General features: G+C 57.9%; 104 protein-coding genes, 5 tRNA genes and 2 pseudogenes (1 of these 111 running past the window's edge). 54 read left to right on the forward strand and 57 right to left on the reverse strand.

Features of this window, described 5'->3' with window-relative positions:
• Window positions 1-380, forward strand: a pseudogene (locus B9Z48_RS14225) (IS4 family transposase); the annotation flags it as partial.
• A 37-nt stretch (window positions 381-417) separates the two neighbouring features.
• Here B9Z48_RS14225 and B9Z48_RS14230 read toward each other — a convergent pair.
• From B9Z48_RS14230 to B9Z48_RS14255, 6 genes are all read right to left on the reverse strand, one after another.
• On the reverse strand, window positions 418-1131 hold the full coding sequence (locus B9Z48_RS14230) for a nucleotidyl transferase AbiEii/AbiGii toxin family protein (RefSeq protein WP_108379245.1): 714 nt from the start codon (window positions 1129-1131) through the stop codon (window positions 418-420).
• Window positions 1124-1609, reverse strand: a complete 486-nt coding sequence (locus tag B9Z48_RS14235; RefSeq protein WP_089963929.1) for a helix-turn-helix transcriptional regulator — start codon at window positions 1607-1609, stop codon at window positions 1124-1126. Before B9Z48_RS14235 ends, B9Z48_RS14230 begins: the two co-directional genes overlap by 8 nt.
• A 261-nt stretch (window positions 1610-1870) precedes the next feature.
• Window positions 1871-3049 (reverse strand): Wzz/FepE/Etk N-terminal domain-containing protein, encoded by a 1179-nt coding sequence (locus B9Z48_RS14240; protein ID WP_108379385.1) that lies wholly within the window; start codon window positions 3047-3049, stop codon window positions 1871-1873.
• A 54-nt stretch (window positions 3050-3103) separates the two neighbouring features.
• Window positions 3104-4513: an RNA-binding domain-containing protein gene (locus B9Z48_RS14245; RefSeq protein WP_108379247.1), complete on the reverse strand. Its 1410-nt coding sequence runs from the start codon at window positions 4511-4513 to the stop codon at window positions 3104-3106.
• A 46-nt stretch (window positions 4514-4559) separates the two neighbouring features.
• Entirely contained in the window at window positions 4560-6941 is a 2382-nt protein-coding gene (locus B9Z48_RS14250; protein WP_108379249.1) for an SLBB domain-containing protein, read from the reverse strand.
• Between the two features lie 868 nt (window positions 6942-7809).
• Window positions 7810-8334 carry a transcription termination/antitermination protein NusG gene (locus tag B9Z48_RS14255; RefSeq protein WP_108379251.1) on the reverse strand — a complete coding sequence of 175 codons (525 nt, stop codon included), beginning with the start codon at window positions 8332-8334 and terminating at the stop codon, window positions 7810-7812.
• A 439-nt stretch (window positions 8335-8773) separates the two neighbouring features.
• Here B9Z48_RS14255 and B9Z48_RS22065 point away from each other — a divergent pair, with 439 nt between their 5' ends.
• The 6 genes from B9Z48_RS22065 (at window position 8774) to B9Z48_RS14290 (ending at window position 23131) form a co-directional block, all read left to right on the forward strand.
• Entirely contained in the window at window positions 8774-14569 is a 5796-nt protein-coding gene (locus B9Z48_RS22065) for a peroxidase family protein (RefSeq protein WP_108379253.1), read from the forward strand.
• Window positions 14570-14662: 93 nt separating this feature from the next.
• Window positions 14663-15973 carry a TolC family protein gene (locus B9Z48_RS14265; protein WP_158273273.1) on the forward strand — a complete coding sequence of 437 codons (1311 nt, stop codon included), beginning with the start codon at window positions 14663-14665 and terminating at the stop codon, window positions 15971-15973.
• Window positions 15970-18240, forward strand: a complete 2271-nt coding sequence (locus B9Z48_RS14270) for an ATP-binding cassette domain-containing protein (protein WP_108379257.1) — start codon at window positions 15970-15972, stop codon at window positions 18238-18240. Before B9Z48_RS14265 ends, B9Z48_RS14270 begins: the two co-directional genes overlap by 4 nt.
• Window positions 18241-18242: 2 nt before the next feature.
• Window positions 18243-19430 (forward strand): HlyD family efflux transporter periplasmic adaptor subunit, encoded by a 1188-nt coding sequence (locus B9Z48_RS14275; RefSeq protein ID WP_233261137.1) that lies wholly within the window; start codon window positions 18243-18245, stop codon window positions 19428-19430.
• A gap of 92 nt (window positions 19431-19522) precedes the next feature.
• The gene (locus tag B9Z48_RS14280; protein ID WP_108379259.1) at window positions 19523-19828 is read left to right on the forward strand and encodes a hypothetical protein; all 306 of its coding nucleotides are present in this window, start codon (window positions 19523-19525) and stop codon (window positions 19826-19828) included.
• Between the two features lie 312 nt (window positions 19829-20140).
• Window positions 20141-23131 carry a calcium-binding protein gene (locus B9Z48_RS14290; RefSeq protein ID WP_158273274.1) on the forward strand — a complete coding sequence of 997 codons (2991 nt, stop codon included), beginning with the start codon at window positions 20141-20143 and terminating at the stop codon, window positions 23129-23131.
• Window positions 23132-23902: 771 nt separating this feature from the next.
• Here the strand turns inward: B9Z48_RS14290 and B9Z48_RS14300 are convergent.
• From B9Z48_RS14300 to B9Z48_RS14360, 14 genes are all read right to left on the reverse strand, one after another.
• Complete coding sequence (locus tag B9Z48_RS14300; protein ID WP_108379267.1) at window positions 23903-24628, reverse strand: A24 family peptidase; 726 nt, start codon at window positions 24626-24628, stop codon at window positions 23903-23905.
• Entirely contained in the window at window positions 24625-25566 is a 942-nt protein-coding gene (locus B9Z48_RS14305) for a type II secretion system F family protein (RefSeq protein WP_108379269.1), read from the reverse strand. The genes B9Z48_RS14300 and B9Z48_RS14305 overlap by 4 nt, the downstream gene beginning before the upstream one ends.
• A 4-nt stretch (window positions 25567-25570) precedes the next feature.
• Window positions 25571-26569, reverse strand: coding sequence for a type II secretion system F family protein (locus tag B9Z48_RS14310; RefSeq protein WP_108379271.1), 999 nt, complete (start codon window positions 26567-26569; stop codon window positions 25571-25573).
• Window positions 26566-27861 (reverse strand): CpaF family protein, encoded by a 1296-nt coding sequence (locus B9Z48_RS14315; protein ID WP_228769211.1) that lies wholly within the window; start codon window positions 27859-27861, stop codon window positions 26566-26568. The genes B9Z48_RS14310 and B9Z48_RS14315 overlap by 4 nt, the downstream gene beginning before the upstream one ends.
• A 149-nt stretch (window positions 27862-28010) precedes the next feature.
• A complete protein-coding gene (locus tag B9Z48_RS14320) occupies window positions 28011-29195 on the reverse strand; it encodes an AAA family ATPase (protein ID WP_108379275.1) in 1185 nt (394 codons plus the stop codon).
• Window positions 29186-29689: a TadE/TadG family type IV pilus assembly protein gene (locus B9Z48_RS14325; RefSeq protein ID WP_108379277.1), complete on the reverse strand. Its 504-nt coding sequence runs from the start codon at window positions 29687-29689 to the stop codon at window positions 29186-29188. The genes B9Z48_RS14320 and B9Z48_RS14325 overlap by 10 nt, the downstream gene beginning before the upstream one ends.
• Window position 29690: 1 nt before the next feature.
• Window positions 29691-30215 (reverse strand): TadE/TadG family type IV pilus assembly protein, encoded by a 525-nt coding sequence (locus tag B9Z48_RS14330; RefSeq protein WP_233261138.1) that lies wholly within the window; start codon window positions 30213-30215, stop codon window positions 29691-29693.
• A complete protein-coding gene (locus tag B9Z48_RS14335) occupies window positions 30215-31270 on the reverse strand; it encodes a pilus assembly protein TadG-related protein (protein WP_158273277.1) in 1056 nt (351 codons plus the stop codon). The genes B9Z48_RS14330 and B9Z48_RS14335 overlap by 1 nt, the downstream gene beginning before the upstream one ends.
• Window positions 31267-31572, reverse strand: a complete 306-nt coding sequence (locus B9Z48_RS21565; protein WP_158273278.1) for a hypothetical protein — start codon at window positions 31570-31572, stop codon at window positions 31267-31269. Before B9Z48_RS21565 ends, B9Z48_RS14335 begins: the two co-directional genes overlap by 4 nt.
• Window positions 31573-31582: 10 nt before the next feature.
• The gene (locus tag B9Z48_RS14340; protein WP_108379283.1) at window positions 31583-33253 is read right to left on the reverse strand and encodes a type II and III secretion system protein family protein; all 1671 of its coding nucleotides are present in this window, start codon (window positions 33251-33253) and stop codon (window positions 31583-31585) included.
• Window positions 33253-34101, reverse strand: a complete 849-nt coding sequence (gene cpaB / locus B9Z48_RS14345) for a Flp pilus assembly protein CpaB (RefSeq protein WP_108379285.1) — start codon at window positions 34099-34101, stop codon at window positions 33253-33255. Before cpaB ends, B9Z48_RS14340 begins: the two co-directional genes overlap by 1 nt.
• Before the next feature lie 9 nt (window positions 34102-34110).
• Window positions 34111-34299 carry a Flp family type IVb pilin gene (locus B9Z48_RS14350; RefSeq protein WP_108379287.1) on the reverse strand — a complete coding sequence of 63 codons (189 nt, stop codon included), beginning with the start codon at window positions 34297-34299 and terminating at the stop codon, window positions 34111-34113.
• A gap of 169 nt (window positions 34300-34468) precedes the next feature.
• Entirely contained in the window at window positions 34469-37273 is a 2805-nt protein-coding gene (locus tag B9Z48_RS14355; protein ID WP_108379289.1) for a S8 family serine peptidase, read from the reverse strand.
• Entirely contained in the window at window positions 37270-37485 is a 216-nt protein-coding gene (locus B9Z48_RS14360) for a hypothetical protein (protein ID WP_146186296.1), read from the reverse strand. Before B9Z48_RS14360 ends, B9Z48_RS14355 begins: the two co-directional genes overlap by 4 nt.
• 141 nt (window positions 37486-37626) lie before the next feature.
• Between B9Z48_RS14360 and B9Z48_RS14365 the strand changes: the two genes are divergently transcribed.
• The 7 genes from B9Z48_RS14365 to B9Z48_RS14395 all read left to right on the forward strand — a co-directional run bounded on the left by B9Z48_RS14365 (window position 37627) and on the right by B9Z48_RS14395 (window position 46417).
• Window positions 37627-38853, forward strand: coding sequence for a glycosyltransferase (locus tag B9Z48_RS14365; protein ID WP_108379293.1), 1227 nt, complete (start codon window positions 37627-37629; stop codon window positions 38851-38853).
• Between the two features lie 489 nt (window positions 38854-39342).
• Window positions 39343-40374: a rod shape-determining protein gene (locus B9Z48_RS14370; protein WP_108379295.1), complete on the forward strand. Its 1032-nt coding sequence runs from the start codon at window positions 39343-39345 to the stop codon at window positions 40372-40374.
• A 16-nt stretch (window positions 40375-40390) separates the two neighbouring features.
• Window positions 40391-41485, forward strand: coding sequence for a tetratricopeptide repeat protein (locus B9Z48_RS14375; protein ID WP_146186297.1), 1095 nt, complete (start codon window positions 40391-40393; stop codon window positions 41483-41485).
• Between the two features lie 71 nt (window positions 41486-41556).
• The gene (locus B9Z48_RS14380) at window positions 41557-42048 is read left to right on the forward strand and encodes a DUF4440 domain-containing protein (protein ID WP_158273279.1); all 492 of its coding nucleotides are present in this window, start codon (window positions 41557-41559) and stop codon (window positions 42046-42048) included.
• A 5-nt stretch (window positions 42049-42053) separates the two neighbouring features.
• Window positions 42054-43367 carry a murein L,D-transpeptidase family protein gene (locus B9Z48_RS14385; protein ID WP_158273280.1) on the forward strand — a complete coding sequence of 438 codons (1314 nt, stop codon included), beginning with the start codon at window positions 42054-42056 and terminating at the stop codon, window positions 43365-43367.
• Between the two features lie 605 nt (window positions 43368-43972).
• Window positions 43973-45034, forward strand: coding sequence for a cyclase family protein (locus tag B9Z48_RS14390; RefSeq protein ID WP_108379301.1), 1062 nt, complete (start codon window positions 43973-43975; stop codon window positions 45032-45034).
• Window positions 45035-45448: 414 nt separating this feature from the next.
• Window positions 45449-46417: a tripartite tricarboxylate transporter substrate binding protein gene (locus B9Z48_RS14395; RefSeq protein ID WP_108379303.1), complete on the forward strand. Its 969-nt coding sequence runs from the start codon at window positions 45449-45451 to the stop codon at window positions 46415-46417.
• A 64-nt stretch (window positions 46418-46481) separates the two neighbouring features.
• On the opposite strand, the gene B9Z48_RS14400 is transcribed toward B9Z48_RS14395, so the two are convergent.
• The 3 genes from B9Z48_RS14400 to B9Z48_RS14410 all read right to left on the reverse strand — a co-directional run bounded on the left by B9Z48_RS14400 (window position 46482) and on the right by B9Z48_RS14410 (window position 48361).
• A complete protein-coding gene (locus B9Z48_RS14400; protein ID WP_108379305.1) occupies window positions 46482-46901 on the reverse strand; it encodes a hypothetical protein in 420 nt (139 codons plus the stop codon).
• Between the two features lie 4 nt (window positions 46902-46905).
• Window positions 46906-47472 (reverse strand): restriction endonuclease, encoded by a 567-nt coding sequence (locus B9Z48_RS14405; RefSeq protein WP_233261139.1) that lies wholly within the window; start codon window positions 47470-47472, stop codon window positions 46906-46908.
• A 64-nt stretch (window positions 47473-47536) separates the two neighbouring features.
• Window positions 47537-48361 carry a TauD/TfdA family dioxygenase gene (locus B9Z48_RS14410; RefSeq protein WP_108379309.1) on the reverse strand — a complete coding sequence of 275 codons (825 nt, stop codon included), beginning with the start codon at window positions 48359-48361 and terminating at the stop codon, window positions 47537-47539.
• 111 nt (window positions 48362-48472) lie between these two features.
• Between B9Z48_RS14410 and B9Z48_RS14415 the strand changes: the two genes are divergently transcribed.
• Genes B9Z48_RS14415 through B9Z48_RS14445 form a run of 7 tightly spaced genes read left to right on the forward strand, consistent with a single transcriptional unit; the run spans window position 48473 to window position 55183 of the window.
• Complete coding sequence (locus B9Z48_RS14415; RefSeq protein ID WP_108379311.1) at window positions 48473-49441, forward strand: tripartite tricarboxylate transporter substrate binding protein; 969 nt, start codon at window positions 48473-48475, stop codon at window positions 49439-49441.
• An 18-nt stretch (window positions 49442-49459) separates the two neighbouring features.
• Entirely contained in the window at window positions 49460-50434 is a 975-nt protein-coding gene (locus B9Z48_RS14420) for a tripartite tricarboxylate transporter substrate binding protein (RefSeq protein WP_089962969.1), read from the forward strand.
• A gap of 3 nt (window positions 50435-50437) precedes the next feature.
• Window positions 50438-51007, forward strand: a complete 570-nt coding sequence (rraA, locus tag B9Z48_RS14425) for a ribonuclease E activity regulator RraA (protein WP_089962971.1) — start codon at window positions 50438-50440, stop codon at window positions 51005-51007.
• A complete protein-coding gene (leuC, locus tag B9Z48_RS14430) occupies window positions 51004-52428 on the forward strand; it encodes a 3-isopropylmalate dehydratase large subunit (RefSeq protein ID WP_108379313.1) in 1425 nt (474 codons plus the stop codon). Before rraA ends, leuC begins: the two co-directional genes overlap by 4 nt.
• Window positions 52429-52438: 10 nt before the next feature.
• On the forward strand, window positions 52439-53092 hold the full coding sequence (leuD, locus tag B9Z48_RS14435; protein WP_108379315.1) for a 3-isopropylmalate dehydratase small subunit: 654 nt from the start codon (window positions 52439-52441) through the stop codon (window positions 53090-53092).
• Between the two features lies 1 nt (window position 53093).
• The gene (locus tag B9Z48_RS14440; protein ID WP_158273281.1) at window positions 53094-54017 is read left to right on the forward strand and encodes an ornithine cyclodeaminase family protein; all 924 of its coding nucleotides are present in this window, start codon (window positions 53094-53096) and stop codon (window positions 54015-54017) included.
• Window positions 54014-55183: an FAD-binding oxidoreductase gene (locus B9Z48_RS14445; RefSeq protein ID WP_108379319.1), complete on the forward strand. Its 1170-nt coding sequence runs from the start codon at window positions 54014-54016 to the stop codon at window positions 55181-55183. Before B9Z48_RS14440 ends, B9Z48_RS14445 begins: the two co-directional genes overlap by 4 nt.
• Window positions 55184-55534: 351 nt before the next feature.
• Here the strand turns inward: B9Z48_RS14445 and B9Z48_RS14450 are convergent, their stop codons facing one another.
• From B9Z48_RS14450 to folC, 14 genes are all read right to left on the reverse strand, one after another.
• Window positions 55535-55891, reverse strand: a complete 357-nt coding sequence (locus tag B9Z48_RS14450; protein ID WP_108379321.1) for a hypothetical protein — start codon at window positions 55889-55891, stop codon at window positions 55535-55537.
• Between the two features lie 5 nt (window positions 55892-55896).
• Window positions 55897-56265: a glutaredoxin domain-containing protein gene (locus B9Z48_RS14455; RefSeq protein ID WP_108379323.1), complete on the reverse strand. Its 369-nt coding sequence runs from the start codon at window positions 56263-56265 to the stop codon at window positions 55897-55899.
• Window positions 56266-56352: 87 nt separating this feature from the next.
• On the reverse strand, window positions 56353-57318 hold the full coding sequence (locus B9Z48_RS14460; protein ID WP_108379391.1) for a tripartite tricarboxylate transporter substrate binding protein: 966 nt from the start codon (window positions 57316-57318) through the stop codon (window positions 56353-56355).
• Window positions 57319-57460: 142 nt separating this feature from the next.
• Window positions 57461-57537 (reverse strand) — tRNA-Pro (locus tag B9Z48_RS14465).
• Between the two features lie 32 nt (window positions 57538-57569).
• Window positions 57570-58028 carry a MerR family transcriptional regulator gene (locus B9Z48_RS14470; protein WP_108379325.1) on the reverse strand — a complete coding sequence of 153 codons (459 nt, stop codon included), beginning with the start codon at window positions 58026-58028 and terminating at the stop codon, window positions 57570-57572.
• Between the two features lie 242 nt (window positions 58029-58270).
• A tRNA-Asp gene (locus tag B9Z48_RS14475) sits at window positions 58271-58347 on the reverse strand.
• Between the two features lie 56 nt (window positions 58348-58403).
• Window positions 58404-58479 (reverse strand) — tRNA-Glu (locus B9Z48_RS14480).
• 38 nt (window positions 58480-58517) lie between these two features.
• Window positions 58518-58593, reverse strand: a tRNA-Ala gene (locus tag B9Z48_RS14485).
• Window positions 58594-58682: 89 nt separating this feature from the next.
• Window positions 58683-60068: a glutamate--tRNA ligase gene (gene gltX / locus B9Z48_RS14490; protein ID WP_108379327.1), complete on the reverse strand. Its 1386-nt coding sequence runs from the start codon at window positions 60066-60068 to the stop codon at window positions 58683-58685.
• Between the two features lies 1 nt (window position 60069).
• Window positions 60070-61281: an O-succinylhomoserine sulfhydrylase gene (locus B9Z48_RS14495; protein ID WP_108379329.1), complete on the reverse strand. Its 1212-nt coding sequence runs from the start codon at window positions 61279-61281 to the stop codon at window positions 60070-60072.
• A gap of 10 nt (window positions 61282-61291) precedes the next feature.
• Window positions 61292-62806: an amidophosphoribosyltransferase gene (purF, locus tag B9Z48_RS14500; protein ID WP_089962991.1), complete on the reverse strand. Its 1515-nt coding sequence runs from the start codon at window positions 62804-62806 to the stop codon at window positions 61292-61294.
• Window positions 62807-62845: 39 nt separating this feature from the next.
• Window positions 62846-63340: a CvpA family protein gene (locus tag B9Z48_RS14505; protein ID WP_108379331.1), complete on the reverse strand. Its 495-nt coding sequence runs from the start codon at window positions 63338-63340 to the stop codon at window positions 62846-62848.
• A 1-nt stretch (window position 63341) separates the two neighbouring features.
• Window positions 63342-64169: an SPOR domain-containing protein gene (locus B9Z48_RS14510; protein ID WP_108379333.1), complete on the reverse strand. Its 828-nt coding sequence runs from the start codon at window positions 64167-64169 to the stop codon at window positions 63342-63344.
• An 8-nt stretch (window positions 64170-64177) separates the two neighbouring features.
• A complete protein-coding gene (gene folC, locus B9Z48_RS14515) occupies window positions 64178-65467 on the reverse strand; it encodes a bifunctional tetrahydrofolate synthase/dihydrofolate synthase (protein WP_108379335.1) in 1290 nt (429 codons plus the stop codon).
• A 50-nt stretch (window positions 65468-65517) separates the two neighbouring features.
• Between folC and B9Z48_RS14520 the strand changes: the two genes are divergently transcribed.
• The 7 genes and pseudogenes from B9Z48_RS14520 to B9Z48_RS14550 all read left to right on the forward strand — a co-directional run.
• A complete protein-coding gene (locus B9Z48_RS14520) occupies window positions 65518-65871 on the forward strand; it encodes an arsenate reductase (RefSeq protein WP_108379337.1) in 354 nt (117 codons plus the stop codon).
• Window positions 65872-65974: 103 nt separating this feature from the next.
• Window positions 65975-66661, forward strand: coding sequence for a glycine zipper 2TM domain-containing protein (locus B9Z48_RS14525; protein ID WP_108379339.1), 687 nt, complete (start codon window positions 65975-65977; stop codon window positions 66659-66661).
• Window positions 66662-66792: 131 nt separating this feature from the next.
• A complete protein-coding gene (locus B9Z48_RS14530; protein ID WP_108379393.1) occupies window positions 66793-67110 on the forward strand; it encodes a pyrimidine/purine nucleoside phosphorylase in 318 nt (105 codons plus the stop codon).
• Window positions 67111-67129: 19 nt separating this feature from the next.
• On the forward strand, window positions 67130-68470 hold the full coding sequence (argG, locus tag B9Z48_RS14535) for an argininosuccinate synthase (protein WP_053174808.1): 1341 nt from the start codon (window positions 67130-67132) through the stop codon (window positions 68468-68470).
• 216 nt (window positions 68471-68686) lie between these two features.
• Complete coding sequence (locus tag B9Z48_RS14540; protein WP_108379341.1) at window positions 68687-68956, forward strand: DUF4160 domain-containing protein; 270 nt, start codon at window positions 68687-68689, stop codon at window positions 68954-68956.
• Between the two features lie 11 nt (window positions 68957-68967).
• Window positions 68968-69210, forward strand: coding sequence for a DUF2442 domain-containing protein (locus B9Z48_RS14545; protein ID WP_089963094.1), 243 nt, complete (start codon window positions 68968-68970; stop codon window positions 69208-69210).
• A gap of 197 nt (window positions 69211-69407) precedes the next feature.
• Window positions 69408-69803 (forward strand): annotated as a pseudogene (locus B9Z48_RS14550) (argininosuccinate synthase); the annotation flags it as partial.
• A gap of 399 nt (window positions 69804-70202) precedes the next feature.
• On the opposite strand, the gene B9Z48_RS14555 reads toward B9Z48_RS14550, so the two are convergent.
• A complete protein-coding gene (locus tag B9Z48_RS14555) occupies window positions 70203-70709 on the reverse strand; it encodes a hypothetical protein (RefSeq protein WP_146186298.1) in 507 nt (168 codons plus the stop codon).
• Between the two features lie 283 nt (window positions 70710-70992).
• Window positions 70993-72045 carry a UDP-N-acetylmuramate dehydrogenase gene (gene murB / locus B9Z48_RS14560; protein ID WP_108379345.1) on the reverse strand — a complete coding sequence of 351 codons (1053 nt, stop codon included), beginning with the start codon at window positions 72043-72045 and terminating at the stop codon, window positions 70993-70995.
• Between the two features lie 41 nt (window positions 72046-72086).
• On the opposite strand from murB, the gene B9Z48_RS14565 reads away from it, so the two are divergent.
• Window positions 72087-72572, forward strand: coding sequence for a YajQ family cyclic di-GMP-binding protein (locus B9Z48_RS14565; RefSeq protein WP_108379347.1), 486 nt, complete (start codon window positions 72087-72089; stop codon window positions 72570-72572).
• 27 nt (window positions 72573-72599) lie between these two features.
• On the opposite strand, the gene B9Z48_RS14570 is transcribed toward B9Z48_RS14565, so the two are convergent.
• The 5 genes from B9Z48_RS14570 to B9Z48_RS14590 form a co-directional block, all read right to left on the reverse strand.
• Window positions 72600-72959, reverse strand: coding sequence for a RidA family protein (locus B9Z48_RS14570; RefSeq protein ID WP_108379349.1), 360 nt, complete (start codon window positions 72957-72959; stop codon window positions 72600-72602).
• Entirely contained in the window at window positions 72956-73585 is a 630-nt protein-coding gene (gene plsY / locus B9Z48_RS14575) for a glycerol-3-phosphate 1-O-acyltransferase PlsY (protein ID WP_108379351.1), read from the reverse strand. Before plsY ends, B9Z48_RS14570 begins: the two co-directional genes overlap by 4 nt.
• Window positions 73586-73613: 28 nt before the next feature.
• Window positions 73614-74105 carry an aminoacyl-tRNA deacylase gene (locus tag B9Z48_RS14580; protein ID WP_089963020.1) on the reverse strand — a complete coding sequence of 164 codons (492 nt, stop codon included), beginning with the start codon at window positions 74103-74105 and terminating at the stop codon, window positions 73614-73616.
• A 9-nt stretch (window positions 74106-74114) separates the two neighbouring features.
• A complete protein-coding gene (locus B9Z48_RS14585) occupies window positions 74115-75176 on the reverse strand; it encodes an aldo/keto reductase (RefSeq protein WP_108379353.1) in 1062 nt (353 codons plus the stop codon).
• A gap of 192 nt (window positions 75177-75368) precedes the next feature.
• Window positions 75369-77216, reverse strand: coding sequence for an acyl-CoA synthetase (locus tag B9Z48_RS14590; RefSeq protein WP_368664977.1), 1848 nt, complete (start codon window positions 77214-77216; stop codon window positions 75369-75371).
• Window positions 77217-77241: 25 nt separating this feature from the next.
• Here B9Z48_RS14590 and B9Z48_RS14595 point away from each other — a divergent pair, with 25 nt between their 5' ends.
• From B9Z48_RS14595 to B9Z48_RS14625, 7 genes are all read left to right on the forward strand, one after another.
• Entirely contained in the window at window positions 77242-78168 is a 927-nt protein-coding gene (locus B9Z48_RS14595; RefSeq protein ID WP_089963028.1) for an alpha/beta fold hydrolase, read from the forward strand.
• A gap of 135 nt (window positions 78169-78303) precedes the next feature.
• On the forward strand, window positions 78304-79041 hold the full coding sequence (locus B9Z48_RS14600) for a sugar transferase (protein ID WP_089963031.1): 738 nt from the start codon (window positions 78304-78306) through the stop codon (window positions 79039-79041).
• Window positions 79041-80540 (forward strand): hypothetical protein, encoded by a 1500-nt coding sequence (locus B9Z48_RS14605; RefSeq protein WP_089963034.1) that lies wholly within the window; start codon window positions 79041-79043, stop codon window positions 80538-80540. The genes B9Z48_RS14600 and B9Z48_RS14605 overlap by 1 nt, the downstream gene beginning before the upstream one ends.
• Before the next feature lies 1 nt (window position 80541).
• Window positions 80542-80883, forward strand: coding sequence for an STAS domain-containing protein (locus B9Z48_RS14610; RefSeq protein ID WP_089963037.1), 342 nt, complete (start codon window positions 80542-80544; stop codon window positions 80881-80883).
• Window positions 80880-81266 carry a hypothetical protein gene (locus B9Z48_RS14615; protein ID WP_146186299.1) on the forward strand — a complete coding sequence of 129 codons (387 nt, stop codon included), beginning with the start codon at window positions 80880-80882 and terminating at the stop codon, window positions 81264-81266. The genes B9Z48_RS14610 and B9Z48_RS14615 overlap by 4 nt, the downstream gene beginning before the upstream one ends.
• A gap of 14 nt (window positions 81267-81280) precedes the next feature.
• Window positions 81281-82483, forward strand: coding sequence for a glycosyltransferase (locus B9Z48_RS14620; RefSeq protein WP_233261140.1), 1203 nt, complete (start codon window positions 81281-81283; stop codon window positions 82481-82483).
• Window positions 82467-83642 (forward strand): glycosyltransferase family 4 protein, encoded by a 1176-nt coding sequence (locus B9Z48_RS14625; protein WP_108379357.1) that lies wholly within the window; start codon window positions 82467-82469, stop codon window positions 83640-83642. Before B9Z48_RS14620 ends, B9Z48_RS14625 begins: the two co-directional genes overlap by 17 nt.
• A gap of 50 nt (window positions 83643-83692) precedes the next feature.
• Here the strand turns inward: B9Z48_RS14625 and B9Z48_RS14630 are convergent, their stop codons facing one another.
• Window positions 83693-84814 (reverse strand): glycosyltransferase family 1 protein, encoded by a 1122-nt coding sequence (locus B9Z48_RS14630; RefSeq protein ID WP_158273282.1) that lies wholly within the window; start codon window positions 84812-84814, stop codon window positions 83693-83695.
• 117 nt (window positions 84815-84931) lie between these two features.
• On the opposite strand from B9Z48_RS14630, the gene B9Z48_RS14635 reads away from it, so the two are divergent.
• The 10 genes from B9Z48_RS14635 to B9Z48_RS14680 all read left to right on the forward strand — a co-directional run bounded on the left by B9Z48_RS14635 (window position 84932) and on the right by B9Z48_RS14680 (window position 98436).
• Window positions 84932-86572, forward strand: coding sequence for a fused response regulator/phosphatase (locus B9Z48_RS14635; protein ID WP_146186300.1), 1641 nt, complete (start codon window positions 84932-84934; stop codon window positions 86570-86572).
• A gap of 353 nt (window positions 86573-86925) precedes the next feature.
• The gene (locus B9Z48_RS14640; RefSeq protein ID WP_158273284.1) at window positions 86926-88938 is read left to right on the forward strand and encodes an SLBB domain-containing protein; all 2013 of its coding nucleotides are present in this window, start codon (window positions 86926-86928) and stop codon (window positions 88936-88938) included.
• Window positions 88939-90201: a Wzz/FepE/Etk N-terminal domain-containing protein gene (locus B9Z48_RS14645; protein WP_089963055.1), complete on the forward strand. Its 1263-nt coding sequence runs from the start codon at window positions 88939-88941 to the stop codon at window positions 90199-90201.
• Between the two features lie 11 nt (window positions 90202-90212).
• The gene (locus B9Z48_RS14650) at window positions 90213-91469 is read left to right on the forward strand and encodes a lipopolysaccharide biosynthesis protein (protein ID WP_158273285.1); all 1257 of its coding nucleotides are present in this window, start codon (window positions 90213-90215) and stop codon (window positions 91467-91469) included.
• 3 nt (window positions 91470-91472) lie between these two features.
• Window positions 91473-92801, forward strand: coding sequence for a hypothetical protein (locus B9Z48_RS14655; RefSeq protein ID WP_089963061.1), 1329 nt, complete (start codon window positions 91473-91475; stop codon window positions 92799-92801).
• Window positions 92802-92833: 32 nt separating this feature from the next.
• Window positions 92834-93364, forward strand: coding sequence for a hypothetical protein (locus B9Z48_RS14660; protein WP_089963063.1), 531 nt, complete (start codon window positions 92834-92836; stop codon window positions 93362-93364).
• Window positions 93365-93480: 116 nt separating this feature from the next.
• Window positions 93481-94585, forward strand: a protein-coding gene (prfB, locus tag B9Z48_RS14665) for a peptide chain release factor 2 (protein WP_108379363.1) whose coding sequence is annotated in 2 segments (ribosomal slippage) — window positions 93481-93561 and window positions 93563-94585 — 1104 coding nt in all. Because the reading frame shifts where the segments join, the coding sequence is not laid out codon by codon here.
• A 33-nt stretch (window positions 94586-94618) separates the two neighbouring features.
• Window positions 94619-97324: an aminopeptidase N gene (pepN, locus tag B9Z48_RS14670; protein ID WP_108379365.1), complete on the forward strand. Its 2706-nt coding sequence runs from the start codon at window positions 94619-94621 to the stop codon at window positions 97322-97324.
• Between the two features lie 15 nt (window positions 97325-97339).
• Complete coding sequence (locus tag B9Z48_RS14675; RefSeq protein WP_089963069.1) at window positions 97340-98347, forward strand: class 1 fructose-bisphosphatase; 1008 nt, start codon at window positions 97340-97342, stop codon at window positions 98345-98347.
• A gap of 13 nt (window positions 98348-98360) precedes the next feature.
• Window positions 98361-98436, forward strand: a tRNA-Thr gene (locus tag B9Z48_RS14680).
• Window positions 98437-98507: 71 nt separating this feature from the next.
• Here the strand turns inward: B9Z48_RS14680 and B9Z48_RS14685 are convergent.
• Entirely contained in the window at window positions 98508-98828 is a 321-nt protein-coding gene (locus tag B9Z48_RS14685; protein ID WP_089963071.1) for a BrnA antitoxin family protein, read from the reverse strand.
• Window positions 98809-99087 carry a BrnT family toxin gene (locus B9Z48_RS14690; RefSeq protein ID WP_089963074.1) on the reverse strand — a complete coding sequence of 93 codons (279 nt, stop codon included), beginning with the start codon at window positions 99085-99087 and terminating at the stop codon, window positions 98809-98811. Before B9Z48_RS14690 ends, B9Z48_RS14685 begins: the two co-directional genes overlap by 20 nt.
• A 205-nt stretch (window positions 99088-99292) precedes the next feature.
• On the opposite strand from B9Z48_RS14690, the gene B9Z48_RS14695 reads away from it, so the two are divergent.
• Window positions 99293-100258: a YafY family protein gene (locus tag B9Z48_RS14695; protein ID WP_089963308.1), complete on the forward strand. Its 966-nt coding sequence runs from the start codon at window positions 99293-99295 to the stop codon at window positions 100256-100258.
• Here B9Z48_RS14695 and B9Z48_RS14700 read toward each other — a convergent pair.
• The gene (locus tag B9Z48_RS14700) at window positions 100244-100822 is read right to left on the reverse strand and encodes a macro domain-containing protein (RefSeq protein WP_089963310.1); all 579 of its coding nucleotides are present in this window, start codon (window positions 100820-100822) and stop codon (window positions 100244-100246) included. The genes B9Z48_RS14695 and B9Z48_RS14700 overlap by 15 nt on opposite strands.
• A gap of 85 nt (window positions 100823-100907) precedes the next feature.
• Here B9Z48_RS14700 and B9Z48_RS14705 point away from each other — a divergent pair, with 85 nt between their 5' ends.
• A complete protein-coding gene (locus B9Z48_RS14705; RefSeq protein ID WP_158273286.1) occupies window positions 100908-102554 on the forward strand; it encodes a nuclease-related domain-containing DEAD/DEAH box helicase in 1647 nt (548 codons plus the stop codon).
• Window positions 102555-102770: 216 nt separating this feature from the next.
• On the opposite strand, the gene B9Z48_RS14710 is transcribed toward B9Z48_RS14705, so the two are convergent.
• Window positions 102771-103055: a hypothetical protein gene (locus B9Z48_RS14710; RefSeq protein WP_089963314.1), complete on the reverse strand. Its 285-nt coding sequence runs from the start codon at window positions 103053-103055 to the stop codon at window positions 102771-102773.
• A gap of 118 nt (window positions 103056-103173) precedes the next feature.
• Window positions 103174-104067 carry an NYN domain-containing protein gene (locus tag B9Z48_RS14715; protein ID WP_089963316.1) on the reverse strand — a complete coding sequence of 298 codons (894 nt, stop codon included), beginning with the start codon at window positions 104065-104067 and terminating at the stop codon, window positions 103174-103176.
• A gap of 176 nt (window positions 104068-104243) precedes the next feature.
• On the opposite strand from B9Z48_RS14715, the gene B9Z48_RS14720 reads away from it, so the two are divergent.
• Window positions 104244-104969, forward strand: a complete 726-nt coding sequence (locus B9Z48_RS14720) for a CoA pyrophosphatase (RefSeq protein WP_228769370.1) — start codon at window positions 104244-104246, stop codon at window positions 104967-104969.
• A 7-nt stretch (window positions 104970-104976) separates the two neighbouring features.
• Entirely contained in the window at window positions 104977-105936 is a 960-nt protein-coding gene (locus tag B9Z48_RS14725; RefSeq protein ID WP_108379367.1) for a CobD/CbiB family protein, read from the forward strand.
• A gap of 50 nt (window positions 105937-105986) precedes the next feature.
• On the opposite strand, the gene rsgA is transcribed toward B9Z48_RS14725, so the two are convergent.
• Genes rsgA through B9Z48_RS14740 form a run of 3 tightly spaced genes read right to left on the reverse strand, consistent with a single transcriptional unit; the run spans window position 105987 to window position 108553 of the window.
• Window positions 105987-106979 carry a ribosome small subunit-dependent GTPase A gene (rsgA, locus tag B9Z48_RS14730; protein ID WP_108379369.1) on the reverse strand — a complete coding sequence of 331 codons (993 nt, stop codon included), beginning with the start codon at window positions 106977-106979 and terminating at the stop codon, window positions 105987-105989.
• Window positions 106980-107297: a 4a-hydroxytetrahydrobiopterin dehydratase gene (locus B9Z48_RS14735; protein ID WP_089963322.1), complete on the reverse strand. Its 318-nt coding sequence runs from the start codon at window positions 107295-107297 to the stop codon at window positions 106980-106982.
• Entirely contained in the window at window positions 107294-108553 is a 1260-nt protein-coding gene (locus B9Z48_RS14740; protein WP_089963324.1) for a M48 family metallopeptidase, read from the reverse strand. Before B9Z48_RS14740 ends, B9Z48_RS14735 begins: the two co-directional genes overlap by 4 nt.
• Before the next feature lie 89 nt (window positions 108554-108642).
• Between B9Z48_RS14740 and orn the strand changes: the two genes are divergently transcribed.
• A complete protein-coding gene (orn, locus tag B9Z48_RS14745; protein WP_089963393.1) occupies window positions 108643-109227 on the forward strand; it encodes an oligoribonuclease in 585 nt (194 codons plus the stop codon).
• Window positions 109228-109488: 261 nt separating this feature from the next.
• Window positions 109489-111573, forward strand: coding sequence for a DEAD/DEAH box helicase (locus B9Z48_RS14750; protein WP_089963326.1), 2085 nt, complete (start codon window positions 109489-109491; stop codon window positions 111571-111573).
• Window positions 111574-111790: 217 nt separating this feature from the next.
• On the opposite strand, the gene rplS is transcribed toward B9Z48_RS14750, so the two are convergent.
• The 4 genes from rplS to rpsP all read right to left on the reverse strand — a co-directional run bounded on the left by rplS (window position 111791) and on the right by rpsP (window position 114004).
• Window positions 111791-112174, reverse strand: a complete 384-nt coding sequence (rplS, locus tag B9Z48_RS14755; RefSeq protein ID WP_062405559.1) for a 50S ribosomal protein L19 — start codon at window positions 112172-112174, stop codon at window positions 111791-111793.
• A gap of 166 nt (window positions 112175-112340) precedes the next feature.
• On the reverse strand, window positions 112341-113090 hold the full coding sequence (trmD, locus tag B9Z48_RS14760) for a tRNA (guanosine(37)-N1)-methyltransferase TrmD (protein WP_089963328.1): 750 nt from the start codon (window positions 113088-113090) through the stop codon (window positions 112341-112343).
• 28 nt (window positions 113091-113118) lie between these two features.
• Window positions 113119-113736 carry a ribosome maturation factor RimM gene (gene rimM, locus B9Z48_RS14765; RefSeq protein WP_089963395.1) on the reverse strand — a complete coding sequence of 206 codons (618 nt, stop codon included), beginning with the start codon at window positions 113734-113736 and terminating at the stop codon, window positions 113119-113121.
• Window positions 113737-113752: 16 nt separating this feature from the next.
• Window positions 113753-114004: a 30S ribosomal protein S16 gene (rpsP, locus tag B9Z48_RS14770; protein ID WP_089963330.1), complete on the reverse strand. Its 252-nt coding sequence runs from the start codon at window positions 114002-114004 to the stop codon at window positions 113753-113755.
• A gap of 137 nt (window positions 114005-114141) precedes the next feature.
• On the opposite strand from rpsP, the gene B9Z48_RS14775 reads away from it, so the two are divergent.
• Together B9Z48_RS14775 and B9Z48_RS14780 are read left to right on the forward strand one after the other, a co-directional pair.
• On the forward strand, window positions 114142-114663 hold the full coding sequence (locus B9Z48_RS14775; protein WP_089963332.1) for a GNAT family N-acetyltransferase: 522 nt from the start codon (window positions 114142-114144) through the stop codon (window positions 114661-114663).
• An 8-nt stretch (window positions 114664-114671) separates the two neighbouring features.
• Window positions 114672-114905 carry the 5' portion of a hypothetical protein gene (locus B9Z48_RS14780; RefSeq protein ID WP_089963334.1) on the forward strand. 213 nt of this gene lie beyond the right edge of the window, so only the first 234 of its 447 coding nucleotides appear in the window; it begins with the start codon at window positions 114672-114674; its stop codon lies off the right edge, out of view.

Below are 114905 nucleotides of genomic sequence, written 5' to 3' on the forward strand. Positions count from 1 at the left end.
TGGCCATGGATATGGATGTTTTACGTTGCAAGTCGCCGGACATGGTGAGAAAAGAAATCGCGGTGTTTTTGTTGACCTATAACTTGGTGCGTTGGAGCATGATGCGTGCGGCGCAGTTGGTGAAGGTAGCCCCCAGAGAATTGAGCTTTACGGGTGCCCGGCGCTTGCTCTTGGCTTTTGCGTCTCGCATGAGCCCGTGCTTTGTTGATAAGTTAAGTGAGCTGACGGCCACATTGCTGCGCAAGATTTCTGAGTGCGTTTTACCCAAGCGACCAGGACGAATTGAGCCACGCGCCAAAAAGAGAAGACCCAAGCCGCTGCCTTTATTGACGATCCCACGCGCGCTGGCTCGCCAGCAGATCCGGGCACAGTTTGCTTAAGGTAGTGCCATGGGGGTCAGATCCCGATTGTTTTCAGTCATGTCGCTGCAGGCAACACTTGTCGGAGGCGTCTTATCTTTTGCCAGAGTACTGCCTTGGGCATGTCCATGGCCATGGCTTGCATGCACCGATCCAGCCAGCCTTGCCTGTTTTGCATTCTCTCTATGGCTTTTGCCAAATCTCTGGCAACGCTGCTGCCGTAGGCTTCGGTGGCTTTTGCAAGAGCCTCTTGCAGTTGGGGCAGTTTCAAATTCAGCATGGCCAGGTCAATGATGTCGCGGCTGAAAACGCCGTCATCGGCTTGGCGGTCTGAATTGGCCAACATTTTGCTGGCCGCCAGGTCGAGCAGCGTCAGGGTGCTGACACCGCATATTTGGTCTTGCGACTCTGGCTCTTGGAACAGGATGCGCGCCTCCCGGACGATTTCAAATTTGATGGCGTGCCCGTCCATGCGCACTTGCGTACGAATGCCGTATTGGTCTGCGCGCACTTCACGCAGCAACTCCAGCGGCATGGCACCTTGGCGCGTGATGGGTGCCAGCCCGTCAAGGCCCGTGAGCAATTGGCGCAGCTCTCGATAGCCTGCAGGGTCGGACACCAAAAAGTCGATGTCCACTGATTCGCGGTATTCACCAAACTTCAAGGCAATGCAGGTTCCGCCACCAAACCAGCAAGCGTTTTGAGCCAACACGCTGGCATCCAACGCGCTCAAAACATGCGCGATGCGTTGGTGGTGTGGCCGCTCATACATGGGCGGCCCGCTTGCCAAATGCTTGTTGCAGGGCTTGCCACAGCGCTTGTTCTTGGGTGTCCATGCTGGGCATGTCCATGTGCCGTGCGTTGCGTTCGTAAATGTCAAATGCTTCGACCGGGGTCAGGTGGTCTGTGCCATGGACTTGCCAGGCCAGTTCCTTGAGTTGCGGGTAGTCGGCCAGCGCAATGCGCACAGGCCACCAGCCGGATCGATCGGTGGGCGTGGCTTGGACTACTTCAGTGGGTTGTAGTTGCCATTGCATGCCCAGTGCGTCAATCGCGTTGCTCCATGCGCCCATGGTGACAGAGGGTTCGCCTTTTTCGATGCGGTGCAGCGTGACCCGTGACATGCCTGCAGCCTCTGCCGCCACCGTGGCGCTGACGCCCAGAGCTTTGCGCCGCTCAGCCAGCTGCGCCCCCAGGCTGCTGAGCTTGGCTGCGGTGATCTCGCTCAATGGTGGTGATTTTTGAGGCATAGTGTTTCCCATTATTTACAATTAACTGATTTTGTTAATAATGAGATACATTTTAAGTGTTATGCGGTTTGCCTGTGCTGACCCGACAAATGGGGATCTGCAAATTGGGGTCACAAATTGGGGTCAGATCCCGATTTTTCAAAATGTGGGAGCCCCGCACTCGGGGCGATGGGTAGTGGTCTGCGAGGCTTATCGCGACGAGGGCGTCGCTCCTACAAAGGTTATTGGGGTCAGATCCCGATTGTTTTAATCAGCCCGCTTTTACCGCCCAATGGCTTTGCGCCACGAGGCTTGCAGGGCTTGGATTTTTTGGGCGTATTCGCTGTCTTGCCCCGCGTTGCGCAGGGCCTGACGGATGAAGACAAACAGCAGCAAGGCAAAGCCTGTGGCCAGGGTGGCGATGATGGCGATCAGGGCTTTTTGGGGTTTGCTTTTGAGCTCAGGGGGTTGGGCGGCGTCCAGCACTTGGATGTTGGCGCCTTCGCGTGATTCGTCAATTTTGGCCATTTCAAATTGTTTGGCAAACAGTTCGAACAGGGTTTCTTGGTATTTGTAGTCGCGGTATTTGGTGACGTAGTCGCCTTGGGCGCCGCCCTGCCCTTTGCTTGCGCCGCTGCTGTCTTGTGATTGTTTGGCCAGTTGGGCACGCAAGGTGGCCAGCTCGGTCAGGGCTTGTTTGAAGTCGGGGGCGCTTTCGGCCAAGTAGCCACGCATGGCCCCGAGCTTGACTTCTTGCACGGTGACTTGTGCTTGCAGTGCGGCCACGGCGGCCACGGCCGATTGGGGGTTGGCTTTGAGCACGTCGCCCGAGATGCCGGTTTCTTTGAGGGCAATGTCAGCCTGGGTGAGTTTGTCTTTGGTTTGCTGGAGCTGCTTTTCAAAGAATTGGCGGCGTTGCTGCGCTTCGGTCACGGCCAAGCGGCCCATGAGTTTGGTCAGCTCTTGCACATGGGCGTTGGCCATGTCGGCAGCCATTTGGGGGTCGGTGTCGTCGACTTTGACGGTGATGAGGCCGTCTTTGCCGCTGGCGATTTTGACTTTGCTTTCGAGTGTTTTGCGGGCTTCGGATTTGAATTTGGCTTCGTAGCGTTCTGTGAGCTTGAAGCGCTCGATCAGGGCGTCTTCGATGCTGTTGCTTTTGAGGAAGGCCACGTATTGGTCGGCCGGGTTTTTAAGGCCGGTGGCCGCGCCAGCCAAGCCGCCGAGTGCGCCCAAACTGGCGAGCATGCTGGCGGCCATGCCTTGCTGTTGTTGTGGGGGCAAGAAGCTGGTTTCGGCCGTGAAGGTGGGTTTGACGAGGAAGCTGAAGCCCAGCGCCAAAATGCCAACGCTCAAGGGGCCCAGGACGAGCAGGCGCAGGTTGTCGACGATGACTTGGAGCAGGTCCAGGAGACTGATTTCGTCGTCTGGCTGGTCGTGTGGGTCGAGGGCGGTGGTCATGGTGGGTGTTGGGGTTTGCGTGGCATCGCGCACGGGGTGCGCTGCGACAGGGCGTTATTTTTTGGTGGTGGGGTGGTAGGCGCCTGTTTTGGGGGCACCACGGAATTCGATGTGGCCTTGGTCTTTGAGTTGTTTGAGCCAGCGTTCGACGGTTCGCTGCGGTTTGTCACTTCGAGCCACAAGTGCTGCTGAGTTCAAGCCGGGAGCCTCGGCAATGATCAAGAGCAAGGCTTCTGGACTATTTACTCCGCCATTTACTCCGCCACTTACTCCGCCACTTACTCCGCCACTTACTCCCTCATTCATGCCAACACCCAATGCTTCTGGGGATGATTCCGGCTGAAGTGAGAACGTGGCCATGACGCCGCCAAACTTTTCGGCAATGTCAAACTGGACTTCGGGGTAGTCCTGCAAGGCTTTGCGGATGCGAATGAAGCCGCTGCCATATTTTTCGATGGCGTTGACGAGGTAAAAACCTTCGGCCACCCGTTTGTTGCGCAGGCTAGAGCGGTAGTTGTCGCCCTGCACTTCGGCCACGGTCAGCCCACCATAAAAGGTGCCGGGGCTGAAGATGGTGATGTGGTCGTCAAAGATTTTGATTTGGATGTCGCTGGGGTCGGTGTAGCTGCGGTGCACCACGGCGTTGAGCAGCGCTTCGCGCAGGGCGGGCAGTGGGTAGGCAAAGCGCTCTTTGCGCTGGATGCTGCCGTCAAACTCAAACGCCACGCTGATGTGCGAGACGATGAATTTCATCGCCTGCTCGACCACTTCAAACAAGGTGTCGGTGAATTGGCGGTCGTCAATGATCAGGCTGGGCGTTTTGAAGCGGCCGATGTGGACGTTGTGCCGCAGGGGCTCTTGCGCAAACAGCAGCAATGCGGCCCAGGTGGGTTGGCCGTTTTTGAGGTAGTTGAGCTTTTCCAGTGCGGCGTCGGAGTTGGTTTCGTCCAGTTCAAAACGTCCGTGCTGGTTGACGAGCCGAATGAAGCGGCGGATTTTTTCTGCCGAGAGTTGCTCTGCTCGGTGACCTTGCGCCTCGTAGGCGTCCCACGAGAGTTGCAGCGCCTGCATGTAAAGGTCGGCGATTTCACCCGTGTTCAGCGCGTGGTTCGAGCTGGCGATGCGTTTGTAATAACGGCCGCGTGTGTTGACCGGCTTGACCGGGTATTCGGCAATGCTGATCTCGACGATGGTTTTGCCGTCAAGGCTGTGGGCCTGGATGTCGGGGATCAAGACCGGGCTGGTGGCATCTTTGATTTTGCTCAGCCATTCGTTGAGGCTTTCTTTGCCAAGCGTGATTCCTTGCACGGCACCCCGGTCGGTCACGCCCACCACCACGCGCCCGCCCTTGGCGTTGGCAAAAGCCACCAGGGTTTCGATGCAGGCTTTGTCAAACGAGGTTTTAAATTCCTGCGTTTGGGTTTCACCAGACTCGATCCATTGCTGGACGGTGGGCTGTGGCATGTGTTGCGAGTGACGGGAGCGCCGTTGCGGCTCCACCTTTGGGGGCTTACTTGAGGGTTTTGAGGGCTGCCGCGCCAATGCCAAATTGGTAGAGGATGGCGGTCCAGTCTTTGGCACCCTGAATGAACTGGGTGTAGGCGCTGCGGCGGTCGAGTTCTTCGGGCACAAAAATCGTGTCGCCGGGCTGCATGAGGGTGCTCATGAATTGGCTGTTGCCCCGGCCCGTCCAGCTGCGTTGGGCTTTGTTGGCTTGCACGGTGCCGTCGGCACGGATGAGCAAGGCCGCGTCGAGGTTGGCGGTGGCGGTGGGGCCTGCTTTTTCGATGTATTCGCCCACCGTGTAACCCACTTTGTGAATGAAGCTGGTTTCGGCTTGCACCGCCCCCACCACACCCACAAAGCTGGGTTTGTGTGGCACGGTGATGCTGTCGCCGTCTTCGAGCACGATGTGGGGCAGCTGGGTGTCGGCCGCTGACATTTCGAGTGCAATACGGCCGCTGGCTTGCAGGCCCTCAAGCCGCTTGAGCAACAGGCGCTGGCCAGCGATTTGCGATTGGGCGGCGTTGGTTTTTTCTGAGTCGATGGCGTTTTGCAGCTGGGTGGCGGCCTGGTTGTTGATGTCTTGCTCCATCTTGCGAATGGCTTTGTCCAGGTTGGCTTGCTGTTCGCGGCGGGTGCTTTCGCGGGTGAAGACGGTGCCGTAGGCGTAAGCATTGCGGCTGAAGCCACCCACACGATCGAGCAGTTGCATCAGGGTTTCGCCGGGTTTGACTTCGTAGATGCCGGGCACTTTGACTTCGCCACCAATGCGCACAAACTGGGTGCGTTGCTCGATGGGTACGGGCAGGTCTTTGACCCCAAACACAGTGACCACGTCGCCCACTTGCAGGGGCAGGTTGTGCGCGGGGTCTTTGTCTTGAATGGCTTTTTTCAGGTTGAAGGGGATGAGCCGGGTTTTGACTTGCTGCGCATCGAGCCGTTCAATGGCGGCGTAGTCCCAGTTGATTTCGTCGAGCAGGTTTTTGACGTCGTTGATGACGCGGTCACTCGAGACGTTTTTGCCCGTCTCGTATTGCACGATGATGTTTTTGCGGGTGTAGTAGTCGCCTTGAATCAGGGCTTGGGGCTCGGGAATCAGGTCGGCAATGCGCATGCCAGCTTGAAAGCTGTAGCGCAGGGGGGCCGCCACGTTGCCGCGCAGGGTGACTGCGTTGGAAAACTGGGGGCCTACAGGGAACAAGGTGAGCACGTCACCGTCGCGCACCGTGCTTTGCAGGCCTTGTGCGTCCAGGCTGCGCTCTTGCACGCTGCGTGGGGCTTGTTTGTTGGCGGTGTCTATGCGTTCAACCAGGGCTTTGTGCGGCGTGGTGATGACCTTGATGCCGCCGCTGTATTGAAGCAGTTGGGCCAGCGTTTCTTGCGCTTGGCGAAGTTCATAAATGGCCGGTGCGTCCAGAGCTCCCAACACCGCCACACGCGGGCCAGCTGGGGGGATGACGATCACGTCACCGGGCAAAAGCTGGGCGTCGCCTTCGGTGCGACCACTGTGAATGAAGGCGTACAGGTCGAGCGTGGTGACGGTTTTGCCCGCCCTGACCAGCTGAATGTGGCGCATGCTGCCGGTGGCAGACGGTCCACCGCTTTCAAACAAGGTGCTCAGCAAACTGGACATGCCGGGCACAGTGTAAGCACCAGGCTGACGAGCCTGGCCCACCACATAAACCTGGATGCTGCGCAGGCGGCCGAGCGTGGCGTTGAGTTCGAAGTTGTTGAAGACGCGGCCAATGTGCGATTTGAGCGTTTTTTCGAGCTGATCGGCGCGGGTGCCCGCCACGGTGACTGTGCCAACTTTGGGGATGTTGATTTGCCCGTTGCGGTCGACCGTCAGGCGCTGGGCCATGTCCACCGAGCCCCAGAGCTTGAGGTCGATGTCGTCACCCGGCCCGATGACGTAATTTGCAGGCACCGGCAAGTTGGCCAGTGCGCTGTACTTTTGGCCATTAAAAAGGTTGTAGCCGTGCAAGGGCAAGTCGCGGCCAGTGGCGTTTTGCACAAAACGCTGAAATTGGTTGGTTCCCAAAGCCGGGCGTTCAGCGCTTGCCACTTGACCCACAGGGCCTGTGCCCTGCCCCATGTCGGCATAGGCGCCCAAAGGGTTGGCCCCCCCCGAAACCGCAGCACCCAGTGGTGACCGCATGGACGGCACGGGGTTTGGCAAGCCACCTGGGGCCTGAACATTCACAGGGGCTGCACCACCGACACCGCTGCTGCCCAAAGAACCGTTGGCCGTCGGCATGACGCCCATGCTGTCCTGGGCATGCAAAGCGCCCCCCGCCAAACACAGTGCCGTCAACACCAGTCCACGCCAGACCCAGCCTTGAGTCTGTGCCGACCAAACAGAAGAGGTGATTTTCAAGGGGCTGGACATGAGATCAATCAATATCGGATACGGGGTATCGTCTTAATAGAAATAGCGCCATTTAAACAGGCAGGCTACCGCAGTGTTTCAAGCACGAAAATGCCAACACAACCGACGATTGTAGGTTTATTACTGATACTTAACTGACATAAAAATACAATTTGTAAATATTTATATTTAATAAATTCAATGGATTGCTTTTTGTAATGTTTTAATGAAACATATGAGTTAATTGATTTAATCGATGAAATAATTGGCAAAATTAATAAATTTTTAAACCAGCTTGGCCTGATGGCATTATTTGTAGGAGCCCCGCCCCCGGGGCGATGGGGGGTGGTGTGCGGGTGTATCTGTCTTGTGTGGGAGCCCCGCCCCCGGGGCGATGGGTCGTGGTGTGCGGGGGTGATCGCGACGAGGGCGTCGCTCCTACAGGGGGATGCCCTGGCTTTTGTGGGAGCCCTGCCCTTGGGGCGATGGGTCGTGGTCTGCGCGTGTATCTGTCTTGTGTGGGAGCCCCGCCCTCGGGGCGATGGGTCGTGGTGTGCGGGTGTATCTATCTTGTGTGGGAGCCCCGCCCTCGGGGCGATGGGTCGTGGTGTGCGGGTGTATCTATCTTGTGTGGGAGCCCCGCCCTCGGGGCGATGGGTCGTGGTCTGCGGGGGTTATCGCGACGGGGGCGTCGCTCCTACAGGGGGCAGGTCATGCCCTTTTGTTGATGGGAGTGGTGTGCGAGGGTCATCGCGACGGGGGCGTCGCTCCTACAGGGGCCATGCACCGCATTTTGTGGGAGCCCCGCCCTCGGGGCGATTCTTGGTGGTCTGCGGGGGTTATAGCGACGGGGGCGTCGCTCCTACATGGGGGCGTCGCTCCTACAGGGTCAGGTGCTCAGTTCGACGTGGTGGTGTTCGACTTTGACCAAGGTGGGGTGGCCCATGATTTGGAGGAGGACGGCGACGCGTTTGCTGGAGACGCTTTGCACGATGCCTTCGAGGCCGCTCAGGGCGCTGTGTTTGAAGAGCACGGTTTGGCCGGCTTTGAGTTGGCTGATTTCGAGCAAACTGGCGTTGTTGCGCAGGTGTTCGACCTGGCGGATGCGCTCGAGCAGTTCGTCGTCGAGCGAGGCGGGCTCAAAGCCAAAGCGCACCAGGTTGTGGATGCCCTTGGTGCTGCGCACGACCGAAATGCTTTGGTTTTGGCTTTGGGGCCTGAAAAAGATGTACCGGGGAAACATGGGCTCGAACATTTCCACCGGACCGTTGGCGGTTTTTTTGTACTGCTTGTACAGCGGCAGGTAGACCTCAAACGCCTGTTCTTCCAGGTTGAAGCGGGCCACTTTTTCGAGGCGGGGCTTGGTGCTGGCCAAGTACCAGCGTGAGGGCGTGGGCTGGTGAGGTTCGGTCATGAGGGTGAGCTTGAAATGCGGGCGGAATTTGCAAAAAGTGTCAGTTTCATTTTACGACACCCTCTTGAAGAACCATGGCCTTGATCACGGCCGATTCCCTGCACAAAAGACAAAAAGCCTGGCCTGAATGCCCCAGCGACTGAGCCAAAACAGCGCCGACTGTTGCACCCGATTGGCCCATGGTCTGCACCAGTTCATTACCAATGACAAAAAAGCCGATCAAAACGCTCAGACTTTGGCACCTAAATAGTGCATATGTCCAAAAAATTGCAAATTAACTGGTGGAAACCCGATCAAATCATCAAAAGCAGAAAGTTACTCAATGTAACTTTTTTGCATTTTTCACAAAAACAATTTGCAACAACTGCAAATCACTTTGTTTTTAACAAATTTCTCATATCATGTTAGCACCGTCAACCCACCCTTACATACACGGATCATGCAACTCAATCAAACCGACATTGATTTTCTCTTTGCCCAGCTGACCCTGCCAGGCAACGACCCACGCAACGCACCCTTAGGCACCGTGCTCGACCCAACAGGTATTCGCGATGTATCAGGCATTGGCAATAACGTACTCAACCCCACTTGGGGCGCTGCCGATCAAGCGTTTGTTCGCCTGACCAACACCACTGGCACCAACGCAGCCCCTGGAACAGCTCCCAGCCAACTCACAACGCCCAACACGCCCGTTTCGAGTTCGGGCCCCGCTGCAGGTTCTTTGGTCATCCCGGCAACCCCCGCCAGCACGGCCACTACCGTCACAGGCGTTGCCAATGGCAACCTGTACACACAGACCAGCGTGGTTGACAGCTCGCCTCGCGTGGTCAGCAACATTGTTGTGGACCAAAGCCCTGAAGCCATGGCGGCCATTGGTTATGTGACCACCGGCGAACAAAAGCTGGCCATTTTGGACAACCCAGCCCTCACGCCCCAAGGCCGTTTGAACCCCTTCACAGGCAACGTCAACCCACTGCCTACCAGCGTCTTCACCGCCATGTTTGGTCAGTTTTTTGACCACGGCCTGGACTTGGTGCACAAGGGTGCCAACGGCGCGGTGATGGTTCCGCTGCTTCCCAACGATCCCTTGTACGTCCCTGGCAGCCCCATCAACTTCATGTACGCCTCGCGTACCAACATCATTCAAGTGGGCATTGGCGCCGTCAGCACCGACAGCCTGATCACCTCCTTGGGCCTGAACAACTCGCTCACAGACACCGCTGCCCCCACCGTCACCGGCACGGTGATGACCGACTCCGGCAATGGCGGTGTGTTGATGCTCAACAACGTGGCCATCAACATTGCGGCCAACCAGAGCTTGACTGCTGTGGTCACGGCCATTGAAGCCCAAAAAGGCTTGACTGGCGTGACCGCCTCAGAGGTTGACGGCAAGCTGGTCCTGACTGCCCCTGGCAACCAAAGCATCAACACCATCTCGCCATTCATCGACTTGAGCCAGTCTTATGGCTCGAGCGCCAGCCACACGGTGTTTTTGCGTGAATACGATGCCAACGGCCTGGTCACAGGCAATTTGACCAGTGGTGTTGACGGTGGCATGGCCACCTGGGCCGACATCAAGGCCAACGCCAAACTGATTGGCATCACTTTGAAAGACTTGGACGTTCTGGACATTCCAGAAGTGCGTTTCTTGACCAACGTGGCTGGTGGCTCTGGCTACTTGGTTAACGGCCAAGCTTGGTTGGTCGCACGTGACCTGACCACTGGTGCTGTTTTCTATGTGCAAAACAGCGACTTGACGGTCAACCAAACCGTTTGGAATTCAGCAGGCGTCATTGACAACACAGCGGTGTTGTCCAACCTGCGTCTGCAAACCATCGGTCACTCCTTCCTGGACGACATTGCCCACACAGCAGGTCCGGTCAAATCCAATGGTGCGGCTTTGACAGCCGACAGCGACTCTGTCGTCAACGGTGACTTGAACGGTAACGGCGTGCTTGACAACGGTGAAATCGCCAACGAGGCCAACACCTACGACAACGAATTGCTCGACAGGCACTTTGTGGCAGGCGACGGCCGTTCCAACGAAAACATTGGTTTGACCGCTATCCATGACGTGTTCCATGCTGAACACGCCCGCGTGTTGGAACAAATCAAGGCCTTCTTGACACCTGCAGCCAACGACATGATGGTCGACGCCCATGGCAACCTCTGGACCGGCGAAATGCTGTTCCAGGCAGCCAAGCTGGTCACCGAAATGGAATACCAACACTTGGTGTTTGGCGAATTCACACGCAAGCTGAGCCCCAACATCACGGGTTTTGCAGGCTACGACGTCACCATCGACCCCGCCATCAGCGCCGAATTTGCCCACGCGGTCTACCGTTTTGGTCACTCCATGCTGACCGATACGGTGGGCATGCAAAAGTTTGACGCCAATGGCAAACCCATTCCCGACGCTGTGGCCAACGGCTCCGCCTTGTCGGTGACTGAAGGCTCAGAGTCCTTGGTTCTGACTTTGGATGTCGCTCACAACTTGCGCATTGGCAACTATGTGGACTTGTCGGGCATCAACGCCTCTTTGGGTGGGCTGTCCGCCGACAAACTCAATGGCAGCTTCAAAGTCATTGGCATCAATTCCAGCACACAGTTGGTTTTGGATCTGAACAACGCCGCCGCTTCCGACGCATCGGCCACCAACACCACCACTGGCATGACCGCCGTCAAAGCCGGCTTGACCGGTGACCTGGGTCTGATCGAAGCCTTCTTGAACCCCATGGCTTACACCCACAGCACCGCTGGTGAATTCGCTTTGGGCGGTTCACAGCAAGTGGGCAACGGCATTGACATCTGGGTGACCGATGCGCTGCGCAACAACCTGGTGGGTCTGCCTTTGGACTTGGCCACCTTGAACATTGTGCGTGGACGCGACAGCGGCATGTTGTCTTTGAACGGCGTGCGTGCAGAACTCTATGCCGCAGGTGTGGCCAACCTCAAGCCTTACAGCAACTGGACTGAGTTCAACGACAACCTGATGCACAAAGAGACTTTGGTCAACTTTGTGATGGCCTACTCACGCGATGCCGTGTTGACACAATTTGGTGGCAATGCCCAGATCTCTTACTGGAATGGTTTGCAAACCGACGACAGTGCGGCCTACGCCACTGCGTTGCGTACAGCAGCCAATGCGGCCATTCTGAATGGCGCGTTCATGAGCAACGACCAAGGCTACAACGCCATTGACTTCTGGTTGGGTGGTTTGGCCGAAACGGCAGTCCCTGGCGGCATGCTGGGCAGCACTTTTGACTTCATCTTTGCCATGCAAATGGTCAAGCTGCAAAACGCCGACCGCTTCTATTACCTGAACCGTTTGGGCGGCACCAACATGCTGGCCGAAATCGAAGCCCAGCTGTTCTCTGACATCGTGATGCGCAACACAGGCACCGAGAACATGTACACCGACATCTTCTCGGTGGCCGACAGCACCGTGTTCCTGGAAAACCCGACACAGCGCGTGTTCAACTTTGCACTGGACTTGGCCTCTGCGGCCAACCGTGTCGATGCAGTCGACATCAACGGCAACAAAGTCAAAGTCAGCACCGCAGGCTGGGTCAAAAACGCTGACGGCTCATGGACCTTCCATGGCAACCCTGGCGACTACCTCGATGCACGTGGCGTGCTCAACGCCAACGGCTCAGGCAACGCCAGTGAAGTGATTGCAGGCTACGACGATCCCACCCCTGGCGTGGGCGACAAAATCAACGCCAATGGCGGCAACGACACCGTGTGGGCCAAGGGCGGTCAAGACACCGTCGAAGGCGGCAGAGGCAATGACTTCTTGCACGGCGGCGACGGCAACGACACCATCACCGACATTCAAGGCGATGACCTGCTGTGGGGCGATGCTGGCGATGACTCGCTCAACGGTGGTTCGGGCATTGACCAGCTCTTTGGTGGCAATGGCAAAGACACGATTTATGGTGGCACCGAAGCCGACGTGATCGACGGCGGCACGGGTGATGACCTGATTTTTGGTGACACCGGCTCTGCGCCTTCTCGAATTGGCGACCTGAGCGGTGCCGACATCATTGCCGGCGGCGAAGGCAACGACACCATGTACGGCGGCGGCGGTGACGATTTGATCGACGGTGCCGAAGGCAACGACGTGATCTACGGCGGTGCAGGCCTAGACGGCATGACCGGCGGCTTTGGCGACGACCTGTTTGTGATGGACGCGTCCGACACTGGCGTGGGCAACTCCATGGCCGGCGACATGGGCTATGACACGGTGGACTACTCGGCCAGCAATGGTCAGGTCTTGGTGCTCAATGGTCCCGTTGTGGGCGTGAACGTCAACATGAGCATACCCAACTTGGCCACGGCCATTCCGGGTGATGCCTTGGCTGACATTGAAGCCATGATCGGCACACGCTTCAACGACACCCTGGTCGGTGGCGCACTCATCATCAACGTGTACCAAACCGACCCCTTGACCGGTGCCTTCATCTTGTCCAACGGCCTGAAGGTGCTCGACCTGGCAGCCAGTACGCTCAACAGCGTGGGCTTTGACATTGCCAACGAGTTTGGTGACCCCGTCATTGGCGCGGACCCTGTGACCGGTGACCCCGTGCTGGTGGCTGAAAACGTCAGCATCCAAGGCGGCGCAGGCAACGACATCGTGACCGGCGGCCAAGGCAACGACACCTTGGCAGGCGGTGCAGGCACAGACACCTTGAGTGGTGGTTTGGGCAACGACGTTTATGTGATCGACAGTGCAGCCGACGTGATCATCGAAGGCGTGGTGACCGACGTGTTGGGTGCTGCGGTGATTGACCCCCTGACCCTGCTGCCGATTGCTGAATTGGTGCAAGGCATCGACCGCATCGACACCACCTTGAACACCTACAGCCTGAACGGCCAAACGGTGATCGAGAACCTCAAGTTCATCGGTACAGGCGCATTCCGCGGCACAGGCAACGCACTCAACAACGTCATCACCGGTGGCGACGGCGACGACACCCTGAACGGTGGCGCAGGTGCCGACACCTTGGTGGGTGGCAACGGCAACGACACCTACACGCTGGATGCTGCCGACACCATCACCGAAGCAGTCGGCGGTGGCAACGACACCGTGTTGGCCAACGCAACCACCGTGCTGGACTTCATCAACATTGAAAGTCTGACACTGACTGGCAACGGCAACATCAACGGCACAGGCAACATTTTGGACAACGTGTTGACGGGCAACACTGGCAACAACGCTTTGAGCGGATTTGCAGGCACCGACACCCTGATTGGCGGCACGGGCATTGACACCTTGACCGGTGGTTTTGGCAACGACGTCTTCAAATTTACGGCCGGTGACAGTGGAACTGCCAACAACGCCCGTGACTTGATCACTGACTTTGTGCGCACCCAAGACAAGATTGACTTCTCGTCCTATGCCACACCGCTGACCTTGCTGGCAGCTGGCAGCACCGTGTTCACCGACGTGAATCAGGTCATGGTGACTACTGCCAACGGTCAAACTTTGGTGTCGATCAACAGCACAGGCAACACCAACGCTGACATGACCATCGCCATGACGGGCACTTTTGCCCTCACGGTGGATGATTTTGTCAACGTGATCCGTCCAGGTGCAGTGACCCCCAACGTGCCGAACAACCCCAACACGCCCACCGATACCTCGTTGATCACCACGCCACAAACATTGGGCAATGGTGCTTCGACTGTGGCACTGACCCTCGCCGGTGGCGCGGGCAACGACACCATCACGGGTGGCACACGCGCCGATTCGCTGACGGGTAATGCTGGCAACGACAGCCTCAAAGGCAACCAGGGCAACGACGCCATGTTTGGCGGAGCGGGCACCGACACCTTGGTGGGTGATGCCGGCAACGACACCATGAGCGGTGGTGCAGGTGCCGACACCTTGACCGGCGGTGCAGGTGCAGACCGTTATGTGTTTGACTCGGCTTTGGACGGCACAGTGGACTCAATCACTGACTTTGCAGTGGCACAAAACGGTGAGGTGATTGCACTGAGCCGCGCGGTGTTCACAGCACTGGGCAACTTGACGGCCGGCAGCACTTTGGCAGCCGCCAACTTTGTGGCTGGCACGGCAGCGGCCCAGATCGATGACTTCATCATCTACAACCGCGCCACAGGTCAGATGTTCTATGACGCAGACGGCAGCAACCTGACGATCAACCAAGTGTTGTTTGCCACGGTCACGCCCAACGCGAACTTGAACCGTACCGACTTCGTGGTGATCTAAACCTGCAATTCGCCGTTGACAGGCACTGGGATGCTCACGCCTTCCAGTGCCTTTTTTCGGTTTTACCGATCTCTCATGGCCATGACCCTCACAATGAACTCTCCTTTGAACATGCGTCGCCAGTTGGCGACTTTGTCGTTTGCACTGGCCAGTATTTGGGGCCCTGCCCATGTGGCGGCGCAAACAGGCACGGCTGCTGCTGCTGCAACGCCCTCGGCGTCTGCAACGGCCCCCATGAGCTTTGAAGAAGCCCTGCGCATTGCCGTGACCACACACCCCACGGTCAACAGCCGCCGCAACGACATGCAGGCGGCCAATGCACGTTTGGACGCCGCCATGCGCCAACGCTACCCGGGCTTTCAGGCCCAAACAGGCAAAGACGCCGGTGGGGGTGACACCACCACCATGCGCCTGGAAAAAACACTTTGGAATGGCGGGCGCACAGCGGCCGACATTGAAGGGGCCGAAGCCGGCATACGTTCGAGCAGCGTATCGGTGATCTTGGCCCAGCAAGAAATCATGGCCCGTGTGATCACGGCCTTCACCGATTTGGGACGCGTGCGCACTCGCCAATTGGTCGCGCAATCGAACGTGCAAGAACACGAACGCCTGGCCGCCCTGATTGGCCGCCGCGTGGAAAGCCAAATCAGCCCCATGAGCGATGGCACCATGGCCAATGCGCGACTGGCGCAGGCCCGTGCCGAACTCAACCAATTGAGCGCCTTGGCCGAACGCGCACAGTCGAGCTTGACCCAAGCCTTGGGCAAATCCGTCACCGACATTCAAACGCCCAGCTTTCCCAGCCTGTCGGGCACCAATGACTTTTTGATTCGCCAAAAAGCCCTGGATTACGCACCCGCTTTGCGCCGCCTGAACGCCGAAGAAGCCGTGCTCAAGGCCGACATCGAATCGCGCAAAAGCGCTTTGTGGCCACAAATCAAACTGCGTGCCGAAAAGAACTCGGGCGGCATGGTCAACAAGTCACAGGTTTACGTGACCATGGACTACCAAACCGGTGCGGGCTTTGTGGCCCAAGCACAAATCAAAGAAGGTTTTGCCAAGCTCGACAGCCTGCGCTCTTCGCGTGAAGCGGCCGAGCGTGACGCATTGGAAGCCGTCAACGCCGATTTGGCCGATCTGAAGTCGCAGCAAATGCAATTGAAAGATTTGCGCGACCAAGTGGCCGCCACCACCGAAGTGTTTGATTCGTCGATTCGCCAGTATTCGGTGGGCCGCAAAACCTGGGTGGATGTGCTCAACGCCCAACGTGAAGTGTCTCAATCGCGTTATGCCCAAGCCGATGCCGAATGGGGCTATTTGCGCTCGGCCATGCGTGTGAACTTGGCTACCGGTGACTTGATCCCAGAATCCATGGACAGCGAGTCTGTGACAGCACAACAATGATTTCTTCTCCCACTGCAGACGCGAACACAGCGGCCTATTTGGCCGACCCACTTTCTCAGTCATTGACCCGTTTGGCTTCGATGCAAGGGCACGCTGTGCCTTGGCATCGTTTTGCCATGATGTCGCAAACCCTTGACGGTGCGCCGATTGCCGACCTGGATCTGGCAGACAAGGCCGTTGAACTTTGGCGTGCCCGTTTTCCGGCCTCTGATATTTTTGATGCCGACTTTCCCCTCAAGCCCTCAGACGCCCCGGCCCTGTGGGTGACCGATGTGGGCAACGATTTGGCCCAGCACTCGGTGCTGGTGGTGTGTGGCATGGTGTCGACGGGGGCTTTGACCTGCGTCGATGCCGAAGGCAAAGCCGTGAACCTGAGCGCCGCCGACGCGGCCAAAGGTCGTGTGCTGGTCATGCGCACCGACGAGCCCTTGGCCAGTGCCCAAGACACAGCGACCGGGGCACACGACTTGGGCGCAGACACCAGCCAGGTCAAGCGCCGCTCGGCCAAGCAGTGGTTTCGCTACGCCATTGCCAAACGCTGGCGCAGCTTTGCCGAAGGCGCTTTGACCACGGTCACCGTCAACGTGATCGCGCTGGGTTCGTCGTTCTACAGCATGCAGGTGTATGACCGCGTGGTGCCCACACAAGGGTTTTCAACCCTCTGGGTACTCACGGTGGGCGTGCTCATGGCCATTGTGTTGGAACTGGTGATGCGCCAAGTGCGCAACCGCCTGGTCGAAAACGCTTGCAAAGCCATTGACGAAGAGTTGTCGGGCGTGTTTTTTGGCCACGCTTTGGCCATTCGCATGGACCAGCGGCCCCGCACCGTGGGCACGTTTGCAGCGCAGATTCGGCACTTCGAGATGGTGCGCAACTTCATGACCTCGTCCACCCTGTTCATTTTTGCAGACGCACCGTTTGCCTTGATGTTTGTGGTGGTCATTGGCATGTTGGCCGGGCCTGTGGCCTTGGTGCCTTTGGTCTTCATCCCGATTTCGATTTTGGCTGGTATCGCTTTCCGCTCCAAGCTGGCCAAACTGACCGAATTGCACATGCAAGAGTCCAACCGCAAAAACGGTTTGCTGATCGAGGCCATTGACGGCATTGAGTCGGTCAAAGCCGCAGGCGCGGAATGGAAGATGCTCGACCGTTGGCGTGCACTGACCCACCTGCTGGGCCGCGACGAATTGGCGATCAAAAACATCACCAACTTCTCGACCAACCTGACCCAAACCCTGCAGCAGCTGAGTTATGTGGGCTTGATGGCCGCCGGTGTGTATGCCATCAACCAAGGCAGCCTGACCGTGGGCGGCTTGATTGCCTGCACCATCATCAGTGGCCGTGCCTTGAGCCCGATTGCGCAAATCACGGGCCTGATGGTGCAGTGGCAACAATCCCAAACCGCGCTGCGTGGTCTGGACGCCATCATGGCCATGCAACCCGACAGCCAACCCGGCGAGCGGCGCATGGTGCCCGAGCAATGCATGGGCAATTTGAAGGTTGCGCAACTGAGCTTTGGCTACAGCGCCGAAGCTCCCGCCTTGAGCCTGGACAACCTGATCATCTCCAAAGGCGAGCGTGTGGCGGTGTTGGGCGCGGTGGGATCGGGCAAAACGTCCTTGATCAAGGCTTTGTCGGGTTTGTACAAACCTGCCGAAGGTCGCGTGTTTTTGGACAACGTGGACATGAGCAACCTCGCCCCCGAGTTTGTGCGCGAACACATTGGTTACTTGCCCCAAGACGTGCGCCTGTTCCAAGGCACTTTGCGCGAAAACCTGGCGCTGGGTCTGCCCTCGCCCACCGACGAACAAATCATGCTGGCGGCCCGCATGACCGGGCTCGACAAGTTACTGGGCACTCACCCCAAAGGTCTGGGCATCGAGATTTCTGAAGGGGGACGGGGCTTGTCCGGTGGTCAGCGCCAACTGGTGGGCTTGACCCGATTGGTGTTGGCCCAGCCACGGATCATGCTGCTGGACGAGCCCACCGCCTCGATGGACCCGCAGCTCGAAGAGCAAGTGGCCGAGCGTGTGTTTGGCACACGGCCCAACGACACGACACTTGTAGTGGTCACTCACAAACCGGCCATGCTGCGCTACTTCAGCCGAATCATCATTTTGGACAAGGGCAAAGTGGTCGCTGACGGCCCCCGTGACGAAATCTTGCGTCGTCTGCGTGACACGCAAGCCCAGCTCCAACTGCAACGACAAGCCGCTGTGAACGCCCAAGCCCAAGCCGGCCAAGCCACTGCCAACCAAGCCACCTGAATATGAGCCGTCAAAGAAAAATCCTCTCCTACAACCAGCCGCAAGGTGAATCCGCCTTCATGCTGCGCATGGGGGTGTGGGGCAGCATCATGGTGGTGGGCCTGTTTTTGACTTGGGCCTACTACGCCGAAATCGACCAGATCACGCGTGCCCAAGGTCAAATCATTCCCAGCAGCCGCACCCAAATCATTCAGGCCCCCGATGGGGGTGTGATCGAAAAACTGCTGGTGCGCGAAGGTGCCGAAGTCGACCGGGGCGAATTGCTGGTGCGTTTTGACCAGACCAAAGCCGAGGCCAGCTACCGCGAAGCCGAATTCAAAGTGGCCGGCCTGAGTGCCACCGTGGCCCGTTTGCGCTCGGAGGTGTTTGGGGGCGAGCCGATTTTTAAGCCCGAAACCCTGCTGTTTCCAGAGTTCAGGCAAAACCAGACCGATTTGCTGCGCAAACGCCGCGAGAGCCTGGAGTCTGAAATCCGCGCCATCGAACGCATGAAAGTGCTGGCCCAACGCGAACTGGACATGACCAAGCCCTTGCTCAAAACCGGTGACGTGAGCATGGCCGAAGTGCTGCGCCTCGAACGCCTGGTGGCCGAACAAGAAGGCCAAGTCACCAACCGCACCAACAAGTACCAGCAAGACAGCCAGTCCGAGCTGAACAAGCTGGAAGAAGAATTGGCCGGTGCCAAAGAGTCCTTGATTCAACGCAAAAACCTGCTGGACAACACCGAACTGCGGGCACCTGTGAATGGCACCGTGAAAAACGTGCGCGTGACCACCCGGGGCGGTGTGTTGCGGCCTGGCGATGAGCTGATGCAAATCGTGCCGGTTGACGACGCCCTGATTGTGGAAGCCAAGGTCAAGCCCTCGGACGTGGCGTTTTTGAAGCCCGATCAAGACGTGGTCATCAAGATTGATGCTTATGACTACACGATCTACGGCTCCTTGGAAGGCAAGCTGACTTACATCAGTGCCGACACCCTGAACGAAGACATCAAACAGGGCGAACAAGCCTATTACCGCGTTCAGGTCAAAACCGAGTCGCCCCGATTTAACCGCCGCCCCAACGAAAACCTGCAGCTGCAGCCGGGCATGACGGCCACGATTGAGATCAAAACAGGGGGCAACACGGTTTTGAAGTACCTGCTCAAGCCGGTCATCAAAACCCTCAACGAATCACTGGGGGAGAGATAAATCGAAAAAAATTCAACACAAATATCAAAATCATTGTTGATTCAATCGTATTTGATATACTTTTTACATTCCACACCAACTAAAGACCAAAAATGAAAAAAATCCTCGCTATTTTCCTCCCGCTTGCCTTCCTGGCCGGCTGTGCTGCACCTGCCATCGGTGACAAACAAGCCGATGTGCCTCCCCGCATCATCATCAAAAACGACGTGCGCACCTGGGACAACCCCGGCGCATTTGGCCCCGTGCCCGCCGAATTGCAAGACAACGGCCAAAAGGTCTGCGAGACCCTGAACACCGAGCAGTACAAGCACGAAGTGCGCGGCTACCACGCCAAGGCAGAAAACCTCGAAGGCCAAGCTTTTGTGGGCGGCGGCTACTACTGCGTGCGCACCAACTGATTCACCCAGCCATCCCGCTGACCCATCCAACTCACCTATAAAACCAAAGCCATGACACAACCCATGACCCCAGCCGCCTTGCCTGTGCAAGCAGCCAAGCCCGCCAATGGCGCACGCCTTGTTGCCGCCAAAGCCACCACACCTTTTGTGGAGTTGTCCGGTGCTGACTTGCAAGCTTTGCTTGACTTTCAAAAGACATTGCCCACCAGCAAGGGCCGCAAAATGCTCAAGCCCGGCGAGGAAGAATTCATCAACAGCGACGGCACCGTGATCGATTCCCCCGAGTGGGTCATGGCCCAAGCAGGTGCCGTGTTGCCTGAAGCCATCACAGGCGGTGCAGGTGGTGCAGCGGGCGGCGCTGCAGGTGGTGCGGCTGGCGCAGCGGGTGCAGCAGGTGCTGCGGGTGCTGCGGGTGCTGCGGGTGCAGCCGCTGCTTTGCCTTTGGTTTCGCCATTGGCCCTTTTGCCTGCAGTGGCTTTGGTGCCATCGGGCGGTGATGTCAACGGCCGTCCTACCTTGGCACACAACGTTGACAAAACTGACGCGGTCAGATTGACCATTGAAATTCTGGGTGACAAAGAAAACACCACCACCAACCCGAATTGGGTGCGTGCTGATCCAGACAACAACACCACCTTCTTCTACTTTCAACTGAAAGACGGTGAGCGTGTTGGTGATGCCAATGTGCTGTTCCTGGATGGCAAGCGCTTGTCTTTGACCTCAGGTGATGGCCGTTTCGGCATCAACAAAGACACCGGTTTGATCACCCGCCTGATTGACACCCCTCAGTATGAAGAGCAAACGCTGGACGTGGTGATCACTGACACCGCATTGATCAGCACTGCCGTGTCTGTGATCATTGAGGCGAACCACCGCCCTGTTTTGACCCGAGGCGATGAAAACGTCTTGACCTTGGTGGTCGATGGTGTCAACGATGGCAACACCACCAACGCCAATTGGAATGCGCAAGATGCGGACCCTGCGCATCCCCAGTATTTCTATTTCCAGCTCGCATCGGGTGAAGGTCTTGACCTTGCAAACGTGCAAACCATCGAAGGCAATCGTCTGTCTTTGGTTTCGGCCGATGGTCGATTCGTCATCGACAAGTTGACAGGCGCGATCTCTCTGAGTGAGTCGGCCAAAGAGACACCTCAGCTGGAAAATCAAGCGCTTCAAGTGGTGATCACAGACACTGAACTGGTCAGCACAGCGGTCACGGTGGTGGTTGAACAAAACTACACACCCGAATTGGCCACTGCCTCCAAAGACCAAGACCCAATCCATGTTTCTTTGGCCATCAACGCCACTGAAAATGACAGCACCAGTGACATTGGCTGGATCGCTACAGACGACAACGGTGTGACTCACACCAATTACTTCTACTTCTCTGTGGCTGATGGAACAACCATCACTGTGGGCGATGTGGACTACAAACCCATGTCACTCGATGGCAAGTTTTTGTCCTCCGTGTCTGCTGACGGCCGCTTCAAAATCAACAGTGAAACCGGTGCCATCAGCCGCACGAGCTCTGATCAAGAAGACCCCGTTTTGCTTTGCAAAGACGAAGTCACCTTGTCTGTGGTCGTGACCGACACCGAATTCGTCAGCAACGCAGTCGATGTGACCATTGAGCGCATCTTGCCGACTTTTGCTGAAGACTACTATGAAAAGGATCAGCAAGATCTTGGCGATGCGACCAATGACAACCGCTATTACTTCAATAAACTGACTGAAATTGATAAGACGATTGTCTTAACAGATTTGAGCACCAACGGCAATGCACGCGGTACTGATTTGCTGGATATCAATGTCATTTCCAAATTCGAGACCTTGGGATTCCACAAGGGTTCAGGTGAAGAGTCGCTCAATTTGAATGTGAATTTCTCGCACGACTTTGCGAACGACATTGAACAGGTTTCAATCACTGTTGAGAACCAATTCGGATTGCCTGATGACATTGAAGGCAAAGCCACAGATGGCATGGTTGAGTTTGTCAAATTCTCTGAAGGTGCAACTTACAAAGGTTACGTGCTCAACACAGCCGACTACGACGGTTTGGGTGAACCTGAAACCGGCGTTTACAGTCTTCAAACGGGCACCACCGGCACCGACTGCCAAGATGTGCTGGTGAGCAGCATGGACCAAGCTGACAATCTCAGCGGCGGAAAAGACAATGACCTGTTGTTTGGTTATGGCCTGAGTGACACATTGAATGGTGGTCAAGGCAATGATTTGCTGGTTGCCAACGAGAGCGAAAACATTTTGAATGGCGACGAAGGTGACGACACCTTGGTCTCTTATGGCACCAAAAACACATTGAATGGTGGCGCAGGCCTCGATACTTTGTTCGCTTATGGCGATGAGGCCGCCTTGAATGGTGGCGATGATGACGATTCGTTGACTGCTGAAGGTGAATACAGCACATTGAACGGTGGTTCTGGCAAAGATACTTTGCACGCTCACGGCTATGAATCCATTTTGGATGGTGGCACTGGCGACGATACATTGCACGCTGCTGGCGATGAAAGCACCTTGCATGGCGGCGAAGGCAACGATTCCTTGACTGCTGAAGGCGAATACAGTGTGTTGAACGGTGATTCTGGCGACGACATTTTGCTTTCTACCGGCTATGACTCCACATTGGATGGTGGCGACGGCGATGATTCTTTGACTGCTGAGGCTTCGGGCAGTTCCTTGAACGGCGGTTCTGGCAACGACACTTTGCATGCTCACGCTGATGACTCCACATTAGATGGTGGTGATGGCGACGATACATTGCACGCTGATGGCTATAACACCACATTGGATGGTGGCGCTGGCGATGATTCATTGACTGCTGACGGTGCAGGCAGTTCGTTGAACGGTGGATCGGGTGATGATTCTTTGTTTATCAATGCCGATAATGCCTGTGTTATTGGCGGTTTGGGCAATGATTTCATCACGATCGCTGAAGCAGCGTCCAACACGTCGATTGTTTTGAAAGACAGTGGCGATACCAACTTTGACACCATCTCTGGTTTCGACATGACAGGGATCATTCATTTGAATGGTTTTGATATTTCATTCGGCGGTACCAATAACAATGACGAGATTGATGGCGTCCAATTGGTCAATTTGACTTTGAATGATAATCCTATGGATTATCTGGATTCAGAAGATAATGATGTTTCTTATTTGATTGCTGTCACTGGCTCAGATGCAGATATCTGGCAAGTTAACAATGTCAATGAAGTCATTACTCTGGACAAAGTTGCTCACTTTGTGAATTTTGACTTTGCAAATTACTCAGTGATTCCAGCATAATCTTTACGGTTCTGTCTGCCAAAGCAGTGCGCCTCACGGCGCACTGCTTTTTTTTCGTGGTGTGTAAGGATTCATCGCGACGAGGGCGTCGCTCCTACAAGGGGATGGCCCCTGCATTTTGTGGGAGCCCCGCTCTCGGGGCGATGGGTGGTGGTTTGCGGGGGTTATCGCGACGGGGGCGTCGCTCCTACAGGGGGATGGCCCCTGCATTTTTGTAGGAGCCCCGCCCTCGGGGCGATGGGTGGTGGTTTGCGAGGCTTCATCGCGACGGGGGCGTCGCTCCTACAGGGAAAATTCCAGCCCACAGGGGGATGCCCTGCATTTTGTGGGAGCCCCGCCCTCGGGGCGATTGTTGGTGGTCTGCGAGGCTTCATCGCGACGGGGGCGTCGCTCCTACAGGGGGATGGCCTCTGCATTTTTGTAGGAGCCCCGCCCTCGGGGCGATTTTTGGTGGTTTGCGAGGCTTATCGCGACGGGGGCGTCGCTCCTACAGGGAAAATTCCAGCCCACAGGGTGATGCCCTGCATTTTGTAGGAGCCCCGCCCTCGGGGCGATGGGTCGTGGTCTGCGAGGCTTATCGCGACGAGGGCGTCGCTCCTACAAGGGGGAGGCCCTGCATTTTGTGGGAGCCCCGCCCTCGGGGCGATGGGTGGTGGTCTGCGAGGCTTATCGCGACGGGGGCGTCGCTCCCACAGGGGATCAAGACATCAAGGCATTAAGGGATCAAGGGATCAAGGGATCAATGCATCAGTTGATCAGTGGATCAGTGGATCAGTGCCAAAGCCAGTAGCCAATGGCGGCCAGGGCGATCCAGGGGCCGAAGGCGAATTCGGCGGGGGTGGATTGGGGTTTCATCAGGCGCATGAAACCTTGGCTGACCAGTGAGGCCAAGGCGGCGATCAGCAGCACGTTGGGGGTGGCTTGTGGCCCCAGCCAGGCGCCTACGGCGGCCAGGAGTTTCATGTCGCCCTGCCCTACGCCGCTGATGCCGCGCCAGCGCTTGTACAGCTGGTCCATGACCCACAAAATCATGTAGCCCGTCACGGCACCCCACAAGGCATTTTCCAGGCCTATGGTCCTCAGGCTCTGCACGGTTTGGATCAGCAAGCCCAACCACAGCAGAGGCTGCGTCAAAGCGTCGGGCAGCAGTTGGGTGTCTTTGTCGATGGCAGCAGACGTGAGCAAGGCCCACAGCCACACGCCCCACAAAGCGGTGCGCCAAGAGGCCCCCATGCCCCCTGTCAAAGCCAAGGCCAAGGCCACGCCCCCCAGCACCCACAACAGGCAGCGCCGCCGCTGGGCCATGGCGTGCGCCGCGCAGGCTCGCAGGCCGTGGGGCTGTGTGGCTTGCCAGTCGGTGCCTTGTATTTCGGCCAGCCATTGCGCTTCTTCATTGAGGATGTTTTGCGGCAGCCAGATCACCAGCACACACGACAGCCATCCGGCCAATGCCCCCAAGCAGATGGCCCACATGCTTGTCACAAGTTCTGCGTTCATTTGAATCCAAAAGCGGCCGAGATTTGCATCCACCCCGGGCCAATCAGCACCACCATGATGGAGGGGAAGATGAAGAAGATGAGCGGAAACAGCATCTTGACCGGAATTTTGGCGGCGATTTCTTCAGCACGTTGTCCGCGTTTGAGGCGCATTACCTCGGACTGCACACGCAGCGCTTCACCCAAACTGGTGCCAAAGCGCTCAGACTGGTTGAGCATGGTGACCAGGCCATTGAGGTCGTCGAGGTTCATGCGCAAGGCCAGGTTTTTGAGCGCCGTCATGCGCCCTGCCCCGGCCCGCACTTCCAGGCCGGCCAGGTAAAACTCTTCGGCCAGCAAGGCATGGCTGCGGGCCAGTTCTTTGGACACCCGCGTGATGGCGGAATCCAGCCCCATGCCCGATTCGAGCGCCACCACCAGCAAGTCCACCAGGTCGGGCAGCCCGCGTTGCAGGGTGTCGCGCCGGGTTTGGGTGCGCCACTGCAAAAACACATCGGGCCCGTAGTAGCCCGCAGCGGCGGTCAGCAAGGTGACCAGGGCCATTTGGCTGCTGGGCCAAGCGGGCTTGAACAACCACAAGCCCAGCCACACCAGCACCGGCACCACCAGCACCAGCAGGCTTTTGATGACGTAATAAATGCGCGGCGCGTCGCTTTGCCGAAAACCGGCTCGCAAAAACTTGAGCCGGATTTGCGACTCGCCCCAGCCCTCGGCGGGCAGTGACAACTTGTACAGCGAGTCCATCCAGCGCGAGGCTTTGGGCGCAGCCGCTGTGGGCAGCGCGGTGGGCGTGTGGGCCACGCCCACCAGGTCTTTGAAGCGGCTTTGTTGTTGGCGTTGTTCCCAATAACGGTTGAGGGCAAACACAGCCATGACCACGGCGGCAAACACCAGGGCACACAGCAAAACCAAAAGCAGGGTGGGGTTCAACTGGGGCATGGTTTCAGACCTTGACTTGCACGATTTTCCACAGCCACAGGCCACCCAGCAGCATCATGAACAAGCCGATGCTGACAATGCGCAGGCCCTCGGGTGTGCCCCACAAACTGTCCATGTACTTGGGGTTGAGCAGCGTGAGTGTGCCGCCCAAAATAAAAGGCAAGGCCCCCAACACCACCCCAGAAAACCGCCCTTCGGCCGAGATGATGCGGATCTTGCCGGCCAGTTTGATGCGCTCGCGCACGGTTTGCGCCAGCCCCCCCAGCAACTCGGCCAGGTTGCCACCGGTCTCGCGCTGGATCACGATGGCCACCACAAAAAAGTCGAGGTCGGGGCTTTTGACGCGGTGCCCCATGTTGGCCAGTGCATCTGCAAAGGGCAAACCAAAATTGATCTCGTCCACGGTTTTTTTAAATTCGCGCCCAATCGGGTCGGCAAACTCCTGGCCCACCATGCTCAAGCCCGACGACAAACCCTGCCCGGCCCGCAAGGCGCGTGACAAATAGTCCAGCGCTTCGGGGAAAAGCTCTTCAAACTTGCGCCGCTGCCGCTGGTCTTTGCGCAAATGAAACAACCACGGCAGCGCAGCCAGCCCAAAAGCCACCAGCACCGACGCCTGCAGCGACAGTTTGAACAGCACCAGTGTCAGCAACAAGCCCCCCAGCCACAAGACCAGCACCAAGCCCAAAAACCCCAAAGGCGATTGGGTGGACTGCGTGCGCATGAGCAAGTCGGCCAGGCGTTCATAGCCCGGCAGTTGTTGCAATGGGGCCAACCAGGCACTGTTGGGGTTGCCGCCGGTGGTTTTGAGCAGCAAATCGTCACCACCGCCCACGGCGTTGTTGCGCACAAAAGCGGCCAGGCGTTGGCGCTGCGCCCGGCTTTCCGCGCCAAATTGCCGCCGCCACCAACTGGCCAGCAGCACCACGGCACCCACCACCAACACAAAGGTCACCAAGAGCACTGCCCAAGGCATGAGTTCGGGCCAAGTCATCGTGTTCATTCGTTAAACACCAGGGGGTTGAACAACTCTTCGGCCAAGTTCACGCCACTGATCTTGAGGCGTTCGGCCAGCAAGGGGCGAATGCCCGTGGGCTTGAAGCGGCCCAGCACCGCACCATCGGCCCCCACGCCCGAGCGCTCGAAGTGGAAGATCTCTTGGGTCGAAATCACCTCGCCTTCCATGCCGGTGACTTCGTGGATGCTGGTGATTTTGCGGCTGCCATCGCTCAGGCGCGTGGCCTGCACGATGACGTTGATGGCCGAGGCAATTTGCTGGCGCAAGGGTTTGACCGGCAAGCTCACGCCGCCCATGCCCACCAGGTTTTCCAGCCGCCCCAAAGCGTCTCGCGGGGTGTTGGCGTGCACGGTGGTCAGCGATCCGTCGTGCCCGGTGTTCATGGCTTGCAGCATGTCGATCACCTCACCGCCGCGCACCTCGCCCAGCACAATGCGGTCAGGCCGCATGCGCAGGCTGTTTTTGACCAGCGAGCGCATCGAAATCTCGCCCCGCCCTTCGGAGTTGGCCGGGCGTGTTTCCAGACGCACCACATGGCTTTGCTGCATTTGAAGTTCGGCCGTGTCTTCGATGGTGATGATGCGTTCGTGTTCGGGGATGTAGCTCGACAAAATGTTGAGCAAGGTGGTCTTGCCGGAGCCCGTGCCGCCCGAAATCAAAATATTGGTTTTGGCCTTGACCATGCCCGCCAGCAGTTCGGCCATGCCGGGCGTCAAGGTGCGCCGCTCGACCAAGTCGGCCATTTTGAGGGGCTTGACGGCAAAGCGCCGAATCGACATTGCTGGCCCATCGAGCGCAATGGGCGAGATGATGGCGTTCACGCGCGAGCCATCGGGCAGCCGCGCATCGACCATGGGGCTGGACTCGTCGACGCGGCGGCCCACACGCGAGACGATCTTGTCGATGATTTTGAGCAAATGCGTGTCGTCGTTGAAACGGATGTTCACGCGTTCGATGCGGCCACGCTTTTCCACAAACACGGTGTCGAAACCGTTGACCATGATTTCAGAAATGTCGGGGTCGGCCAGCAATGGCTCCAGCGGCCCCAGGCCCAGCACCTCGTTTTGCAAATCGGCCACCAATGAACGGCGTTCTTGCTCGTTCATGGGAATGGCTTCTTCGTCAATCAGGCCCAACAACACGTCGCGCAGTTGCGAACGCAGTTGGTCGGGCTGCATGGCTTCGGCCGCGGCCAGGTCAATCTTGGCAATCAGGGACTGGTGCAGCCGGGTCTTGAGGGCGTAATAAGTGCCCGACACCGCCGGGGCTGCGGGCATGGTCACACCCGCCGAACCAGCCACAGCCGCTGGGGCGCTGGCCGCAGCGGCCAAGGCGGCTGGCGGCATGCTCTGAGCCTGGGCCACACCCACGGGCGAAGCCGCTGCAGCAGCTGAGGCGTTCGACCCGCTGCCGTAGCTCCAGGCGCTTATTTTTTCCTTAAGCGTTGCCATATCGACTTGTCTTTCATGGGTTGACCCGACCAATCGGCGGCCCAGGCCGCCACGGCACGGGTGTACTCGCTGCGTGGCTGCAGGCTGACCAAGGGCGTGCCTTGCACCACCGAGGCTTTCATGCCGGGCACATCGGCAGGCAAGAGGTGAAGGGGTTTTTGAGGGTAGATGCGCTGGAACTCGGTCAGCTCCAGGTCGGACTTGCCCACCACGCGGTTCATGGCAAAGTTGAGTTTGGCCGCGCTCAGGCCCAGGCTCTCCCACAACTGCTTGATTTGGTTCAGGCGACGCAAAGACGGCATGGAGACGGACGAGAGCACCACGGCTTGGTCGAGTTGCTCCCACATGCGCAAGCCCACCGGGCCCATGTTGCTGCCGAGATCGATCAAGATGAAGCTGTACAGCGGCGACACAAAGGCCAGCAACTGTTCCACCTGCGCGGGCTCGATGCCCATGATTTTTTCGAACGAGGCGGGCGAGGCGATGAAGTGAAAATTGTCGGCAATGGGCGTGACCATGGAAGCCAACAAGGCCTCATCCAAGCGGTTGACCTCGTTGCAAAAGTCGGCCAAATCGTGCTCGACTGGTTTGCGGGTGAGGTAAACGTCGGCATCGCCAAAAGGCAAGGACAAGTCGAGCAGCAAGACTTTGGCCGCCGTGTCTTTGGCCAAAGCCGCCGCCATGTTGACCGCCAAACTGGTGCAGCCATCGCCGCCTTTGGCCGACAAAAAACCCACTTTGAGCGAGGCACGCTGCACCGGGGTGCCTGGGCTGGGGCTGTGCAGGCGATCGCGCACACGGGCCAAAGCTTCGTGCCACAGCGCTGCGTCGGGCGGCAACACTTCGCGCACCCCCATTTGCATGAGGCGCAGCAAAAACGCGGGCTCGGGCTTGGCAAATACCGGCAACACCGCCGTATGCCCCATTTGCTGAGCGACCCGTTCGAGTTGAAGCAGCAAGGCAGGCGCATCGTCAAAACCAGCCACCAACAGCAATTCGGGCTGGCGAAACAACACCGTATCGAGCAAGTCGGCCAAGTGGCCGTGCACCACGGTGACACGGTCGTTTTTGTGTGGCACAAAGCCCGTGGGCATGGGCCAGTTGGGGGGGGCGTAGAGGAAGATGTTCATGGCAATGGGGCGGTCTTGGATCAGGAGCACCTGTTCACGTTGTTCAATCCGGAAGGAAATTTAACGCTCATGCTTTCGCGTAACACAGTGGTGCGGTTGGGCGGAAGTGCCAGATCCAGCGTCCAGCCTGGAAAGCGCAACTCAAGATTCACCCCGGTCAAACTCGCTTGAACGAACTCACAAGTGTTGTCGTTGCAGCCAGTTGGCAAATACGTCAGATTCAACCAGTCAGGTTGATCGGTGAGGTCCGTCTTAACCGAGGGGGTGCTTGGGGCCGTATAAGAAGCTTGGCCAGTCATTTTGAGCAGATACACCACTTTGTTGGCAATGGCTGTTTTTTGGATGTCTGACTCGCTGGTGCAAATACTGGCCATTCTGGCGGCGATGCGGGTGGCTTCGGCAGCGGTGTTCCAGACCAGAAGGGTGCGGCCAAACTCCAGGATGCCGATGAAAACGATCCAAAAGATCAAAAAACACAGGGTGAATTCGATCAGAACGGTGCCTTGTTGACGTGGGTGCTTCATGTCAGTGAACCTGCCTGAAACTGGCGCTGACGGGACCAAAGCTCAAACTGGGCCCGCCAAATAAATCAGAGAACACAAAGGTGTAGGGGTAGGCAGTGGCGGTCACCGTGGTCACGTTCAGGTGGCTGTTGGGGCTGCTCGCTGCGTTGGCTATGCTTTTTTTGACGGCATTGTTGCTGGCGTCGTCAATGGTCAACACGAAGCTGGCGTCGTTGAAACCGGGTAACAAAGCGTCTGAAGCCAAACAAGTGCTTTGGGCGTAACCTGTTTTAAACAAACAAAGTGCCGTGGCGTGGTTTTGTCCAGGTGCCTGAACCGACAGGTAGCGTGCTGTGTGGTGGGCTTGGTGCACCAGGATTTTGTAGGTGTAAATCAAGCGTCCGGCTTCTACCAAACCCAGCAAGAGGGGCACCATGAACAAGGCCAAAACCACCGTCAGCTCCACCAAAGCCGCGCCGGCTTGCAAGCGCACAGGGTGAGACAAGAGGTGCCTGTGCTGACTGCGGCGAGCGAGTTGAGGCGTCATCATCTGGCCAAAGTGGGCGCATAAGGCCCTTCTGCAGCGCTACCCCCCACCCCAAGCGTGACGCAATTTGAACTGGGCAAAAAACTGGTCAACTTTCGTGCATCGCCTCGGTAGTACACCTTGACCACCCCGCTCACGACTGGCCCCAGTTCAAGACAAGCCCAGCCCAACACCGTGGTGCTGGTGTTACTGGATGCATTGACAAAGGGCACGGCCATCAAGCGCCGGTTGGACAAGCCTGGTCCGGTGCCATACGTTGGGTCTGATTCGTAGCGGTCTTTTAAAGCAGTGCTCAATTTCGCGGCCATGGTATTAGGACCATCAATACCCACGATTTGGGCTGCGCCGGTGAGGACACCACACACACCCGATTTGGATAACAAATCAGCGTAGTGAGCTTCATCCCCGGTCAAGGTGCTGTTGACCAAGTCGGCATAACGCAAGTTGGCCAAGTCCACATCCGCGCTCACAACCAAGGGTCCGGGTACCGTGGCACTGTTGGCCAAAGAATTGGGCACCGCCGTGTAACCGAAGTCCGGACTCGTGGCGTTGCGCACCAACAAAGCCAGGGGCGGTGCACACACTTTGCTAGTCTTTTGTAGGCCCGCACGTGAGGTGGCCACGGGCAGTGAATCCCCTAAACCGACCAAGTCCATGAACAGGTTGATCAAGCCAGTATGCATGGCCGTGCATTCAACAAACCGATAGTTGGTGGATGCACTTGAAGCGGCGAAATAAACACCGTTCAAGCTGGTGCTGAAGCGCACATCCGAAGGTGAGACTGCAGCGGCAATGGATTGAAAATTTTGCTTGTTCAAATTGCTGGCCACACGACTGCCTGAGGCGGCTGCCCGCAGACTGGCCCCAGGCAAACCATTGAGCTCGGCGGCAGCCGACAGGGCGCAGGCATCGGTGGCGTTTTGGAGTTCGCCTTGGACCACCATCAAGCGACTGCCGTCGACCACAAAACCCAAAATCACCACAAGCAGCACCACGGCCAAGGCCGTGATGACCGTGAAAACGCCGCGCTGTGTGGAGCGGGGGCCGTGCGTCATTTCGCCTGAATCGCGGCTGGCGCGGACAGCCCTTTGTGGTGAATTTCCAAGCCGCGCAGGCTTTCTGTGGCGCTGGGTTTGCCCGCACCAGGCAAGGCGTGGTCTGCATCCTGCACCGTGGGGGGCAAACTCTGCGCCGCCTTGGCTCGGGTCAGCGCTATCCCCCACTGCGCATCGAGCTCGGGGGTGGTACTGGCACACGCTTGCAGCGCAACAATGGCCACAACAGCCAGCCACTGCATCGGCCACAAACACCGGACGACACCTGTGCATTGGTCCTGCTGATTGTTCATGTTTTTCATGGTGTGGAGCTCACTTCTTGGGCACCAATTGGGCTGGAGGTGGGCTGCCTTCCATCTTGCCTTCGAGCAACAACTGCGCACGCGAGGGCGGCACAAAGTTGTCGGTGGGCAAAGACGGTGGTTTGTCGGTGGCGCTGACCAAACGGGGGCTCACCACCACAATCAGCTCGGTCAGCTCGGAGTTGAATTCGGTGCTGCGAAACAGAGCTCCCAAAATCGGGATCTCACCCAACAGGGGAAAGGCCTTGATCGATTCAGTGATGTTGTTGCGCATCAGGCCACCAATGACCAGACTTTGGTTGTCGCGCAGCTGCACGGTGGTGGACACATTGCGTGTAGTGATGGCCGGCAAGATCGAGGTGCTGGTGCCCACTGACATGACCAAGGGTTCTTTGGAGATTTCAGAGACCTCAGAGGCCACCCGCAAGCTGACACGACCGCCGTCGAGCACAGTGGGAACAAACTTCAAGCCCACCCCAAATTCGCGCTCATCCAAGGTGACGGTAGGGCCGTTGCCGCCGTTTTGGGTGATGGGGATGAACACTTTGCCGCCCACCAAAAACTTGCCTTCATGGCCACTCATGGCCACGATGGTGGGTTCCGCCAAGATTTTGACCAGACCGTCGTTTTTCTTGGCTTCGAGCATGGCCCCTTTGCCTGTGACGCCCGCGCCCAGCAACACCCCCAAACTGCCGTCCGAGGCACCGCCCACCACGTTTGAGATGATGTTCCAGCGCATGAGGTCACCGCGCTCAACCCCTTTGACACCCAGTTTGTCGAGCAAGGTTTTGGAAATTTCGGCGATCTTGACGTCCAACATGACTTGCTGGGGGTCACGGATGCGCATCAGGTTGATGACTTGGGCGCGTTGGGAGTTGGCCGACAAATTCCCCAGGCCTCCGGCTTGGGGGTTAGTTGCACCGCTGCCGGGTGTGCCCGATGGGCTATTGTTGCCGCCAGCCTGCGGGTTACTGGACAGAGCCGAGGCTTGCCCGCCAAAGCCGCTGCCCGGCTGCAGCTGTTGCAAAAAGGCTTGGGCCAGGTTGACCACCGAGTCGGCCGCTATGGCGTCAGACACCATGCCGCTGAGCACAATGGAGCCCGATGCGCTGGTGAGTTTGATGTCTTTTTCATGGGGCAGCACACGGCTGAGCACGTCAGCAAACACACCCAAGTTCACACCCACCGTGAGGTTGACGGTTCGGGATTCGCCGGTTTTGTCCCACAAAATCAGGTTGGTGGCCCCAACGCTTTTGCCCAAAATGTAGAGCTCGTTGTTTTTGACGAGCGTGAAATCGGCCACCTGTGGGTTACCCACGGCCACGCGGCTGGCGGCAAAAGGCAGCACCAACACATGGGCCCGCCCGGCCGCGATGTCGAGGACCACAGGCAAGCGGTTGGCTGGCAACACAGATTTCACAACGACAGGTTGAGCCAGTGCCTTAGGCTGCGCAGTGCGTGCTGACTTTTTGTCGGAGCCTTTGGGCTGTAGATCGTTGGTGGCTTTCGTGACCCGTTTGACGGGGGCTCTGGACTCTGCCCTGGCCGAAGCATCAACGGCCGGTTTGACCGTCAAAGATTCACGGGTTTCCAAGGCCCAGACGCCCTGAGAACAGGACCAAAACAAACAGGCCACGACCCAAGGGCGGTGGCCAGAATAAAACGGGACCAAATTCGGCATCAGGGTTGCTCCTCGCGCTTGGCGATGCCGCGAATCGAGGTCACGGTTTCAGTTTCTTCAGATGGGGGGCGGGCTGGGCGAGGAGCCGCTGGCGGTTTGGTTCGGGCTTGAGGCGCTGCGCCAGCGGCTGTGGGAGCTACACGGACTGGCACGGGTGGTGCCGAACGCAATATGTCGCTCAGACGGGTGCCGTCAGAGTCCGCCACAGCGGTGTCGTTTTCATTGCGCAGCACCAAAGACAGGGTGCCGATGCTGCGGGCCAAATCGAGTTTTTCGGCTTCGGTGGGGGTCAACTCTAGGGTCACGGCCTTGACCACTTTGGGCTTGGTGGCATCGGTTTCGGTGTCTTGCGCCACCGCCAGCACTTTGATGCGGGTCAGCACCGTGGTGGCAAAAGGGGCGTTGGCCGCGTCTTTGGCACTGACCAACACGTCCACATAACTACCCGGCAGGGCAAATCCGGTCACGCCCACCACTTCGTTGACGCCCACCGAAATGGCGCGTTTGCCCGATTCGATGGTTGAAGCCAGACCGCCCCGGGCATCAACCGCTGCGAGCTTGGGCTCGATCAACAGTTCGCCAGGGTAAATGGGGTGCTTGGCCACGCGGCCAACCAACGCACTGGCTTTGCTGAATGATTGTTCAGGGGCTTTGCCCCGTGGCCAGGCCATGGTTTTGACTTGACCCGACTCGATCACTTGTCCGGCAGCTATGGGGGAAGCGGCCACAACCAGCATCACCTCAGAGGAGGACACAGAAGGGCCGAGCAAACCCATGGACCGGGCTGCAAAAAAAGTAGCCAAGGCCCCCAGCAAGAGGGCAATGGCTGTCAAAGATAACTGCTTCACTGGGACAACTTAGTTGATCTCACCTGCGATTGTTCCAAATGCAGTAGTGATAGCCGTTGTCAAAGCAGGCAAAGCCAACGCCACAACCACACCAATCAAGGCCGCTAGCAAGACGTACTCGATCATGGTTGCACCTTTTTGACGCTGAACTGCCGAGGCGCTGTTCAGGCATTTGCTCAAAAGACTCAAATTTTTCATCGGATTTCCTTTCGTGGTGAATGCGAAAACAACATATTCGTCAACGCTGTGAAATTCTCATTTAATTTGTCAAAGACGTCAAGCAAGTGCTTGCTTTTAAAGAATTTTTCACTTTTGACGATATTTTTGTTGCATCAACACCACAAATCGACCGAAGCTTTCAAACCTCCTAAATCACCACAAAATCGGCGCTGACCAAGGTGCCGGTCACGCCTTGCAGGGTGCCAAATTGCACGGCGGCCACGGCACCGGTGCCGTCGGCGTCGTACAGCAAAGCGCCGTTGCTGGCGTTGTAAACAATGCGGTGGGCGGCTGTGGTGGCACCGGTGCCTGTGGTGAAAGCGGTGGCCGCCAATGTGCCGGTGCGGGTCAAGGCGGTGAAGATGCCCGTGTTCTCCAGACGCATGGTGTCGTCGGCCACGTTGTAGCCCACCACGGTGTCGATGTTGGTGGCGCCCAGTCGGCTGTTGAAGACAAAGAAATCTCGGCCCGCGCCGCCGATCAAAGTGTCGTTGCCCAGGCCTCCGTTCAGTGTGTCGTTGCCCGCCGCGCCATCGATCACGTTGGCATTGGCGTCGCCGGTCAGGGTGTCGCCCGAGCTGCCACCGGTCAAGTTTTCAACCGCGTGACCCGCCAGCAGGGCATCGGTGCCCGAGCCTCGGGTGTTTTGGTTGGCGGTGCTGGCCAAGCTGAAGGTGACTGCCGCTGTGGTGCCCAAAAAACTCACGGTGTCCACGCCTGCGCCGCCCATAAAACGGTCGTTGCCCGCCCCGCCAATCAGGGTGTCGTTGCCGTCGCCGCCGCTCAGGGTGTCGTTGCCGGCCAAGCCTTCGATCCGGTCATTGAGCGCCGTGCCCACCAGGTTGTTGGCCGCTGTGGTGCCCAGAATCACGTTCACTGTGCCTGTGCCACCGCCGGGGGGTGGCGGGGGCGGAGGTGGTGGCGGAGGGGGCGTGACCGCCCCTGTTCCCGCGCTGGGTCCGACAAAGGGCACGGCTGGCGTGTCCAGCGAGGCCGTGGGGTCCAACACATTTTTGTCGCTGAAGGCGATGTACTCAATGCCGGTCAACCAGTCGGTGCCCTCGGCACCGGTGACCACCGTCTTGCCGCCCGAGGTGGTGATGACATAAGCGCTGGACAAACCCTGAAAAACCGCCCAGTCGAGGCCGTCACCGCCGTCCAGACTGTCGTTGCCCAAGCCCCCAAACAAAGTGTCGTCGCCTTGCTGGGTCAGCAGCTGGTTGTCCAGACTGTTGCCTTGCAGGCGGTCGTTGCCGTCACCGGTCACCGCGTTTTCAATAGCATTGGTCGTGCCCATGGTGATGAAGCGGGTTCCGTCCAAGGTGGAGTTGGTCCCCGCATTGAGGTCCAGCAACACGCCTTGGTACAAGGCTGCGCCATTGATCCAGTCCACACCGCCGTTGGTGTCGTTCAGGTTCAAGCGGGTGCTTTGGCCGGCCTGTGCTTGGGCAATAAAAACTTCGTCGGTGTAGTGGTAAACGTTGTTCACATCCATGGCCGAGCCGTAGGCACTCAGCTCGACCGAGTTGAGTCGGCCAGTGCCTGTTTGCACGGTGTCTTGAATGCGCACCGACCAGGTGCCGGCCAGTTGCTCGCCCCGCAGGCCATCCAGACCAAAGGCATACGACAGGCCCAGGTCAGACGTTGTCGCCGTGCCAGTGGTGCCGTTGTACAAGTTCATGCTGGTGCCCGAGGGCGAAACCAGCTGAATGATCAGTTGCGTGAGGTCCGCATGCGTGAAGTTCAAGGTCAGGGCCACATGTTCCAAAGACATGTTGGGCGTCACGTTGAAGTTGTAGGTCAGGGTGCCGCCGTCCACCATGGCCTGGTTGGCGTTGATCACTCCGCTGCTGATGACCAGCTCGTTGGCCGATGTCTGCGCTTGCGGCATCAGCAGGCTCCAGACCTCGGCCATGCGCACGGCGTTGTAGGCGTTGACCATGCCGTAGCCATAGTCTTCGCTGTAGTGCAAGCCGCCGCCGTTCCAGTTGAGGGCTTTGTTCCAGCGCCAGGCAAAGTGTTCAAGGTTGACTGGGCCGCCATACACGCTGCCGGTGCCCACCGCGCTCAAGCACAAAATGGCATGCACATCGCGCCAGCCCAACAAGGGGTTGGCATCGAGCATCAGGGCCACCACCCCCGACACAATGGGTGCGGCCGCCGAAGTGCCGCCAAAGGCATTGGTGTAATCGCCTGCCAGCAGACCGTCGTAACCCAAGCCGCCACCCAAGATGTCGGTGGTCACCGAGCCGGCCGGTGCACTGACCAAGATGTGGGCGCCATAGGTGGAATAACTGGCCACGTAGCCATCGGCCCCCACGGCGGCCACGGTCACGGTGTGCTGCGAGGCATCGAGGCCATCGCCGTTGCCATTGGCGTCGTAATTGCCCGCCGACTTGACGGTGATGGTGCCCAGGCCATTGCGGCCAAACACGGCTGCGTTGTGAAACTTTTCAATGTCGGCCAAAGCCGAAAAGTTGGCCACCGCACCGTAGCTGTGGTTGGTCACGTCAAAGTTTTGCAGACCGTCCAGAGTCAGCAAATAGCGGTCCCAATTGAGGTTGATGTCGTCCGCACCGCCAAAAATGGTGACCCCGGTGATGCTGCCGTCAAAAGACACCCCCACCCCACCCAGTCCATTGTTGTCGGCGGCAATCAAACCCGCCACCGAGGTGCCGTGGATGTCGTACTGCGTCAGGGGTTCACCCGGGTTGACCAAACCGTTCACGGCCACCAACAAGGCGCTGAAAAAATTGGTGCTCAGATCCCAGTGCGTGGCTTGCACCCCCGAATCCCAAATGCCGACGCGCACCGATGCGCCCGTGTGATCGGCCCAGACCCGTTCGATGCCGATGGTGCTGTTGACCCCGGCAAAGCCCAGCTTGCCGATCATGGCCAGATGCCACTGACTGATGTACAGGGGATCGGTGGGCTTCAATGTTGGAATGATCATCGCTTTGGCTCCTTGACTGAGATGTGTTCAACACGCAAGGTGGGGTAGGCCTGCATGCAGACCGACTGCGCTTCCCATCGACCTTGAAGACCCATCAAAATGCCAGGCGCAAAACCTTGCACACTCAGACCGGTCAAACTCACCAAATCTCCGCTTTCGGTGCGAAACAAGGGGCACACCACGCCGCCGGGCACCACGACGCCGCGCAACAAAACAGGAGATTGGGAATGACCGATTATAGGAAATCCGAAAAAAAACGACATGCAAACCAAGAAAAACCACTTTTTTGACATTTTTTTATTGAAAATGTATTTTTTAGCTATTTGAAGATATTGGTCATTTCACCACTTTGTATGCGCATCCTCTTCATTCACCAGAATTTTCCGGGGCAATTTCGCCATTTGGCCCCCGCCATGCAGGCGGCTGGCCACAGCGTGCGGGCCTTGGCCATACAGGGCAAAGGCTTACCGGGCGTGGACATGGTGCGGCACCAGCCCAATATGCAGCCCAGCAAAACGATTCACCCTTGGCTGGCCGAATTTGAGACCAAGCTGATCCGGGGCACCTCGGCGCTGCAGGCCATGCTGGCCATGAAGCAGCAAGGCTGGACCCCCGACCTGGTGGTGGCCCACCCCGCTTGGGGCGAGGCCATGTTCATCAAAGAGGTGTGGCCGCAGACCAAGGTTTTGGCGTTTTTAGAGTTTTATTACAGCGCCACGGGCCGCGATGTGGGCTTTGAGCCGGGCATGGACACCCTGAATATGGACACGCTGGCGCAGCTGCGCTTGAAAAACATGACCCACATGCTGGCCCTCGAATGCATGGACCACGGCATGGCCCCCACCCATTGGCAGCGCAGCACCTTTCCCAGCGCATGGCAAGACCGCATCGATGTGGTGTTTGACGGCATCAACACCCAAGTGGTGCGGCCCGATGCCAAGCCCCACATGCAGCTGCAACACGCCGACGGCACAGGCCACCGCATTCAGGTGGGCGACGAGGTGCTGACTTTTGTGGCGCGGCAACTCGAGCCCTACCGGGGCTACCACCAGTTCATGCGGGCTTTGCCCAAAATTCAGGCCCAAAGGCCCCAAGCCATCACCTTGATCGTGGGCGGCGACGGCCACAGCTACGGCCAGGCGGCCCCCCAAGGCAGCAGCTGGAAAAACATTTACCTCAACGAAGTCAAAGACCAGCTGGACCTGTCGCGCATTTATTTTCTGGGCACTTTGGCTTATGAGAACTACCTCAAGGTTTTGCAGTTGTCGGCTTGCCATGTGTATCTGACCTACCCCTTTGTGCTGTCCTGGAGCTGCGTGGAAGCCCTGAGTGCAGGCTGTGTGGTGGTGGGTTCACGCACCGCCCCGGTGATGGAGGTGATTGAAGACGGCCACAACGGTGTGTTGGTGGATTTTTTTGACACCGAAGCCTTGGCCGACAAAGCCATCCATGTGCTGGCCCACCCCCAGGCCTACCAAACCCTGCGCCAACACGCCCGAGCCACCGCCGTGTCGCGCTACGACCTGCACACCCAGTGCTTGCCAGCGCAACAAAAGTTGCTGACCTCTCTGGTGGCCTAAGGCCCCCATCGCCCCGGGGGCGGGGCTCCCACAAAATGCGGGGCATTCCCCTGTATTGCTGGGCCATCGCCCCGTATTGCTGGGCCATCCCTCCCTTGTGGGAGCGACGCCCTCGTCGCGATAAGCCTCGCAGACCACCACCCATCGCCCCGAGGGCGGGGCTCCCACAAAATGCGGGGCCATCCCCCGTATTGCTGGGCCATCCCCCCATATTGCTGGGCCATCACCCATATTGCTGGGCCATCCCCTCCCTTGTGGGAGCGACGCCCTCGTCGCGATCAAGCGTTGCAGACCACCACCGAACCCGATGTCAGGAAGGCTGGTCCTCACAAAAATCCGAAACGGTCTGCCTTGCCTTGTGAAGGACTCACAGGTTGTGAGGCATGAAGTAACACCTGCACTGAAAACACTTTGTGTGATGTGCACGACATTGGGGATACAATTAAATTGTGATTTTTAACAAAATAATCAATTTAACTGCCTAACTCAATGTTTTCAGGAATTTTTCAGCCCAAAGACATTGCGATTGACTTGGGGACTTGCAACACTTTGGTCTACGTTCGAGGAGAAGGCATTGTTTTGGATGAGCCTTCGGTGGTGGCCATTCGCTCGGAAGGCGGTCCTTTGGGTAAAAAGTCTTTGCAGGCGGTGGGGAGCGAGGCCAAGGCGATGTTGGGCAAGGTGCCCGGCAATTTGTCTGCCATTCGCCCCATACGAGGTGGGGTGATTGCCGATTTCGCCTTGACCGAACTGATGCTGAAGGAATTCATTCGCAAGGTGCGGCCCAGAGGGCTTTTCAGATCGCTGCCCCGCGCGGTGATTTGTGTGCCGTGTGGGTCGACTCAGGTTGAAAGGCGTGCCATTCGGGAGTCGGCTTTGGCCACCGGTGCCAAAGCGGTTTTTTTGCTGGAAGAGCCTTTGGCTGCGGCCTTTGGTGCGGGCATGCCCGTGACCGAGGCCACGGGCTCCATGGTGGTGGTCTTGGGTGGGGGCAGCACCGAGGTCGGCATCATCTCTTTGGCCGGCATGGTTTTCAAATCCAGCATCCGCGTGGGGGGCGACACATTTGACGAGGCCATCATGGCCCATGTGCGCCGCCATCACGGCGTGTTGATTGGTGAACACACGGCAGAAAGCATCAAGATCGCAGTGGGCTGTGCCTTGCCGTCAAAAGAAGTCTTGCAAATCGAGGTCAATGGCCGCCACATGGCCTTGGGGGTACCCCACACCTTCACGATCACCAGCAACGAAGTCACGCAGGCGCTGACCGAGCCGCTTGGGCAAATCATTGAGTCGGTCAGAAACGCTTTGGAAAGCACGCCGCCAGAGCTGGGCGCAGACATCGCCAACAAAGGCATGGTGCTGACCGGTGGGGGGGCCTTGCTGCGTGATTTGGACAAATTGTTGAGCGATGCCACCGGTGTGCCGGTCTTCATCGCTCCCGAGCCTCTGACCTGTGTGGCCCGCGGTTGTGGCATGACTTTGGAGCGCTTGAACGAACCTGCCAGGCTGTTCAGTTGAGGTGAGCACTGTGCACATGAACTTTTTGATCCGTGGCTGGCTTTGTTTGGGGGTGTTGCTGTGGCCTGTGACCAGCACACCCAAATCCCCTGCGCTCACGGCTTTGCTCGAGGCCGAGCCCGCATCGCTGGTGCAAGTGCGCGAGTTGATGCAGGCCGGGCGCTTGGCCGAAGCGGGGCAAGAAATTGCACGTCAGTTGCAAAAACCCGCCCCAGACCCTCAATTTCAATTGCTGCAGTGTGTGGTCTTGGCCAACCAAAACCAAACGCCCAAAGCCATCACTTGCCTGAACGCACTGGTCAAAGCGCAGCCCGACATGCTGGAGGCCTACAACAATTTGGGCGTGCTGCACGCCAGTTTGGGGCAGCACGATGAGGCCAGGCGCTGGCTGAATTTGGCCATGCAACGCGTTCCGGCCTTGTGGACAGTGCACCAGAACATGCAAAACCTGCAAGCCGAGGTCTCACGCAAGGCTTATGCCAGTGCACTGCAGACCGAATGGCCCTTAAAACCTGCAGCGCCCAAGCTGACTTTGTTGGCATCGACTTCGCTGAGCAGCATCGAGAAAAAGCCCAAGCCGGTGGCCACCGATGCCCCAAGCCCGGCGAAAGCCACGTTGCCGCCCCCTGCGGCCGACACGGCCTCAGCGGTGCCCAGCGCTGCACCTGCCGCAGCGGTGCCCAGCGCTGCACCTGCCCCCGCTGTGCCGGCCATCCAACCCAAGACTGCACCGGTCCAAGCCAACGAGAAAACGCCCTTGGACGAGGCCACACGCCAGCAGGTCCAAGCGGCCATCGAAGCATGGGCGCAGGCCTGGAGCGCTCAAAACATGCCGCAGTATTTCGCGGCTTACACGCCGGATTTTTCAATGCCCAAAGGGCTTGGACGCGCGGCATGGGAAGCCGAGCGCACGTCGCGCATTGCGGGGCGAAAGTTTGTTCGCGTGTCCGTGCGTCAATTCAGCTTTGAGAAAGTCGGTGTCAAGGTGGTGGCCCGTTTCAGCCAGGTTTACGAGTCCGACAACATTTTTTCGACCCACCGCAAACGCCTGGATTTGGTGCGCCACGAAGGCGGCTGGAGGATTGAGCGGGAAAACGTCATCGCCCAGTGAGCATGCGCTTGAGACATTTATTCAGAACCCACACCCGGTGGCCTCGTCGGCTGGTTTTATGGAGCATTCCTTTGTGGCTGCTGCTGGCCCTTTGGTTTTATCAAGAGCCGTCCGAAAACTCCGGCGCCAGCAACTGGTTGCCGCCCATTGAGCTGAGAGAAAACATCCAGGTCACCCCCAGCTTGGCATCGGGCACCCAGCCAGACGACCCAGAACCGGCTGTGAGTGATGACAGTGCGCTGCGTTCAGCCTTGACCCGCTGGAGTGAGACTTGGAGTGCCAGAGATGTTCCGGCCTACCTCGGTTTTTACAGTCCGGATTTTGTGCCGCCCAAAGGTCTGAGCAAAGCGGCTTGGACCCGGTTGCGCAGTGATCGGATTTCGAGCAAGCAAAGCATCCAGATTTCATTTGAAAAACTCAGACTGCAGATCAACGGGTCATGGGCCACCGTCAAGTTCACCCAGGTTTATCAGGACGAGCGCTTGCGCCGACTCGACCAAAAAACCATGGTGTGGCAAAAACGTGAGGGTCAATGGTTGATTCAAAGCGAAACCACGGATTGAGAGACATGGCTATTTGGCAACGGGTTCAAGGGACCTTTTTGAGACTGGGTTGGGGCAAGACGGGGTCACGCGTCTTGTGGATGGCGCTGCCGCTGTTGGCAGCGCTGTGGATTTTGCTGCGCCTGATCAGCGTGGATGCCGTGGCCAAATCCAGCACTGAAGGTGCTTCGCACGCGAATGGCCATTCAACACCCCGCGCCGCGTGGCACACCTTATATGAACCCAGCGAACCGCTCAAGGACGAGCCGCTCGGTCTCGCCCCGGGGGGCAAGGCTGCTGCAGGTACCAAAACCCCAGCCAAACCCCCACGGGAAAAGCCGACAGAAAACGGTGAAACCCTGTTTTTGCAGACTTACCAGCTGTTGAATGCGGGGGAGCATGCGCAAGCCATGCAGGTGGCTCAAACCATGGTTGAACGATTCCCGAACTTTCAGCTGGGGCAGTTCATTTATGCCGATCTGTTGGCCAGCCTGTCGGGGGGCTTGCACGAGCGCGAAGCTTTGTTGCAACACCCTGATGTGCGCCAACGCTTGAGCCAACTCAAAGCCGAAGCCTTGCAGCGCACACGCCACCAGGACAAGGCTTTTTTTGCCGGCCAATACCCGGCCCCTGTGCGTTATTTGTCCCCCAATGTGGCGCAGGTGGTGTTGGTGGATGCCCAAAAATCGCGTCTTTATGTGTTGGCCAACCAACGGGATGATGCAGGGAAAAGGTCGTTCAAAGTGGTCTTTGATGCCTATGTGTCCATTGGCAACAATGGCATGGGCAAATGGCGCGAAGGCGATGGCAAAACCCCGGCAGGGGTGTACTTTGTTCAAAAGCACCTGACCGATCCAATGCTGCCTGACCTGTATGGCTCAGGGGCCTTGACTTTGGATTACCCCAGCCCCATCGACAAAGAGCAAAGAAGAACGGGCTCGGGCATTTGGCTGCATGGCTCGCCCAGTCAGCAATACGCACGCCCGCCCACCGCCACCGATGGCTGTGTGGTGCTGGCCAATGACGACATGACGCGCTTGATCCAGCTGGGGCTCAAAGCCGACACCCCCGTGGTCATTGCAGAACAACTGACTTGGCACGATGCGGCCAAGGCCCCACACCTGAAGGCCCCACCTAAGGCCTGGCCTGAGCCGGAACAGATGCGCAAAACACCCGGTGATTGGCAGCTGATCTCGGCCTTTGAGTGGACGGACAAGCAGCAAAACGTGGCGGTATTGAGCCACGAACTGCAAACCGCCAGTCGCACCCCCAAACGCCTGCACAGTTATTGGGTGATGGAGGGCCAGCGGTGGAAAGAGGTGGGTCGCCCCGGCTCTTGATCCGGCCCGACGAAGTTTGCATCAGCGCTTGGTGTACAGGCCCGACGCGATAAGCCTCGCAGACCACCAAAAATCGCCCCGAGGGCGGGGCTCCTACAAAATGCAGGGCATCGCCCCATGGGCTGGGCATTGCCTTTGTGCTGGGCATTGCCCTTGTGCTGGGCATTCCCCTTGTAGGAGCGACGCCCTCGTCGCGATCACCCCCGCAGACCACCAAGAATCGCCCCGAGGGCGGGGCTCCTACAAAATGCAGGGCATCGCCCCGTGGGCTGGGCATTGCCTTTGTGCTGGGCATTGCCCTTGTGCTGGGCATTCCCCTTGTAGGAGCGACGCCCTCGTCGCGATCACCCCCGCAGACCACCAAGAATCGCCCCGAGGGCGGGGCTCCTACAAAATGCAAAAGATTCCCCCAATGGCGGGGCTCCCACGCTGATCGCTGTGCCCAAGACAAGCCTTTCACTTGAAACTCTCACAAAGCCAGATCAACAGCACAACAACGGTTTGAGCCCGGTTTATAGCGGCGTACAGGAGGGTCATGCGGCGGACAGCGGTCGTTGCTGGATTTTGCGATGATGAGGTTTCAACCCCATTTCTAGGAGACCGCCATGTCCACTTCGCCCCGCTGGAAACAACGCCCACCCGGATCCAATTGGGGTGACTTTGGCCCCGATGACCAATGCGGTCGCATGAATTGGTTGACGCCCGAAAAGGTGCTGCAGGGCATGGCCGAGGTGCGCACAGGACAGAGCTTCAACCTAAGCCTGCCACTGGATTTCCCGGGCGGCAATGTGCTCAACCCGCGCCGTCAGCCCCCTGTTTTGCGCCCGACTTTGCGCGAGGGCCAGCCGAACATGAACTACCAGCTGTGGTGCAGCAGCCCCGATTGCACCGACGTGATTTGCGACGATTTGGTGATCATGCATTTGCAATACAGCACGCAGTGGGATGGTTTGGCCCATGTGGGCTCGATGTTTGACGCCAACGGCGATGGCGTGCCCGAGCCGGTTTATTACAACGGTTTCAAGGCGGGCACCGATGTCGTGGGGCCACGCAGTGCAGAGGGGGCGGGTATTTTTGGCTTTCCGGACATTGCCCGTGAATCGACCAGCCAGGCCAAGGCCTTGGGCATCGAGAAAATGTCCGAGCGCTGCGTTCAAGGGCGTGCCGTGATGATTGACCTGCATGCCCATTTGGGCAGAGAGCGGGTGCGTGTGGACTTCGACATGCTCATGGAAATCATGCGCAAAGACCAGGTGGTGGTAGAGCACGGCGACATGGTGTGCCTGCACACGGGCTTTGCGCAAATGCTGCTGGAGATGAACAAAAACCCGGACCCGCACGCCGTGGAGCATTCGTGTGCGGTGCTGGAAGGTCGCGACGACAAGTTGCTGCAATGGATCACCGATTCGGGGCTGGTGGCTTTGATTGCGGACAACTACGCGGTGGAGGGTTTGCCGTCGACACCCCAGCCAGGCAGCTGCGCTTCTTTGCCTTTGCACGAGCATTGTTTGTTCAAGCTGGGGGTTCATTTGGGTGAGATCTGGCACCTGACACCTTTGGCCGAACATTTGCGTCAAGCAGGTCGCTCACGCTTTTTGCTGACGGCGCCGCCGCTGCGCCTGCCCGGAGCCATCGGCTCACCCGCCACCCCCATTGCCACGGTGTGAAAGTCCAAGCCAGGTCCGTGGGCCCACTCGGTCGCGGCCTGCCTCACTTTTTTGCAGTACTTACGCCCTCGTCGCGATCAAGCCTCGCAGACCACCAAGAATCGCCCCGAGGGCGGGGCTCCTACAAAAGGCAGGCATTCCCCTGCGCTGCGCCCCCACAAAATGCAGGGCATTCCCCTGTGCTGCGCCCCCACAAAATGCAGGGCCTTCCCCTATAGGAGCGACGCCCTCGTCGCGATCACCCTCGCAAACCACCCCCCATCGCCCCGTGGGCGGGGCCCCCACACTCGTTGTGCCCAAGACAAGCCTTTCACTTCAAACTCCACAGGGCTTACTCCCTAAGGGAATACGCTCAACGACAAAACAGCTTCAGAGTCGATACTGATTGTTGTTGAATTTTTGAAGGTGTTGCTCATGAAAACAAAGATTTCTCGTTGGGCCTGCGCGACCTTGGTGGCTTGCTTGCCACTGGTGTCGTGGGCCCAGGCTTGGCCCAGCAAACAGCCCATCAAGCTGGTGGCGGTGTTTCCGCCCGGTGGCTCTGTGGACCAGGTGGCACGCATTTTGTCGGGTCCGCTTTCTCAGCAATTGGGCCAAAGCGTGGTGGTGGAAAACAAGGGCGGTGCCTCGGGTGTGATTGGCACGGCCAGCGTGCTCAGTGCACCGGCCGATGGCTACACCTTTGCCGTGGTGTTTGACACGCATGGTGTCAACCAGAGCTTGATGGCCAGCATGCCTTATGACAGCAAAAAAGACCTGGTGCCGCTGGTGCTGGTCGGCACTTCGGCCATGATGCTGTCGACACATGCAAGCACCGAATACAAAACATTTGCCGATGTGGTGGCTGCCGCCAAGGCCAAAAAGAACGTTTCATTTGGCACGATTGGCAACGGCAGCTTGGGCCACCTGGCCATGGCTTTGCTGGCCAAAAACGGAGGCATGGAGTTCAACCATGTGCCGTTCAAGGGCGGCGGCCCTTTGATGAACGATGCCATTGCCGGGCACATTCCCCTGACCATGAGCACGGTTTTCCTGAACAAGCCGCACATCGACAGCAAGCGCTTGCGGCCGTTGGCTGTCACTTCGGCCAAGCGAGTGGCTGATTTTCCGGATGTGCCCACCATTGCCGAAGCGGGCTTTGCCGGCTTTGAGGCTCCGGCTTGGTGGGCTGTGCTGGCCTCGGCCAAAACCCCGCCCGAGATCGTCAAGCGCATGAACGAAGAACTGAACAAGGCCTTGGCCAACCCGGATGTGTCCAAGCGCCTGGTGGCCCAAGGCATCGAGATTTCAGGCGGCAGCGTCGAAAAAGCCAAAACCTTCATCGATGGCCAGATCGACACCTGGGCCAAGGTGGTGCGCGAGAACGGCATCAAGGCCGATTGAGTGCTGACCCGACAGGTGCTCATCCACCAGTCGGGGCTCAATGCCTGGTCTGTACCTGCACGGCCTACAACTTGGGGGTCTCGACCACCAAGTTGGGCTGCAGCGCACGCACGCGGTGGTCCACGTAGTAGCCGCCAAATTCGGTGTACTTGAGCAACACGTGTTGGCATTGGCTGCAGGCCAAGACATCGCAGCGGTTGTAGGGAAAAAACCGTGGCGCGATCGGGGCGTTGGGCGATTCGTAACGCGTGCCATTCGGGTGAAACTCTTCAAACGTCGGCTCCGCGTCTGCCCCTGCATAGGGATCGGCGGGCGCTGCACGCAAAGTGCCCAGGTGGTTCATTTGCGCTGCAGGCCAGCGGTCTTCGGTGATGCTTTCCCACCCGGTGCAGGCACCCACAGCGCAGGTGCAGGCCTTGGGGGCTGAGGCTTCGCCCAAAGCCTTGAGGGCTTGGGCATCGAGGATGGGATGTTCAGCGGTCATGGGCTCACAAGGTTTTGAAGGTGTCGGCGGTCAAGACGACCAGATCGCCATTCGAGATGAGCGTGATGCGGTTTTCAGCTGCAAAGTCACGGGCCTTGGCACTGACTTGGCCAAGGGTGATGCACACGCTGTTGGACGCTTGCAGGCGATCGCGCTCAGCCACCAGTTCGCGCAAGGGTTCAATCCCTAAGTTGGCGGCCTTCCAGCGCTTGGCACTGACCACGGTCAGCACGCCTTTTTTCTCCAATTGCAGGTCACAGGGACCTTTCAGCGGCAATACGCTGTAGCCCTGGCGGGTGAATGCGGTGTCCAGAAGGGCAGAAAAGTCACGCCAATTCATGGTTGCCAGCGTTTGCAAGACCTGTTCGGTCTCGGCTGCAGTGGGCAAATTGCGCTGACGCCAAAGGGCCATGCAACCGATCACAAAAAACGGAAAGCCCCCCAACATGCCCACGCCCTTGTACTGCTCGGGCAACAAGGCCCCGGCCACCAGGGCGATGACGGCCACCAACACAAAGCTGATCCACCATGGCGAGCGCAGCAGCACCGCAAACAATGATTTCTCGGACATCTTGAATTTCACACACACTCCCTGTCGATCAAAAAAGCGACCCGCATGGCCGCCCTGCACATTATCAAACGGGTGTGTCGCCCGCCAGCGTGATGCGGTGCATCACCCGGCGAAAACCGTGGTAATCGTTGACGGGGTTGTGCTGGGTGCAGCGGTTGTCCCACACGGCCAGCGAATGGGCTTGCCACACAAAACGGCAGGTGAACTCGGGCTTGACCTGGTGCTGAAACAGGAAGTTGAGGATGGGCGTGCTTTCGGCTTCGGTCATGCCCACGATGCCCGCGGTGTGGGCCACGTTCACGTAAAGCGCTTTGCGCCCGGTTTCGGGATGCGTGCGCACCAGCGGGTGGTGGGCCTGGTATTCCTTGGGGGCACTGTCCTTGCCGTCACTTTTGATGCGGTCTTCACGGGTTTTGGACACGTCGGCTTTGGCCGAGCTGCTGATGCCCACGAGGCCGTCAAGCAGCGATTTCATGGTGTCAGACAGCGTGTCCCAAGCCATGTACTGGTTGGCAAACAAGGTGTCACCGCCGTAGGGTGGCACTTCTTTGGCCAGCAGCATCGAGCCCATGGGGGGCTGCTCCAGGTAAGTGGTGTCCGAATGCCAAATGCCGCCGAAGTTGACTTTTTCATGCTCGAGCTTTTTGACTTCGATGACACAGGGAAAGCCGTCCAAGCCTTTGACAAAAGGGTATTCGACCGGCTGGCCCAGGGTGTGCGCAAAGCGCATGAACTGATCGGGCGAGAGGTCCTGCCCACGAAAGAAAATGACTTGGTGCTGCAGCAAGGCGGCGCGGATGTCTTGTTGCACATCGGCAGACAAGGGCTGGGTCAGATCGACCCCGTGCAGCTCGGCGCCCAGGGCACCTGCAATTTGGCGAATGATCATGATTTCATTGTGTCACGGGCCTTGGGTAAACCCCCATCGATTTTGTCCGACGCGAGACAAGCGCGGGCGGCCCTTCGTGTCATTCTTGATCTCTTGTTTTCTGGAGCTGACATGCTGAACCGTCGATTGAATTTACTGGCCTTGGCTGTGGGTCTGTGCATGGGCCAAAGCGCCGTGTGGGCCCAAGAATTTTTGTCCAAGCCCGTGCGCATTGTGGTGCCACAAACACCGGGCGGTGCATCAGATGCCTTGGCCCGCATCGTGGGTCAAAAGTTGAGCGAAAAATGGGGCCAGTCGGTGGTGATCGAGAACCGCGCGGGTGCAGGCGGCAACGTGGGCATGGAGCATGTGGCACAAGCCGCGGCCGATGGCCACACCTTGCTGATGAGCTATGCAGGATCGCACGCCATCAACGCGGCTTTGTACAAAAAACTGCCCTTCGACCCCGAAAAAGATTTTGAGCCTGTGGCCACTTTGGCCACCCTGCCCTTTGTGCTGGTGGTGCGCCCGGACTCGCCGGTCAAAAGCATCAAGGATCTGGCGGAACAAGGCCAGCGCACACCCTTGACGTTTGGCTCGGCGGGCAATGGCTCGGTCAACCATTTGCTGGGCGTCATGTTCAATGCCGCCACCAACACCAAGCTCGAACACATTCCCTACCGGGGCGCAGCGCCCGCCATGCAGGACCTGATGGGCGGGCAGATCAACATGGTGTTCACCAGCTTGCCGTCGGTGTCGGGGGCCATCAAGAGCGGCACGCTGCGCCCAGTGGCGGTGACCAGCGCGGTGCGCTCGGGCAACTTCCCCAACATCCCCAGCATTGCCGAGGGGGGCTTCAAAGAGTTTGACGTGTCCCCTTGGTTTGGTTTGTTTGCCCCAGCCAAAACCCCGGCTGCGGTGGTGCGCCGCATCAACCAGGATGTGCAAGAGGTGCTCAAAAACAAGGATGTGATTGAGCGCTTCAATGCGCAAGGCGCCGATGTGCTGATCACCCAACCCGCTGAGTTTGCCGGCATGCTGAAAAAAGACCTGGCCAAGTGGGCCGTGGTGGTCAAGGCTTCAGGCGCACAGATTGACTGACCCCAACAGAGATAACTCATGAACCTGAACAAAATTTCTCGCCGCACCGCCGTGGCTTTGGCCCTGTGCCTGAGCACCGGCGCTTTTGCCCAGAATTGGCCCGACAAACCCATCCGCATCGTGGTGGGTTTTGCGCCCGGTGGGTTCACCGATGTGCTGGCACGCACCATTGGCCAAAAGCTGCAAGAGCGGCTGGGGCAGTCGGTGGTGGTGGACAACAAGGCCGGTGCTGCGGGCACCGTGGGCGCTGACATCGTGGCCAAGGCCCGGCCCGATGGCTACACCCTGCTGTTGGGCCACAGCAACTCCAATTCGGTGGCTCCCGCGCTCTACCCCAAGCTGCCTTACGACGTGGTGAAAGATTTCACCCCCATCATCCGTGTGGCGTCCACGCCTTTGCTGTTGACCGTCAACCCGGGCGTGCCGGCCACCGATGTGCGCTCGTTTGTGGCGCTGGCCAAACAAAAGCCCATGGGCCTGAGCTTTGCATCGTCGGGCAGTGGCAGCGCCCAGCACTTGGCGGCAGCCCGCTTCATGCTGGCCACCCAGACGCAAATGAACCACATTCCCTACAAAGGCAGCGGCCAGGCGATTGTGGATTTGCTGTCGGGCCAGGTGAATCTGAACTTTGAAAGCCCGCCCAATGTGTTGCCGCACTACCAGGCGGGCAAGCTGCGCGTGCTGGCCATCACCAGCGAAAAACGCTCGCCCCTGATGCCCAATGTGCCCACCCTGGCCGAAGCCGGTGTGCCCAACGCCGAGATGCTGCAGTGGTTTGCCGTGTTGGGCCCGGCCAAGTTGCCCGCCGACATCACCCGGCGCTTGAACACCGAAATCGCCGCCATTTTGAAGCTGCCCGATGTGGCCGAAAAAATCGCCTCGCAAGGTGGTGAAATCATTGGCGGCACGCCCGAGTCGTTTGCGGCCTTCATTCCCGAAGACAGCGCGTCCTGGGCCAAGTTGGTCAAGGACGCCAATGTGCGCATGGACTGAGCCATGAGCCCCATCCCCAAAACCACCGACCTGTGTGATGCCTGTGATGAAGCACAAGCCTGCGCCGTGCTGTTTCAAAGTTACGGCCTGCGCCGGGCCTTCACTGGCCCCATGCGCACCCTGCGCATCCACGAAGACATTGGCCTGATGCGCGACACCGTGAGCCAGCCGGGCTTGGGCCAGGTGCTGGTGATCGATGGCGGAGGCTCGGTGGCGCGGGCCTTGTTTGGCGACGTGATGGCCGATTTGGCCTCGCGCAACGGCTGGGCAGGGGTGGTCATTCATGGTGTGGTGCGTGATGCCAATGAACTGAACGGCATTGACATTGGCGTGAAAGCCTTGGGCACGGTGCCCAAACGCGGCAGCCGCACCGGTGCGGGCGAGCGCGATGTGCCAGTGCATTTTGGGGGCGTGACCTTCACGCCCGGTGACCATGTCGTGGTCGATGCCGATGGTGTGATCGTGCTGCCCACGGGCCTGACGGCGGCCACCATTGCCGTGGACGATGTGGTCGCGGCCACGGCCGCTTATGCGGCGGGCAGCGCCTCATTGCCCACATCACCGCCCGCATGACGGGGCGCACCCTGTACCAGCGCATCGTGGATGCGCACACGGTGCGGCCTCTGGGCAACAGCGGGCAAATCTTGCTGTACGTGGACCGGCAGGTGCTCAACGAATACACCAGCCCGCAGGCTTTTGCGGCCTTGCACGCACAAGGGCGTCCCGTCTGGCGACCCGCGTCCACACTGGCGGTGGTGGACCATGTGAATGCCACCACACCGGTGCGCAACGCCCGCACCATGGTGCTCCTTGATGCCGACCGCGCTCGTCAAGTCAGCACGCTGGCACACAACTGTGCACGGCACGGCATTGAGCTGTTTGACATGCTCGACGCTCGCCAGGGCATTGAACATGTGGTGGCCAGCGAGCAAGGTTGGGTGCTGCCCGGCATGGTGATGGCGGCCGGAGACAGCCACACCACCACCCACGGGGCCATGGGCGCTTTGGGTTTTGGCATTGGCAGCAGCGAGATCGAACACCTGCTGGCCACCCAAACGCTGATTTACCGCCCACAAAAAAACATGCGTGTGACGGTGCACGGCCAGCTGCCGCCCGGCGTGACCGCCAAAGACCTGGTGCTGAGCCTGATTGCACACATTGGGGCCGATGGGGCGTCGGGCCATGTGATCGAGTACGCGGGAGAGGCCATTCGCGCCATGGGCGTGGAAGGCCGCTTGACGCTGTGCAACATGAGCGTGGAAGCTGCGGCGCGGGGGGCCATCGTGGCCCCGGACGATGCCTTGTTTGATTATTTGCACGGTCGCCCGCGCGTGCCGCAAGGCGCACAGTGGGATGCAGCAGTCGCGCAGTGGCGTGCACTGCGCAGCGACGACGACGCGGTGTTTGACCAAGAAGTCAGTCTGGACGCCAGCACCTTGGCGCCACGCGTGACCTGGGGCACCAGCCCGGACCAAGGCGTGCCCATCGACGGCGTGGTGCCCGACCCGGCGCTGGAAGCCGACCCACAACGCCGACACGGCATGCAACGCGCCTTGGCCTACATGGATTTGCAGCCCGGCCAGCGCCTGCAAGGCTTGCCCATCAGCCACGCATTCATTGGCTCGTGCACCAACAGCCGCATCGACGACCTGCGCGATGCAGCGCGTTTTTTAAAAGGCCGACGTGTCGCACCCGGCGTACGGGCCTTGGTGGTGCCCGGCTCGTCGATGGTGCGTGCGCAGGCCGAGGCGGAAGGCCTGGGACGCATTTTTGAAGAGGCTGGTTTTGAATGGCGGCAGGCGGGTTGCTCGATGTGTGTGGCCATGAACGAAGACCACCTGAACGCCGGGGACCGCTGCGCCTCCAGCACCAACCGCAATTTTGAGGGTCGCCAGGGCCCGGGCGCACGCACCCACCTGATGAGCCCGGCCATGGTGGCCGCTGCGGCCGTGACCGGGGCCTTGACCGATCTGCGCACCCTGCCCTGCCACTGAAAGCGATGGGATGAATTCAGCCTTTCCAGCCGTCACCCGCCTCTCGGGTTGTGCCGCCGCCCTGCCCTTGCCGCATGTGGACACCGATCAGATCATGCCCAAGCAGTTCCTCAAGGGCATTGACCGGCAAGGCCTGGCTCAGGGCTTTTTGCACGACATGCGTTTTGATGGTTCGGGCCAGATGCGCCCTGACTTTGTCTTGAACCAGGCCCCTTGGACCGAGGCGCGTTTTCTGGTGACAGGCCCCAATTTTGGTTGTGGATCGAGTCGCGAACATGCGGTGTGGGGCCTGCGCGAGCTGGGCATCCGCTGTGTGCTGGGCACCAGCTTTGGTGGGATTTTCAGCGACAACTGCATGCGCAACGGCGTGCCTGCGCTGGTGTTGCCCGCCTTTGAAGTGGACCGACTGATGGCCCTGGCCCAAGACCCACAGCGCTGCAGCCTCACTTTGGATTTGCCCACACAAAGCTTGTACACCGCAGGCGACGGGCAGACGCTGCACTTTGACATCGACCCTTTGCACAAAGAAATGCTGCTGCGTGGTCTGGATGCGGTGGGCATGAGCCTGACCCATGCGCAGGCCATTCGTGATTTCGAAACCCGGTATCTGGCGGCCACCCCATGGGTGTTGCCCCCTCAGGCAAATCCTCCCCAAGAGAATTGACATGGTCCATTACTTTGACGAAACCCGTGTTCAGCAACTGTTGAGCGTGCCCGATTTGCTGCAAGGCGTGCGCGAGGCCCTGGTCGCCTTGACACTGGGCCAAGTGGTGCAGCCGCTGCGCATGGTCATGCCCATAGGCGATGCATCGGCAGATGGCTTGTTGTTTTTGAAGCCCGCGCAGCTGGGCGACGCCCTGAGCACCAAGCTCATCACCCTGGTGCCGGGCAATGCGCAAAAGGGCTTGCCCACGCTGCTCAGCACCATTGTGCTGATGGACCCGGCCACGGGCAAAACCTTGGCCGTGATGGAGGGCAACACAATCACCGCCATGCGCACGGCAGCGGCCTCTGCCGTGGCGGCCGACGCGCTGGTGCCACGCACCCCGCAAGTGGTGGCCATGCTGGGCAGCGGCGTGCTGGCCCGCAGCCACGCGCAAATGCTGCGGGCCGTGCGCGAGGTGTCCGAAATTCGCGTATGGAGCCCCAACGCAGCCAACGCGCAGCAGTGCGCACACGACATTGGCGGCGTGGCTTGCGCCAGCGCCGAAGCCGCAGTGCGCGGCGCTGACATCGTGTGCACCGTGACCAATGCCAGCGAACCCGTGCTGCACGGCGCTTGGCTCAAGCCCGGGGCCTTTGTGGCAGCCGTGGGTGCGCCCCGCCCCACTTGGCGCGAGCTGGACGACGCGGCCATGGCCCACTGGGTGGTGGCCGATCAGCGCGAAGCGGCCGAAAAAGAATCGGGTGACGTGATGCTCTCGGGTGCCAGGGTCGCGGCCGAAATCGGGGAGGTGTTGTGCGGTCGCGTGGCACCCCCGCCAGCAGGCACCACCGTCATTTTCAAATCGCTGGGCCAGGCGGTGGAAGACACGGTGGCGGCACGGCTGGTGTACCGGGCGGCTTTGGCCGAAGGCGCTCGCCCATGAGCCGCGCCGATGTGGTGATTGTGGGCAGCGGCGTGATGGGCGCGGCCACGGCCTATTGGCTGACCCGCTTGCAGCCTGGCTTAAAAGTCACGCTGGTCGAGTCGGACACACGCTACGAAAAAGCCTCCTCGTCGCTGTCGGCCAGCTCGATCCGCCAGCAATTCACCTGCCCCGTCAACATCCGGCTGAGCCAGTTCGGCATAGCGTTTTTACGCGAAGCGGAGCAGCACCTGGGTCTGCCCGACCACCCGGTGGCCTTGGGTTTGCAAGAGCCCGGCTATTTGTACCTGGCCCAGCACGAGCAAACGGCCGCCTTGCACACGGCGCACCAGATCCAAAAGCAGGCCGGTGCCGATGTGGCCTTGCTCGGCCCCGAAGCCCTGCGCCAGCGTTACCCCTGGCTGAATGTGGACGATGTGGCGCTGGGCAGCTTGGGCCTGAGTGGCGAGGGTTGGTTTGACGGCCCGGCCCTGCATCAAGCGTTCTTGAAAAAAGCCATGGCGCAGGGCGTGCAGCGCCTGCACGACCGGGTGGTGGGCCTGGACCACACGGCCACACAGATCACGGGGGTACGCCTGGCCAGTGGCGGCAGTTTGGGCTGCGCTCAGGTGGTCAACGCTGCAGGGGCCTGGGGCGGCGAAGTGGCGGCCATGGCCGGGGTGCAGTTGCCGGTGGTGGGGGCCAGGCGCACGGTGTTTGTGCTGTCTTGCCCCGAGCCCTTGACCCTGTGCCCTTTGCTGATCGACCCCACGGGTTGGTGGCTGCGCCCGGAGGGACGGTTTTTGATCAGCGGATCAGAGCCCACACAAACCGAGCCCGGCTTGCCGCTGGAGCCTGACTGGGCCGAATGGAACGACGAACAATGGGCTTCGCTGGCCCACCGCATTCCGGCGCTGGCTGCACTGCGGGTCGAGCGGGCCTGGGCAGGTTATTACGAGATGAACACCTTCGATCACAACGCCGTGATCGGCCCGCACCCTGAGTTGCGCAACTTGTATTTCATCAACGGATTTTCAGGCCACGGCATGCAGCATGCGGCTGGAGCCGGTTTGGCGCTGGCCGAGTGCATGCTGCAATGGCCATCGCCAACCATCGACGTGCAAGAACTCGGATTTGAGCGTCTGGCGCAAAACCGCCCGCTGCGCGAGTTGGCGGTCATCGGTTAAGCAACCCTGCCACGCCATTTGTAGGAGCCCCGCCCCCGGGGCGATCCGTGGTGGTCTGTGATGGTTTTTTCGCGGCGAGGGCGCCGCTCCCACAACCAGCTTGTCGGTTCAGCAAGCAGCCCTGCCACGCCATTTGTAGGAGCCCCGCCCCCGGGGCGATCCGTGGTGGTCTGTGATGGTTTTTTCGCGGCGAGGGCGCCGCTCCCACAACAAGCTTGTCGGTTCAGCAAGCGGCCCTGCCACGCCATTTGTAGGAGCCCCGCCCCCGGGGCGATCCGTGGTGGTCTGTGATGACTTTTTCGCGGCGAGGGCGCCGTACCTGCAGGGCCTGTCCAATGCGTTGGGCTGGCATCAAGGACTGTCTTCGCGGGCCTCGATCTGCAGGCGTTGCACCACAGCGCCACGTGTGTCCGCCACAGCGCGGATGCGAAGGGCGGGGCCGGCTTCGAGCACGACACGGCAGTGGTAATCGAGCCCATCGGTTTGCCCCGGGCAGCTGCTGGCGATGCGGCGTTGCCACTGCTGCTTGCCATCGATCTCCAGCGTCAATGCGTGCCAAGCCTCGGCATTCTCTTCGGGCACGCGCACCAGCAAGCTCACATCGATGTCAAACGTGCGGGGCCGCTTCAACGCCCCGGGAATGTTGAGCACGGCCACCGCATCGCGCACCTCGGTACGCCACAACTCGGGTTTTGCCATTGCGGCCATCTCACTCAGGCTTTGAGCAAGGTCTGGAGTTCGCCGCTGTCGATCAAGCGGCGCAAGTCATCGGCGCCACCGACCATGGTGCCACGCACAAAGACCATTGGGAAAGTGGGCCAGCCGGTCCACATCTTCAGGGCATTGCGCAAGCGCCACTGCGAGAAATAACTGCCGAACTCGATGTACTCGTGCGCCACCCCCGCTGCGGTCAGTGCTTTGCGGGCCTTGCCGACATAAGGGTTGCCCGACAAGCCGACCACCACCACTGGGTGCTGGGCGATAGCGGTTTGCACCCGTGTAATGACGGGCAGATGGTGTTCGGAAACGCGTTGGCGAATGGCCGGGTGAATGGCCGATTCATCGAGAAGTGGTCTGGTCATGAGGGTCCTTGGTGGATCGCCATCATAGTCATGTCAAGCCACGTTGGGCATGAATGCACCCACTTTGGCCTGCACACTGGGGACGGATCAATCCACCTTGGCACCCGATTCTTTGACGATGCGCGACCAACGCACCAGATCATCGCGCACGATCGTAGCGAGTTGCTCTGAGGTGCCCTTGAAAGGTTCACAGCCTAAAGTGGCCAGACGATCCCGCGCATCGCCGCTGTCCAAGGCTTTGGAGACTTCGTTTTGCACAAACTGCACCAAGTCTTTGGGAGTGCCAGCGGGGGCAAACATGCCATACCAAGGAGTGGCACCGAAACCTTTGACGGTTTCGCCAATGGTGGGTGCATCTGGCAAGGCTGCGACGCGTTTTTCATTCACCACACCCAAGACCTTGAGTTTGCCTGCACGCACAAATGCGATCGATGAAGGCATGCTTTGCACGGACAAAGGCACTTGCCCACTGACCACATCGGTGGCCGCCGCAGCCGCGCCTTTGTAGGGAATGTGCTGGAGCTTGATGTCAGTGGCTTTTTGCAGCATTTCACCAATCAGGTGGTTGAGCGTGCCGTTGCCGGCAGAGGCAATGGCAAATTTGCCGGGATTGGCCTTGGCTTGAGCGATCAACTCCGACATGTTGTTGGCCGGAAATGAGGGATTGGCCACCAGCACGTAGCCCGCACGGGCCAAGGGGGCCACGGGTTCAAAGTCCTTGACCGGGTCAAAACCTGTGCGTTGGTACAAAAACGGGTTGATGACCTGAGCACTGTCGGCTGTGATCATGAGCGTGTAGCCGTCGGCCTTGGCCTTGGCCGCAGCCGCAGTGCCCACATTACCGCCTGCGCCCGCCCTGTTTTCGACCACAAAGGATTGCCCTGTTTGCTCGGTCAGTTTTTGAGCCACCACGCGGGCAATGGCGTCATTGGCACCCCCTGCGGCCTGCGGCACGATGATGGTGACAGGTTTGTTCGGGTATTTTTCTTGGGCCCACACGCTGCCCCACAATGAAAAACTGGCTGCCAAAGCAATGAGGATGGATTGACGCATGAGAAATTCCGTGTATTCGAATTCCCCGATTTTTGACTGCAAAACACAGTCTGCAAGCAGTAAAAACCCTCAGACTCAAACCACAATGAAAAACGGGTCACAGCCTTGTGGGCTGTAACCCGTTGATTTCATTAGGAATAAATGGTCGGCGTGGCGGGATTCGAACTCGCGACCCCTTGCACCCCATGCAAGTGCGCTACCAGGCTGCGCTACACGCCGACAAGCTTAAGATTATAGCCTGTTCTGGGGCCTTAAATGGTCAAAAGGGCTCTTATTTGCAAAAGCTCTTCATGAATCTGCACAGGAGTCATCTGCGGCAAAGGCAAAGCCGACATCAATGAGGTTGGCCCTGCATCCATGTCTGTGTTGATGCCCTCTTCCATGTCCAGCAAAAAATCTTCTTCCGCGGTGTCCACTTCGTTTTGTGACAAACGAGAGAGTTGGCGTTCAGTTTGGACCAGTTCCTGCAATTTGTTGCGAGCACCGCTGATCGTGAACCCTTGGTCATACAGAAGACCTCGGATGCGCCGGATCATCATCACCTCGTGACGCTGGTAATAACGTCTGTTGCCTCTGCGCTTGACGGGGCGAAGTTGGGTAAATTCTTGCTCCCAATAGCGAAGGACGTGGGGTTTGACGCCACACAGCTCACCGACTTCACCAATGGTGAAGTAGCGCTTGGCCGGAATGGGTGGGAGCAAACTGTCCATGTTTGACAACGAGTTACCTAGAAAACCTAGTAGCTTACTGCAACTGTGCAATCTTCGTCCAGCCCTGCTTGTGAGCACTTTCCCTGTAAAAGACGCAGTGAACCGATCGCTTCAATGAACACGATCACTGCGGCTTGAGAGACTTGATGCAGGCCAGAATGTCAGTCGTCGCTGTCCAATCTCTAGAATTGGCGCTCTTGAAATGAAAAAAGCCCAAGTAGATAACTACTCAGGCTTTGATCTGGCGGAGTGGACGGGACTCGAACCCGCGACCCCCGGCGTGACAGGCCGGTATTCTAACCAACTGAACTACCACTCCTGGTAGCTGTAACTTTTGTCAGACTGCCTTAGCAACTGACCAAGTGCTACAAAACTTGGCGACCCTACGGGGATTCGAACCCCGGTACTCACCGTGAAAGGGTGATGTCCTAGGCCTCTAGACGATAGGGTCATAACCTGGACTGATTCTTTCGAATCTTCTCGACACTTTGGTGGAGGTAAGCGGGATCGAACCGCTGACCTCTTGCATGCCATGCAAGCGCTCTCCCATCTGAGCTATACCCCCTTTGACATTCAAGACTTCAAACTACGTTACCGATGTTTGCTTTCTTGTTATGCCTCGTTGGTGTCGAGACTTGAATTATAGACAGGTTTTTAGGCATTTTTTAAGTTGGCGAGAATTTTTTCTCTTTTACTCAAAAAAAGTACGGCATCCAGCGATGGCGTCTGTGCCGTGCCCATGACCAAGACACGCACGGGCATGGCCAGCTGAGGCATTTTCAGCCCAACTTCGCCCAAGGTTTCCTTGATGGCCGCAGCAATTGAAGCCTTGTCCCAAGTGCATGTTGCCAACTTGTCCGCCAACACGCCCAAACCCGGTTTCACGGCATCGGTCACATGCAAGGCTTTCTCTTGTGCATTGGGCACCACATCAAGGTAGAAAGCAGAAATCCATTGGGCCAAAACGACCAAGGTGTCGCATCGGTCTTTGAACAAGCCGCAAATGCTGGCCAAACGCTCATCGGCCACCACACCCAATTTGTCCAAAAAGGGTTGCACATGCACGGCCAGAGCGTCATCGCTCATGGCCTTGAGGTGCTGGGCGTTGACCCATTTGAGCTTGGCTTCGTCGAATTGCGCAGCACTGCGTCCCAAGTGGTCCAAATTGAACCACTCCAGGAACTGTGCTCGGCTGAAAATTTCGTCATCGCCATGGCTCCAACCCAGTCGCGCCAAATAATTGACCATGGCATCGGGCAGATAGCCTTCGTCGCGGTACGCCGTCACGGCTTTGGCGCCATTGCGTTTGCTCATCTTCTCGCCCTGCTCGTTGAGCACGGTGGGCAGGTGGGCGTAAACCGGAGGCTCTTTGCCCAGGGCTTTGAAGATGTTGATCTGGCGTGGGGTGTTGTTCACATGGTCATCGCCTCGGATCACATGCGTGATTTGCATGTCAATGTCGTCCACCACCACGCAAAAGTTATAGGTGGGCGTGCCATCGGGGCGAGCAATGACCAGGTCGTCCAACTCGTCATTGCTGATTTCAATCAGGCCTTTGACCTTGTCATTCCAGGCGACCACACCACCGATGGGGTTCTTGAAGCGCAAGACAGGCTTGACGCCCTCGGGAATCGCGGGCAAGGTTTTTCCCTCTGCCGGACGCCAAGTGCCGTCGTAGCGAGGTTTTTCCTTACTGGCCATTTGACGTTCGCGCAAAGCATCCAGATCTTGCATGCTCATGTAACAAGGGTAGACATGCCCTGCAGAGATCAATTCGGCCAGAACGGCCTTGTACCGCTCCATGCGCTGCATTTGGTAGAAGGGACCTTCATCGTGGTTGAGTTCCAGCCAAGCCATGCCTTCGATGATCACATCGACAGAAGCCTGGGTGGAGCGATCGAGGTCGGTGTCTTCAATGCGCAAAATAAAGTCGCCGCCTGTCGCGCGGGCAAAAGCCCAAGGGTACAAAGCCGAGCGGATGTTGCCCAAGTGAATGAAGCCCGTGGGCGATGGGGCAAAGCGGGTGCGTGTTTTGGTCATATCAGAGGGTATCGAGACCACGGGAGAGGTCTTTTTGAACATCTTGGGGGTATTCGAGGCCAACGGCGACTCGAATCAGGCCTTGGCCAATGCCTGCAGCTTGGCGCTGCGCCTCGGTCAGTCGACCGTGCGAGGTGCTGGCGGGGTGAGCCACCATGGTTTTGGTGTCGCCCAAATTGGTGGCCAGCGACAGCATTTGCATTTGGTCCATGACGTAGAAAGCTCGTTGACGCGATTGCTCTGGGCCATCGGCTTTCACATCGAAGGACAACACGGCACCGCCCAGACCCGACATCTGGCGCATCGCCAAGTCGTGTTGGGGGTGACTGGCCAAACCGGGGTAATGCACACGGGCCACGGCGGGGTGCTTTTCCAGCCATTCGGCCAAAATTTGTGCGCGGCTTGTTTGGGCACGCATGCGAAGGTCCAGTGTTTCCAGGCCCTTGAGCACCACCCAAGCATTAAAAGGGGCCAATGTCATGCCGCCACTTTTGAGCACAGGCAAAAATTTCTCTGTGATCATTTGCTGCGAAGCACAAAGCGCCCCCGCCATCACCCGGCCTTGGCCATCCAGGTATTTGGTGCCCGAATGCATGATGATGTCCGCCCCCATGGTCACAGGGCGTTGGAGTGCAGGTGTGGCAAAGCAGTTGTCTACCGCAAACAAGGCACCAGCGTTGTGAGCGATGTCGGCCAATGCCTGGATGTCGCACACCTCGGTCAGGGGGTTGGTGGGCGTTTCGGCAAAGAGCAAACGTGTGTTGGGCCGGACCGCTGATTGCCATTCATTCAAATCGGTTTGCGAAACAAAGCTCGATTCAACGCCAAACTTGGCCAAATCCGAGCCAATCAATTTGATGGTGGAGCCAAACATGGACCGCGAGCACACCACATGATCGCCCGCCTTGAGCAGGCCCATGCACATCATCAAGATGGCTGACATGCCCGATGCAGTGCCCATGGCCGCTTCAGTGCCTTCCAATGCTGCCAAGCGCATTTCCATGCTGCTGACCGTGGGGTTGCCGTAGCGACCATAGGTAAAGCCTTCTTCGTCACCCGCAAAGCGCCGGGCGGCAGATTCGGCTGTAGGTTGAACGTAGCCGCTGGTCAGGTACAAGGCTTCGGAGTTTTCGCCGTACTGGCTGCGCTCCACTGCGGCACGCACGGCCAGGGTTTCGATGTGCAAATCGTCAAATCGGGAAGATGAGGTCATGTTTTTGGGCTCACACGCTGGCGTTGGGCAAAGCCAAACGCGAATTGTCGTCATCGCCCTCTTCGGTTTGAGGACGGGTTTGATTCAACCGGTTGATGTCAGCAGCGGAAATATCGCCCGTCACGTACACCCCGTCAAAGCAAGACGCATCGAAGTCAGACAACACACCCGCTGCATTGACACGCGCTTGGGCGACGGCGGTTTTCATGGCATCCACGTCTTGGTAGATCAGGGCGTCACAGCCGATGATCTCGCGAATTTCTTCAATGCTGCGGCCATGCGCGACCAGCTCTTCCTTGGTGGGCATATCAATGCCATACACGTTGGGAAAGCGCACAGGCGGGGCAGCGCTGGCCATGTAAACCTTGCGGGCCCCTGCATCACGCGCCATTTGCACAATCTCGCGGCTGGTGGTGCCGCGCACGATGGAGTCGTCCACCAACAATACGTTGCGGCCCTTGAACTCACTCACGATGGTGTTGAGCTTTTGACGCACCGATTTTTTGCGCACCGCTTGACCCGGCATGATGAAGGTGCGGCCCACGTAGCGATTTTTGACAAAGCCTTCGCGGTAAGGAATGCCCAGCAAATGGGCCAATTGGGTGGCGCTCGGACGGCTGGACTCGGGGATCGGAATCACCACATCAATGTCGTTGGGTGGCACGGTGGAAATCACGCGTTTGGCCAGTGTCTCGCCCAAATTCAAGCGGGCTTGGTACACCGAGATGCCGTCCATGGTCGAGTCGGGTCGGGCCAAGTAAACGTACTCAAAGATGCAAGGGCTCAATTGCGCTTTGTCGGCACATGCTTGGGTGTGCACCTGGCCTTCAAGGTCAACAAAAATGGCTTCCCCAGGGGCCACGTCACGCTCAAATTGGTGCGATGTGCCATCCAAAGCCACCGACTCGCTGGCCAGCATGACAGAGCCGTCCTCACTGCGGCCCAGGCACAAAGGCCGAATGCCATGCGGGTCACGAAAAGCAACCAGGCCATGCCCTGCGATCAAGGCGATCACGGCGTAAGAACCTTTGACACGGCGGTTCACACCACGCACAGCCTCAAACACATCCATGGGTTTGAGCGGCAAGCCACGCGTGGTTTTTTCCAACTCATGGGCCAAGACGTTGAGCAAGACCTCGGAGTCACTGTCGGTGTTGATGTGGCGGTGGTCCACTGAGAACAGCTCCGCTTTCAACGCATGGGCATTGGTCAAGTTGCCGTTGTGCACAAGCACCAAGCCAAAAGGTGCATTCACATAAAAGGGCTGGGCCTCTTCTTCGCTGAATGCGTTGCCCGCCGTGGGGTAACGCACTTGGCCCAATCCGCAGTTGCCCGGCAAGCTGCGCATGTTGCGGGTGCGAAACACATCACGCACCATGCCTTTGGCTTTGTGCATGAAAAACTTCCGGTCCAGCTGCGTGACAATGCCCGCCGCATCTTGACCGCGGTGTTGCAAGAGCAACAAGGCGTCATAAATCAACTGGTTGACCGGAGCGCTACTGACAACGCCAACAATTCCACACATACTTTTAATCCGTTCAAAAAACGATGTGCCCCAAACAAATCAGGGCAATATCTCTGCAAAACTCTGTGGCAACAATGGCTTCAATCGGTCCAAACTTGCGCTCAAAAACACAGGTCCACGGGCATTTTTCCACCAGACTTCGGTTGAAAAACCAGTCAACTGAACGACCACCGTCAGGGCGAGCAGCAACACCAGGCCACGGGCCAAGCCAAATAAAGCCCCCAAGCTGCGGTCTACGGGACGCAAGCCCACGGTTTCCACCAACTTTTTGATCAGCCAAGAGACCAAGCCCGCAGCAAACAATGTGGCGATGAACACCACCACAAAAGCCATGGCGTATTGCACGGGCTCAGCCGCACCTTTTAGAAATGGCAGCCAAACGATCACATCTGAGGCGAACCATTGGGCCAAAACGAATGCGGCCACCCAACCGGCCAAAGAGAGCACTTCGTAAACAAGCCCCCTCCAAAAACCGACCATCATGGAAACGAACAAAACACCCAGCAAAATCCAGTCAGTCAGAGAAACGTCCACGTCATAACCTCAACACAGCGGGCGAAAAACCCAGAGCCCGGATCCGTGCGGCAATTTTGTCTGCCTCCTCTCGCGATCCAAATGGCCCCACTCGCACACGGGTGGACGTTTTCCCCTCTTTGTCGTCAATCGATTGGGTGTAGGTGACCAAGCCCCCTTGTTCGAGCTTTTTACGGACTTCACGAACTCTGCTTGCATCCGAAAATGCGCCCACTTGGATGACGTGCCTCTCTACAACTGCAGGATTGTCCCGACCATCCAACAAAGACTTGGCTTTGCTCCCATCGTCTTTTGGTTGGGGCTTGACCGGTGGCACGGGATCGATTTTGGCAGGCACTGGCTTGGGTTCTACCGGCTTGGCTTGTGCAGGCTTGACGTCGACAGGAACCGGCGCAGGGGCAGGCTTGGCACTGACCACAGGGGCCGATCGCACGACCACTTCTTCCCGATCATCCAGCCCGGCTTGGACGGGCAAAGGCTTGGACTCATTGACCGACGGCTTCACAGGCACGGGGGCCACAGGCGAAACAGATGCCACTGGCGCTAAAGGAACCACCGGAGTCACTGGCGCGGCGGCGGCCAATGCAGGGGTCGAATGTCTGTCAGGAATAACAATGGGCGTATCCACAGCCACAGGACGTGGTTGGGTGTCAAACAACAAAGGAAAGCCCAGTACCGCCACCAGAACCAATACCACGGCACCCATCAAACGGTGACGTGCTCTCCTTCTGACGATGTCGATGTTTTCACTCGCACTTGCAACAGCCACTTCTGCAACGGGGGCATCGGGGTCAGCCTGACCGGGTACACGGAACTTGAAAAACGCCATGGCGATGTTCAGGGGCTGAGGTGTTTGGCCTGAAGACGTGGAATGCCATCTTGCAAAACACCCCCCACTGTATGGAAGGAACCAAAGACCACGATTCTATCAGCCGGGTCTGCGTTCTTGATGGCTGCCTGGAAAGCCTCCATGGGCTTGGCATGAACACTGCTTGTCGCATCTTTGCGCGTGTTTTGGGCCTGCCAAAGCGCTTGAAGCTGCTCGGCCGTCGCTGCCCGGCTCAGGGGTAAATCTGTGAAGTACCACTTGTCCACCATCGGACTGACCCGCTTGAGCATGGGCAAGAGGTCTTTGTCACCCATGGCACCCAACACCGCATGGGTGGTGGGATAAAACCCCATGGCATCCAGATTGACGGCCAGGGCAGCCACAGAGTGAGGGTTGTGTGCCACATCCAGCACCAACACGGGCTGACCTGGCACGATCTGAAAGCGCCCGGGCAATTCGACCATGGCCAAGCCATTGCGGATGGCCTGAGCTGTGACGGGAATTTGCTGACGCATGGCCTCCAAAGCCGCCAACACCCCTGATGCGTTGATCAATTGGTTGGCCCCGCGCAATGCGGGATAAGCCAGGCCGCTGTAGCGTCGGTCACGCCCAGCCCAAGCCCACTGCTGGGGATCACCTGAAAAATTGAAATCCCGCCCAAATTGCCAGAGCAAGGCACCCACAGTCTGGGCGTGGTCGATCACGCTTTGTGGGGCCACCGGATCGCTCACAATGACAGGCCGAGCGGCTCGCATGATGCCCGCCTTCTCGAAACCGATGCTTTCACGGTCGAGGCCCAAAATGGCCGTGTGGTCGATGTCAATGCTGGTGATGACCGCGCAATCCGTGTCGATGATGTTGACCGCATCCAAGCGGCCCCCCAGACCCACTTCCAAAATAGCCACATCCAGCTGGGCTTTGGACATCAGATGAAGGATGGCCAGTGTGCTGAATTCAAAATAAGTCAAACTGACATCACCGCGCACCGACTCCACAAAAGCAAAAGCCTGCGCAAAGACCTCAGAGGAGGCAGATTCGCCATGCAAACGGCAGCGTTCTTCAAAATGAACCAAATGCGGCGAGGTATAAACCCCGGTTCTGTAACCTGCTTGCAACAAAATGGCCTCGAGCATGGCGCAGGTTGAACCCTTGCCATTGGTGCCTGCCACCGTGATCACCGGGCAGTCAAAATGCAGCGCCATGCGGTCGGCCACTGTTTTGACACGGTCAAGCCCCATGTCGATGGCCACGGGGTGTAACTGCTCGCACCAATCGAGCCATTGTTGTAGAGTCTTCATAGGGCGCGATTGTCGCCGACTCCCACCCGCTTTCACGAGAGAAAAACAGCATGAACCTGATCGTTTACGGCATACCCAACTGCGACAGTGTCAAAAAAGCCCGCACATGGCTGGCCAGCCAAGACCTGGACTTCACATTCCATGACTTTAAAAAGCAAGGCGTGCCGCCCACCGAAATTGACAAATGGCTGGATGCTTTGGGCTGGGAAACCGTGCTCAACCGCAAAGGCAGCACTTGGCGAAAACTTGACCCAGCGGTGCAAGCGGGCGTGACCGACCGTGTCAGTGCCAAGGCCGTGATGCTGGAACACGCCAGCACCATCAAACGCCCTGTGATCGCTTGGCCCTCTGGACAGTTCAGCGTCGGTTTCTCACCAGACAGTTGGCCCCTTGAAAGCCATTGAGTGCACTCACATGCTGAACAAAACAGAACTTTACATGCCCGTTATGGGCAACAGGACTGGCCAGCGCTACACTTGATTCATTCAATTGAAAAGGGAAAACCACATGAAAAATTTGGCAATTGCCCTCTTGTTGTTGTCCACCTGTGCAGCCCATGCTCAAGAGGTGGGACAGGTGATTTCACGCACTGCGGTTTACCAGCAAGTGATTGTGCCCCGCCAAACCTGCACACAAACCCCTGTGACCGTCTCCAACCCCAGCTCTGGGGCTGGCGCATTGATGGGGGCCATTGCGGGTGGGGCCATTGGCAACCAAATCGGCGGCGGATCAGGCCGCGCCTTGGCCACCATCGCTGGCGTGATGGGCGGTGCCATGATGGGGGACAAAGTCGAAAACCCTGGTACTCAAATCCAAAATCAGACCACTTGTACAAGCCAAAACGTTTATGAAAACCGGCTGACGGGTTACAACGTGGTGTACGAATACGCGGGCAAACAATTCAATGTGGTCTTGCCCCAGGATCCTGGTCCAACCCTGCAATTGCAAGTCACCCCCGTGATGACCCCTCGTTCTGAATTGCCCAGCATCGAGGGCTCTACCCTGACAGCCACAGCGTCTGCGCCCTTGATGCCCAGCACAACGCCAACGGTGATCCATGAATCACGCGTGGTTTATGTACCCGCTCCGGTTTACATAAGTTACGCGCCCGTTTACACCCATGTTGATCTGGCCTGGGGTTGGCGTCATGGCCATGGCCATGGCTTCAGTCGAAGAGATGGCCGTTGGCGCTGAAAGACCTGGCCAGACATGAGCGGCCAACACCCCAATGAGCCTAAAATATGGGTTTGATTGACCGCAAAGGGCGTCTGAAGACGCCCTTTTCCATTGATGCGGGTCCTGCCCGCCCCCTTGAAGCACCCACCATGACCACCCAAACCATCGACGGCGTCTCCGTCAACACCCAAGCCAATGTTTACTTTGACGGCAAATGTGTCAGCCACGGCCTGACCCTGCCCGACGGCACCAAACTGTCGGTCGGCGTGATCCTGCCCGCCACCCTGACCTTCAACACCGGCGCACCTGAAATCATGGAGTGCGTGGGTGGTTCTTGCGAATACAAGCTCGATGGCAGCGCCGAGTGGGTCAAGTCCAGCGCAGGCGAAGAGTTCAGCATCCCCGGCAACTCCAAGTTCGAAATCCGCGTGACCGAGCCCTACCACTACATCTGCCACTTCGGTTGAACCCACCGAACGAAACGATATGAGCACCATCCTGCAAAACCTGCCCAAAGGGCAAAAAGTCGGTATCGCCTTTTCGGGCGGCCTGGACACGTCTGCCGCCCTGCTGTGGATGAAGCAAAAGGGCGCCCTGCCCTACGCCTACACCGCCAACTTGGGCCAGCCTGACGAGTCCGACTACAACGAAATTCCCCGCAAAGCGATGGAATACGGCGCAGAAAAAGCCCGCCTGGTCGACTGCCGCACCCAGCTGGCCCACGAAGGCATCGCCGCCATCCAGTGCGGTGCTTTCCACATCTCCACAGGCGGCATCACCTACTTCAACACCACCCCGCTGGGCCGCGCCGTGACTGGCACCATGCTGGTGGCTGCCATGAAGGAAGACGACGTCAACATCTGGGGCGATGGCAGCACCTTCAAGGGCAACGACATCGAGCGCTTTTACCGCTACGGTCTGCTGACCAACCCGAGCCTCAAGATCTACAAGCCCTGGCTGGACCAGCTGTTCATCGACGAGCTGGGCGGCCGCGCCGAAATGAGCGCTTTCATGACCGCCAACGGTTTTGGCTACAAGATGAGCGCTGAAAAGGCCTACTCCACCGACAGCAACATGCTGGGCGCGACCCACGAAGCCAAAGACCTGGAAAGCCTGCAAAGCGGCATGAAGATCGTCAATCCCATCATGGGCGTGGCGTTCTGGAAGCCCGAAGTCGAGGTCAAGGCCGAAGAAGTGAGCGTGCGCTTTGAAGAAGGCATGCCTGTGGCCCTGAACGGCGTGGAATACGCCGACCCGGTCGAGCTGTTCCTGAAAGCCAACGAAATCGGCGGCCGCCACGGCCTGGGCATGAGCGACCAGATCGAAAACCGCATCATCGAAGCCAAGAGCCGCGGCATCTACGAAGCCCCTGGCATGGCGCTGCTGCACATCGCCTACGAGCGATTGGTCACCGGCATCCACAACGAAGACACCATCGAGCAGTACCGCATCAACGGCCTGCGCCTGGGTCGCCTGTTGTACCAAGGCCGCTGGTTCGACCCGCAGTCCATCATGCTGCGCGAAACCGCCCAGCGCTGGGTGGCCCGCGCCGTGACAGGCACGGTGACGCTGGAGCTGCGCCGTGGCAACGACTACAGCATCCTGAACACCGAGTCACCTAACCTGACTTACGCCCCAGAACGTTTGTCGATGGAAAAAGTGGAAGACGCGCCGTTCAGCCCGCTCGACCGCATCGGCCAGCTGACCATGCGCAACCTCGACATCGTCGACACCCGCGCCAAGTTGGGCATCTACGCGCACGCTGGCCTGCTGTCGGTAGGCGAAGGCCCGCACATCTACAAGCTGGATGGCAGCGGCAAGAAGTGATTTTTGCCTTGCTCTAAAGAGAAACGGCCTTCGGGCCGTTTTTTTGTTATGTGCTTGTTTTTGTGGGAGGTTTCCGCCTTGGTACGGGTGCCTGCCGGCTCGCCTCATCACTCGCTTCGCTCGCCAAATCAGCGAGTCCAGCAGGCACCCGCGCCAAGGCTGCGTTACTGACCCAATCATCGTGACCATCTTCGATTCACCCCATACAATCCGCCCATGCCCACCATCAGCATGTTTTACGGAATCCTGGTCTCCATGTTCATTGAGGACACGGACAGGCATCACCTCGCCCACATCCATGTGCGCTACGCAGGCGATAAAGCGGCCATTGCCATTGACGATGGCCGCGTGTTGGCTGGAGGTTTTCCACCCAAGCAATTGAAAATGGTTCAAGCTTGGATTGAAATCCACAAAGATGAACTGCTGGCCGACTGGGAACTTGCCAAGGCTGGTGAGCAGCTCTATCCCATTGACCCTTTGCGTTGAGGAGCATGACCATGCAAGACTTGTTGGACGTGATCTTGGTCAAGCCCATGCAAAACCATTGGCTGGCTTTGTCTTTTGAAAATGGCGAAAACCGTCTGTTTGATGTCAAACCACTGTTAAGCAAAAAACCATTTGAGCCATTAAAGCAACAGCATGTCTTTGAGCAAGCTTATGTGTTTGCCGGCACGGTGAACTGGCCCGGCAACATCGACATTTCACCTGAAACCTTATACGAAAGATCGGTGGCCGCCTAACCTGGAACGTCATTGAACGCGAAAGAATGTCGTGCGCTTTGCACCAATGAAAAACGGCCTATAGGCCTTTTTTTCATGGTCTTGTTGTTTATTGAGTTATGAGGGGCGGTTTAAGCAAGCTCCAAGGCCCGAGCGCAAGGGCAAAGCACTCAATGTTGGATAAGGACACATTCCAGCGAACACGCTCAACCGCAGGCACCATCGAGTAGTACCGCATCAACGGCCTGCGCTTGGGCCGCCTGTTGTACCAAGGCCGCTGGTTCGATCCGCAGTCCATCATGCTGCGCGAAACCGCCCAGCGCTGGGTGGCCCGCGCCGTGACCGGCACCGTGACGCTGGAGCTGCGCCGTAGCAACGACTACAGCATCCTGAACACCGAGTCGGCCAACCTGACTTACGCCCCAGAGCGTTTGTCGATGGGAAAAGTGGAAGACGCGCCGTTCAGCCCGCTGGACCGCATCGGCCAGCTGACCATGCGCAACCTCGACATTGTCGACACCCGCGCCAAGTTGGGCATCTACGCGCACGCTGGTTGGTTGTCGGTGGGCGAAGGCCCGCACATCTACAAGTTGGATGGTAGCGGCAAGAAGTGATTTTTGCCTTGCTCTAAAGAGAAACGGTCTTCGGGCCGTTTTTTGTTGTCTTGCTTGGTTTTGTGGTGTTTTCCGCCTTGTCACTGCGGCCAGCCGGCCAGCCTCATACTCGCTTCGCTCGCCAAATCGGCTGGTCCGGCTGCCCGCAGTGACAAGGCTGCGTGGCCTGAATCAATCGGACCCAGAACTACCGCTAGTCACCTCAAGCTGACTACGCGTTAGCGCTCGACGAGCAGCGAATTTCGCTTCAACCTCTGCTGCGAGATGTAAATTTTCAGCATGTGCCGATTCAAGCCCCGCACGAACCTGCTGACAAAACCAGGCGTCATGAACGACCTCCTGCTGATCAGGGACTGGGAGTTGCATAAAGTCTTTCAACAACGATTCATGAATGCGCAATCAGCGTGCCGATTGCCTTGCATAAGCCTCTAACTCCAACGGCGACCGGGCATAGCCCATCATTTCCAATTCCGCCAGATAACGTCGCAAAAAAGCTTCTCGCCCTAAACGATCGTGCTGAGCAACATGCACCAATTCATGCGCAATGACCGTCGGGTTATCCGCCAATTTCGGCTTGAGCATGATGGCATATCCCATGGCACGCCCACCTTCCAATGCCCAACCCAAACCCAATTTCTCGGCCTCAGTGGCCAATTCGTGATTCGATGGCATTGGGAATTTTTCAAGCACCACAATTCGAACATTTTCGGGAAACTTCACCCCCAAGCGTTGTGCAAGCGCCTTCTCTTGATTCGAAAGCATGCGCCCCTGCGCAAGCAGCTGGCGCTCAACCTCCTCATACCACGCCAAAGTCAGGGGATAAAACCTGTCCAGCTTGGCCTGCACAGCACTGGGCGGATGATCCAAAGCACGCAACTCAGTTTCACTGGGTTTACGCACCACCATGCAGGCCGTCATCACGACACACAACCCCAGTAAGAATAGGCACTTGGTTAATCGATGAATTGGCATTGACCGCATCAGGCTCTCTAAATTTAATTAAAAAGAAATCATAACCGGACCATCGATCTGGAAAATGCAATCCCTTGAAGCAAGAGCTGAATGCGCAGATGACACGTAGCGCCGGGTTGGGGCCTGAGCGGATCGGCCGATTTGGCGAGCGAAGCGAGTTATGAGGCCGACCGCTCAGGCCCCAACCCGGCGCGGAATACCACCACAGAAGCAAAAATCAAATCACAACCGGCTCAGGCTCCAGCCGAATCCCAAACCGCTCATACACACTGGTCTGAATCGCCTTGGCCAGCGTCATCACCTCGCCCCCCGTACAAGGATTCTCGCGTCCACCCCGGTTCACCAGCACCAGCGCCTGCTTTTCGTACACCCCGGCATGGCCCACGGTCTTGCCTTTCCAGCCGCAGGCGTCAATCAGCCAGCCCGCAGCAAGCTTGATGGAGCCATCGGGCATGGGGTAGTGCACCACTTTAGGCTCGCGGGCGATGATGTCGGCGCACTGCTCAGGGGTGACGGTGGGGTTCTTGAAAAAGCTGCCAGCGTTGCCGATCACAGCCGGGTCGGGCAGCTTGGCCCGGCGGATCGCCACGACCCAATCAAAAATCTGCCGGGCATCCGGGCTGTGGATGCCCGTCTCGGCCATCTTGCGTTCCAGATCCAGGTAGCCCAACTCGGGCTTCCAGCGCTTGGACAGTGCAAAGCGCACCCGCAAAATCACCGCACGGCCCGCCAGGCCCAGGCCATCCTCGCCGCCGGATGCATGTTTGAACACCGAATCGCGGTAGCTGAATCCGCATTGCGCAGCGTTCAGGCTGAACATCTCTCCGGTGAACATGTCCATGGCGTCCAGCGAGTCAAAACGGTCTTGCAGCTCCACCCCATAGGCACCGATGTTCTGAACGGGCGATGCGCCTACCGTGCCCGGAATCAGGGCCATGTTTTCCAGACCCGGGTAACCATTGTCCAGTGTCCAAGCCACCAGCGCGTGCCAGTCGACGCCCGCGCCCGCCTCAATCAGCCAGTGCTTGTCAGTCTCACCCACCAGGCCAATGCCGGGCACCTCCATCTTGAGCACCAAGGCTTTGACGTCACCCGTCAAAACGATATTGCTGCCGCCGCCCAGCACCTGCCTGGGCAAGCTGGCCAGTTGCGGGTCGGCCAGCACAGCCAGCAGGTCGGCTTGGGAGCGCACCCGCACCAAAGCTTGGGCCTTGGCGGCGATGCCGAAGGTGTTGTACGGCTGCAGGGGGACATTTTTCTCAAGGAACATGGGAGAATTGTCGCATTCTCAACCTACGGATTTTTCCCACCATGCCCTCGTTTGATACCGTTTGCGAACCCAATATGGTCGAAGTGCGCAACGCCGTTGACACTTCCGCCAAAGAAATCGGCACCCGTTTTGACTTCAAAGGCACATCTGCCAACATTGAACTCAAGGACAAAGAGGTCACGATGTTCGGCGACGCCGAGTTTCAGCTCACGCAGGTCGAAGACATCCTGCGCAACAAGCTGACCAAGCGCAACGTGGACGTGCGCTTTTTGGATATTGGCAAAGTCGAAAAAATCGGCGGTGACAAGGTCAAGCAGGTGATCAAGGTGAAAAACGGCATCGAGACCGAAGACGCCAAGAAGATCACCCGCCTCATCAAGGACAGCAAGATCAAGGTGCAAGCATCGATTCAAGGGGATGCCGTGCGCGTCACGGGCGCCAAGCGCGACGACTTGCAAGCGGCCATGGCCCTGCTGCGCAAGGACATGACCGACTTGCCGCTGTCCTTCGACAACTTCCGCGATTGATGGGCAGCGAGGGCTTGCCCTCGCGCCTTAGCCCTTGACGGCCGCCGTCACCACCACTTCAATCTTGTAGTCCGAGTTGGCCAAAGCGGCCTGCACCGTGGCACGGGGCGGTGCGCTGCCCGCCACCACCCAGGCGTCCCAAACCTCGTTCATGGCCGCAATGTCACCGATGTCCTGAAGGTAAATTTGGGTGCGCAAGATGCGGGTTTTGTCACTGCCCGCCTCCAGCAGGCGCAGGTCGATCTGGCGCAGAACATCGTCCGTCTGGCTGCGGATGTCTTTGGCTTCGCATTCGGGCACCATGCCCGCCAAATAAACCACGCCATTGAAGACAGCGGCCTCGCTGTAACGGGCCGACACATGCAGTCGCTGAATGTCCTGGCTCATGCTTTTTTCTTTCCCAGTTGGGACTCTGTCCCTGCCAACAGGCGGTTGATGTTCTCGCGGTGCCGCCAGACCAAGAGCAAGGCCATGACGGCCAAGCTCAACACTTCGGGTACCGAGGCCTGCCAGGCCACACCATCGCCAAAAAGATAAAACACCGGCGCAAACACGGCGGCGACCATGGAGGCCAGGGACACGTAGCGGCTGAAAAAGACCACGATGGCGAAAGTCAGCACCGTGGCCAGCGCCAACAGGGCATTTACGCCAATGACCACACCCACGGCGGTGGCCACACCTTTGCCGCCTGCAAAACCGAAAAACACCGGATACAGATGCCCCAGAAAAGCCGCCAGCCCCGCCAAAGCCGCCACCTGCGGACCCAAACCGTATTCGGGGCCGTATGCCAACACCATGGCCACGGGCAACCAGCCCTTGAGTGCGTCCAGCAACAAGGTCAAAATGGCGGCTTTCTTGCTGCCCGAACGCAACACATTGGTGGCACCTGGGTTTTTGCTGCCGTAGCTGCGGGGGTCGTTCAGGCCCATCAGGCGGCTGACGATCACCGCAAAACTGAGCGAGCCCACCAGGTAACTGGCCAGCACCACGCCCACTTGAATCAACATCTCCATCCGAATCTCCCTTGTTTTTGAATGGGCGTCATTCTGCCAGTGCGCAATTCACGGGTTTGGCGTCCAGCAGTTGCAGGCACACCTGCGGATCGATGCCCACCAGATACCCACGCCGCCCGCCATTGATGCAGATGCGCGGCAAGGCGAGGATGGTCTCCTCGATGAACACCGGCATCTGCTTGCGCGTGGCAAAGGGCGAGGTGCCCCCTACCAAATAACCGCTGTGACGGTTGGCCACCTCGGGGGCGCACGGCTCAATGGACTTGAGGCCCACTTGCCGAGCCAGGTTTTTGGTGGACACCTTGCGGTTGCCGTGCATCAACACCACCAGCGGCTTGGCGTCTTGGTCCTGCATGATCAAGGTTTTGACCACGGAAAACGGGTCCATGCCCAACACTTGGGCGCTGTGCTGGGCACCGCCGTGCTCCAGGTACTCGTAAGGGTGTTCGGTGAAGCTCACCCCCTGCTGGCGCAACAGCGCCGTGGCCGGGGTTTCACTGACTTTGTCTTTCTTGGCCATCGCCCACCATCACAAGGCCGGATCGCGCATTTCCCAACGAATGGCATCAATCGCTTTGAGCACTTCGGGTGAGAGCTGGGTGCTCCAGGCGGCCAGATCTTCATTGAGTTGCGCCAGCGAGGTCACGCCGATGATGGTGCTGGCCACGCTCCAGCGGTGGTAGCAAAACGCCAACGCCATCTGGGTGGGGGTCATGCCGTTGTCGCGGGCCAACTGGTTGTAGCGGCGGGCGGCCACCAAGGCCTCGGGACGGCCCCAGCGCTGCTTGCGCATCGAGTCATAACGGGCAATGCGGCCGCCATCGGGCACCAGCGGGCCGGTCAGGTCATCCTGGTCGTATTTGCCGGTGAGCAATCCGAAGCCCAGCGGCGAATACGCCAGCATGGACACGTTCAAGCGGTAGCAGCTCTCATCCAGGCCGTTGTCATAGGTTCGGCTGACCAGGCAATAAGGGTTTTGCACCGTGGCCACGCGCGGCAGGCCATGCTGCTCGGCCAGGCGCACGAACTCGTGCACACCATAAGGCGTTTCGTTGGACAGGCCGATATAACGCACCTTGCCTGCTTGCACCAATTTCGCCAGGGCTTCGAGCTGCTCGTGGATCGAGGTGACCGATTTGTCCTTGGCCGGGTCGAAATACGTCATGCCAAAGACTGGAGCATGGCGCTCGGGCCAGTGGATCTGGTACAAATCGATCACATCGGTTTGCAATCGGCGCAAGCTGCCATCGCAGGCATTCAGGATGTCCTGCCCGGTCATGCCCGAGCCTTCACGGATCCAGGGCATGCCACGCGAAGGACCCGCCACTTTGGTGGCCAACACCAGCTTGTCGCGGGCACCGGGGTACTTGGCAAACCAGTTGCCGATGAAGGTCTCGGTCGCACCACAGGTGTCGGCCGAAGCAGGCACCGCATACATTTCAGCGGTATCGATGAAATTGATGCCAGCGGCCAAAGAGCGGTCCAGGATGGCATGCGCATCGGCCTCATTCACCTGTTGGCCGAAAGTCATCGTGCCCAAGCAAATCGGAGTCACTTGCAGGTCGGATTGACCAAGTTGAACGAGTTTCATGGAATTTCCTGTGAAGTTGGGGTCGGTTGATGCGGGCACACGGTCGTCCCGGTCAAGCTATCTGGGTGGGTGTGATGCGGGAAACCTTATTTTGTCACGCCCGACGGCATGCCATGGGGACACACGCTGAGGGTCTGCCAGGGTCAATCGCGACGAGGACATTATTTCTGCCAAAAAAGGGGCGTTCCCACATCATGTGACAGCGTCCACTTCACCTCTTGCTCGTGCTTCTTCTTGCAGACGCAACACGCGACGCTGCACCTTGCCAGTGGTGGTCATGGGCAACTGGTCAATGAACTCAATTTCTTTGGGGTACTCGTAGGGGGCGAGCAAGGCCCTTACATGTGACTGCAGAGACTGGCGAACCTCGGCCTCAAACTCAGCGCTGCTGGCCGCGTTGGCCCGCTGCGCCAGCGCATCGGGCGAGAGCACCACATAGGCCTTGACCAGCGCCCCTCGGTCTTTGTCGGGCTTGGGGACCACGGCGGCGTTGGCCACGGCCGGGTGCTTGACCAGACAGTTTTCAATCTCGCCCGGACCGATGCGGTAACCCGCCGCCTTGAACATGTCGTCGGTGCGGCCTTGGTACCAGAGGTAGCCGTCCGCATCGGCCACAGCCATGTCGCCGGTGCGGCACCAGTTGCCCGTGTATTTGGCGGTGGTGGCTTTGTCGTTGTTCCAGTAACCCAGAAAGAACACCGGGTCGGGGTGGCCGTGCACATCCAGGCGGTTGACAGCCACCTCGCCTGGGGTGCCAGCGGGGCACAGCTGGCCCGCATCGTCGATCACTGCCACGCGGTGGCCCGGGTAGCCCTTGCCCATGCTACCGGGTTTGGCAGGCCACAAGCGGGCACAGTTGCCCACCACGTAGTTGATTTCGGTCTGGCCAAACATCTCGTTCACGGTCACGTCCAGCTGCTGCTGGCAATAAGCAAACACCGCATCACCCACCGCCTCGCCCGCGCTCATGATCGCCTGGAGCTTGAGGCGGTAGCGGGTTTTGGCGTCAGGCACCGCCTTCATCATGGCCTTGAGCGCGGTCGGAAACAAAAAGGTGTGGGTCACGCCGTGGCTGTGCAAGATTTCGAATGCCACCTCAGGCGAAAACCTTCCGTTGAAGGCCACAATGGGCCGGCCAAAGTACAGGCTGGGCAGCAGAGCGTCCATCAACCCGCCGGTCCAAGCCCAGTCGGCGGGTGACCAGAACACGGCTTTGGAGGCTTGTCCTGCTTTAAAAGGATCAAAGCCAAACCAGTTCTGGCTGCACACAAAACCCGTGAGGTTGCCTATCAAGGCCCGATGCGGAATCAAGGCCCCTTTGGGGTTGCCGGTGGTACCACTGGTGTAAATCAGCACCGCCGGATCATCGGCCAGCGTGTTCACTGGTTTGAAAGTCGCGACCTGCGAGGCGAGGGCTTGCGCAAAATCAAGATCAGACAATGGACCCGCTTCGCCCATGCCAATCAAGGTTTGCAAGCCCGGGCAATCTGACCTGGCCTGCAGCAGGGCCTGCACAGTTGACTCATCGCACAGCGCCACACGGGCTTGGCTGTCGTTGATGCGAAACGACAAGGCCTCGGGACCAAACAGCATCGACAGTGGCATGGCCACCGCCCCCATTTGCAACACCGCCATGTAAGCCACGGCTGTTTCAAATCGCTGGGGCAAGACAATCGCCACCCGGTCACCCCGCTGCACGCCTTGACGCTCAAGCACCCCACTCAAGCGATTGGCAGCGTTTTGCAATTGCTGGTAGGTCCAGCTTTGCCCCAAGCCCTGGCCCGCAACATGCTCACGAATGGCCACTCGGCGGGCCGTCGCGGCTTGCGCGGCCCATTGTCCGCAGCACGCCTGGGCCATGTTGAAGCGCTTGGGCACTTTCCAGGCGAAGCCTTGGTGAATGGCTGCATAGCGGTCCACGGGTTCGGGATGGGCTTGCGATTCGAAACCAGCATGGGGGCTTGCGGGGTTGCGGGCCTTGGTGAGTGACTTCAGGCCAGATGTTGGCACTGGACGGTCTTGGCTGCGACTGACGCTCATCGTGTGTCTCCTTATCATCCAAAGTATGTACCAAGTTCAACGCCCATCACAAAGCCAGTGGGTGCCGCTGCGCGGCTGCCGCTATCACGTCCGTCATTGGGGTGCGCATGCACCCGAAGCAACCCCGCTGGTATTGGCCCACGGCTGGATGGACGTGGCCGCCTCTTACCAGTTCATGGTGGACGCATTCAGCGAAGATTTTGTCAGCCAGCGCCCCATCATGGCCATGGACTGGCGTGGCTACGGCCTGACCGAATCGCCGCTCACCGACAGCTACTGGTTTCCCGATTATCTGGCCGACTTGGACGCCCTTCTTGATGCGCTCTACCCCGGACGTCCCGTGGATCTGGTGGGACACAGCATGGGCGGCAATGTGGTGATGATGTATGCCGGCGCACGGCCCCAACGGATCAGAAAACTGGTCAACCTGGAGGGTTTTGGCATGGCCCCCACCCAACCGTCGCAAGCGCCCGGACGACTGGCCCAGTGGCTTGACGAAATCAAACCCGTCAACTTGAATGAAAAAAAGCTCAAGCCCTACCCCAATGTCGAAGGCGTCGCCGCACGCTTGGTCAAAACGAATCAACGTCTTTCCATGGACAAAGCCCTCTGGTTGGCCCACCACTGGGCACAACCAGACCCAAACGGTCAATGGCACATTCTGGGCGATGCCGCCCACAAAGTCATCAATCCTTATCTATTTCAAGAAAAGGAGTCGCTCGAACTTTACAAAAAAATTGCCGCCCCCTTGCTTGCGGTAGAAGCAACCGACAACGCTCTAGCGCAATGGTGGAAAGGCCAATACACCTTGAGTGATTACCACGCCAGATTGCAGTGCGTGCCGGACCTTCAAATCGCCGTCATTGAAGATGCAGGCCACATGCTCCACCATGACCAGCCTGAGATTTTGGCCCGTTGCATCGAAAACCATCTGAAAAACACGGCCACCTGACAGGACCTCCGGACCCTCGTGTGTGGATGGTTCGGTTTCGAAACCACCTCATGAAGGTTTCGAAATTTTCAAAAAAACTCTCTTTTGTAGTATTATTAAAAGGACACTAATACCAAAAACTCAATGCATCGCTCGATGAAATCAACCGTTGCACACCATAGACCGCATTTACTCAAGGCACTTGAAGACCGTTACTCTGCTGCAGGTCCATTGAGTTTGCATAATTTGCGGGGTCTATGGAAAAGAAATGCTTGGTACGGCACCATTGTTCTCGCAAGAATACTTAAGCGCTCTATTGATATTTTAGGAGCTTCAGTCGGACTCTTGGTTTTATCTCCTGTTTTTTTGATTGTGGCCTGCGCCATTGGCTTGCACGATCGTGGCCCCATCTTTTTTGTCCAAAAACGCGTGGGCCAATGGGGACGAGAATTTGACTTTCCAAAGTTCAGGTCCATGGTCTGCAATGCAGAGGCCTTGAAAGAGCAACTGCTGTCTCAAAACCATCACAAAGATGGTGTCACCTTCAAAATCAATGGCGATCCGCGCGTCACACCGATCGGCCGTTGGTTGCGCAAAACAAGCATCGACGAATTGCCACAGTTGTGGTCCGTCTTCAAAGGGGACATGTCACTGGTTGGACCCAGACCCCCCATTCCCGACGAAGTCCTGAAATACAAACTCGCTGATCGCAGACGCTTGGACGTGAAACCCGGTCTCACCTGTTATTGGCAGGTTGAAGGTCGCGGCGACATTCCTTTTGCGAAGCAGGTTGAAATGGACATCCGTTACGTGGACAGCCAAAGCATCTGGGTCGACATTTGGCTGCTGATCAAAACCATTCCTGCGGTCATTCAAGGCAAAGGGGCCTATTGATGACTTCCGCACACACCCTGTGCGCCATCTTGATCGCTGGATCCCCCGCAGATGACACAGAGCGAACACCACTGGCCCAAGAAATTCCGCTGCACCTGACCCCCTTGTTGGGCAAAACGCCGCTCGTCTTTGCCGTTCAAGCTTTGGTCGAGGCAGGCATCACACACATCACCTGTTTAGGCTGGGATGAGCCTGAACAATGCCAAGCACAACTGCAGTCGGGACTTCAGTGGGGCTGCCACATCACTTGGCACTCCTTGTCTGGGCCCCGCCAAGCCTTTGCACGTTTGGTGGACCTTGCACCAGCAGAGGGACCCTTTTTGTTGGCCACCACATGCTCCTTGATGCGGGTGTCATCCACGAACACGGCGCAGCCGGGCACCTTGCTGGAACCACCAGCAACAGACACATCCGACTGCTCACCTCTTTGGAACTGGGCCTGGCTGGATCGCCAACTTTGCCAAGAAATGAGCGCAGCACACCGTTGGCATGAATGGCCCCAGGCTTTGGCAGCAACTTGCCATTCACGAGTTCCCGCTCAAGCCCTGAGCCTGATGGATGGCAATGACCTGCTCAATGCCATACCGCGCATGATCAACCGGTCATTTCCCGTGGTTTTGGATGCCAGCGAAGTGGAGCCTGGCATTTTCTTGTCGAGAAACGTCATCATTCACCCGACGGCTGAAATCATCGCCCCGTTCTACGCCGGACCCGACGTTGAAATCGAAAAAAACTGTCGAATCGGACCGGCTGTGGCGCTCAGCGGGCGCACCCACATAGGTCACAGCAGTCGCCTGTCTGAAACCCAAATCGGACCTGACAGCTGGATTGGTGATGCACTGGACCTGCACGAATGCGTGGTCTTCAGGGGTGTGATCTGGAGCCGCAGACACCAAGCCCGCATGACCATTTTTGATGCACTCATTTTGGCGCACGGCAGCACACCCTTGAAATGGCACAGCCTCGTCAACGCCTTCACTGAACGCACATTGGCACTCATGCTGTTGTTTCTGCTGGCCCCTCTGTTGCTGTTGGCGGTCACTGCTTCGGCCGTCGCTCAAGCAGGCCCAAAGATCATTCAGTTGGTTCGTCCGGACATCAGCCACATGGCCATCCCGACAGTGGCATTCATCAGCTGGCTAGGTGCACACCCTTGCACCCTTGGCTGGAAACACATGGTGGGTTTTGTTCTGCCCAATTTGCCGGGTGTCTTGATGGGCAAATGCCACCTCATCGGTGCCCGGCCCAGAAGTCTCGATCAATGGGCCCAACTGCCGCTTGCACACCAACGGTGGTTGGCTCAAAAAGCCTGTGGTTTGCTGCAAGAGGAATGGGTTGTGGGTATCCAAGAAAACGATCCCCTGCAAAGCATGGTTCTGGAGCGTTACCAGGAAACCCGATCGCATGAGTGGACCTACAAATGGGGATTGATCTGGCGGTATTTACACAAAATCCTTGTCAACTCCAACCCCGTCAAACTTCAAGCCATAAAGACCTGACATGATCGAATTAAGCCAAGTCCTGCACGATGGCATCAATGAAATGACCCCCAGAATCAAGTCGCTGGATGCCTCCAATGTGGCGGTTTTCAAAGACATGCTGCGCGATCGCATCAAAGACAGCCCTTGTCTTTTGATGAATCTTGAGCACGTCGAATTTCTCGACAGTTCGGGCCTGGGCGCATTGATCTGGATGCTGCGTGAAATCGAAGCACAAGCTGGAAAAGTCAAACTTTGCAACCTTCAAAAACCAGTGGTCATGCTTTTAGAAGTGGTGCGCATGCACCGGGTCTTTGACATTTACAACGACAAAGCTGAGGCTCTGAAATCATGGGGAAAATGATTCTTTCATTCAACGCCAGCCCCATCGTGCCTGACGCCATGTCTTGGCAACCCGCGGTGGGTCTGTCACGACTGGATCACGATGAGGTCCTCATGGGCGAAATCATTGCATTGCTTGAAACTGCCTTGCGAGATCGCGTCCTGGACGTGAACATGCGGGCACATTCAAATGACTTCAACAGCCTGAGGCAACTGACCCACTCGCAGCTGCCCAGTTTGAAAATTTTGGGTTTTGATCAACAAGCCAAAGTGTTTGAGGCTTTTGAATCGGCTGTTGTCATGTCGGACGAATTGGCGTGCAAACGCTTGACCCCAATGGTCCAGAAAATTTGGATGAGCACCATTGAATCTCTGACGCAACACCAACGAACAGTGGCCCCCTGACCGTGCGCATCGGTGTGATCTCTGCACTGTATCCGCCGACGGCCATCGGTGGCGCAGAGATCATGGCGCAACAACTGGTGGACGGTTTGCGCAGCCAAGGCTGGGATGTCTTTGTTTTGACACTGCAAGCACCTCAAGCGCCCATGGCCGATGAACCACACATCCATCGTGTTCCCCTTCAAAATATTTACTGGCCCTATGAGCGGGGTCAAAAATCACCCTCTTCACTTCGACGATTGATTTGGCATGCCCTGGACACATCCAATCCCTGGATGACTCAGCAGGTTCGACGATGGGCACTCGAAAAAAAACTGGACATCGTCAACACCCACAACCTGCAGGGGTTTTCGACGGGCATTTGGTCTGGGTTACAAACATTGAATCTGCCCATCGTGCATGTGTTGCATGACTTTTCACTTTTATGCCCACGAACCGTGCTCTACAAAAACGGGCGCGTTTGTGGCCTGCATGAACGCAGGTGCACCGAATGCCGTTGGTTGACCGCACCACGCGCCAACCACACCGCTTCAGTCTCGGCCGTGGTGGGGGTCAGTCAATTCATTTTGCAGCTCCATCGTGAGCACGGCTTGTTCAGACAAGCGCAGGGGCAAGTCATCTACAACGCACTGAACCCCCAAAAAAGCCATCACCAAACCGCGACTCGGAGCCGCATCGGCCCACTCAGATTGGGATTTTTGGGACGACTTGACCAAGCCAAAGGCTTGGATGTGTTGCTGGCGGCCGCAGAGATCCTGCGGTTGAAAGGCTTGCCCATCCAATGGGTGCTGGCAGGCAAAGGACCGAGTCAAGACATTGAACGCTGGCAAATGCAATACCCCTTGCTCGACCTTCAATGGCGTGGCCACATTGACCCTGACACCTTGTGGCCTGACGTGGATGCCCTGGTCTTTCCAAGCAATTCGTACGAAGCCCTTGGCAACGTCATTTTGGAGGCTGCAGCTGCCGCCAAAGCCAGCATTGCCAGTCGACATGGTGGCGGGGTCGAATTGATTGAAGAGGGACTCACGGGTGCCTTCTTCGAGCCCGGCAATCCAGAGGATTTGGCCAAGGTCATTTGGGCACTGGAGCAGGATCCCGAGCGGTGGCAAACCATGGGTCTGCATGCTCGTCAAAAAGCACAAGCCTTCACGTCACAACGCCGCCTGAGGCAATTCACCGATTTATTCAAGGATGTCCTGCATGCCCACCGCACATGAATCCCACACGCGGCGTGCACATCACCTTAAAGTGGCCATCGTTCATGACTGGTTGGTCATCTACGGTGGGGCCGAGCGTGTGCTCGAGCACATCATTGACCTTTACCCTGATGCAGATGTCTTTTCGTTGATCGATTTTGTGAAAGATGATCAGCGGCATTTTTTGCGCGGCAAAACACCCATCACCAGTTTTCTGCAAAAAATTCCAGGTGCACGCCACCATTACCGAAAAATGTTGCCCCTGATGCCACTGGCCATTGAGCAACTCGACCTCAGCAGTTATGACCTGATCATCTCCAGCCACTACAGCGTTGCCAAAGGGGTGTTGACAGGCCCCAATCAAACCCATGTTTGTTACTGTCATTCCCCCATGCGTTATGCATGGGACCACTACCACGAATACCTGCGCGAGATGAACCTGGAGCGGGGCCTGAAATCCTGGTTTGCCCGCTGGCAACTTCACCGCATCCGAGGCTGGGACATTCAAAGTGCCAATGGCGTGGACCAGTTCATCGCCAACTCCAAATTTGTGGCCAAACGCATCAGCAAATACTACCGTCGCACCCCTTGCGTGATCCCACCGCCCGTGGACACCGACTTGTTCTGTTTAGAGACTGAGCGGGACGATTTTTATGTTTGTGCAGGCCGATTTGTGCCCTTCAAACGCATTGATCTGGTCGCACAAGCGTTCACCAGCATGCCAGACAAACGGCTGATCCTCATCGGTGATGGTCCTGAAATGGCCAAAATCCGAAGCAAAGCAGGACCCAATGTCACCTTCACAGGCTTTTTACCGCCAGAGCAAGTTCGGGCTTATTTGGCCAAGGCACGGGCATTCATTTTCCCCTCCGAAGAAGACTTTGGCATCGTTCCCGTCGAAGCCCAGGCTTGTGGAACACCGGTGATTGCATACGGTCGGGGGGGTGCACTGGAAACCGTGATTCCTTGGCCTGGCACACCACAACAAGGTCTTTACCCCACGGGTGTTTTTTTCCATGAACAAACGGCAGAGAGTTTGTCGGAAGCAGTTTGGCAATTTGAACGGATTGCCACAGAGCTTGATGCCGAGAAAATTTGTCAACATGCCCAGATTTTTTCAGTACCTGCCTTCAAAGCCAGCTTTGCACGTGCGGTCAATGAGGCGCTCAAAGCAGGCTAAAGACCCGCGATCGCGATCACAAACGACGCCACATGCCCATCAAAGATGGGTCATCGGCATGGTGCTGTGACGGCCTCCAAAATGACCGTGGCTGTTTGTCGCCAGACAAAAGTTCTTGCCCTGTCTTGACCACGGCGGCTCATTTGCAAACGCAGAACAGGGTCGTGGACCAATGAACTCAATGCCGCTGCCAAGGAGGCTGGATCATTCGGATCACAGTAAAGCGCCGCATCGGCACTGATCTCGGGCAACGCCGACGTGCGAGAGACCACGACAGGGCAACCGTGCCACATGGCCTCCAAGGGTGGCAAGCCAAAACCTTCATAAAAAGAAGGGTAGGCCATGACCGTGGCGCGTCGGTAGAGGGTCACCAATTCGGCATCAGTGACGTATCCCAAATGGTGAATTTTTTCGGTACTGAGCGTGCTGCGAGAGAAAACCCGATCATTTTTTTGACCCACGATGACGCAGGCTGGCGCATGTGGCCCCATCAGTTCCAAGGCCTTGATCACACTCAAAAAATTCTTATTCGGGTTGTCACTCGACACCGCCAACACAAAGGGTCGATCGGCCAACAAGTCCATCAAAATTTTGAGCCTTGGGGTCAAGTCTGGGGTCACACGCGCCATGTGATCCGCTCCCAAATGGGCCACGGTCAATCGAGATCGGTCCACTCCCATGAATCTGGCCAACTCACTGGCTGAAAAACTCGAATTGGTCAACACACCCAAACCCCAACGGGCCACCATCCAAAACATCAAGCGATACCAACAACGCAGCGCCAGCGTGAAGTTTTGCGGAATGGCAAATGTCTGAGCGTCGTGCAAAAACGTCCATTGATGCCGTTTGAACAATGGGGCGGTATTGCAAAAATTGAGCAAAAGACGACCCGCAGTGCAGCGTGGCAGGTCCCACTGCTCCCAGGCATGGCCTTGAAAAACCCCCGTTTGCCACAAACGCAGTTCTGGCCAAGGGTTGGACAGTGCTTCTGGCGTGCGTGGGGCAATCAAGCCAAAACGGAGCACCTGACCTGAACCCCGCCAGCATCCCTGTGAGTCCAGATGATCGCGTACCAAAGCTGAAATGACTTCGCGGGCCACGCGCTCGACCCCCGTCACAGGCCGCGTCAAAAAACGTGCGTTGATCCAGATGACCTTCTCTGGGGATAACATTTCTCCCGTCATTTCAAATCTTTTGGTTTAAATGTGGATAATAAAGAATAAATTCATCATATCTAAATTCAACAGCCCATCAAAGTGACAGAAACGTTATCACCCGTGAGTGTGCTGATGGTTGACGATGACGCCGTCATGCGTCATCTTGTCAAAACATGGCTAAAGGGCCACGCACACTGTCTGGCCGTGAACAGCCCCAACCAGGCCCTTGAGGCTCTGAACGGCAAGCACTGGGATATTTTTTTTGTAGACCTGAATTTAGGCAGCCACCATCCAGATGGCGGTGGACTGAGTTTGGTCGAGGCCGCGCACCGCCTGCACCCCCAAGCCGCCTGTGTCTTGATGACCGCACACGGAAAACAAGAAGAGTTTTCCAGTGCCGTCAATCTCGGCGTCGATCAAATCCTGATCAAACCCTTTTTAAAACAAACTTTCTTTGCCACGCTCAAAAGATTGCAAGACATTCGGCAAACGCGCGAAGCACTCAAGGCCGCTCAAAGCTTGCTGGAACAGCAAAACGAAGAACTCCAAACACGCCGTCTACACGAGCAAAAACTGGCCACATTGGCCCAAAAATACCTTCTTTTTTCTTTGCCCCAAGAAAGCATTCCTGGGCTGCAAATTCACGCCGCATCACAAGCACAAGACGGTGCCAGTGGGGACTTGGTCGATGTGGTCGCAACGCAGCGCGGTGTTTGTCTGGTCAGCGGTGACGTGATGGGCAAGGGTTTGGGTGCTGCCATTGTTTCTGCTGGAATCAAAATCAGCCTCTCCCAACTCAGACCCCTGCAATACATGGCCAGCCCCATGCAGGTGCTCCAACAGCTCAGAGAAAAAGTCACGCCCATGCTCAAAGAGAGTGAAAGTCTCTTGACTTTGAGCTTGGCGGACATCGATACCCAGCAAGGCCTGCTCGAATGGGTCGATTGCGGCGCACCACATCTGCTGCTGCAAAGAGCCTGTGATGGGCACATATTGTTCATTGCGGGCCACATGATGCCCTTGGGCATTGCGACAGAAACCATCACCAGTTGCTCGGTGCCCGTGTTGCAAGATGACCGCTTGCTGCTGGTCTCGGATGGCATTCTTGACGCTTGGGGACTGCCCTTGGCTCAAGAAGCCTACCAAAAAATAGCGCAGATCATGGCCCTTTATCCAATGGGGCAAGAAGCACCATTGGTCAATGCGCTGGTCAAGCAACCCTGCGCAAGCACAGGGGTCGCTGACGATCGTTCATGCATTGCCTTGCACTACACCGCTCCGAATCCACTTTCCAGAGCAGTCCATTCAAAGCAGTTCAAAGCCGAAATGCAGGTTTTACCGGACATCCGCGCCTGGGTTGAAGACATCGTTTCTCCATGTCTGTCCCATTGTGAAGAAGCAAGCAGCGTGCACTGGAAACAGCACATGACATTGGGACTGTCAGAGACCGCAAGCAATGTCATTGGACATGCTTGTCAGGCAGCACAGACCCACGCCACACCGATCCATTTGCTGGTCATCCTGGATCGCCACGGACTTTGGCTTGAATGGCATTACCAAGGCCAGGCGTTCAAACCTGCCGAACGGGAATCAAGAACATTGCCTGAACCCGACTTGCTGGCGCAATCAGGTTATGGACTGTCCATCATTGATGCGGTTTTTGAACACGTCCACTACTTCACCAGCATCCCGCACGGCCAATCCATCGTCACCTACAAACCTTGGCCCCAAGAACCATCGATTCAGATTCATCCCACTGGGGTGACACCATGACACCGTTTTTTTTAAACCCTATGGCACCTCCATCACGCGCTGAAAATGCAGGCCACAAGCGATGGATGCACTCCGTCCTTGCCTGCTTTTTCTTAAGCACCTTGCTGTGTGTGCCGGAGTCATTCGCCCAAGAATACAAGGCCCCGTCCATCACTGAGCTTTATGGCAGCCCTAAGCCACAAAACGCCAACACGAGCACAGAAGCCCCACAGGACAGCAGCTCATCACAACGGCAGGAAAGACCCGGCAGTCTTTATCCCAGTTTGCGTGCCAACAACCTGTCCACAAGGGTGGTGGTCGAATCAGCGCCCCAATCACGTCCCCCTGAAAAAGCATCACCCTTGAAATCGGACATGTCCGATTTTGAAATACTCGTTCAACAAAGTCTGGGCATCACCCTGCCTGTCTTTGCAGACCATCTTTTTCAAAGCCCAAACGCCTCGTTCAACATCGGCGATCAAGTCAATGTCCCCGCTGACTTCGTCATTGGTCCTGGCGATGACATCATTGTTCGGGCTTGGGGCTCGGTTGAACTGGAATACGCCGTCACTGTTGACCGCAGGGGCAGTGTTTTCATTCCCAAAGTGGGCAGCATTCAGTTGTCTGGTCTCACATACAAAGAACTGCAACCCGTTTTAAATCAAGCGATGTCACGGGTTTACAAAAGCTTTGAGCTGTCTGTGACCATGGGCAGCTTGCGCAGCATCAGCCTTTATGTGACCGGATTTGCACGCAAACCTGGAACCTACCAAGTCAATTCACTGTCATCACTGATCAGTGCGCTGTTCGTCACCGGGGGACCCGCTGCCAACGGCAACCTGAGAAACATTGAACTGCGCAGAGGCAATGAAAAAATTGCCGAATTCGATTTGTATGATTTTTTGCTCAACGGCAACCGCAGTGCCGACATGCGCTTGCAAAACGAAGACGTCATCCACATCCCCCCCATGCAGGGCCAAGTGGCCATTGCAGGCAGCGTGCGCAACTCGGCCATCTACCAATACAAAGCAGGGATGACGCTGGCTCAGCTGTTGAGCATCAGCGGGGGAACCACGTCAACAGCAGATGGTTTGCGCATCAAACTCGAACGCATTGCCAAACCTGCAGACAAAAAGACCCCGACACCAAAAGCCAGCCGTTTGATTGAGGAGTTGGACTTTGGCAAAGAGGCCATGCAAACCGTTTTGCGCGATGGCGATCTGGTGGTGCTGGTGCCTGTCTCGCCACAATTCAACAACGCGGTGACCCTCAAGGGACAAGTGGCCCTGCCTTTGCGGCATGCATGGCGAGAGGGCTTGCGCATCTCGGACATTATTCCCGATGTGAACGCGCTGATTTCACCCGCCTACTGGATTGAAAAGAACAGTCAAAACAAGATTGCATCTTTTTTGACAGATCCCGCCAACATCAAAATTGAACCCAGATTTCCCGAGATCAATTGGGAATATGCAGTGATTGAAAGGGTTCTGAACCCTTCACTTCAAATGACCTTGATACCCTTTGAATTGGGCAAGGTCGTCTTTAACCGAGACCCTCAACACAATTTGGTGCTGCAACCCGGTGACACGATCACCGTTTTCTCTCGCAACGACTTTCGAGGCCCCATTGAGCAAAGCACTCGCGTGGTCAAGATCGAAGGTGAAGTTCGCAGGCCTGGCATGTACACCGTCCAAGCAGGAGACACACTGTCAACGCTCTTGGAAAAAGCAGGCGGCGTCACGCGCTTGGGTTATCTCTACGGCGCACAGTTGTTTCGAGAATCGGTCAGACAACAACAACAACGCCGCACAGAAGATGCCATCAACGCCATGGAGCGTGATTTCGCCAAATTCCTGATTGAACGCAGCCGCGAAACCGTTGCAACGGGCGAGACCGAAACCGTTTCAGCGGAAAAAAATGCCGTCCAGTCCTTCTTGGATAACCTGCGCAAACTCAAGCCAGAAGGCCGAATGATTTTGGAGCTCAACAGCCAAACTCGGCATCCAGATCAGCTGCCCAAAATTCGACTCGAAAACAACGACAGTTTTTTCATTCCCGCTGTTCCTGAAACCGTGGAAGTGATGGGCTCGGTCATGGCCGAACGTTCATTCCTTTGGCAGAAAAACAGAGATGCCGAGGACTACATCCAAATGGCCGGAGGGCGTCGAAGTTCCGCCAGAAGCACAACCGCCATCGTGATTCGTCCAGATGGCACCCTCGTTGCAGCCGATCAACTCGGGTCTGAAGACATCGCCCCGGGTGACACGATCTGGGTCGAAGAAAACACCGAAGCGGTCAGCTGGATACGACGCGTCAAGGACATCTCACAAATCGTCTACCAACTGGGCATGGGCATTGCAGGCATTCGCATTGTCAAAGGGCTGTAAATGAAACCCAGCCGCCCCCTGCCCAAGCACAGAGAGGTGTCTTCAAGACCGCCCTCTGCAAGCTCGGACACCTACAGCCTCATGCCCGTGCTCTTGCCGCTGGTGCAAGCGAAATGGTGGGTGATGGGAGTGCCCTTGGTGGTCTCGGTTCTGGTCCTGTTGCACGGGATATTTTCAACCCAGTATTTCAAGGCATCGACCCGGGTTCTTCCGCCTCAATACAACCAAAACACCATCAGCCGCGGCCTGATTGCGATGGGAGGAGAGAGTGCCTTGGGCAATTCAGCGCTCAACCTGAAAAACCCGACCGATCTTTTTGTGGGCATTTTGCGCAGCCGCACCATTTTGGATGGTGTGATTCAAAACCATGATTTGCTCAAGCACTACGAAGCCAAGGACATGGACACGGCCCGGCAATTGCTTGAGTCACGCACCGACATCAATTCGGGCAAAGATGGCATTGTGGAGATTTCGGTGGAAGACTCTGACCCGGTCAGAGCGGCACAACTGGCCAATGCCTACGTCCTGGAACTTCAAACCTTTTCCAGTGATTTGGCCAAAAAAGAAGGTGGCAGGCGAAGCGACTTTTTCAACAACGCGCTGAGCAAAGCCCGGCAAAGCCTCAACGAAGCAGATGAACAACTGAGAAGAACCGAAAAGCGAACAGGTTTTACACGCCTTCGCGGCCAAGATGAAGCCATCTTGAGCACCGCACGAGATTTGCGCAATCAAATTGCCAACAAGGAAGTTCAACTGAGGACCTTGCTCAGTTATGCCACCGACGACAACCCCGACGTTCGACTCTTGCGCAGCGAACTGGGCAACCTGAAACAAAAAGTGCAAGAAGCCACCAGCGAAATACCGGGCTCTGCATCCAAACCCAACAGTCAAGGCGCGTTTGTCCCTCTGTCAAAGGCACCCGATGCCTTGATGGAGCACAGTCAACGCAAGCGCGATGTGGAGTATTGGGAAAACATTGTGACCATCTTGGGGCAATACACCGAGCTGGGCAAGATGGATGAAACGCGGGATTTTTCCTTGTTTCAGGTGCTCGACATCGCCATCAGCCCCCAAAACAAATCGCGGCCACGCATCAAAGTCAACGTCATCCTTTCCGGGGTCGGCTCCACCATGCTGACCATCATGTTCATTTGGGCTCGTGCCTACGTGAGACAACGCAGAAATGCGAGCTCCAAATTTGCCGACCAATTCGTCATTCTTAAAAATGAATTGTTCAAAAACCCTTTGAAGCGCCCCGAATGAGGACATTGCCCATGCCCTCCACCTTGCTGCGCAATGCCTATGCCTTGTACGCCCTTCAGCTGGCCAACTACATCATTCCACTGCTGACATTGCCTTTTTTGGTTCGGTCTTTGGGCGCTGAAGCCTTTGGCTGGTTGGCCTGGAGTGCCGCTGTTAATTTTTATTTTGTTTTGCTGGTGGATGCGGGCATGAACACACATGCCGCGAAAGAGCTTGCCAAACTGGACCCTCAAAACAAAGCAGAAAACAGACACGCTGCAGGTGCCGTGGTGGTGCATGTCACGGCCCTGAAATGGCTTTTGCTTTTTGCAAGCGCCTTGGTGATGCTGACCTGCACCGCCCTGATCACCTCCTGGCATGCCCAATGGCCCTTGTTCGCCTGGTGCTTCATGACGGTGGTCGGATCGGCGGTGTTTCCCACATGGTTGTTTCAGGGCTTGCAAATCATGCACAACACCTTGTTTTTTGGTTTGGCTGGACGTGTGTTGGCGACTTGCGGCATTTTTCTGTTGGTGGATGGGCCCCAAGACCTGTTGTGGGCCGCCGCACTCCAAAGCAGTGCCACCTTTTTGTCAGGCCTCATGGCCTTGCCCACCATTTTGGCCCTTCCCTGCTTGGCATGGTCCAGGCCCCATTGGGCAGGCATCTGTGATGTCGCCCGAAAAAGTCGCCACTTGGCCATCACCGATTACACATTGACGGCGCTGGCCAACAGCACCGTTTTTTTGATGGGTATGGTGTTTTCAAAAGAAGTGGTGGGCATGTATGCCGCCATAGAAAAAACAATACGCGCCGCAGCCAGCATGTTTTCTCCATTGATTCAAGCCGCGCAACCGCGCTGGGTTCAAGCTTGGCATCGACAAGGGCAAATCTTTCAGCCACAACGACTGCACAGCTGGACTGTTGTATTTCTATTGTTGGCCTTGGTAGGCGCGGTCACTGCACATGCTTTTGCTGAATGGGGTTTGGCCCTTTTGTTCAATGAGGCAACCGCCTCGCACGCTGATTGGGCCAAAATTTTGTCATTTTGGTTGCCCTTCAACGTTGCCAATGCCATGCTGAGCGCGTGGTGGTGGGTGGCCTCAGGCAGAGAAAAACAGCTAGCCAAAAGGGTGTTGCCCGGCGCAGTGCTGCAAGCGACTGTTTTTGCATGGGCACTCCACACAACCCACACCGAATTGGCCTTGTGGGCCTGGGTCACTTGTGAAGCATTCATGACTTTGTTGCTCACGCATCGCAGTGGTCTGGTGTCCAAACATCACGGCTAAGTCATGACTTCGGCTGACCGCATGCCTGCACGCCAAGCCAGGCTTGGCCCTGTGATGAATCACCCAGGCTTGACCTCACCCGTTCAAGACATGAACTGGCACAGCTGGACGGCCAATGATGGTGTTCAGGCCTTGGCATTGCTTGCACTGTTGAGTTATTGCGTGACAGCCGCCATCACCGGTCCATTCAGGTGGGCGGTTGGACTCGTGGGGCTGACACCCATCATTTACTTTCCACAGATCTTGATGCTCGGCTCCACATTGGCCGTGGTCGTCTGGGAATCCCGCCAAGGATTGCAACCGCTTCGCGCCATGACGCTGTTGGTCATTTCATATTCTATTTTGGTGGGTTTGTTTCATACACCGGTTTACCAAGTTCTTTTTGGCATTTACACCTTGCTGCCATTTTGGTTTGGTTTGTCATGCTCTGAAATCATTTTCAGACACTGGCATCTTGTTTTCAAAACGTCTGTTTGGCTTTGGCTTGTGGTCGTCACTGGCGTTATTTTGAACTACTGGATCGCTTATCCATGGGAAGGTTTCGGTTACTCGGTGGGTGACCTCGACGTCGTCAGCTCCCGTGAATGGGAAAACATTGGCGGTGGCAAACGATTGGCTGGATTTTCAAGGGCTTCATTTGATGCCGCCTTACAGACCTTGCTGTTGGGCGTCATTGTGGTCATGGGCACACGCTGGGTGTGGCTGCGCCTTTTAATTTGGAGCATCACATTTTTAACCATTTACATGACCACGAGCAAAGGCGTTTACAACATGTTTGCAATATTGTCGCCCGTGGTCATATTGGGTCAAAAAATACCTTCCTCTGCCATTCGATGGTGGCCTTTGGCGCTGGGTTTGGTGGCTCTGCTGTTGCCAATGACACCCTTGTTCATGGATGTGAATTTTTACATCCGAGATCAAGAGTTGGCGAATTTGACATTTTCATTTTGGGACCGCTTGAATGACATGTGGCCCAACGCTTGGAAGCTGTTGGAAAACCAAGGCAGTTCACTTTGGGGACGGGGATTAGGCGGTATTGGTACTCCTCAAACTTATTTCGAATTCAATCGATTCAATGCAGCAGACAATATATTTGTTTATTGGTTTGTTATTTTTGGATGGGTGGCGCTGCCTGGTTTTTTACTGTTGCTGTTGAGATCACTCCGACTTAATCCCTGGCGAGACCCAGTTGAAGCTGCTGCTTACTGTCTATTGCTGGCGACTTTGATTTATGGGATCACGGCCAATGTGGTTGAGAGTGGTTTTTTTGCCATTGCTGCCGGCATGGCAGTTCGCTACTTATTTCATGAAACGGAGGAACTCAAAATATAAAAATAAATTCATCCAAAAAATCAGGGACCTTTATGAAAAATAAATTAAAAAACTGTTTTCTTTTAATATCTTCAACCATTTTTTTCTCCATCACAAGTCAAGCCATTGCATCAGAAACATATTGCCCCTCCTTTTTGAGCGTGCAAGGTGCACCCGAGCCGACCCATCGGGGTGAATTCACCTTTTCACCTCATACCCATCACTGGAGTCGCAGTCCGGAACACAAAAATGTGGTGCTGTTTGCAGTTGATCAACCATTACCCGGGGATCGCTTTTGCGGTGTGAGTTTTTTCAGCAACTCATTTGGACAGCCCACTGTCTACCTTTACGGTGGCCGTCAATTCAACAACGTCTTTGGCGTACCAGCCCTTTTTGTCAAACTGACGGCAGGCTTGATGTACGGCTATGTGGCACCTTACGAAGACAAAGTTCCATTGAACCGAAATGGTTTCTCACCCGCCGTGATCCCTGCACTGGGCTACAAATTGAATGAGCACGATTCGGTTCAAATGAAAGTGCTGGGCACTGCTGGTCTGATGTTTTCTTACGGTAGACGCTTTTAAAACCACAAGCCCCCAAAAGTTGGCACCTGGCCAAGCCAGACCCCGAAGAACTTGCCACAGGCGCAAGGTCGAACTCATGAGAAAATGCCCGGTTTACCGAACCGGAGCATTTCCCCATGGACGCAGAACGCATCAACCAGATTGGCACCACCCTCAGCGACCTGAGCGCCCGGACCCAAGAGTTACGGGGGTATCTTTGACTACGATGCCAAATCTGAACGGCTGAGAACCGTCAACGCATCACTCGAAGATCCCGCGGTCTGGAATGACCCCAAAAAAGCCCAAGAGCTGGGCAAAGAGAAAAAAGCCCTGGACGGTGTGGTGGTCACCATCACCAACCTGACCAGCGAGTTGTCTGACAACCTTGAGCTCTTTGAGATGAGCAAGGAAGAAGGCGACGACGATGGCTTGATGACCATCGAGGCGGAAACCGCCAAGTTGACCCAACTTGTCGAAGACCTCGAATTTCGCCGCATGTTCCGGCACGAGGCCGATCCGCTCAACTGCTTTGTCGACATCCAGGCGGGCGCGGGTGGTACAGAGGCCTGCGACTGGGCCAGCATGTTGCTGCGCCAGTACCTCAAATACGCCGAACGCAAGGGCTTCAAGGCCACCGTGGAAGACGAAACCCCGGGCGACACCGCAGGCATCAAGGGCGCAACCATCAAGATCGAAGGCGAATACGCCTTTGGCCTGCTGCGCACCGAAACCGGCGTGCACCGCTTGGTCCGCAAGAGCCCCTTCGACTCGTCGGGTGGCCGCCACACGTCTTTCGCCTCGCTGTTTGTGTACCCCGAGATCGACGACTCGATCGAGATCAACATCAACCCGTCGGATGTGCGCACCGACACCTTCCGTGCCAGCGGCGCGGGCGGTCAGCACATCAACAAGACCGACTCGGCCGTGCGATTGACGCACATCCCCACGGGCATTGTGGTGCAGTGCCAAGACGGCCGCAGCCAGCACAGCAACCGCGATGTGGCTTGGCAACGTCTGCGTTCACGCTTGTATGACTTTGAAATGCGCAAACGCATGGAAGAGCAGCAAAAGCTGGAAGACACCAAGACCGATGTGGGCTGGGGTCACCAGATCCGCAGCTACGTGCTCGACAACAGCCGCATCAAGGATTTGCGCACCAACGTCGAAATTTCGGCCACCCAAAAAGTGCTTGATGGCGACCTCGATGCGTTCATCGAAGCCTCACTGAAACAAGGCCTCTGAGCTGCTCAGACCTCAAACAAAACGGAGTTAGTGATGCGTGAAGGACAACCCACCGCGATCCAGCGCGAGGCGTACACCGCCCCAGCTTTTTGGATCGATACCGTCGATCTGACCTTTGATCTGGACCCGACCAAAACCCGCGTGCTGAACAAAATGCGCCTGCGCCGCAATCCGGATGTGGCTGCACAAGCACTGCGTCTGGACGGCGAAGACCTGAATTTGGCCCGCGTGTTGGTCAATGGCGGTGGCACCTCATTCAAGATGGACGGCCATCAGTTGGTACTGGAAAACCTGCCCGAAGGTACGGACGCCTTCGATCTGGAAATCTTCACCACCTGCAACCCCGAGAAGAACACCCAGCTGATGGGCTTGTACGTCAGCCAGGGCACCTTCTTCACGCAATGCGAGGCCGAGGGCTTTCGCCGCATCACCTACTTCCTGGACCGCCCGGACGTGATGGCCAGCTACACCGTCATGCTGCGTGCCGACAAGGCCAAGTACCCGGTGCTGCTGAGTAACGGCAACCTGGTCGAGCAAGGTGCGCTGGACGACGGTCGCCACTTTGCCAAGTGGGTTGACCCGCACAAAAAACCTTGCTACCTGTTCGCCCTGGTGGCCGGTCAACTGGTCGCTCGCGAGCAACGCATCATCAGCCGCAGTGGCACCGAGCATCTGCTGCAGGTGTTCGTGCGCCCCGGCGACCTGGACAAAACCGAACACGCGATGAACTCGCTCATGGCCAGCGTGGCTTGGGACGAAGCACGCTTTGGCTTGCCGCTCGATCTGGAACGCTTCATGATTGTTGCCACCAGCGACTTCAACATGGGCGCGATGGAAAACAAGGGTCTGAACATCTTCAACACCAAGTTCGTGTTGGCCAACCCAAACACCGCCACCGACATGGATTTCGGCAACATCGAAAGCGTTGTTGGCCACGAGTACTTCCACAACTGGACGGGCAACCGCATCACCTGCCGCGACTGGTTCCAGCTCTCGCTCAAAGAAGGCCTCACTGTCTTCCGCGACCAAGAGTTCAGCCAAGACATGGCGGGCGAGGCCAGTGCCCGCGCCGTCAAACGCATCGAAGACGTGCGGGTCTTGCGCACCGTGCAGTTTGCCGAAGACGCCGGCCCCATGGCCCACCCCGTGCGCCCCGACAGCTATGTCGAGATCAACAACTTCTACACCGTCACCATCTACGAAAAAGGTTCTGAAGTCGTTCGCATGATGCAGACCCTGGTGGCCACGCCCAACGACCTGCAAGGCCGCGATGGTTTTGCCAAGGGCATGAAGCTTTACTTTGAGCGCCACGATGGCCAAGCCGTGACCTGCGACGACTTTGCGCAAGCCATTGCCGACGCCAACCCCGGCTCGGCCCTGACGCAAAACCTGAGCACCTTCAAGCGCTGGTACAGCCAGGCGGGCACCCCGCGTCTGCAAGCGCGTGGTGTCTACAACGCGGCCGAGCGCAGCTACACCCTCACACTTGCTCAAAGCTGCCCCGCCACGCCCGACCAAGCCAGCAAACAGCCCTTCGTGATCCCGGTCACGCTGGGCCTGCTTTCAAGCGATGGCCAAGCCCTGTCCTTGCAACAAGCTGGCAGCGCCGACGTCTTGCCCCAGCAAACCCTGGTGCTGACCGAAGCCAGCGCCAGCTACACCTTTGTCAACATCGACAGCGAACCCGTGCCCTCGCTGCTGCGCGGTTTCAGCGCCCCGGTGGTGCTCCAAGATGGCCTGAGCACGGCCGACCTGCTTTGCCTGCTGGCTCACGACAGCGACCCCTTCAACCAATGGGAAGCCGGTCAACGCCTGATGCTGCAAAGCGCTGTGCAAGCGCTGACGCAGGCCGAGGCTTCAGGCCCCGTCCTTTCGGATGAGCTGGTCGCTGCGCTGCGCAACGTGCTGCGCCACCCTGGTTTGGATGCCGCCTTCAAAGACCTGGCCCTCACGCTGCCGTCCGAGAACTACATCGCGGACCAACTGAGCGTGGTGGACCCACAACGCGTGCACGCCCTGCGCGAAGCCATGCGACTGCAACTGGCCACCGCCTTGCAAACCGACTGGCAATGGGCTTGGGACACTCACAAGCACAACGGTGCCTACTCGCCTGACGCCCAATCCAGCGGCCGCCGCGCCCTGTCGGGTCTGGCCATGGGCATGCTGTGCATCGCCGCCGTTCAGTCGGGCGACGACGTGACGCCCGGCCGCGTGTACCAGCAATTCAAGGACGCGGGCAACATGACCGACCGCTTCAACGCGCTGTCGGCCCTGGTGATCAGCGGCCATCCACTGGCACAAGACGCATTGGCCTTGTTCCACAAAATGTTCCAGCACGAAGCCTTGGTCATCGACAAATGGTTTGCCCTCCAAGCCGGTGCACCTGACCGCGCGGGCGACGTGCTGCCGCGTGTGCGCCAGCTCATGCAACATGCCGACTTCAGCCTGCGCAACCCCAACCGCGCCCGCAGCCTGATCTTCAGCTACTGCAGCGCCAACCCGGCGGCCTTTCACCGTGCCGACGCCGCAGGCTATGTGTATTGGAGCGAGCAAGTGCTGGCCTTGGATGCCATCAACCCGCAAGTGGCCGCCCGCCTGGCCCGCGCCATGGACCGCTGGAGCCGCATGACCGAGCCCTACCGCAGCGCGGCCAAAGTGGCCATCGAACGCGTGGCTGCCAAAGCCGACCTCAGCAACGATGTGCGCGAAGTCATCAGCCGGGCGCTGAGCAGCACCTGAACCCAAGGACCGAACATGAGCCCCAAAATCTCCCTCTCCCGCTACCTGGTCGAACAGCAACGCGACAAAGGCCACATTCCGGCTGACCTGCGCCTACTGCTCGAAGTGGTGGCCCGTGCCTGCAAAAGCATCAGCCACGCCGTCAACAAAGGTGCGCTGGGCGGTGTGCTCGGCAGCGCCGACAGCGAAAACGTCCAAGGCGAAGTCCAGAAAAAACTCGACATCATCGCCAACGAAGTGCTGCTCGAAGCCAACGAATGGGGCGGACACCTCGCCGCCATGGCCTCTGAAGAAATGGACAGCATCTACCTGGTGCCCAACCGTTACCCACAGGGCGAATATCTCTTGCTGTTTGATCCCCTCGATGGCTCGTCCAACATCGACGTCAACGTCAGCATCGGCACTATTTTCAGCGTCCTCAAAAAGCCCGAAGGCAGCCAGGGCGTGACCGAGCAGGACTTCTTGCAGCCCGGCCAGCAGCAAGTGGCCGCAGGCTATTGCGTCTATGGCCCACAAACCACACTGGTGCTCACCGTGGGTGACGGTGTGGCCATGTTCACCCTGGACCGCGAGCAAGGCTCCTTTGTGCTCACACAAGAAAACCTGCGAGTGCCTGCCGACACCAAAGAGTTCGCCATCAACATGAGCAATATGCGCCACTGGGACGAGCCCGTGCGCCGCTACATCGACGAATGCCTGCAAGGCAAGGAAGGCCCACGCGGCAAGGACTTCAACATGCGCTGGATCGCCAGCATGGTGGCCGATGTGCACCGCATCCTGACCCGTGGCGGCGTGTTCATGTACCCCTGGGACAAGCGCGAACCGCACAAACCCGGCAAGCTGCGCCTGATGTACGAAGCCAACCCCATGAGCTGGCTGATCGAACAAGCCGGTGGCGCCGCCACCAACGGCCAACAGCGCATTCTCGACCTGCAGCCAACCCAATTGCACGAACGCGTGAGCGTGGTGTTGGGCTCCAAAAACGAAGTTGAACGCCTGACCAGCTACCACGCGCAGGTATAATTTTTGAAGGTCAGCCGGTGTAGCTCAGTCGGTAGAGCAGCTCATTCGTAATGAGAAGGTCGGGTGTTCGATTCATCTCTCCGGCACCAGTCAACATGAGGGTCAGCAGATCAAGGTCTGCTGACCCTTTTTTTGTACCCAACCCTCGGTCAACGAGGCTTTACGCTTTGGTCAAGCCATGAGCGACAGCTTCGCGCAATGCAGCATTGATGCGGGTTTGCCAGCCTTGCCCTGTAGCCTTGAAGGCTTCGAGCACATCGGCGTCTATCCGCATGTTCAGCGTGGGACGCTTCACTGCAGCGGCTGGCCGGCCGCGCCCCCGCTTGAGCGTAGCTTGTTGCCAATAGGCGGCCACTGCTGCCGCATCATTGGGGTCATAGGGACCATCGGCCGCACCATGTGCAATCGGTGCATCCTGCAAAGCCTCTCGCTTGACGCGATCCCAATCCGTCCCGGTGGGTTTAATCCGTGTTTTGGGCATAAAGCGTCCTTTCTTGTTTGGATGCGCGCCGCAGCGATATGGCTCGCACCACGTCTGGATCACGCAGCACATAGACAAGCACCAAGACCACGCCAGCCACTTCCACCATGGCCACATCCATCCAACGAGCCTCATCAGCTCGAATGCTCTCAATCGTCAGTTTGTTGACCGCATTAAAAACCAGCGGCGCGTCTGACAACGAAAGTCCGTGCTTCAGGATGTTGGCCGCGTCCTTGCGGGGATCAAACGTGAATTGCATGAATAGATTTATTGTATGGGCATCAATTAAATATTACAAGCGCGAGGCACTTTGCACCCGCACCCAAGACGCATGCACGACGCCATGTGTTGATGCACAGCTCACCAGGCTCTTGGCGCGAGCCTGACGGCCCCCATCATGTGACAGACGCACGGCGCACCAAGCCAGCGCATTAGACTGCTCAAAAATAGAACCTCACGCCGCCATGTCTGAAATCGACCGCCTGTACCGCTACAAAACCTTGCTCAGCAGTCGCCGGGCCATGTCGCGAGAAGACATCTTGAACGCGCTGGAAATTTCACCGGCCACCTTCAAACGCGACCTGGCCAAACTGCGTGACCGGCTCAACTCGCCCATCGTGTTTGACCGCGACCTGGGTGGCTACCGACTTGAAAAAGCCGACAACGCCACCGAGCTGCCGGGCTTTTGGTTCAGCCAGGACGAGATCCTCGCCCTCATGACCATCCAGAGCATGATCGAGCAGCTTGAACCCGGGCTGCTGGGCCCCAAACTTCAGCCCCTTCGCAAACGGCTGGACGACATGCTCACCCACCAAGGACTCGACCCACTGCTGTTGACGCAACGGGTACGGGCCGTACACGCTGGCAAGCGACACCTGCCGCTTTTGGCTTTTGAGCATGTGGCCAAAGCCACCTTCGAGCGCAAACAAGTGCGCATCCAGCACCACAACCGCATGAGCGGCCAGACCCTCGAGCGCGACATCTCACCGCAGCAACTCATCCACTACCGCGACAACTGGTATGCAGACGCCTGGTGCCACCTGCGCAAAGAAGTGCGCAGCTTCTCGATCGACGCCATCCAACATGCCACCGTGCTGGACAAGGACGCTAAAAACATTGACCTCCAAGCCATGCGACACCAGCTCGACGGGGGCTACGGCATCTTTGGCGGTAGCCCCAAAGATTGGGCCGAACTGCGCTTCAGCGCTGCCCGTGCAGGCTGGGTGCAACACGAAAGCTGGCACCCGCAACAGCAAGGTCTGCTGCACCCTGACGGCAGCTACACCCTGCGCCTGCCCTACGCCGACGAGCGCGAGTTGATGGGCGACATCTTGCGCTTTGGCGCAGAGGTCGAAGTGATGAAACCCATGGTCTTGCGTCACCAGGTGCAAACCGAAATCGCCCGCATGGCCGCGCTATACGGGCGCTGATACAGCCGCTGACTCGCCCTGCGAAGAAGTCAATGAAGCGGGCTGCGACACAACAAGCCCTGCAGCCCGCAGTGCACCCGTGTAAAGGTCGCGCAAAAACTCGCTGGCCACACACAGGCGCAAGCGCTGCAAGTGCGGCGCAGCATCCTCGGCACACGAGAGCACCTTGGCCATGATCTGAGCCGCCAGGATGGGCGGAAACGCAAACACCCCTGTGCCTATCGCAGGCAGGGCCATGGTGCGTATGTCGTTTTGGTGAGCGCCTTGAATGGCCGCTTGCAAGGCCTGCTCCAGAATGGCTGGCGCATCGTCGTGGTGGGTGTACGAAGCCGCACGGACATGGATCACCCAAAGGTTGGGCAAATTAAATCCCGGCGTGACCAAAAAAGCGCCATAGGCCAGCGGTGCAAAAGGCTTGCAATGCTCTTCCAGCTTGGGGCCTGCGGCGGTGTGAATGGCCCCCGCCACGCCCGAGCCCAAACGCAAATTGGCATTGGCACTGTTGACCACCGCCTCCACATCGGGCTGTTTAACGATATTTCCCACAACGACTTCGATCTTCATGGCTTAACTCCTTTGAACGATCGAATCTTGAACACCCACAGGCTCAAGGCGTGAGCTATCCAAAATGGGCGTGCCAAAATTGCCCATGGCCCGAATTCACCCCAGCTTCCCACTGCACGCCCCTGCCCACCTGGGTGGCTACCGAGAACGCGACATTTTGCGCACACTGCAATACGGTTTGCCTGATGCGTTTGACGTGTTCCACAACCTGTCCTGGTCGGGCATGCAAGGCCATCAGCAAAGCTTTGGCGAATACGACTTCGTCATCGTCTCGCCCGGCGGGCAACTGCTCATTGTCGAAGTCAAAGCTGGCGACGTGAACGACAGCGAAAACGGTCTGACCAAACACTACACACGCCAAGGCCCCAAAGACATCGGCCACCAAATGCGGCGCATGCATTCAAGTTTTCTGCAGCGCATGGACAACGGCGATCTGCCACAAGTCCATGTGGGTGCACTGCTGGTGCTGCCCGACTTTCGCATGCAAGGCCCCATCGTCGGCTACCCGCCTGAGCGCATTGTCGATGCCACTCAGATCGACCAGCTCTGCCACACCATCCGCCAAAGCTTTACGCCCCACACACTGCCCGCCGACCAACGTCAACGCGTGCTGGACTTTCTGGCCAACCGCTTTGACGTAACGCCCGACGTGGCCACACACATTGGGCAATTGCAACACGCCACCACCCAACTGGCCAACGGCCTGGCCAGCTGGGTACCGCGCATCACACACGCCGACCAGCTCTACCAAATCGAAGCCACCGCAGGCTCAGGCAAAACACAGCTGGCCCTGGCCCTGCTGCGCCAAGCCGTGGCCCAAGGCCACAAAGCCCGCTATGTGTGCTTTAACCGCCCACTGGCGGACCACCTGGCCCGCCTGGCCCCGGCCAGCTGCGAAGTCACCACCTTCCACCAACTGTGCCGCGACCACGCCGAACGCCAAGGCCACACCCTGGACTTTGCAGACCCCCAAGTGTTTGCCCGCATGACGCAGCAATACCTGCAAGACGCCGCCACCCTGCCCGCCCGCCTGGGCCTGCTGATCCTGGACGAATCACAAGACCTGGACCTGGCCTGGGTCGACGCCCTGTCGCAAGCCCTGCTGCCCGAAGGCCAGCTGTATGTGATGGGCGACAGCCAGCAACAGCTGTACGAGCGCGAAGCCTTTGCGCTCGGCAGTGCCGTGCAAGTGCGCTGCATGGACAACTTCAGAAGCCCCCAACGCGTGGTGCAGATGATCAACCGCCTGCAACTCACCCCCGAGCCCGTGCTGGCCCGCAGCGCCCACACCGGAGAGCTGCCGCACTTCCATGTATGGGAGTCTGGCCTGAGCAGCGCACAAGGCCAACTGAACCAATGCCTGAAGCAGCTGTGGCAAAGCGGCTACACACCAGAACAAGTGGCCGTCATCAGTTACCGGGGTGTCCAGCAATCTGAAGCCCTGCGCCAAGACCGCTTGGGCGGGCACGCCACACGGCGCTTTACGGGCCAATACGACAACGCAGGCAACCCGCTGTGGCGCGATGGCCCGCTGCTGGTTGAAAGCCTGTACCGCTTCAAAGGCCAAAGCGCCCCCGCCGTGGTGCTGTGCGAAGTCGACTTTGAAACCCTGACCGAGCGCGACCAACACAAACTCTTTGTCGGCCTCACCCGGTCACAAATGCGTGTGGATGTGGTGCTGAGCGAACGGGCGGCGAGGGCGCTGGCCGAGTGCTTGTCGAATACACCTTGACGCCTGACTTTTACAGCAGTTCAGAACTCAATCACAAAGGACGGTTTCGGTCTGCCCCAGACAACCCATGATGGGCGCTGGGCTGAATTGATCGGTATGAGATCCTCACCGTCGTGGCGACAGGTGGTGGGTTGTGGGGCGTCATCGCGACGAGGGCATCGCTGCTACAAAAAAATCTACAGCCCCAACCAAGCTTGGCTTAAACGTGGCAAGCCTTCAGGCGCGACCCGTCATTTGTGCACCTGAGCCGAGCGACAGCATTTCAAGCCGGTTCAAAGCGCCCAAGGCCTGAACGGCTTTGCGGGTTGCGCTGGGCACATTGCCACCGCTGGCCCGCAAATAATGGAGCGCCATGGCCAGCGCGTTTTCTGCCTCTTGGTGCATCGCCAACGTGAAATGGTCTTGTGGCAAAGCGCCCGCTGTTGAGCCAATGGCTTGCGGCGTGAAGTGTGCTGCTGTTGTCATGACTTGCTGCTCCAGTTGGAAGATGTTTGATCGCATGGTCAGAATTTAGCAGCCTCAAAGTTATTTTTGTTACTTTAATGACTATTAATTGCAACAAATTGATAACAAGAAAAACCTTCCTGCAAGCACTGGCTCAACGGGGCGCGTGACGGTCTCAATCCTCGATGTCGGGGGGCAAACCGTCGCCCACCAGGGCGGGAGCAGCCGGCTCAGACACCACGGCACGCAAGGTTTCGCGCAACATTTTCTTTTCAGGCAGGCTCAAGGCCCGTGCCAAACGGTGACGCATGCGCAGCAGCAATTGACGGTCCACCTCTTGCGGAATGCCTCGGCTGATCATCAAGGCTTCTTTCAAGTCTTCGCGCAAGTCCTCGGGTTCGTCGGCCCACCATGCGGTGATGACTTCGTGCATGGATTTGCGCAGTTCTTCCACGTCTTCAACGGCCAGTCCCATGCCGGTGGGCATCTTGCCTTGCAGCATCTCGGCCAGGGCCTGTGAGTTGACCACCACGCGGCGGTCGGCCTGGGCCAAGAGCCTGGCCCAACCTGGATCGGTGCGCACCATTTGCGGCATGTTGCGGGCCGACTCGTCGGCCAGCAAATGCACGCTCACGCCGCTGAGCTGGGCTTCATCAATGGTGGCCAAAAACCGTTCATCGTCGCTGGCCACCAGCACATGGTCGCAGGCATGGTGCTCGGCCAGTTGCTTGAGGTCATGGCCCAAAGAGCGAAGCAAAGAAGCGCCGCCGTCGGCGTCGTGGGCTTGCACCAGCCGAACGATCTGATCATCAATCACCAGCCCATCCGAGCGGTCGCTGTACCAATAAATGCGTTTCAAATCAACGTCCAAGGCCGACTGCGAAAGCGCCTGCGACAACAAACCGAGCAGCCCCTGGCGGTTGACCGTCTCGCCTGTAGCACCCATGGCACCTTGCTGCGCCATCCAAATCAAAAAGCGCCCGTCAATCAGGGCCATGCAAGTACCGCTGCGGTGTTCGCCAAAGCGGCGTTCAGGACGGGCGTCGTGGGAAAAATAATCGCGTTTCATGGATTGACCTATTTGAATATGAAAAATAAAGCCGCTAAAGAATGCGGCTGTTACATTCTAAAGCCTGACCTCTGTCTCGATGAACCCAAGGCCATGTTGGGTGACATGCCTCACATCGGTGTTGAGATGGGCCATCAAGGTCTTGCAAGCTGCAAGGTCGGTTATAAATCACCCCTGTGCCTAAACCTTTGAACTTTGACCCCCGCACCGTCCCTTTTTGGCGAGTGGACCACGACATGCCTGCGGTATCGCCTGAGCTGTTGCACCCCGATGCCTTGAGGGCCCGGTTTCAGCAAAACCTGGCTTGGCAGCCTGAAGTGGAGCGCGAACCGTCCTTTTCTGACCGAACACCGGCCAAAGCGGCGGTGCTTGTGCCGATTGTGATGCGGGGTGCACACGCCACAGAGCCCACCCTTTTGTTGACGCGCCGTGCGGCCCACATGTCCACACACTCGGGGCAAATTGCCTTTCCGGGTGGCAAAGTGGACCCGGAGGATGCCGACATGCAAGCCACCGCGCTGCGCGAAGCCCAAGAAGAGGTCGGACTGCACCCGCGCCATGTGCAGGTCTTGGGTGAATTGCCTCTGTATGTCACCGGGACCGCGTTTTGGGTGACGCCTGTGGTGGCCTTGGTCACACCGGATTTTGACCTGACGCCCAACCGGGATGAGGTGGACGATGTGTTTGAGGTGCCTTTGTCTTTTTTGATGAACCCAGCGCACCACAGACGCCACAACGTGGACTGGCAAGGCAGCCAAAGAACGTGGTTTTCCATGCCTTACCTTGAGCACCAACATTTACCGTCGGGGGAAGTGCAGACTCACGAGCGGTACATTTGGGGCGCAACAGCGGCCATGCTGCGCAATTTCTACCGTTTTTTGGCCGCCAACCCGAACCCCTGAGGAAACCATGAGTTTTTTTGCCATTTTGCTGGCCTTGGTGCTCGAACAAGCGCGACCCTTGAAGACCCACAACCTGGTCTTCACCACCATTGGGCGATGGGCCGCCTGGGTTGCCCGCACCTTTGACGCGGGCACACGTCAACAAGCCTGGATCACATGGGGCATCGCGGTCATTGGCCCTGCATTGTTGAGCATGCTGGTTCACTGGGGATTGGAATTTGGCTTGGGGTGGTTCATGGCCGTCCTCTGGAACGTGGCTTTGCTTTATCTGACCTTGGGCTTTCGCCAATTCAGCCACCATTTCACGGGCATTCGGGAAGCCCTGGAAAACAGCAAAGAAAACAAGGCGCGTGAACTGCTGGCCGAATGGCAGCAGGTGCAGGTGGGGCAAATTCCGCGCAGCGAAATTGTGCGACACGTCATCGAATACTCCATGGTGGCCGCGCATCGGCATGTGTTCGGCGTGTTCTTTTGGTATGCCGTGTTGTCCATCATTGGCCTGGGGCCTGTCGGTGCGGTGGTTTACCGTTTGACCGAATTTGTGCAGCGCAAATGGCCCATGTCGGCCAACCCCAACACCGTGTCCAGTGAAGTTCTGTGTGCTGTGGCCGCCCGCGCATGGGTGGCCATGGATTGGTTGCCGTCGCGCATGACCGCGCTGGGCTTTGCGATTGTGGGCAGTTTTGAAGAGGCCATGGATGGCTGGCGAAACCACGCGCAAAATTTTCCCGAAGACAACGATGGTGTGATTTTGGCGGCCACGGCGGGGGCCATCAACATCCGACTCGGGGGCGCATCCCTTCAATCCAGCGATGACGACAGCGCTGTCTCCTCGGACAGCAGCAGCACGCCCGGTCGCTCGCCCGAGATTGCTCACTTTGCCCAAGTGGTCGGTTTGGTTTGGCGCACAGTGATCATGTGGTTGGTGCTGGTGGCCTTGCTCACCATGGCCAATTTGGTCGGTTAGTCACCCGTGTACGGCCTGGCTTCGGGCAGAACGCCCAGAGCCTGAACCGTTCACCAGCGCTGCTGGCCCAATTCCTCAAACAGCTGCGCGTAAATGCGGTGACGGCGCACGCTGATGGTGCCGGGGTGCTGCTCGGTTTCAACCTGCGCCAACACGGCGCAACCGGGCTCGTGCAAATGCGTGCAGTTGTAGAACTTGCAGCCGCCCAAGTGCTTTCGCAAATCGGGCATGCAGTCGGCCAGGCGGGTGGGCTCGATGTGGTGCAGGCCAAACTCCTGAAAACCGGGTGAATCGATCAAGGCGGTGCGTGCAGCGCCCGTTTCAGCACCCTCTTGAGCAAGCCCGTCCAGCGCGGGCACCCAGTACCAACGCGTGCTGGTGGTGGTGTGCTTGCCCGAGTTGAGGGCCAGAGAAATTTCACCCGTCTCGACCAGCGCACCGGGTACCAAACGGTTGATCAGCGTGCTTTTGCCACTGCCCGACGGGCCCAGCACCAAGGTGGTCAGGCCTTGCAAATGCTTGCACAAGGCGGCCACGCCATCGTCGGCCACCGGGCTGCGCGGGCTCAGGCTGATGGGCATGACGCTGTAGCCCATGGCGCGGTAAGGGGCCAGACGCTCCCAAGCTTGGGCAAAGGGCTGGGCCAGGTCGCTTTTGTTGAGCGCGATGATGGGCGTGATGCGCTCGGCCTCGGCGGCTACCAAGGCGCGCGAGAGTTGGCTTTCTGAATACTCGGGGTCGGCCGCGATCAGGATCAGCACGCGGTCCAGGTTGGCCGCAAAAGATTTAGTGCGGATTTCGTCTTGCCGGTAGAACAGGTTGCGGCGCTCTTGCAGTTTTTCGATGCTGCCCTCGTCGCCTGTGATTTGCCACAGCACCTGGTCACCCACCACCACCTGGTTTTTCTTGCCCCGGGGGTGGCAAATCAGGCGTCGGCCTTCGGGGGTTTCGACCAGGCAGTGGCGGCCATAAGTGGCGACCACCAAACCCGGCTCCAGATCGAGGGCCTGGGGCAAGGCCGGGCGTGTTTTGGGTTTGTTCATTCAGGCTTTTGCCGCTAACAAGGCGTCGGTCTGGGTGGCCGCCTCAAAATCAAGTCGGCTCAGGCCGCGCACATCGTGCGTGTTCCAGCGAACCACACATCGTTTGTAAGTCAAGACCAGCTCGGGGTGATGGTTGAGCTTTTCAGACAACCAACCCACGCTGTTGACGAAGAGCAAAGCATGTGTGTGGCTGTCAAATTCAAAGGTCTTTTCAATAGCAACGTTCTCACCATCGCCCGACAAACGCCAGCCCGGAATCTGGCCCAGCGCCATGATCACTTCGGTGGGTTTGAGGGCCCTGACTTCTGGGGTGCTCATGCGGTTTTCATCCTCAGCAAACGCTCGCTGGCCGGGGGGTGCGAATAATAAAACTTCACATACCAAGGGTCGGGCGTGAGGGTCGAGGCATTGTCTTGGTACAGCTTGAGCAAGGCCGAAGACAAGTCCTTGCCCGGGGTTTGCGACACCGCATAGGCATCGGCCTCGAACTCTTGCTGGCGCGAACGCCACGAAGACACGGGCGCAAAGAACAAGGTGAACACGGGTGTGACCAGCATGAACAAGACCAGCGCCAGGGCATCGTTGCTGCCCGACAAATTCGGCATCACGCCCAGACCTGTGTAAAACCAAACCTGCTGCGCCAGCCAGCCCAGCAAGGCCAAACCGGCCAACGTCATGGCAAAGCTGGTCGCCATCATCTTGACGATGTGTTTGTGCTTGAAGTGACCCAGCTCATGGGCCAGCACCGCTTCCATTTCTGCCGGGCTCAGTTGCTTGAGCAAGGTGTCAAAAAACACCACGCGCTTGCTGGCCCCAAAGCCTGTGAAAAACGCATTGGAATGCGCCGAGCGGCGGCTTCCGTCCATCACAAAAAAACCTTTGGCGGTGAAGCCTGCGCGTTGCATCAGGCCCTGCACGCGGGCCTTGAGCGACTCGTCTTCCAAGGGCGTGAATTTGTTGAAGAGCGGCATGATCACATTCGGCGCAATGGCCATCAAAAACAACTGCCAGCCCACCAACACCCCCCAGGCCCACAGCCACCACCATTGCCCCCCGGCTTGCATGAGCCACAGCACCACCCACAAAAGCGGCAGGCCCAGCACCAAACCCAGCGCCAGGCCCTTGGCCATGTCGCCCAGCCACAAAGCCGGTGTGATCTTGTTGAAACCAAAGCGCTGCTCCACGCCAAAGGTTTGCATGAGCGACAGGGGCAATCCAATCAGACCGCCGACCAGCGTGAAGCCCAGCACCAGCGCGACTTGCTGCGTCATGCCCGGGCCCATCCAGCCCAGCAGCACCTGGTTGAGCGCATCGAGCCCGCCCAGCAGCGTCCAGCCCAGCAGCACGGCGGCATCCAGGGCAATGTCAATCTGCGACAAACGCGCTTTGGCCAAGGTGTAATCGGCCGCTTTTTGGTGGTCGGTCAAGGTCATGGTGTCGGTATAAGCCTGCGGCACCGCATCGCGGTGGCGGGCCACATGCCGCACCTGGCGGGCGTTCAGCCAGAACTTGAGCGCCACATGGGCCAGCAAGGCCACCACCAGAGTCAGGGTCAAAGTCAGGGAAGCATTCATCGCTGTATTGTAGAAGCGGCCTTGTCTGGCTGAGCTTGGCAAGGGCTTGTGTGCCCGTGCAGCGGGCCAGCATCAGCGACAATCTGCGCATGTCTGATGTGAACACCACCCCCCAAGAAGCCGCAGAGCTGCCCAAGTCCGACCAAAACCTGGTCTGGATCGATTGCGAGATGACCGGCCTGGACCCTGAAAAAGAGCGCCTGCTGGAGATCGCCGTCATCGTGACTGGCCCGCACCTCACGCCCCGCATCGAAGGGCCTGTGCTGGTGATTCACCAAAGCGACGAGCTGCTCAACCAAATGGACAAGTGGAACAAGGGCACCCACGGCAAAAGCGGCTTGATCGACAAGGTCAAAGCCTCCACGACCAGCGAAGCCGATGCCGAAGAACAGATCCTCGCGTTCTTGAAAAAATACCTGCCCAAGAGCGCGTCACCGCTGTGCGGCAACACCATCAGCCAGGACCGGCGTTTTCTGGTCAAGTTCATGCCCAAGCTGGAAGCGTTTTTCCACTACCGGAATTTGGATGTGAGTACGCTCAAAGAACTGTCACGCCGCTGGAAGCCCGAGGTGTATGCCAACTTCAAGAAGCAGCAAAAGCACACCGCCTTGGCCGATGTGCACGAATCCATCGACGAATTGGCGCATTACCGCGAGCATTTCATCCGACTGTGATTTTTTTCAGGGAAAACCCTAGCGTTTTTTCTTGATCCGTGCCATAATAGTGGGCTTGCTGCATTTCAGGTGCGGCATTTCTTACATCTCCCTTCATGCCTTGACCCAACGATAGGGTCACTCACATCGGCCAGGCTCCACGCCCAGCGCCCTCGCGAGCACCGTTTGATGGTTGATGTTTTTTCAACCTTGCGGTGCTAAGACCTTATGCAACAGCTTTCTGTTGGCGGTCGTTGTTCCGTGCGAGTTTTTTATACACACATGACTGACACTTTGAACCCAGTGCAGAGCGACTTGTCGCCTGCCGAAATCACATCCATGGCCACCGAGTCGACTGCACAAGCTGCAGCAAGCAACTTGGCCCTCGAAATCATGGCCGCCGCTGCAGCCGAAATCACCCCCGAGCCAGCCGCTGAAGTCGCGACTGAAGCAGCCGAAGAAGTGGAAGCCGTCGCCGACGTGCCCAATGGCTTCATCGAACTGGGCCTGGCCCCTGAGCTGGTGCAAGCCGTGGCCGATCTGGGTTACACCCAACCCACCGCCGTGCAATTGCGTGCCATTCCTTTGGCACTGCCCACTGCGGGCGGCTCCAAGGACGGCAAGTCCAATGGCTACACCGACCTGATGGTCTCCAGCCAAACCGGCAGCGGCAAAACCGCCGCCTTCTTGTTGCCCGTGCTGCACACGCTGATCCAGCAAATGGCCGAACAAGAAGCCGCCGAACGCGCTGAATTTGAACAAGCCTGCGCCGACGCTGCCGCCAAGGGCGAGCCCGCCCCCAAGCGTGCCAAGCGCAAAGACCCCACCAACCCACGCAACTTCAAGGCCCCAACACCCGGCGCCCTGATCCTTTGCCCTACACGTGAATTGGCCCAACAGGTGGCACAAGACGCCATCGAGCTGGTCAAGCACACACGCGGTCTGCGCGTGGCCAACGTGGTTGGCGGCATTCCTTACCAGCTGCAAATTGCCAAGCTGCAAAACGCCAACCTGGTCGTGGCCACCCCCGGCCGTTTGCTCGACCTGCAACGCTCCATGCAGATCAAGCTGGACCAAGTGCAGTTTTTGGTGGTGGACGAAGCCGACCGCATGCTTGACCTGGGCTTCTCGGACGACTTGGCCGACATCAACGACATGACCAGCCAGCGTCGCCAGACCATGATGTTCAGCGCCACGTTTGCGCCGCGCATTCAGCAACTGGCCATGCGCGTGATGCACGACGGTGGTTCTTCGGTCCAGAAAATCCAGATCGACAACCCCCAGGAAAAGCACAACAACATCAAGCAGGTGCTGTTCTGGGCCGACAACGCCCAACACAAGCGCCAGATGCTGGACCACTGGTTGCGTGACGCCACGATCGACCAAGCCATCGTTTTCTCCAGCACCCAAATCGAGTGCGACGGCTTGGCCGCTGACCTGCAGCAAGACGGCTTCTCGGCTGTGGCCCTGCACGGCGCCCTGAGCCAGGGCATGCGCAACCGCCGCCTGATGGCGCTGCGCAATGGGCAAGTCCAGATCCTGGTCGCCACCGACGTGGCCGCACGCGGCATCGACGTGCCCACCATCACCCACGTCTTCAATTTCGGCTTGCCGATGAAGGCCGAGGACTACACCCACCGCATTGGCCGCACAGGCCGTGCAGGCCGCGATGGCCTGGCTGTGACCTTTGCCGAAATCCGTGACCGCCGCAAAATCGGTGACATCGAGTCCTACACACGCCAGCCCTTCAAGGCCGAAGTGATTCCAGGCCTCGAGCCCAAAGTGCGCATGCCCGAAGCCCGCAAGCCCATGGGCCGTGGCGGTGACCGTTTTGGTGGCGAGCGCAACTACGCCAATGCTGGCGGTGGTTTCCGTGGTGGCCGTCCCGCCCCCGGTGGCCGCGACTTCGGTGGCAACCGTGACCGCGACAACGGTGGTGGCTTTGACAACCGCGCCCCGCGTGGCAATTTCCGCGACGAGCAGCCCCGCTTTGAGCAGCGCAGCGAACCCCGCTTCGATGCCCGCAAAGAGGGTGGCCGTTTTGACGCCCCACGCGGTGAGCACCGCGGTGGTGATCGCTTTGAACAGCGCGGCGCACCTGCGCACCCTTGGGACAAGGGCGACAGCCGCCCTGCCCCACGCCAAGACGCTCGCCAGGACGGTCCACGTCAAGGTGGCCGCTGGGAAGACCGTGGTGGTGACAACCGCAACGCCGCCCGTCCTGCCCCACGCGGCGCGGCAGGTGCAGGCGACAAGTTTGCACGCGGCCCCAAGCAGTTTGGTGCCAGCAACTTCAAGCCCCATGCAGCAGGCGAAGGCCCTGCCAAGCGCGGTGGCACCCGTGTGCTGAAAATCACGCGCGGTTGATGGACAGGGCGTTCAGACGCCTCTAGCGCTCTGGGCTTGATATGGCCCTGAGTCGCCCAAACTTGAAAGCCTTGCAGCCCATGCAAGGCTTTTTTTTGGGCTGCGCATATGGGGCCCGTGCAGCTTGTTCAAGACAAAGTCTGTGCTATGGCACAAGGCACAAAAAAACCGCCCTGGGCGCAAACCCGGGCGGTTTTTTTGTATGGCCGAGAAGGCTTTACGCTTTGGCAGCAGGAGCTGCTTTGCGCTGAGGCAACTTTTCTTTGATACGTGCCGACTTGCCGCTGCGGTCACGCAGGTAGTACAGCTTGGCGCGGCGGACATCACCACGACGCTTGACTTCGATGCTCGCGATCACGGGGCTGTAGGTTTGGAACGTACGCTCCACGCCTTCGCCACTGGAAACCTTGCGCACAGTGAAGCCGCTGTTCAGGCCACGGTTACGCTTGGCGATCACAACACCTTCGTAAGCTTGGACACGCTTGCGCGCACCTTCCACCACGTTGACGCTGACGATCACGGTGTCGCCGGGGGCAAATTCAGGAATCACTTTACCCAAACGGGCAATTTCTTCCTGCTCAAGAGTTTGAATCAAATTCATTTTTTGAACTCCGTCCGATCATGCCTCGCTACACAAGGGGCGTTTTGTGCTGTAAAGGCCATGCTTGAAACATGACTGAGCCAAATCGCGGCGGGTAGAGGATCGAAAAGCCTTTGATTATAACTTTTTCACAAGGCTTAGCAACACCTTGAGGCATTGCTGTGCATCAAAGAAGCTTCAGGCAGGCTTCATCTTGACGACTAAGACGGCCCGCCACACGGGCTTGCTCGACCAGCTCAGGGCGGTGCAAGGCCGTCAGGCGCAGGCTTTGCTCACGTCGCCAGCGTTCAATGTTGGCATGGTGGCCAGACATCAACGGCGCGGGAACAGCATGGCCTTGCCACACTTCGGGTCGGGTGTAATGGGGGCTATCGAGCAAACCATCGAGCGCCGGATTGAAACTGTCGAGTTGGTGGCTGCCCTCGTCATTGAGCACGCCCGGCTGCAAACGGGCCACCGCGTCCAGCAAAGCCATGGCCGCGATTTCGCCACCCGAGAGCACGAAGTCACCCAGACTGATTTGCAGGTCAACATGGTGGTCAATGAAGCGCTGGTCCACGCCTTCGTAGCGACCGCACAGCAGCACAGCGCCAGCACTGTTTGACCATTGCGCCACAGCGGTATGGTTGAGCGCCTGTCCAATCGGTGAGAACAACACCAAGGGTGCGGGCTGCTCTTCTTGTCGCTCAGCACGAATGGCCATCAGGCACTTGAACAAGGGCTCGGCCAGCATAACCATGCCCGGACCACCACCAAAAGACCGGTCATCCACCCGGCGGTAATGGCCTTCGGCATGGTCGCGGGGATTCCACAAACGCACATCGACCAAACCACTTTCGTAAGCGCGGCGTGTGATGCCACTGGTCAACAGCGGTGCAAACAGCTCGGGAAACAGGGTGATGATGTCAAAGCGCATGGGGATGGCCCTCCACGGCCGGGGCGGCTCAGTAGTCGGGCTGCCAGTCGACCGTGATGCGCTTGCCTGGCAAATCAACGCCATCAACAAAAGCCGCCACAAAAGGAATCATGCGCTCGACAGCTTTACCGCCTTCAACCTCAGGATGATCTTCGATGACCAGCACCGTTTGCGGGCCGGTGGACATGAGGTCGCGCACCTGACCCAAATTCACACCTTCGCGGTTGAGCACTTGCAGTCCGATCAGATCGACCCAGTAATACTCGCCGTCGGCCGCAGTGGGAAAACTTGAACGGGGCACAAAAATGCGTGCGCCACGCAAAGCCTCTGCGGCATTGCGGTCGTTGATGTCGTGGGCAGTGGCCACGATGGTGTCGGAATGGTCTTTGGACTCTTTGATAAGCAGCAGCAAAGGTTCTGTCCATGCGGCAGCCTCAGACTTGGCGGCAGCAGCTTCCGTGGGCCGCTTGGGTTTCATGGGCCGATCGGGCGGCAACAAAAACCAGCGCTTGGAAGAAAAAAGCGCCTCGGGCGAGGCGCTGTGGGGCAAGACCTTGAACCAGCCTTTGATGCCCCAAGCATCGGCAATGCGTCCAACCTCAATCGCGTCAGCGGGCAGAGCCGCCGTCTCTAATGGGGGTCGCATCACCAACATCAGCCGATCAGGCAGCAGCTTTGCCAGCTTGACGGATCAGGCGTTCGACAGTGGGGGAAGCTTGAGCACCAACGCCTTGCCAGTAAGTCAGGCGGTCTTGTGCAATGCGCAGACCTTCTTCGCCGCCTTTGGCTGTGGGGTTGTAGAAACCGATGCGCTCGAGGAAGCGACCATCGCGACGCACGCGCTTGTCGGCGACGACGATGTTGAAGAAAGGACGTGCTTTAGAGCCGCCGCGGTTCAAACGAATAACAACCATGATTTATCCTTGGGTGGTTGGGTTTCTCCAGAACAAATGCTGGGAAGCCCGTTTTCTTTCAGCGTTTGAGACACGCAACTGGCCACCCGGCCAGTGACACACTGAAAAGCCCACCATTATACAACGGGAGCCTTGACTTGCCACTCATCCGACCCAGCCGTGACGAAGATGTCGCGGCCATCACCGCCATTTACCGCCACCATGTGCTCAACAGCACAGGCACCTTCGAGATCGATCCGCCAACCGAGGCCGACATGGCCAGTCGCCGCGCCGAGGTGCTGTCCAAGGGTTTTCCGTATCTGGTGATCGAAGAGGGAGGCCGCCTGATGGGTTTTGCGTATTGCAATGTGTTCAAGCCCCGTGCGGCTTACCGATTTTGTGCCGAAGACTCGATTTACCTGGCCCCAGACGCCCACCGCAAGGGCATGGGCAAAGCTTTGTTGGCCGAGTTGTGCGCCCAAGCCGAACGCGCAGGGGTGCGCAAGTTTTTGGCTGTTATCGGTGACTCGGCCAATGCGGGGTCCATCGGTGTGCACACCGCCTTGGGTTTCAGCCACGTCGGCGTGCTCAAGTCCTGCGGCTGGAAGTTTGGGCGCTGGCTTGATATTGTGATGATGGAAAAGCCTTTGGGCGCTGGCGACAGCACGGCTCCGCAATAATCAGCCCCATGAAAAACAAAACAATTGCCACTTGGTTGACTTTTTTTACCGGCCCCTTGGGGCTGCACCGCTTTTACCTTTATGGTTTCAGCGACATGCTGGGCTGGTTGCTGCCCATTCCCACCGCTTTGGGGTTTTATGGGCTGGAGCGTGTGCAGCAATTTGGCCAGGACGACACACTCAGCTGGATGCTGATTCCTTTGCTGGGCTTCACCATGGCCGGCTGCGCTTTGAACGCGATT

Origin of the sequence: Limnohabitans sp. WS1, assembly GCF_003063265.1 — a bacterium.
In the GTDB taxonomy this organism is placed as follows: domain Bacteria; phylum Pseudomonadota; class Gammaproteobacteria; order Burkholderiales; family Burkholderiaceae_C; genus Limnohabitans_A.

Bases quoted from the DNA above. Each gene is read 5' to 3' on its own strand.
- B9Z48_RS14230 (WP_108379245.1), bottom strand. From the start codon at position 1,131: ATGTATGAGCGGCCACACCACCAACGCATCGCGCATGTTTTGAGCGCG.
- B9Z48_RS14235 (WP_089963929.1), bottom strand. From the start codon at position 1,609: ATGCCTCAAAAATCACCACCATTGAGCGAGATCACCGCAGCCAAGCTC.
- B9Z48_RS14240 (WP_108379385.1), bottom strand. From the start codon at position 3,049: ATGACCACCGCCCTCGACCCACACGACCAGCCAGACGACGAAATCAGT.
- B9Z48_RS14245 (WP_108379247.1), bottom strand. From the start codon at position 4,513: ATGCCACAGCCCACCGTCCAGCAATGGATCGAGTCTGGTGAAACCCAA.
- B9Z48_RS14250 (WP_108379249.1), bottom strand. From the start codon at position 6,941: ATGTCCAGCCCCTTGAAAATCACCTCTTCTGTTTGGTCGGCACAGACT.
- B9Z48_RS14255 (WP_108379251.1), bottom strand. From the start codon at position 8,334: ATGACCGAACCTCACCAGCCCACGCCCTCACGCTGGTACTTGGCCAGC.
- B9Z48_RS22065 (WP_108379253.1), top strand. From the start codon at position 8,774: ATGCAACTCAATCAAACCGACATTGATTTTCTCTTTGCCCAGCTGACC.
- B9Z48_RS14265 (WP_158273273.1), top strand. From the start codon at position 14,663: ATGAACTCTCCTTTGAACATGCGTCGCCAGTTGGCGACTTTGTCGTTT.
- B9Z48_RS14270 (WP_108379257.1), top strand. From the start codon at position 15,970: ATGATTTCTTCTCCCACTGCAGACGCGAACACAGCGGCCTATTTGGCC.
- B9Z48_RS14275 (WP_233261137.1), top strand. From the start codon at position 18,243: ATGAGCCGTCAAAGAAAAATCCTCTCCTACAACCAGCCGCAAGGTGAA.
- B9Z48_RS14280 (WP_108379259.1), top strand. From the start codon at position 19,523: ATGAAAAAAATCCTCGCTATTTTCCTCCCGCTTGCCTTCCTGGCCGGC.
- B9Z48_RS14300 (WP_108379267.1), bottom strand. From the start codon at position 24,628: ATGAACGCAGAACTTGTGACAAGCATGTGGGCCATCTGCTTGGGGGCA.
- B9Z48_RS14305 (WP_108379269.1), bottom strand. From the start codon at position 25,566: ATGCCCCAGTTGAACCCCACCCTGCTTTTGGTTTTGCTGTGTGCCCTG.
- B9Z48_RS14310 (WP_108379271.1), bottom strand. From the start codon at position 26,569: ATGAACACGATGACTTGGCCCGAACTCATGCCTTGGGCAGTGCTCTTG.
- B9Z48_RS14315 (WP_228769211.1), bottom strand. From the start codon at position 27,861: ATGCCCGCAGCCCCGGCGGTGTCGGGCACTTATTACGCCCTCAAGACC.
- B9Z48_RS14325 (WP_108379277.1), bottom strand. From the start codon at position 29,689: ATGAAGCACCCACGTCAACAAGGCACCGTTCTGATCGAATTCACCCTG.
- B9Z48_RS14330 (WP_233261138.1), bottom strand. From the start codon at position 30,215: ATGACGCCTCAACTCGCTCGCCGCAGTCAGCACAGGCACCTCTTGTCT.
- B9Z48_RS14335 (WP_158273277.1), bottom strand. From the start codon at position 31,270: ATGACGCACGGCCCCCGCTCCACACAGCGCGGCGTTTTCACGGTCATC.
- B9Z48_RS21565 (WP_158273278.1), bottom strand. From the start codon at position 31,572: ATGAAAAACATGAACAATCAGCAGGACCAATGCACAGGTGTCGTCCGG.
- B9Z48_RS14340 (WP_108379283.1), bottom strand. From the start codon at position 33,253: ATGCCGAATTTGGTCCCGTTTTATTCTGGCCACCGCCCTTGGGTCGTG.
- B9Z48_RS14350 (WP_108379287.1), bottom strand. From the start codon at position 34,299: ATGAAAAATTTGAGTCTTTTGAGCAAATGCCTGAACAGCGCCTCGGCA.
- B9Z48_RS14355 (WP_108379289.1), bottom strand. From the start codon at position 37,273: ATGATCATTCCAACATTGAAGCCCACCGATCCCCTGTACATCAGTCAG.
- B9Z48_RS14365 (WP_108379293.1), top strand. From the start codon at position 37,627: ATGCGCATCCTCTTCATTCACCAGAATTTTCCGGGGCAATTTCGCCAT.
- B9Z48_RS14370 (WP_108379295.1), top strand. From the start codon at position 39,343: ATGTTTTCAGGAATTTTTCAGCCCAAAGACATTGCGATTGACTTGGGG.
- B9Z48_RS14375 (WP_146186297.1), top strand. From the start codon at position 40,391: ATGAACTTTTTGATCCGTGGCTGGCTTTGTTTGGGGGTGTTGCTGTGG.
- B9Z48_RS14385 (WP_158273280.1), top strand. From the start codon at position 42,054: ATGGCTATTTGGCAACGGGTTCAAGGGACCTTTTTGAGACTGGGTTGG.
- B9Z48_RS14390 (WP_108379301.1), top strand. From the start codon at position 43,973: ATGTCCACTTCGCCCCGCTGGAAACAACGCCCACCCGGATCCAATTGG.
- B9Z48_RS14395 (WP_108379303.1), top strand. From the start codon at position 45,449: ATGAAAACAAAGATTTCTCGTTGGGCCTGCGCGACCTTGGTGGCTTGC.
- B9Z48_RS14400 (WP_108379305.1), bottom strand. From the start codon at position 46,901: ATGACCGCTGAACATCCCATCCTCGATGCCCAAGCCCTCAAGGCTTTG.
- B9Z48_RS14405 (WP_233261139.1), bottom strand. From the start codon at position 47,472: ATGTCCGAGAAATCATTGTTTGCGGTGCTGCTGCGCTCGCCATGGTGG.
- B9Z48_RS14410 (WP_108379309.1), bottom strand. From the start codon at position 48,361: ATGATCATTCGCCAAATTGCAGGTGCCCTGGGCGCCGAGCTGCACGGG.
- B9Z48_RS14415 (WP_108379311.1), top strand. From the start codon at position 48,473: ATGCTGAACCGTCGATTGAATTTACTGGCCTTGGCTGTGGGTCTGTGC.
- B9Z48_RS14420 (WP_089962969.1), top strand. From the start codon at position 49,460: ATGAACCTGAACAAAATTTCTCGCCGCACCGCCGTGGCTTTGGCCCTG.
- rraA (WP_089962971.1), top strand. From the start codon at position 50,438: ATGAGCCCCATCCCCAAAACCACCGACCTGTGTGATGCCTGTGATGAA.
- leuC (WP_108379313.1), top strand. From the start codon at position 51,004: ATGACGGGGCGCACCCTGTACCAGCGCATCGTGGATGCGCACACGGTG.
- leuD (WP_108379315.1), top strand. From the start codon at position 52,439: ATGAATTCAGCCTTTCCAGCCGTCACCCGCCTCTCGGGTTGTGCCGCC.
- B9Z48_RS14440 (WP_158273281.1), top strand. From the start codon at position 53,094: ATGGTCCATTACTTTGACGAAACCCGTGTTCAGCAACTGTTGAGCGTG.
- B9Z48_RS14445 (WP_108379319.1), top strand. From the start codon at position 54,014: ATGAGCCGCGCCGATGTGGTGATTGTGGGCAGCGGCGTGATGGGCGCG.
- B9Z48_RS14450 (WP_108379321.1), bottom strand. From the start codon at position 55,891: ATGGCCGCAATGGCAAAACCCGAGTTGTGGCGTACCGAGGTGCGCGAT.
- B9Z48_RS14455 (WP_108379323.1), bottom strand. From the start codon at position 56,265: ATGACCAGACCACTTCTCGATGAATCGGCCATTCACCCGGCCATTCGC.
- B9Z48_RS14460 (WP_108379391.1), bottom strand. From the start codon at position 57,318: ATGCGTCAATCCATCCTCATTGCTTTGGCAGCCAGTTTTTCATTGTGG.
- B9Z48_RS14470 (WP_108379325.1), bottom strand. From the start codon at position 58,028: ATGGACAGTTTGCTCCCACCCATTCCGGCCAAGCGCTACTTCACCATT.
- gltX (WP_108379327.1), bottom strand. From the start codon at position 60,068: ATGACCAAAACACGCACCCGCTTTGCCCCATCGCCCACGGGCTTCATT.
- B9Z48_RS14495 (WP_108379329.1), bottom strand. From the start codon at position 61,281: ATGACCTCATCTTCCCGATTTGACGATTTGCACATCGAAACCCTGGCC.
- purF (WP_089962991.1), bottom strand. From the start codon at position 62,806: ATGTGTGGAATTGTTGGCGTTGTCAGTAGCGCTCCGGTCAACCAGTTG.
- B9Z48_RS14510 (WP_108379333.1), bottom strand. From the start codon at position 64,169: ATGGCGTTTTTCAAGTTCCGTGTACCCGGTCAGGCTGACCCCGATGCC.
- folC (WP_108379335.1), bottom strand. From the start codon at position 65,467: ATGAAGACTCTACAACAATGGCTCGATTGGTGCGAGCAGTTACACCCC.
- B9Z48_RS14520 (WP_108379337.1), top strand. From the start codon at position 65,518: ATGAACCTGATCGTTTACGGCATACCCAACTGCGACAGTGTCAAAAAA.
- B9Z48_RS14525 (WP_108379339.1), top strand. From the start codon at position 65,975: ATGAAAAATTTGGCAATTGCCCTCTTGTTGTTGTCCACCTGTGCAGCC.
- B9Z48_RS14530 (WP_108379393.1), top strand. From the start codon at position 66,793: ATGACCACCCAAACCATCGACGGCGTCTCCGTCAACACCCAAGCCAAT.
- argG (WP_053174808.1), top strand. From the start codon at position 67,130: ATGAGCACCATCCTGCAAAACCTGCCCAAAGGGCAAAAAGTCGGTATC.
- B9Z48_RS14540 (WP_108379341.1), top strand. From the start codon at position 68,687: ATGCCCACCATCAGCATGTTTTACGGAATCCTGGTCTCCATGTTCATT.
- B9Z48_RS14545 (WP_089963094.1), top strand. From the start codon at position 68,968: ATGCAAGACTTGTTGGACGTGATCTTGGTCAAGCCCATGCAAAACCAT.
- B9Z48_RS14555 (WP_146186298.1), bottom strand. From the start codon at position 70,709: ATGGTGGTGCGTAAACCCAGTGAAACTGAGTTGCGTGCTTTGGATCAT.
- murB (WP_108379345.1), bottom strand. From the start codon at position 72,045: ATGTTCCTTGAGAAAAATGTCCCCCTGCAGCCGTACAACACCTTCGGC.
- B9Z48_RS14565 (WP_108379347.1), top strand. From the start codon at position 72,087: ATGCCCTCGTTTGATACCGTTTGCGAACCCAATATGGTCGAAGTGCGC.
- B9Z48_RS14570 (WP_108379349.1), bottom strand. From the start codon at position 72,959: ATGAGCCAGGACATTCAGCGACTGCATGTGTCGGCCCGTTACAGCGAG.
- plsY (WP_108379351.1), bottom strand. From the start codon at position 73,585: ATGGAGATGTTGATTCAAGTGGGCGTGGTGCTGGCCAGTTACCTGGTG.
- B9Z48_RS14580 (WP_089963020.1), bottom strand. From the start codon at position 74,105: ATGGCCAAGAAAGACAAAGTCAGTGAAACCCCGGCCACGGCGCTGTTG.
- B9Z48_RS14585 (WP_108379353.1), bottom strand. From the start codon at position 75,176: ATGAAACTCGTTCAACTTGGTCAATCCGACCTGCAAGTGACTCCGATT.
- B9Z48_RS14590 (WP_368664977.1), bottom strand. From the start codon at position 77,216: ATGAGCGTCAGTCGCAGCCAAGACCGTCCAGTGCCAACATCTGGCCTG.
- B9Z48_RS14595 (WP_089963028.1), top strand. From the start codon at position 77,242: ATGTACCAAGTTCAACGCCCATCACAAAGCCAGTGGGTGCCGCTGCGC.
- B9Z48_RS14600 (WP_089963031.1), top strand. From the start codon at position 78,304: ATGAAATCAACCGTTGCACACCATAGACCGCATTTACTCAAGGCACTT.
- B9Z48_RS14605 (WP_089963034.1), top strand. From the start codon at position 79,041: ATGACTTCCGCACACACCCTGTGCGCCATCTTGATCGCTGGATCCCCC.
- B9Z48_RS14610 (WP_089963037.1), top strand. From the start codon at position 80,542: ATGATCGAATTAAGCCAAGTCCTGCACGATGGCATCAATGAAATGACC.
- B9Z48_RS14615 (WP_146186299.1), top strand. From the start codon at position 80,880: ATGATTCTTTCATTCAACGCCAGCCCCATCGTGCCTGACGCCATGTCT.
- B9Z48_RS14625 (WP_108379357.1), top strand. From the start codon at position 82,467: ATGCCCACCGCACATGAATCCCACACGCGGCGTGCACATCACCTTAAA.
- B9Z48_RS14630 (WP_158273282.1), bottom strand. From the start codon at position 84,814: ATGTTATCCCCAGAGAAGGTCATCTGGATCAACGCACGTTTTTTGACG.
- B9Z48_RS14635 (WP_146186300.1), top strand. From the start codon at position 84,932: ATGGTTGACGATGACGCCGTCATGCGTCATCTTGTCAAAACATGGCTA.
- B9Z48_RS14640 (WP_158273284.1), top strand. From the start codon at position 86,926: ATGTCCGATTTTGAAATACTCGTTCAACAAAGTCTGGGCATCACCCTG.
- B9Z48_RS14645 (WP_089963055.1), top strand. From the start codon at position 88,939: ATGAAACCCAGCCGCCCCCTGCCCAAGCACAGAGAGGTGTCTTCAAGA.
- B9Z48_RS14650 (WP_158273285.1), top strand. From the start codon at position 90,213: ATGCCCTCCACCTTGCTGCGCAATGCCTATGCCTTGTACGCCCTTCAG.
- B9Z48_RS14655 (WP_089963061.1), top strand. From the start codon at position 91,473: ATGACTTCGGCTGACCGCATGCCTGCACGCCAAGCCAGGCTTGGCCCT.
- B9Z48_RS14660 (WP_089963063.1), top strand. From the start codon at position 92,834: ATGAAAAATAAATTAAAAAACTGTTTTCTTTTAATATCTTCAACCATT.
- pepN (WP_108379365.1), top strand. From the start codon at position 94,619: ATGCGTGAAGGACAACCCACCGCGATCCAGCGCGAGGCGTACACCGCC.
- B9Z48_RS14675 (WP_089963069.1), top strand. From the start codon at position 97,340: ATGAGCCCCAAAATCTCCCTCTCCCGCTACCTGGTCGAACAGCAACGC.
- B9Z48_RS14685 (WP_089963071.1), bottom strand. From the start codon at position 98,828: ATGCCCAAAACACGGATTAAACCCACCGGGACGGATTGGGATCGCGTC.
- B9Z48_RS14690 (WP_089963074.1), bottom strand. From the start codon at position 99,087: ATGCAATTCACGTTTGATCCCCGCAAGGACGCGGCCAACATCCTGAAG.
- B9Z48_RS14695 (WP_089963308.1), top strand. From the start codon at position 99,293: ATGTCTGAAATCGACCGCCTGTACCGCTACAAAACCTTGCTCAGCAGT.
- B9Z48_RS14700 (WP_089963310.1), bottom strand. From the start codon at position 100,822: ATGAAGATCGAAGTCGTTGTGGGAAATATCGTTAAACAGCCCGATGTG.
- B9Z48_RS14705 (WP_158273286.1), top strand. From the start codon at position 100,908: ATGGCCCGAATTCACCCCAGCTTCCCACTGCACGCCCCTGCCCACCTG.
- B9Z48_RS14710 (WP_089963314.1), bottom strand. From the start codon at position 103,055: ATGCGATCAAACATCTTCCAACTGGAGCAGCAAGTCATGACAACAGCA.
- B9Z48_RS14715 (WP_089963316.1), bottom strand. From the start codon at position 104,067: ATGAAACGCGATTATTTTTCCCACGACGCCCGTCCTGAACGCCGCTTT.
- B9Z48_RS14725 (WP_108379367.1), top strand. From the start codon at position 104,977: ATGAGTTTTTTTGCCATTTTGCTGGCCTTGGTGCTCGAACAAGCGCGA.
- rsgA (WP_108379369.1), bottom strand. From the start codon at position 106,979: ATGAACAAACCCAAAACACGCCCGGCCTTGCCCCAGGCCCTCGATCTG.
- B9Z48_RS14735 (WP_089963322.1), bottom strand. From the start codon at position 107,297: ATGAGCACCCCAGAAGTCAGGGCCCTCAAACCCACCGAAGTGATCATG.
- B9Z48_RS14740 (WP_089963324.1), bottom strand. From the start codon at position 108,553: ATGAATGCTTCCCTGACTTTGACCCTGACTCTGGTGGTGGCCTTGCTG.
- orn (WP_089963393.1), top strand. From the start codon at position 108,643: ATGTCTGATGTGAACACCACCCCCCAAGAAGCCGCAGAGCTGCCCAAG.
- B9Z48_RS14750 (WP_089963326.1), top strand. From the start codon at position 109,489: ATGACTGACACTTTGAACCCAGTGCAGAGCGACTTGTCGCCTGCCGAA.
- rplS (WP_062405559.1), bottom strand. From the start codon at position 112,174: ATGAATTTGATTCAAACTCTTGAGCAGGAAGAAATTGCCCGTTTGGGT.
- trmD (WP_089963328.1), bottom strand. From the start codon at position 113,090: ATGCGCTTTGACATCATCACCCTGTTTCCCGAGCTGTTTGCACCGCTG.
- rimM (WP_089963395.1), bottom strand. From the start codon at position 113,736: ATGCGACCCCCATTAGAGACGGCGGCTCTGCCCGCTGACGCGATTGAG.
- rpsP (WP_089963330.1), bottom strand. From the start codon at position 114,004: ATGGTTGTTATTCGTTTGAACCGCGGCGGCTCTAAAGCACGTCCTTTC.